This is a genomic window from Microcoleus vaginatus FACHB-2002, assembly GCF_040004035.1.
GTDB classification, from domain to species: Bacteria; Cyanobacteriota; Cyanobacteriia; order Cyanobacteriales; family Microcoleaceae; genus Microcoleus; species Microcoleus vaginatus_C.
In genome coordinates, this window is the sequence record NZ_JAMPLN010000005.1 from 57,672 (window position 1) to 173,014 (window position 115,343).

105 protein-coding genes, 1 tRNA gene and 4 pseudogenes (2 of these 110 cut by a window edge) are annotated in these 115,343 nt (G+C 45.8%); 51 read left to right on the plus strand and 59 right to left on the minus strand.

All coding sequences use genetic code 11. The features are described 5' to 3' along the window. The 4 genes from pstB to pstS all read right to left on the minus strand — a co-directional run. Positions 1–343: the beginning of a phosphate ABC transporter ATP-binding protein PstB gene (pstB, locus tag NDI35_RS06095; protein WP_445311936.1), read on the minus strand. It extends 458 nt beyond the left edge of the window; 343 of the gene's 801 nt are visible here — the first part of the coding sequence; the start codon lies at positions 341–343; the stop codon falls past the left edge of the window. A gap of 91 nt (positions 344–434) precedes the next feature. Beyond that, positions 435–1,328 (minus strand): phosphate ABC transporter permease PstA, encoded by an 894-nt coding sequence (gene pstA / locus NDI35_RS06100; protein ID WP_445311937.1) that lies wholly within the window; start codon positions 1,326–1,328, stop codon positions 435–437. A gap of 34 nt (positions 1,329–1,362) precedes the next feature. Next, entirely contained in the window at positions 1,363–2,316 is a 954-nt protein-coding gene (pstC, locus tag NDI35_RS06105; RefSeq protein ID WP_445311938.1) for a phosphate ABC transporter permease subunit PstC, read from the minus strand. 449 nt (positions 2,317–2,765) lie between these two features. Continuing rightward, positions 2,766–3,938, minus strand: a complete 1,173-nt coding sequence (gene pstS / locus NDI35_RS06110; RefSeq protein WP_445311939.1) for a phosphate ABC transporter substrate-binding protein PstS — start codon at positions 3,936–3,938, stop codon at positions 2,766–2,768. A gap of 458 nt (positions 3,939–4,396) precedes the next feature. On the opposite strand from pstS, the gene NDI35_RS06115 reads away from it, so the two are divergent. The 7 genes from NDI35_RS06115 (at position 4,397) to NDI35_RS06145 (ending at position 9,202) form a co-directional block, all read left to right on the plus strand. Continuing rightward, entirely contained in the window at positions 4,397–4,975 is a 579-nt protein-coding gene (locus NDI35_RS06115; RefSeq protein WP_445311940.1) for a biotin transporter BioY, read from the plus strand. A gap of 265 nt (positions 4,976–5,240) precedes the next feature. After that, on the plus strand, positions 5,241–5,753 hold the full coding sequence (gene lspA / locus NDI35_RS06120) for a signal peptidase II (protein ID WP_445311941.1): 513 nt from the start codon (positions 5,241–5,243) through the stop codon (positions 5,751–5,753). Between the two features lie 352 nt (positions 5,754–6,105). Beyond that, on the plus strand, positions 6,106–7,743 hold the full coding sequence (locus tag NDI35_RS06125; RefSeq protein ID WP_445311942.1) for a B12-binding domain-containing radical SAM protein: 1,638 nt from the start codon (positions 6,106–6,108) through the stop codon (positions 7,741–7,743). 121 nt (positions 7,744–7,864) lie between these two features. Next, positions 7,865–8,197 (plus strand): type II toxin-antitoxin system RelE/ParE family toxin, encoded by a 333-nt coding sequence (locus NDI35_RS06130; RefSeq protein ID WP_445311943.1) that lies wholly within the window; start codon positions 7,865–7,867, stop codon positions 8,195–8,197. A 4-nt stretch (positions 8,198–8,201) separates the two neighbouring features. Beyond that, complete coding sequence (locus NDI35_RS06135; RefSeq protein WP_445311944.1) at positions 8,202–8,555, plus strand: helix-turn-helix domain-containing transcriptional regulator; 354 nt, start codon at positions 8,202–8,204, stop codon at positions 8,553–8,555. Positions 8,556–8,568: 13 nt separating this feature from the next. Continuing rightward, positions 8,569–9,030 (plus strand): SRPBCC family protein, encoded by a 462-nt coding sequence (locus tag NDI35_RS06140; RefSeq protein WP_445311945.1) that lies wholly within the window; start codon positions 8,569–8,571, stop codon positions 9,028–9,030. Next, positions 9,014–9,202 (plus strand): CPXCG motif-containing cysteine-rich protein, encoded by a 189-nt coding sequence (locus NDI35_RS06145; protein WP_006635525.1) that lies wholly within the window; start codon positions 9,014–9,016, stop codon positions 9,200–9,202. Before NDI35_RS06140 ends, NDI35_RS06145 begins: the two co-directional genes overlap by 17 nt. Positions 9,203–9,209: 7 nt before the next feature. Here NDI35_RS06145 and NDI35_RS06150 read toward each other — a convergent pair whose 3' ends face one another. The 3 genes from NDI35_RS06150 to NDI35_RS06160 form a co-directional block, all read right to left on the minus strand. Then, the gene (locus NDI35_RS06150; protein WP_445311946.1) at positions 9,210–9,959 is read right to left on the minus strand and encodes a gamma-glutamyl-gamma-aminobutyrate hydrolase family protein; all 750 of its coding nucleotides are present in this window, start codon (positions 9,957–9,959) and stop codon (positions 9,210–9,212) included. A gap of 199 nt (positions 9,960–10,158) precedes the next feature. Further along, positions 10,159–10,821: a DUF2834 domain-containing protein gene (locus tag NDI35_RS06155; protein WP_445311947.1), complete on the minus strand. Its 663-nt coding sequence runs from the start codon at positions 10,819–10,821 to the stop codon at positions 10,159–10,161. Between the two features lie 126 nt (positions 10,822–10,947). Beyond that, the gene (locus NDI35_RS06160) at positions 10,948–12,216 is read right to left on the minus strand and encodes a slr1591 family oxidoreductase (protein ID WP_445311948.1); all 1,269 of its coding nucleotides are present in this window, start codon (positions 12,214–12,216) and stop codon (positions 10,948–10,950) included. Between the two features lie 8 nt (positions 12,217–12,224). Here NDI35_RS06160 and NDI35_RS06165 point away from each other — a divergent pair, with 8 nt between their 5' ends. From NDI35_RS06165 to NDI35_RS06175, 3 genes are all read left to right on the plus strand, one after another. Further along, positions 12,225–12,455: a hypothetical protein gene (locus NDI35_RS06165; RefSeq protein ID WP_445311949.1), complete on the plus strand. Its 231-nt coding sequence runs from the start codon at positions 12,225–12,227 to the stop codon at positions 12,453–12,455. Next, a complete protein-coding gene (locus NDI35_RS06170; protein WP_445311950.1) occupies positions 12,446–13,837 on the plus strand; it encodes a glycoside hydrolase family 10-like protein in 1,392 nt (463 codons plus the stop codon). Before NDI35_RS06165 ends, NDI35_RS06170 begins: the two co-directional genes overlap by 10 nt. Before the next feature lie 209 nt (positions 13,838–14,046). Further along, positions 14,047–15,027, plus strand: coding sequence for an aldo/keto reductase (locus NDI35_RS06175; RefSeq protein WP_445311951.1), 981 nt, complete (start codon positions 14,047–14,049; stop codon positions 15,025–15,027). Positions 15,028–15,228: 201 nt separating this feature from the next. Here NDI35_RS06175 and NDI35_RS06180 read toward each other — a convergent pair whose 3' ends face one another. The 4 genes from NDI35_RS06180 to NDI35_RS06195 form a co-directional block, all read right to left on the minus strand. Then, positions 15,229–16,443, minus strand: a complete 1,215-nt coding sequence (locus NDI35_RS06180) for a M20 family metallopeptidase (protein ID WP_445311952.1) — start codon at positions 16,441–16,443, stop codon at positions 15,229–15,231. Positions 16,444–16,646: 203 nt separating this feature from the next. Then, positions 16,647–17,354, minus strand: a complete 708-nt coding sequence (gene bioD, locus NDI35_RS06185; protein ID WP_445311953.1) for a dethiobiotin synthase — start codon at positions 17,352–17,354, stop codon at positions 16,647–16,649. A 60-nt stretch (positions 17,355–17,414) separates the two neighbouring features. Next, positions 17,415–19,097 (minus strand): protein kinase domain-containing protein, encoded by a 1,683-nt coding sequence (locus NDI35_RS06190; RefSeq protein WP_445311954.1) that lies wholly within the window; start codon positions 19,095–19,097, stop codon positions 17,415–17,417. A 382-nt stretch (positions 19,098–19,479) separates the two neighbouring features. Beyond that, positions 19,480–19,938 carry a GatB/YqeY domain-containing protein gene (locus NDI35_RS06195; protein WP_445311955.1) on the minus strand — a complete coding sequence of 153 codons (459 nt, stop codon included), beginning with the start codon at positions 19,936–19,938 and terminating at the stop codon, positions 19,480–19,482. 607 nt (positions 19,939–20,545) lie between these two features. Between NDI35_RS06195 and NDI35_RS06200 the strand changes: the two genes are divergently transcribed. Both NDI35_RS06200 and NDI35_RS06205 read left to right on the plus strand, forming a co-directional pair. Continuing rightward, entirely contained in the window at positions 20,546–21,538 is a 993-nt protein-coding gene (locus tag NDI35_RS06200) for a ribose-phosphate pyrophosphokinase (protein WP_333213821.1), read from the plus strand. Between the two features lie 432 nt (positions 21,539–21,970). Beyond that, the gene (locus tag NDI35_RS06205; RefSeq protein ID WP_445311956.1) at positions 21,971–22,684 is read left to right on the plus strand and encodes a DUF3747 domain-containing protein; all 714 of its coding nucleotides are present in this window, start codon (positions 21,971–21,973) and stop codon (positions 22,682–22,684) included. Positions 22,685–23,364: 680 nt separating this feature from the next. Here NDI35_RS06205 and NDI35_RS06210 read toward each other — a convergent pair. From NDI35_RS06210 to NDI35_RS06230, 5 genes are all read right to left on the minus strand, one after another. Further along, positions 23,365–23,700 carry a XisI protein gene (locus tag NDI35_RS06210; RefSeq protein WP_333145711.1) on the minus strand — a complete coding sequence of 112 codons (336 nt, stop codon included), beginning with the start codon at positions 23,698–23,700 and terminating at the stop codon, positions 23,365–23,367. Further along, positions 23,688–24,104 carry a XisH family protein gene (locus NDI35_RS06215; protein ID WP_445311957.1) on the minus strand — a complete coding sequence of 139 codons (417 nt, stop codon included), beginning with the start codon at positions 24,102–24,104 and terminating at the stop codon, positions 23,688–23,690. The genes NDI35_RS06210 and NDI35_RS06215 overlap by 13 nt, the downstream gene beginning before the upstream one ends. A gap of 127 nt (positions 24,105–24,231) precedes the next feature. After that, the gene (locus NDI35_RS06220; protein WP_445311958.1) at positions 24,232–25,122 is read right to left on the minus strand and encodes a hypothetical protein; all 891 of its coding nucleotides are present in this window, start codon (positions 25,120–25,122) and stop codon (positions 24,232–24,234) included. Next, complete coding sequence (locus NDI35_RS06225) at positions 25,100–29,404, minus strand: AAA domain-containing protein (protein WP_445311959.1); 4,305 nt, start codon at positions 29,402–29,404, stop codon at positions 25,100–25,102. Before NDI35_RS06225 ends, NDI35_RS06220 begins: the two co-directional genes overlap by 23 nt. 175 nt (positions 29,405–29,579) lie before the next feature. Further along, positions 29,580–29,652 (minus strand) — tRNA-His (locus NDI35_RS06230). Positions 29,653–30,277: 625 nt separating this feature from the next. Here NDI35_RS06230 and NDI35_RS06235 point away from each other — a divergent pair. The 4 genes from NDI35_RS06235 to cobA all read left to right on the plus strand — a co-directional run bounded on the left by NDI35_RS06235 (position 30,278) and on the right by cobA (position 34,500). Beyond that, a complete protein-coding gene (locus NDI35_RS06235) occupies positions 30,278–31,804 on the plus strand; it encodes a protein kinase domain-containing protein (RefSeq protein ID WP_445311960.1) in 1,527 nt (508 codons plus the stop codon). A 195-nt stretch (positions 31,805–31,999) separates the two neighbouring features. Then, positions 32,000–32,683 carry a manganese catalase family protein gene (locus NDI35_RS06240; RefSeq protein WP_333084545.1) on the plus strand — a complete coding sequence of 228 codons (684 nt, stop codon included), beginning with the start codon at positions 32,000–32,002 and terminating at the stop codon, positions 32,681–32,683. A 267-nt stretch (positions 32,684–32,950) separates the two neighbouring features. Then, entirely contained in the window at positions 32,951–33,694 is a 744-nt protein-coding gene (locus NDI35_RS06245) for a sirohydrochlorin chelatase (RefSeq protein WP_445311961.1), read from the plus strand. After that, positions 33,691–34,500: a uroporphyrinogen-III C-methyltransferase gene (cobA, locus tag NDI35_RS06250; RefSeq protein ID WP_445311962.1), complete on the plus strand. Its 810-nt coding sequence runs from the start codon at positions 33,691–33,693 to the stop codon at positions 34,498–34,500. Before NDI35_RS06245 ends, cobA begins: the two co-directional genes overlap by 4 nt. Positions 34,501–34,790: 290 nt before the next feature. On the opposite strand, the gene NDI35_RS06255 is transcribed toward cobA, so the two are convergent. After that, positions 34,791–35,966, minus strand: coding sequence for a homocysteine biosynthesis protein (locus NDI35_RS06255; protein ID WP_445311963.1), 1,176 nt, complete (start codon positions 35,964–35,966; stop codon positions 34,791–34,793). Positions 35,967–36,165: 199 nt separating this feature from the next. Between NDI35_RS06255 and NDI35_RS06260 the strand changes: the two are divergent. After that, a pseudogene (locus NDI35_RS06260) lies at positions 36,166–36,816 on the plus strand (Uma2 family endonuclease). 97 nt (positions 36,817–36,913) lie between these two features. On the opposite strand, the gene NDI35_RS06265 reads toward NDI35_RS06260, so the two are convergent. The 3 genes and pseudogenes from NDI35_RS06265 to NDI35_RS06275 all read right to left on the minus strand — a co-directional run bounded on the left by NDI35_RS06265 (position 36,914) and on the right by NDI35_RS06275 (position 39,179). Next, positions 36,914–38,089, minus strand: a complete 1,176-nt coding sequence (locus NDI35_RS06265) for an AI-2E family transporter (protein ID WP_445311964.1) — start codon at positions 38,087–38,089, stop codon at positions 36,914–36,916. A gap of 178 nt (positions 38,090–38,267) precedes the next feature. Next, positions 38,268–38,885: pseudogene (locus NDI35_RS06270) on the minus strand (Uma2 family endonuclease). Positions 38,886–38,990: 105 nt separating this feature from the next. Continuing rightward, positions 38,991–39,179, minus strand: coding sequence for a hypothetical protein (locus tag NDI35_RS06275; protein WP_445311965.1), 189 nt, complete (start codon positions 39,177–39,179; stop codon positions 38,991–38,993). Positions 39,180–39,323: 144 nt separating this feature from the next. Between NDI35_RS06275 and NDI35_RS06280 the strand changes: the two genes are divergently transcribed. Then, positions 39,324–39,902 carry a Uma2 family endonuclease gene (locus NDI35_RS06280; RefSeq protein WP_333205615.1) on the plus strand — a complete coding sequence of 193 codons (579 nt, stop codon included), beginning with the start codon at positions 39,324–39,326 and terminating at the stop codon, positions 39,900–39,902. A gap of 11 nt (positions 39,903–39,913) precedes the next feature. On the opposite strand, the gene NDI35_RS06285 is transcribed toward NDI35_RS06280, so the two are convergent. Continuing rightward, the gene (locus NDI35_RS06285; RefSeq protein WP_333289069.1) at positions 39,914–40,123 is read right to left on the minus strand and encodes a hypothetical protein; all 210 of its coding nucleotides are present in this window, start codon (positions 40,121–40,123) and stop codon (positions 39,914–39,916) included. Between the two features lie 188 nt (positions 40,124–40,311). On the opposite strand from NDI35_RS06285, the gene NDI35_RS06290 reads away from it, so the two are divergent. From NDI35_RS06290 to NDI35_RS06300, 3 genes are all read left to right on the plus strand, one after another. After that, positions 40,312–41,631: a class I SAM-dependent methyltransferase gene (locus NDI35_RS06290; protein ID WP_445311966.1), complete on the plus strand. Its 1,320-nt coding sequence runs from the start codon at positions 40,312–40,314 to the stop codon at positions 41,629–41,631. A gap of 114 nt (positions 41,632–41,745) precedes the next feature. Continuing rightward, positions 41,746–42,297 (plus strand): type IV pilin-like G/H family protein, encoded by a 552-nt coding sequence (locus NDI35_RS06295; protein WP_445311967.1) that lies wholly within the window; start codon positions 41,746–41,748, stop codon positions 42,295–42,297. A 132-nt stretch (positions 42,298–42,429) separates the two neighbouring features. Then, the gene (locus NDI35_RS06300) at positions 42,430–44,673 is read left to right on the plus strand and encodes an O-linked N-acetylglucosamine transferase, SPINDLY family protein (protein ID WP_445311968.1); all 2,244 of its coding nucleotides are present in this window, start codon (positions 42,430–42,432) and stop codon (positions 44,671–44,673) included. 60 nt (positions 44,674–44,733) lie between these two features. On the opposite strand, the gene NDI35_RS06305 is transcribed toward NDI35_RS06300, so the two are convergent. The 4 genes from NDI35_RS06305 to NDI35_RS06320 form a co-directional block, all read right to left on the minus strand. Next, positions 44,734–46,302 carry a hypothetical protein gene (locus NDI35_RS06305; RefSeq protein ID WP_445311969.1) on the minus strand — a complete coding sequence of 523 codons (1,569 nt, stop codon included), beginning with the start codon at positions 46,300–46,302 and terminating at the stop codon, positions 44,734–44,736. Positions 46,303–46,354: 52 nt separating this feature from the next. After that, entirely contained in the window at positions 46,355–47,992 is a 1,638-nt protein-coding gene (locus NDI35_RS06310; RefSeq protein ID WP_445311970.1) for a glycosyltransferase family 9 protein, read from the minus strand. A 30-nt stretch (positions 47,993–48,022) separates the two neighbouring features. Beyond that, positions 48,023–49,756 (minus strand): FkbM family methyltransferase, encoded by a 1,734-nt coding sequence (locus NDI35_RS06315; RefSeq protein WP_445311971.1) that lies wholly within the window; start codon positions 49,754–49,756, stop codon positions 48,023–48,025. Positions 49,757–49,833: 77 nt separating this feature from the next. Next, complete coding sequence (locus NDI35_RS06320; RefSeq protein WP_445311972.1) at positions 49,834–50,226, minus strand: tetratricopeptide repeat protein; 393 nt, start codon at positions 50,224–50,226, stop codon at positions 49,834–49,836. A gap of 56 nt (positions 50,227–50,282) precedes the next feature. On the opposite strand from NDI35_RS06320, the gene NDI35_RS06325 reads away from it, so the two are divergent. Continuing rightward, positions 50,283–50,489, plus strand: coding sequence for a hypothetical protein (locus NDI35_RS06325; protein WP_445311973.1), 207 nt, complete (start codon positions 50,283–50,285; stop codon positions 50,487–50,489). Between the two features lie 161 nt (positions 50,490–50,650). Here NDI35_RS06325 and NDI35_RS06330 read toward each other — a convergent pair whose 3' ends face one another. Both NDI35_RS06330 and NDI35_RS06335 read right to left on the minus strand, forming a co-directional pair. Beyond that, the gene (locus NDI35_RS06330; protein WP_445311974.1) at positions 50,651–50,959 is read right to left on the minus strand and encodes a Uma2 family endonuclease; all 309 of its coding nucleotides are present in this window, start codon (positions 50,957–50,959) and stop codon (positions 50,651–50,653) included. Positions 50,960–50,983: 24 nt separating this feature from the next. Next, positions 50,984–51,223 carry a hypothetical protein gene (locus tag NDI35_RS06335; protein ID WP_445311975.1) on the minus strand — a complete coding sequence of 80 codons (240 nt, stop codon included), beginning with the start codon at positions 51,221–51,223 and terminating at the stop codon, positions 50,984–50,986. Positions 51,224–51,467: 244 nt separating this feature from the next. Between NDI35_RS06335 and tnpC the strand changes: the two are divergent. Beyond that, positions 51,468–52,921: pseudogene (gene tnpC, locus NDI35_RS06340) on the plus strand (IS66 family transposase). A 16-nt stretch (positions 52,922–52,937) separates the two neighbouring features. Here the strand turns inward: tnpC and NDI35_RS06345 are convergent. The 3 genes and pseudogenes from NDI35_RS06345 to NDI35_RS06355 form a co-directional block, all read right to left on the minus strand. Further along, a pseudogene (locus NDI35_RS06345) lies at positions 52,938–53,036 on the minus strand (Rpn family recombination-promoting nuclease/putative transposase); the annotation flags it as partial. Positions 53,037–53,158: 122 nt separating this feature from the next. After that, the gene (locus NDI35_RS06350; RefSeq protein ID WP_445311976.1) at positions 53,159–53,524 is read right to left on the minus strand and encodes a hypothetical protein; all 366 of its coding nucleotides are present in this window, start codon (positions 53,522–53,524) and stop codon (positions 53,159–53,161) included. Positions 53,525–53,642: 118 nt separating this feature from the next. Continuing rightward, positions 53,643–60,308 (minus strand): translocation/assembly module TamB domain-containing protein, encoded by a 6,666-nt coding sequence (locus NDI35_RS06355; RefSeq protein ID WP_445311977.1) that lies wholly within the window; start codon positions 60,306–60,308, stop codon positions 53,643–53,645. 407 nt (positions 60,309–60,715) lie between these two features. Here NDI35_RS06355 and NDI35_RS06360 point away from each other — a divergent pair, with 407 nt between their 5' ends. Together NDI35_RS06360 and murQ are read left to right on the plus strand one after the other, a co-directional pair. Next, on the plus strand, positions 60,716–61,090 hold the full coding sequence (locus tag NDI35_RS06360) for a DUF3110 domain-containing protein (protein WP_006633173.1): 375 nt from the start codon (positions 60,716–60,718) through the stop codon (positions 61,088–61,090). Positions 61,091–61,489: 399 nt separating this feature from the next. After that, entirely contained in the window at positions 61,490–62,404 is a 915-nt protein-coding gene (murQ, locus tag NDI35_RS06365) for an N-acetylmuramic acid 6-phosphate etherase (RefSeq protein WP_445311978.1), read from the plus strand. A gap of 96 nt (positions 62,405–62,500) precedes the next feature. Here murQ and NDI35_RS06370 read toward each other — a convergent pair whose 3' ends face one another. Further along, on the minus strand, positions 62,501–63,031 hold the full coding sequence (locus tag NDI35_RS06370; RefSeq protein WP_445311979.1) for an isopentenyl transferase family protein: 531 nt from the start codon (positions 63,029–63,031) through the stop codon (positions 62,501–62,503). Positions 63,032–63,394: 363 nt separating this feature from the next. Here NDI35_RS06370 and NDI35_RS06375 point away from each other — a divergent pair, with 363 nt between their 5' ends. Further along, a complete protein-coding gene (locus NDI35_RS06375; protein ID WP_445311980.1) occupies positions 63,395–65,116 on the plus strand; it encodes a putative bifunctional diguanylate cyclase/phosphodiesterase in 1,722 nt (573 codons plus the stop codon). 10 nt (positions 65,117–65,126) lie between these two features. Here NDI35_RS06375 and NDI35_RS06380 read toward each other — a convergent pair whose 3' ends face one another. From NDI35_RS06380 to NDI35_RS06395, 4 genes are all read right to left on the minus strand, one after another. Continuing rightward, positions 65,127–65,303, minus strand: coding sequence for a hypothetical protein (locus NDI35_RS06380; RefSeq protein WP_445311981.1), 177 nt, complete (start codon positions 65,301–65,303; stop codon positions 65,127–65,129). 108 nt (positions 65,304–65,411) lie between these two features. Then, positions 65,412–66,704, minus strand: coding sequence for a CAP domain-containing protein (locus NDI35_RS06385; RefSeq protein ID WP_445311982.1), 1,293 nt, complete (start codon positions 66,702–66,704; stop codon positions 65,412–65,414). A 504-nt stretch (positions 66,705–67,208) separates the two neighbouring features. Further along, a complete protein-coding gene (gene nblB, locus NDI35_RS06390; protein WP_445311983.1) occupies positions 67,209–67,883 on the minus strand; it encodes a phycobilisome degradation protein NblB in 675 nt (224 codons plus the stop codon). Positions 67,884–68,003: 120 nt separating this feature from the next. Beyond that, positions 68,004–68,465, minus strand: coding sequence for a CBS domain-containing protein (locus tag NDI35_RS06395; RefSeq protein WP_445311984.1), 462 nt, complete (start codon positions 68,463–68,465; stop codon positions 68,004–68,006). A gap of 245 nt (positions 68,466–68,710) precedes the next feature. Here NDI35_RS06395 and NDI35_RS06400 point away from each other — a divergent pair, with 245 nt between their 5' ends. From NDI35_RS06400 to NDI35_RS06410, 3 genes are all read left to right on the plus strand, one after another. Next, positions 68,711–69,037 carry a (2Fe-2S) ferredoxin domain-containing protein gene (locus tag NDI35_RS06400; protein ID WP_445311985.1) on the plus strand — a complete coding sequence of 109 codons (327 nt, stop codon included), beginning with the start codon at positions 68,711–68,713 and terminating at the stop codon, positions 69,035–69,037. 75 nt (positions 69,038–69,112) lie between these two features. Beyond that, on the plus strand, positions 69,113–70,561 hold the full coding sequence (dacB, locus tag NDI35_RS06405) for a D-alanyl-D-alanine carboxypeptidase/D-alanyl-D-alanine endopeptidase (RefSeq protein WP_445311986.1): 1,449 nt from the start codon (positions 69,113–69,115) through the stop codon (positions 70,559–70,561). Between the two features lie 217 nt (positions 70,562–70,778). Further along, complete coding sequence (locus tag NDI35_RS06410; protein ID WP_445311987.1) at positions 70,779–71,675, plus strand: alpha/beta fold hydrolase; 897 nt, start codon at positions 70,779–70,781, stop codon at positions 71,673–71,675. Between the two features lie 149 nt (positions 71,676–71,824). On the opposite strand, the gene NDI35_RS06415 is transcribed toward NDI35_RS06410, so the two are convergent. Together NDI35_RS06415 and NDI35_RS06420 are read right to left on the minus strand one after the other, a co-directional pair. After that, positions 71,825–72,049, minus strand: a complete 225-nt coding sequence (locus tag NDI35_RS06415; RefSeq protein WP_333036912.1) for a response regulator transcription factor — start codon at positions 72,047–72,049, stop codon at positions 71,825–71,827. A 29-nt stretch (positions 72,050–72,078) separates the two neighbouring features. Further along, a complete protein-coding gene (locus NDI35_RS06420; protein ID WP_333076579.1) occupies positions 72,079–72,552 on the minus strand; it encodes a Coq4 family protein in 474 nt (157 codons plus the stop codon). A 567-nt stretch (positions 72,553–73,119) separates the two neighbouring features. Here NDI35_RS06420 and NDI35_RS06425 point away from each other — a divergent pair. Beyond that, positions 73,120–73,839 carry a hypothetical protein gene (locus NDI35_RS06425; protein WP_445311988.1) on the plus strand — a complete coding sequence of 240 codons (720 nt, stop codon included), beginning with the start codon at positions 73,120–73,122 and terminating at the stop codon, positions 73,837–73,839. A 25-nt stretch (positions 73,840–73,864) separates the two neighbouring features. Beyond that, entirely contained in the window at positions 73,865–74,011 is a 147-nt protein-coding gene (locus NDI35_RS06430; protein WP_445311989.1) for a hypothetical protein, read from the plus strand. Positions 74,012–74,392: 381 nt separating this feature from the next. Here NDI35_RS06430 and NDI35_RS06435 read toward each other — a convergent pair whose 3' ends face one another. From NDI35_RS06435 to recA, 3 genes are all read right to left on the minus strand, one after another. Beyond that, positions 74,393–74,659 carry a Txe/YoeB family addiction module toxin gene (locus tag NDI35_RS06435; protein WP_445311990.1) on the minus strand — a complete coding sequence of 89 codons (267 nt, stop codon included), beginning with the start codon at positions 74,657–74,659 and terminating at the stop codon, positions 74,393–74,395. Continuing rightward, a complete protein-coding gene (locus NDI35_RS06440; protein ID WP_242720579.1) occupies positions 74,652–74,906 on the minus strand; it encodes a type II toxin-antitoxin system Phd/YefM family antitoxin in 255 nt (84 codons plus the stop codon). Before NDI35_RS06440 ends, NDI35_RS06435 begins: the two co-directional genes overlap by 8 nt. 259 nt (positions 74,907–75,165) lie before the next feature. Further along, complete coding sequence (recA, locus tag NDI35_RS06445) at positions 75,166–76,302, minus strand: recombinase RecA (RefSeq protein WP_445311991.1); 1,137 nt, start codon at positions 76,300–76,302, stop codon at positions 75,166–75,168. Positions 76,303–76,620: 318 nt separating this feature from the next. On the opposite strand from recA, the gene NDI35_RS06450 reads away from it, so the two are divergent. The 3 genes from NDI35_RS06450 (at position 76,621) to NDI35_RS06460 (ending at position 81,739) form a co-directional block, all read left to right on the plus strand. Further along, positions 76,621–78,237: a glycosyltransferase family 39 protein gene (locus NDI35_RS06450; RefSeq protein ID WP_445311992.1), complete on the plus strand. Its 1,617-nt coding sequence runs from the start codon at positions 76,621–76,623 to the stop codon at positions 78,235–78,237. A 493-nt stretch (positions 78,238–78,730) separates the two neighbouring features. Next, complete coding sequence (locus NDI35_RS06455) at positions 78,731–80,056, plus strand: RNA-guided endonuclease InsQ/TnpB family protein (protein ID WP_445311993.1); 1,326 nt, start codon at positions 78,731–78,733, stop codon at positions 80,054–80,056. 147 nt (positions 80,057–80,203) lie between these two features. Beyond that, positions 80,204–81,739, plus strand: a complete 1,536-nt coding sequence (locus NDI35_RS06460; RefSeq protein ID WP_445311994.1) for a peptide ligase PGM1-related protein — start codon at positions 80,204–80,206, stop codon at positions 81,737–81,739. Positions 81,740–81,931: 192 nt separating this feature from the next. Here the strand turns inward: NDI35_RS06460 and lepB are convergent, their stop codons facing one another. Beyond that, the gene (lepB, locus tag NDI35_RS06465; RefSeq protein ID WP_445311995.1) at positions 81,932–82,540 is read right to left on the minus strand and encodes a signal peptidase I; all 609 of its coding nucleotides are present in this window, start codon (positions 82,538–82,540) and stop codon (positions 81,932–81,934) included. An 89-nt stretch (positions 82,541–82,629) separates the two neighbouring features. Between lepB and NDI35_RS06470 the strand changes: the two genes are divergently transcribed. From NDI35_RS06470 to NDI35_RS06480, 3 genes are all read left to right on the plus strand, one after another. Continuing rightward, the gene (locus NDI35_RS06470) at positions 82,630–83,952 is read left to right on the plus strand and encodes a dihydroorotase (RefSeq protein ID WP_445311996.1); all 1,323 of its coding nucleotides are present in this window, start codon (positions 82,630–82,632) and stop codon (positions 83,950–83,952) included. A 61-nt stretch (positions 83,953–84,013) separates the two neighbouring features. After that, positions 84,014–84,355 carry a DUF433 domain-containing protein gene (locus NDI35_RS06475; protein WP_445311997.1) on the plus strand — a complete coding sequence of 114 codons (342 nt, stop codon included), beginning with the start codon at positions 84,014–84,016 and terminating at the stop codon, positions 84,353–84,355. 3 nt (positions 84,356–84,358) lie between these two features. Next, positions 84,359–84,691, plus strand: coding sequence for a DUF5615 family PIN-like protein (locus NDI35_RS06480; RefSeq protein ID WP_445311998.1), 333 nt, complete (start codon positions 84,359–84,361; stop codon positions 84,689–84,691). A gap of 157 nt (positions 84,692–84,848) precedes the next feature. Here NDI35_RS06480 and tsaE read toward each other — a convergent pair whose 3' ends face one another. After that, positions 84,849–85,292 (minus strand): tRNA (adenosine(37)-N6)-threonylcarbamoyltransferase complex ATPase subunit type 1 TsaE, encoded by a 444-nt coding sequence (gene tsaE / locus NDI35_RS06485; RefSeq protein ID WP_445311999.1) that lies wholly within the window; start codon positions 85,290–85,292, stop codon positions 84,849–84,851. Between the two features lie 127 nt (positions 85,293–85,419). Then, complete coding sequence (locus tag NDI35_RS06490; RefSeq protein WP_445312000.1) at positions 85,420–86,820, minus strand: gluconeogenesis factor YvcK family protein; 1,401 nt, start codon at positions 86,818–86,820, stop codon at positions 85,420–85,422. Positions 86,821–86,984: 164 nt separating this feature from the next. Here NDI35_RS06490 and NDI35_RS06495 point away from each other — a divergent pair, with 164 nt between their 5' ends. The 5 genes from NDI35_RS06495 to NDI35_RS06515 all read left to right on the plus strand — a co-directional run bounded on the left by NDI35_RS06495 (position 86,985) and on the right by NDI35_RS06515 (position 90,712). Further along, the gene (locus NDI35_RS06495) at positions 86,985–87,767 is read left to right on the plus strand and encodes an ABC transporter ATP-binding protein (protein WP_333157025.1); all 783 of its coding nucleotides are present in this window, start codon (positions 86,985–86,987) and stop codon (positions 87,765–87,767) included. 100 nt (positions 87,768–87,867) lie between these two features. Beyond that, positions 87,868–89,346 carry an MlaD family protein gene (locus NDI35_RS06500; protein WP_445312001.1) on the plus strand — a complete coding sequence of 493 codons (1,479 nt, stop codon included), beginning with the start codon at positions 87,868–87,870 and terminating at the stop codon, positions 89,344–89,346. A 192-nt stretch (positions 89,347–89,538) separates the two neighbouring features. Further along, positions 89,539–89,784: a hypothetical protein gene (locus NDI35_RS06505; protein WP_445312002.1), complete on the plus strand. Its 246-nt coding sequence runs from the start codon at positions 89,539–89,541 to the stop codon at positions 89,782–89,784. Beyond that, positions 89,785–90,231 (plus strand): Uma2 family endonuclease, encoded by a 447-nt coding sequence (locus NDI35_RS06510; protein ID WP_445312003.1) that lies wholly within the window; start codon positions 89,785–89,787, stop codon positions 90,229–90,231. A gap of 298 nt (positions 90,232–90,529) precedes the next feature. Further along, on the plus strand, positions 90,530–90,712 hold the full coding sequence (locus tag NDI35_RS06515) for a DUF4351 domain-containing protein (protein ID WP_445312103.1): 183 nt from the start codon (positions 90,530–90,532) through the stop codon (positions 90,710–90,712). Between the two features lie 97 nt (positions 90,713–90,809). Here NDI35_RS06515 and NDI35_RS06520 read toward each other — a convergent pair whose 3' ends face one another. From NDI35_RS06520 to NDI35_RS06555, 8 genes are all read right to left on the minus strand, one after another. Continuing rightward, positions 90,810–91,313: a DUF2243 domain-containing protein gene (locus NDI35_RS06520; protein ID WP_445312004.1), complete on the minus strand. Its 504-nt coding sequence runs from the start codon at positions 91,311–91,313 to the stop codon at positions 90,810–90,812. A gap of 169 nt (positions 91,314–91,482) precedes the next feature. Beyond that, a complete protein-coding gene (locus NDI35_RS06525) occupies positions 91,483–91,839 on the minus strand; it encodes a type II toxin-antitoxin system PemK/MazF family toxin (RefSeq protein WP_445312005.1) in 357 nt (118 codons plus the stop codon). Beyond that, complete coding sequence (locus NDI35_RS06530) at positions 91,833–92,081, minus strand: AbrB/MazE/SpoVT family DNA-binding domain-containing protein (RefSeq protein ID WP_445312006.1); 249 nt, start codon at positions 92,079–92,081, stop codon at positions 91,833–91,835. Before NDI35_RS06530 ends, NDI35_RS06525 begins: the two co-directional genes overlap by 7 nt. 121 nt (positions 92,082–92,202) lie before the next feature. Next, positions 92,203–92,427 (minus strand): hypothetical protein, encoded by a 225-nt coding sequence (locus tag NDI35_RS06535; protein ID WP_445312007.1) that lies wholly within the window; start codon positions 92,425–92,427, stop codon positions 92,203–92,205. After that, a complete protein-coding gene (locus NDI35_RS06540; protein WP_445312008.1) occupies positions 92,414–92,896 on the minus strand; it encodes a type II toxin-antitoxin system HicB family antitoxin in 483 nt (160 codons plus the stop codon). Before NDI35_RS06540 ends, NDI35_RS06535 begins: the two co-directional genes overlap by 14 nt. Next, positions 92,896–93,306, minus strand: a complete 411-nt coding sequence (locus NDI35_RS06545) for a hypothetical protein (protein ID WP_445312009.1) — start codon at positions 93,304–93,306, stop codon at positions 92,896–92,898. Before NDI35_RS06545 ends, NDI35_RS06540 begins: the two co-directional genes overlap by 1 nt. A 57-nt stretch (positions 93,307–93,363) precedes the next feature. After that, positions 93,364–94,824: a GUN4 domain-containing protein gene (locus NDI35_RS06550; protein WP_445312010.1), complete on the minus strand. Its 1,461-nt coding sequence runs from the start codon at positions 94,822–94,824 to the stop codon at positions 93,364–93,366. A gap of 1 nt (position 94,825) precedes the next feature. Beyond that, on the minus strand, positions 94,826–95,242 hold the full coding sequence (locus NDI35_RS06555) for a Pepco domain-containing protein (RefSeq protein WP_445312011.1): 417 nt from the start codon (positions 95,240–95,242) through the stop codon (positions 94,826–94,828). Between the two features lie 337 nt (positions 95,243–95,579). On the opposite strand from NDI35_RS06555, the gene ispG reads away from it, so the two are divergent. Both ispG and ctpC read left to right on the plus strand, forming a co-directional pair. Further along, positions 95,580–96,800, plus strand: a complete 1,221-nt coding sequence (gene ispG / locus NDI35_RS06560) for a (E)-4-hydroxy-3-methylbut-2-enyl-diphosphate synthase (protein ID WP_445312012.1) — start codon at positions 95,580–95,582, stop codon at positions 96,798–96,800. 325 nt (positions 96,801–97,125) lie between these two features. After that, positions 97,126–98,481, plus strand: a complete 1,356-nt coding sequence (gene ctpC, locus NDI35_RS06565; protein WP_445312013.1) for a carboxyl-terminal processing protease CtpC — start codon at positions 97,126–97,128, stop codon at positions 98,479–98,481. Between the two features lie 317 nt (positions 98,482–98,798). Here the strand turns inward: ctpC and NDI35_RS06570 are convergent, their stop codons facing one another. Continuing rightward, complete coding sequence (locus NDI35_RS06570) at positions 98,799–98,984, minus strand: DDE transposase family protein (protein WP_445312014.1); 186 nt, start codon at positions 98,982–98,984, stop codon at positions 98,799–98,801. Between the two features lie 301 nt (positions 98,985–99,285). Between NDI35_RS06570 and NDI35_RS06575 the strand changes: the two genes are divergently transcribed. After that, complete coding sequence (locus NDI35_RS06575; protein ID WP_445312015.1) at positions 99,286–101,898, plus strand: heavy metal translocating P-type ATPase; 2,613 nt, start codon at positions 99,286–99,288, stop codon at positions 101,896–101,898. Positions 101,899–102,095: 197 nt separating this feature from the next. Here the strand turns inward: NDI35_RS06575 and NDI35_RS06580 are convergent, their stop codons facing one another. Beyond that, positions 102,096–102,443 (minus strand): hypothetical protein, encoded by a 348-nt coding sequence (locus tag NDI35_RS06580; protein WP_333066630.1) that lies wholly within the window; start codon positions 102,441–102,443, stop codon positions 102,096–102,098. Positions 102,444–102,548: 105 nt separating this feature from the next. On the opposite strand from NDI35_RS06580, the gene tmk reads away from it, so the two are divergent. From tmk to NDI35_RS06600, 4 genes are all read left to right on the plus strand, one after another. Beyond that, on the plus strand, positions 102,549–103,217 hold the full coding sequence (gene tmk / locus NDI35_RS06585) for a dTMP kinase (protein ID WP_445312016.1): 669 nt from the start codon (positions 102,549–102,551) through the stop codon (positions 103,215–103,217). Positions 103,218–103,459: 242 nt separating this feature from the next. Next, entirely contained in the window at positions 103,460–104,422 is a 963-nt protein-coding gene (locus NDI35_RS06590; protein ID WP_445312104.1) for a DNA polymerase III subunit delta', read from the plus strand. Positions 104,423–104,449: 27 nt separating this feature from the next. Beyond that, positions 104,450–104,923, plus strand: a complete 474-nt coding sequence (gene msrA / locus NDI35_RS06595) for a peptide-methionine (S)-S-oxide reductase MsrA (RefSeq protein WP_445312017.1) — start codon at positions 104,450–104,452, stop codon at positions 104,921–104,923. A 553-nt stretch (positions 104,924–105,476) separates the two neighbouring features. Then, positions 105,477–106,313, plus strand: a complete 837-nt coding sequence (locus NDI35_RS06600) for a metallophosphoesterase (RefSeq protein WP_445312018.1) — start codon at positions 105,477–105,479, stop codon at positions 106,311–106,313. A gap of 192 nt (positions 106,314–106,505) precedes the next feature. On the opposite strand, the gene rppA is transcribed toward NDI35_RS06600, so the two are convergent. From rppA to NDI35_RS06615, 3 genes are all read right to left on the minus strand, one after another. Then, a complete protein-coding gene (gene rppA, locus NDI35_RS06605) occupies positions 106,506–107,192 on the minus strand; it encodes a two-component system response regulator RppA (RefSeq protein WP_445312019.1) in 687 nt (228 codons plus the stop codon). Between the two features lie 52 nt (positions 107,193–107,244). Further along, positions 107,245–107,895, minus strand: a complete 651-nt coding sequence (locus tag NDI35_RS06610; protein WP_445312020.1) for a glutathione S-transferase family protein — start codon at positions 107,893–107,895, stop codon at positions 107,245–107,247. A gap of 132 nt (positions 107,896–108,027) precedes the next feature. Further along, a complete protein-coding gene (locus tag NDI35_RS06615; RefSeq protein ID WP_445312021.1) occupies positions 108,028–108,294 on the minus strand; it encodes a hypothetical protein in 267 nt (88 codons plus the stop codon). 198 nt (positions 108,295–108,492) lie between these two features. Between NDI35_RS06615 and hisG the strand changes: the two genes are divergently transcribed. Next, a complete protein-coding gene (gene hisG / locus NDI35_RS06620; protein WP_333076539.1) occupies positions 108,493–109,137 on the plus strand; it encodes an ATP phosphoribosyltransferase in 645 nt (214 codons plus the stop codon). Positions 109,138–109,624: 487 nt separating this feature from the next. Here the strand turns inward: hisG and NDI35_RS06625 are convergent, their stop codons facing one another. From NDI35_RS06625 to NDI35_RS06635, 3 genes are all read right to left on the minus strand, one after another. Then, positions 109,625–111,091, minus strand: coding sequence for a response regulator (locus NDI35_RS06625; protein WP_445312022.1), 1,467 nt, complete (start codon positions 111,089–111,091; stop codon positions 109,625–109,627). 226 nt (positions 111,092–111,317) lie between these two features. Next, a complete protein-coding gene (locus NDI35_RS06630) occupies positions 111,318–113,531 on the minus strand; it encodes an ATP-binding protein (protein WP_445312023.1) in 2,214 nt (737 codons plus the stop codon). An 880-nt stretch (positions 113,532–114,411) separates the two neighbouring features. After that, positions 114,412–115,125 (minus strand): DUF1997 domain-containing protein, encoded by a 714-nt coding sequence (locus NDI35_RS06635; RefSeq protein ID WP_445312024.1) that lies wholly within the window; start codon positions 115,123–115,125, stop codon positions 114,412–114,414. Positions 115,126–115,246: 121 nt separating this feature from the next. On the opposite strand from NDI35_RS06635, the gene NDI35_RS06640 reads away from it, so the two are divergent. Next, positions 115,247–115,343, plus strand: partial view of an NAD(P)H-binding protein gene (locus tag NDI35_RS06640; RefSeq protein ID WP_333053110.1) — the 5' end (the start) only. The gene runs 563 nt beyond the window's last position; only the first 97 of its 660 coding nucleotides appear in the window; its start codon is at positions 115,247–115,249; its stop codon lies off the right edge, out of view.

Here is a 115,343-nt window from a genome sequence, read left to right on the forward strand (position 1 = left end):
AAGCAATATTGTCATAAATCGACTTCGGGAAAGGATTCGGCTTTTGAAACACCATCCCAATCTTGCGGCGCACCTCCACAGCATCAATATCAGGATCGTAAAGATTTTGACCCTTGTAATCAATTCTACCTTCTAACCGAAAACCGCTAACTAAATCGTTGAGGCGGTTAAAACATCGCAGAATTGTACTTTTACCGCAGCCAGACGGCCCAATCAAGGCAGTAATACGATTTTTAGGAATCTCCATTGAAACATTTTTAACTGCGTGAAAAGCGCCGTAAAAAATATTGATATTTTCTGTACGCAAAACTGTTTCCGTTTGCTTGTCTAAATCCATCATCATACAGGTAACAATCCTCTGAAATTTTACTCAAAATCTGGGTTACATTCGGCCTTCACCATAACTGCATGAATGCCTTTTTAAAACTCACCCTTTAATACACTTTTTTGTGAGTAGCCCAGCGAGAAAGAATACTCGTCAATAAAACCATAATCACCAAAATCAAAGATGCAGCCCAAGCCAATTCTTTCTGTGCCTTAAAAGGAACCGTTGCAAAGTTGTACACCAAAACCGAAAGACTCGGAGTTGGCTTATCAAATCCTGCCGGCCAAAAAGGCGAATTTAGCGCCGTGAAAATCAAAGGAGCAGTTTCTCCAGCAGCGCGAGCAATTGCCAGCGTCACACCTGTTAAAATAGCCGGAATTGCCGCAGGCAAAACCACCTGCAACACCGTCTGATAATTAGAAGCACCCACACCAACCGACGCCCATCTAATATCTTGCGGGACGATTTGTAGAGCTTCGTCAGTAGTCCGCACAATCGTCGGCAACATCAGCACCGCCAGCGCCGCGCCCCCTGCAATTGCCGAAAAACCTCCCATATTTACCACGAACAAACCGTAGGCAAATACCCCGGCAATAATCGAAGGAACGCCGCTGAGGACATTAGTAGCAAAGCGCACCCAGCGAGCAATTTGACCGCTGCTGAACTCCGACAAATAAACGGCTGCCAATACACCAAAAGGAACAGCAATTAAAGAAGCAATTCCTACCGTCATCAATGTACCGAGAATTGCATTAGCAATACCGCCTCCCGATAGTCCTGGCGGGGGTGGCAGCTTGGTAAACAAGTCTAAATTTAGGCGATTGAAACCCTGTACCGTGACGTAGGAAAGCACTGCAAACAAAGGTAGCAGAGTGATTGCCAAAGCAGATCCAGCCAGTACAGTCATCCCCAGACTAAACAGCGCTTGCTGGCTGTTTTTAACCTTCTTCAAACTGCCTGTTTTCGATACCAAACGATTCTCATCGGAGACGCTATTTGACATAAACTAAAACTATGTAGGAAATTGCGGCTAACTTCTAGTTGTACTTCGCTCTTACTTGAGAAACAATCCACTCAGCCAAAATATTAACAATCAGCGTCAGAATAAACAGAATTAGCCCCGTGTACATCAGAGCCGCCACTTGCAATCCCGAAGCTTCGGCAAATTGATTTGCCATCAAAGAAGCAATAGTATTTGCCGGAGCTAGCACAGAAGCACTTAACTGATTGGAATTGCCAATTAACAGAGTTGCGGCCATTGTTTCTCCCATCGCGCGACCGAGCCCGAGCATAATTCCGCCGACAATGCCGGAGAAAGCAGCAGGTACGAGTACCCTAAAAATTGTTGTCCAGCGAGTTGCTCCCAAACCTAGAGATGCTTGCCGCAATTCGGGCGGGAGACTTGCCAAAGAGTCGCGGGAGATAGCAGTAATAATGGGCAAAGTCATGATTCCCAAAATTACTCCGGCTGGCAACATTCCCGGGCCGACTGGCGGAGTGCTAAAAATCGGCAGCCATCCGAAGTTACCGTTGAGAAACTTTCCGACAGTGCTAATAATGGGAATCAATACAGCAATTCCCCACAAACCGTAGACTACGCTGGGAATGGCAGCTAAAAGTTCTACTAAAAAAACCAAAGCTGTACGCACTGGCAGCGGCAAAAAATCTTCACTTAAGAAGATGGCAGTCCCTACTCCTAATGGTACTGCAATTAGGAGCGCGATCGCCGAACTGACGATCGTCCCGTAAATCATCGGCAGCGCACCGTACTCTTCTTTAACCGGATTCCAATCACTACCAAACAGAAAGCCCAAACCGTACTGTTGAATCGCAGGTAAAGCCCTGTAACCAACGGTGAGCGCGATTGCCAGCAAAATTACACCAACTCCTATTCCCAAAATCCGAGTCAGCCAGATAAAGCCTTGATCTAAGGATTTTTCTGCCCCAGAGCGCGATCGGCTCTCTGATTGAGCGCTGTGATCTGAAATCATAGAAAAAAAACCAAATATATAGTATCGAACAATAGCCTGTTTCGGAAAAAGCTAGAAGGAAGCAGAAACAAAGACCATAAATAAAATCAAAGAGAGGCGGGTTTATTAATCCCCTGAGTTTTCAACAAATATTTCTGGTAAAACCCGCCCCTTGTATTTTGAAAGAGGTAAATCGCCATTTACCGCCCAAGCGGGGGCGGGTTTATCAGATTATTGATTTTAGGCAATTATGGTTTGTGAAACCCGCCCCTACACAGATGCACCGATTGTTACATAGAAGAGGGGCGGATTTATTAACCCCCTGACTTTTTAACAAATATTTCTGGTAAAATCCGCCCCACAGAAATATCTCTCTTCGTTCTTCCTGATTTGTTCCCGCACGCGCAATGCCGAAGGGCTTTTTTCCCTCTGACAACGGACAACAGTCAACAGTCAACAGTCAACAGTTACTATTTGGCAACCTCAATCTTGTAGTCTGGGCTGATGCCGTCAGCGGCCGCGGCTACTTTTTCTCTAACGTTTTGGGGCAGAGGAACGTAGCCCAATTCGGAACTAACTTTTTGACCTTCAGTTAAGCCGTATTCAACCATTGCCTCGATGGTTTTGGCTTTGTTGGGGTCAGCAACTGTTTTGGGGACGAGCATCCAAGTGTAGGTGACAATTGGATAGGATTGAGCGCCTTCGGGGTCTTCGATAAATGCTCGCAGGTTTTCCGGCAGCGGCACAGTCGCTAAAGCTTGAGAAGCTGACTCGTCGGTAGGTACTACAAATGTGCCTGCTTTGTTTTCCAAAGATGCAAATTTGAGATTGTTGTTTTTGGCGTAGCCGTATTCTACGTAGCCAATGCTGCCGACGGTTTGCAGGAGTTGGGCTGTGACGCCTTCGTTGCCTTTTGCGCCTACGCCTACGGGCCACTGTACTGTTTTGCCGTCGCCTACTGTACTTTTCCAGTCGGGGCTGATGGCACTCAGGTGTTTGGTAAAGACGGCGGTTGTACCGCTACCGTCGGAACGGTGGACGATGGTGATGGCTTGGTCTGGCAATTTAGCGCCCGGGTTGGCCGCTGCAATTCTGGGATCGTTCCAGTTGGTAATTTTACCGGCGAAGATATCTGCGTAAACGTCTCTGGGCAGTTTCAGTGGTTCGGTTAAGTCTGGCAGGTTGTAGCCCAGGACGATGCTGCCGGCTGTCATGGGCAGCAGTATCACGCCTTTGTCTGCTGGAACTTTGGCGATTTCGTCGTCTTTCATGCCGGTGTCGCTGGCTCCAAAGTCTACTGTGCCTTTGGTAAATTGTTCGACTCCGGCCCCGCTGCCTACGGATTGATAGTTAATTTGTACTTTGGGGTTGATTTTGTTGAAATCTTGAAACCAACGCTGGTACAGGGGGGCGGGGAATGAGGCGCCTGCTGCGGTGATGGCTACGTCTGAGGCTAGGGCGAGTTTGGTGTTTTCCGCTGTGCCGGTGGCTGCAACGGGGGAAGCTGCGGTGTTGCCGGGGGTGGAGCTGCTGCTTGGGGTTGTGCTTTCGGTGCGGCAAGCTGCTACACTGAGGACGATCGCCATAGCCGAAATTGCTGTAGTCAGACGGTGTGGATTAATCAAGTTGAGACGAAAAAGCATAGGTATACAAAAGTTTCGATCGTTATATGGGTGTCCCGCATCAGCATAGCGCGCAAAAGTAAAGGTTAGGTTAAGAATCTTTACACTTAATCCCTATTTAATATTAATTAATATTATTAATTAATTGATGAGCTTGACAATTGTGATTTTATAAGATAGAGGCAAGATAGATTTGTACGGAAACAAGCAGTCGATCGCCCGATCGCGAAAAATTCTCCATTAAATTATCACAAGATCGAGGCTTGAGAACCAGAAAACCATACAATGGTGGTTATTTTGACAGTAGTGCTAGTATTAAGAATTTAAAAGCTGCGGGCATTGAAGCTTGCATCTGACAAATACATTCTGACGAATGCTGTTTGATGATATAGCAACCGCCCTCACGGTTAGGACGTTCTTAATTGCACAAACATAAACGGTCGATTGCAACTTCGGTCTTCCTTCTTTCTTCTGCTATAATGCCTGCTCCTATTGAATTAATCTGGGCTGTTATTGGTTTGCTTCTGACGATAGGAGGCACTTTTTTGCCTGCATCTGTCACAATTCCGATTGGGTTGTGGGACGATCGAGGACTTCAGGCGTACTCTTTAGGTGTTACCTATCAAATTGGAGCCGTTTTGCTAGTAGGCTGCATGGGGGGGAAAAATGCTGCGGCTCTCTCGCAAATTGCCTATTTGGCATTAGGATTAACTTTGTGGCCAGTTTTTTCTCAAGGCGGCGGCATCGGCTATCTCAAAGAAGCGAGTTTTGGGTATTTGCTGGGTTTTGTGCCGGGTGCTTGGGTATGCGGCTGGGTGGCTTTTAAGGTGGCTTCGCGGCTGGAATCTATGGCTTTTAGCTGTTTGTGCGGTTTGTTCACTGTTCACGCGATCGGCTTAATTTATCTAATTTTTACTTACTGGCTACCTCCGGCCAAAAAAACACCTTTATTCGATGAGATTCTTAAATATTCGGTTTATCCCATGCCGGGACAATTGGCGGTAGTTTGTGCGATCGCAGTGCTGTCATTTACGTTACGCCGCTTGATGTTTTATTAATTGCGAAGGAAGAAGGAAGTTCGGCAACGGATTCTGTAACGGATGAAACGGATGTCAGGATGAAGGATGAAGCATGAAGGATGAAGGATGAAGGATGAGGTAACTGGTAATTGTGCAAAATAAGGTTATACTATACATTGCGAAACGGGAGAGTCATCTCGCTGCGGCTCGGATTGCTTTGCTGCACTGCATTCTGCTTGCGATGACAAGTGAGATTGGAGTAAATTCTCTCATGCCCGATGCCCCATTTTCTATTGCTTAATTCATGCGTTTTAAAAGAAATCCCTTGTTCTGGGTGGCTGCTGTTATCAGTTTAGTTTTAGACCACCTGACTAAGTTTTGGGTGGTGCAAAATTTTGACTTGACAGTTCCTCCGCAGACGCAGCCACTGTTACCCGGGGTGTTTCACTTCACTTATGTTGTTAATACCGGTGCGGCTTTTAGTCTTTTCAGCAATGGCGGGGCGATTTGGTTGCGGTGGCTGTCTTTGGCCGTTAGTGTCGGATTGATTGTGTTGGCTTGGTTCGGGCCGCGAATTAACCGCTGGGAACAAGCTGGCTACGGTTTGATTTTGGGGGGAGCACTGGGGAACGGGATCGATCGATTTGTTTCGGGCCACGTTGTAGATTTTATCGATTTTCGGCTCATTCGGTTCCCGGTATTTAATCTGGCGGATGTGTTTATTAATGCTGGGATTATCTGTTTGGTGATTGCAACTTTTCACAGTGCACCGCCTACTCCCAGAGTTCAGGACGATCGCAATTCTATTTCAGAGTAACTTTGAAGAAGTCAATCGATTTTAGATTTTAGATTTTAGATTTTAGATTTTAGATTAACCCCCCCACGGGCTGTACCGTTCTCAGGTTTATCGGATGCCGAGCTTTTTTTGCTTATCCACTGATGAATCCGGCGGCCTGGCAACCAATTGCTTTCGGTCATTTGTCCCTTGTCTTTTACCAGAAGGTATAGGTGTCAACTTAAGGTTAGAGTCATTTATGAGCTATAATTATATTTTTTATTGCTAAGGCTAAACTTGCCCGCGATCAAAAGCAATTTGGTCACAAACTCCCAGATTTATCCGTGGGAGAAATTTCATAATCTAAAATCTAAAATCTAAAATCTAAAATCGGATGACTCCTAATCCATTTGCCCAAGAACGCTTACTATTTGCCCCAGCAACCCCCGATGCTGATGCTATCCCGACTATTTTTGCTTTTCCCAACGAGTACACGGTGGGTATTACCAGTCTCGGCTATCAGATAGTGTGGGCAACTTTGGCTGTGCGATCGGATATTGAAGTGGGCCGTTTATTTACTGATATCCGCGAACAACTTCCCCGACATCCAGAATTACTGGGATTTTCGCTTTCTTGGGAACTAGACTATGTAAATATTCTAAATTTATTGGAATCTCTAGAAATTCCGATTTGGGCGTCACAACGAACTGATAATCATCCCATCGTCTTCGGCGGTGGCCCGGTTTTTACTGCTAATCCAGAACCTTTTGCCGATTTTTTTGATGTGATTTTGCTGGGAGATGGCGAACATCTCATAGACAATTTTATTGATGCTTATAAAGAAGTTCGTACCGCCGACAGACAAACTAAATTGCGGTATTTAGCCCAAGTTCCGGGGGTTTACGTCCCCAGTTTGTACGAAGTAAGTTATCGGGATGCCGCTGAGGGGATTAAATCGATTCAGCCTGTCGACTCGGGAATTCCCAGTATGGTTGAAAAACAGACTTATCGCGGCAATACTTTATCTGCTTCCACTGTGGTGACAGAAAAAGCGGCTTGGGAAAATATTTACATGGTGGAAGTGGTTCGGAGTTGTCCAGAAATGTGCCGTTTTTGTTTGGCAAGTTATCTGACTTTGCCGTTTAGAACTGCGAGTTTGGAGGGTTCGCTAATTCCGGCGATCGATCGCGGTTTAGCTGTGACTAATCGTTTGGGTTTGTTGGGTGCTTCGGTCACTCAGCACCCGGAATTTGAAGCGTTGCTGGATCATTTGAATCATCCGAAATACGACGGCGTGCGGCTGAGTCTTTCTTCGGTAAGGACGAATACGGTGACAGTTAAATTGGCCGAAATTTTGACAAACAGAGACAGCAAATCTGTGACGATTGCGGTGGAAAGCGGGAGCGCTCGCCTCCGCAAAATCGTTAACAAAAAACTCACAAATGACGAAATTATCCAAGCTGCTATCAATGCTAAGGCGGGTGGATTAAAGGGAATTAAACTTTACGGGATGGCGGGAATTCCCGGCGAAGAAATGGAGGATTTAGAGGAAACGGTGGCGATGATGCGGGCGATTAGAAAAGCTGTTCCCGGTTTGCGGTTGACTCTGGGATGCAGCACTTTTGTCCCGAAATCTCACACTCCTTTTCAGTGGTTTGGAGTGAATAAAGATGCGGAGAAGAGGCTGAAGTTTTTAGATAAAGAATTGCGGAAGTTGGGTTTAGAATTTAGACCTGAAAGTTATAACTGGTCTGTGATTCAGGGGTTGCTCTCCAGGGGCGATCGGCGGTTGTCTCGGCTGTTGGAATTAGTGCGGCATTACGGCGATACTTTGGGCAGTTATCGACGGGCGTTTAAGGAGTTGCGGGGACAGTTGCCGGAGATGGATTTTTATGTTTTTCAAGAGTGGGAATTGGATCTGGTTTTGCCTTGGAGTCATTTAAAAGGGCCGCTACCGGAGGCGACTTTGAAGAAGCATTTGGCTGAGGCGATGAGTCATTTTAGGACGAAGGATTTACAGTTGACAAGTTAAGAAATAGCGGATGCGAAAGTGCGTTAGCGAAGCCCTCGAAGAGGATCGCATCTTTGCAAGTAAGTAGATTGAAAGCTAACTTAACAAGATAAAATAAGGAGCGACGTACTATAATACAATTATGCCAGAAGTTCAACCCAAGGAAATTCAGCGTTATGTCACCTCAGATGGCAGAGTACCTTTCGCTGAGTGGTTTGATTCCTTCAAAGATACAAACACTCAAGCCAAGATTCGATCTAGGCTAAATCGGGTTGTTACTCGTAATTTGGGAGACTATCGTTCAGTTGGAGAAGGAGTTTGCGAACTCAGAATAGACTATGGCCCTGGTTTCCGAATCTATTTTGGGCAAGTTGGAACAACAATTGTGCTTCTCCTCTGCGGTGGAGATAAAAGCACTCAAAACCGAGATATCCTCCAAGCAAAAGAATACTGGACAGATTACAACAGGATTTAAAACAATGGCTAAAAGTATTCCAGATCATCCGTTTTTGATTGAATCTCTGAGAAAAAACCCGGCATTGTCAGCCGCCTATATAACGGCGACTATAGAGGAAATCGACCCGGAACCTGAATTGCTGAAACTTGCTCTGGGCGATGTAGCAGAAGCTTTGGGTCAACCGAAAATGACTCCTGAAGAATATGAATTGCACTTAAAAAAACTGGATGAATTGCTGTCGCAGCAAGGAAGCGATACAATTTACCATCTGGGAACTTGGCTGAATGCTTTGGGATTGAAACTAACAGTTGCTGTTTGTACTGATACAGAGGATAATACTGCAAATGCTGAAACGCGATCGCAAATAACTGTTTAACTTAATCTAGAAAATGCCCAATTTTAAATATTCATCCTTAATTAATGCCACCGTTGAAGCTGTCTGGAATTTTCACGAAAGGCCAGACATTCTGCAACTTTTGACTCCGCCTTGGCAACCGGTGAAAATCATTCGCCGCGAAGGGGGACTCGATGTGGGTGCTGTATCAGAATTTCGCCTGTTATTGGGGCCGATTCCTGTAAAATGGGTGGCGACTCACACTGAGTGCGAACAATATCGCTTGTTTGTTGATGAACAAACTGAGGGGCCGATGGCACGTTGGGTTCACCGACACGAGTTTACCTCAGAAAATGGCAAGACTAGATTGACAGATGCGATCGCATTTTCGATACCGGGCGGCCCGATTGTCGATTTGCTGTTAGGTTGGTGGGTGGATATGCGGTTAACAGATATGTTTCGCTACCGCCACGAAGTCACAAAAAGAGAGTGCGAGAAAGATGCAAACAACGGCTGAATATTACTGTGCTTTCTGCGGCGAACCGAGTACAACTTTTGTTGATATCAGCGGTGGTATGGAACAATCATATATCGAAGATTGTCAGGTTTGCTGTCGCCCGAATGTTCTTTATGTCAGAATAGATGAAGATACGCTGGATATTGAAATAGATACTGACTATCAAGAATAAGTGACTATCAAAATGTATGAATTGCATTTGATGTTGACTTGGTAGAATTCATAAATTTTGAAGATGCTGCTTCTACGAAAGCCTGAAAAATTCGAGAGTTGAACGAACAGTTTGGCGACATTTCTGGGTGCCATTGAATTGCTATCATCCAAGGGTGATAGCAGTGTTCCATTGCTTCTACCAAAGTGTCAGGTGCATTGGCTACAATTCGCCAATCGGATGTTACCTTCCTCACTGCTTGATGATGCCAGGAAACAACTGTTGTTGAAGTTTTTCCCATAATTTTTGCTAGCCGACTGTTTGGCTCAATTTCAATGGTATGCTCGATCGCACGCGGGGGAATTCCCGATCCGTGATTAACCTCGTCTCCGTAAGCATCCGGTACGTGAATCACCAAACTGCCACCGCTGGCTACGTTCAGGATTTGCATTCCCCGGCAAATCCCCAACACAGGTATGTCAGCCTTCAAAGCTAGCTTTGCTAAGCTTAATTCAAAATTGTCGCGTTCTGCATTAACCGAGTAAACTGTGCGATCGACATAACCGCCATAAAGTTCTGGGTTAATATCTCCGCCCCCGGAAAAAATCAAACCATCTACTGCATCCAAAATACTAGCCGGATCTAATTGATTGGGCGGCAGTAAAATCGGAATGCCACCAGCCGCCTGAACTGCATCAATATAAGTTCCATTTAAGCGATATTCGCCGGCTGGACAGCGGTTGTATGTTGTGATGCCAACAATAGGAAATTTTTTCATTTGCTAGAGATGGGGAGATAATTATTTAGATTAATACTCAGATTTGGCACTATTTGTAATCAGTGTTTCATCGGCGGGCTACTAGGAGCAACGGCCCACAATAAAACTGACTTATTGTGAAACAGGCATCTTGCCTGTTTTTTGTCTCATTACTTGCGATCGATTCCTACATTAAACTGAAAATTCCCTGCACTGCTGTCTAATTTGTAACAGTTTTAGTATTAGTTTCCGGGAGTGGTTTGCGCGTGCACAGATAAGCCAGCGGCCCGAACAGCGGTACTAATGTTACTGCCCAAAAAGCTGTAGAGTTCTGCATTCCTCGGCGCGCCATATCGTCTCCTAATAAGGCAGGAAATAGTAGGCAAAGCATACAAAAATCTAAACTCATTACATGGATAAAACGGCTGCTTTGCCACTGTTCAATAAAATCAGACCAATCGCCTTTTGTCAAGCCAAAGGCAACTAAACCAACAGCAGCTAATGTTAAGAAAATTCCAGTAAAACGGGAGTCTAATATCTTTAAAAAGATATTTTTATGACCAGAAAATTCTGGATTCGGTTCGCGCAGGGCTAAATAAGGCAGCAAGGCAACGGCGCCGACGCCAAAGGATAAAGTGGCAAATAACCATGCAGGTATTTTCTGGCCCCTGCCGTCAGCAAATAAGACGCAACTGTAGATGAGCGGCCAGACTCCCATGAGGTTGAATAACGCTACAATTAAAGGGTTGATGTCTGCTATTTTGCCTGTGGAAATATTGGTAATTAGTGTGATGGTTTTTTCAGGGCTGTCGGGTGGTGCAAATACAAAGGCGTAGGTGATAAATGCAATCCAAAGCAGCCCAAATCCAATTTTTCTGAACATAGTTAGTTTTTCTTACTTCTGATATTACTATAGCAAGCTTCAAGGGTTTTTGAATAAGACTTTTTTTATTTACCGCAGAGGACGCAGAGGACACAGAGGAAGAACGGAAAATATCTGAATGTATTGCTATTTGGTATTGCGGGTTTTGGGCAGATTGCTAAATTTTTGCATAAATTGGCGATCGATCCAATCTTTCCAATACCACAACAACCGTGATTCCCACATGAAATTGCCGCGAGATGCGATCGCCCTTTTATTCCCAGTACCAATTAACCCTAAGTATTGTTCCTGCGGTGCAAAGGGTTTCAGCGGTTTTTCCAATAAAAAATGCTGCAAATTTTCAAACAGCGGTTTGCCCTGACGCACGGCAAACACGCCTGCTTTGGGACGGGGATAATTAACCATCGCAGCGATATCTCCAGCCCCAAATACGTTGGGGTGAGAGACTGATTGCAGGCAATCGTTGACTTGCATAAAGCCCTTTGAGTCGGCTGCTAAACCGGATTCTCTTATCCAATCGGCGGCCGATGCTTGTGTTACCCAAAAAATGTGATCGCACTCTAATTCTAAACCTGATTCACCGGAAAGTTGGTAATCGGTATGAAATTGAGGATTGGTTTCTTTCTCAATCTTTTTTACAGCACAGACTTTTTCCTTTAAATGCAATTGAATGCCGCGAATGAGGAGAATTTCTTGAAGGCGGCGGCGCACCCGCTGATTGTGTCCCTCCATCAATTCAGCACCGCTGTGAAACAAATGAATTTCTGATGATAAATTTTCTAATTTTTCTTCCCTCTTCCTTCTTCTTTCTTCCTTCTTACCTCTTCCTTCTTCCCTCTTCCTTCTTCCCTCTTCCTTCTTCCCTCTTCCTTCTTCCTTCCCCAATCTAGATTGCATATTTAATGCTAATTCTACGCCGCCGGCACCGCCGCCGACAATGGCTATCCGCAGTGGTTTTTCGGGATGGTTTTGCCTTGCGGAAATTAACTGATTCCAGCTAGCTAAAAACTCCGGTACGGGTTTAGCTGCAATTGCATATTCTGCAGCACCCGGTACAGATAAAGTCGCAGGAGTGCTGCCGATATCCACAGAAAGCACATCAAAATTAATCGGAGGGCGAGTTTGACAAATAACTAAATTTTTGTTAAGGTCGATCGCGATCGCCCGATCAACCAATATGTGACACCCGGCAAATTCAGCGAGCGATCGCAAATCGATGTGACATTCATCATAACCGTAAAACCCGGCAACGTGTCCCGGCAGCATCCCCGAATAAGGCGCGTGCAGCACGTCGCTAATCAGAGTCAAACGCACTCCCGGCAGCGGTTTGATGCCGAACATTTTTAATACAATAGCATGACTGTGACCGCCACCAATTAACACTAAATCTTTCACAATTACAGATGTTCGATCGAAATGTTGCAGCACCGATATTGTACAGCACTCGCACTCCTTGGGCCGCAAAGTCCGGTAAGGATAGCTGGCAGTGCGTAATTAATGATTTCCCAGCAGTTAGACAGAATGCTGTCACTTACCCTCTGTCTCCGAGATTATACTTAGCTCAGTTGCGATCGCATAACATCAATTCACCCATTTCACTTAACCGATTTCACATTCAGCGCAAATGGCTGTAGACTGTAGAGCGAGCAAATTTTATCACCAAATTATGCCGGGGTGTGTTTCAATAGCTAACTCACCATTCAAAACTATGACATTACGCATCATTCCGCGCAGTTGGCAGCGATCGATTAAAACTCTTTTCCCGCTTCTGTGTGCCGTCTCATTCATTATAGTATTGCTGGCGAACAACTTCATTCCGGCGATCGCCCAGGAACCCCGCCAGGAAATTCGCGGCGTTTGGATGACGACAAACGACAAAGACATCCTCAGAGATCGTCGCAAACTAGGAGATGCTGTCAGCAAACTAAAACGGTTAAATTTCAACACAATCTATCCGGTAGTCTGGAATTCTGGCTATGCAATGTATCCCAGCAATGTAGCGCAGCAAAGAGACCTTCAACCCTTTGTTTACAGAGGGTTAGACGGACAAGATATGATCGCAGATTTAATCGATCAAGCTCACCGCCAAGGCCTGCTAGTAATTCCTTGGTTTGAGTTTGGTTTCATGGCTCCTCCCACCTCAGAATTAGCCTTAAATCATCCCGATTGGCTGACACAAAAACAAGATGGCAGCCAAACATCAAACGGCGCGGGCGGCGAAGTAGTTTGGCTCAATCCCTTTCATCCAGAAGTTCAGCAATTCATTACCGAACTCGTACTAGAAATCACCACTCAATACAACGCCGACGGCATTCAATTTGACGACCACATGAGTTTGCCGTCAGAATTTGGATACGATGAGTACACAGTTGCTTTGTATACCAAAGAAACCAAAAAAGCTCCGCCCAAAGATTTTCAAAATCCAGCATGGGTGCAATGGCGAGCCAATAAAATTACCGCTTTTATGTCGCAGCTAAATCAAGCCGTCAAAGCAGTAAAACCCAATGCAATTTTCTCGATTTCTCCCAATTACTACGAGTTTGCTTACAAACATCACCTACAAGATTGGCTGACTTGGGTGCGTTTGGATATTGCCGACGAGCTAATCGTGCAAGTGTACCGTCCCAATTTAGAATCATTTGTGGGCAAGATTAACCGTCCAGAAATGCAAGAAGCACAGCAAAAGATTCCCACCGGAATTGGGATTATGACTGGTTTGAGAAATAACCCCGTACCGATTCAGCAAATTAAATCTCAGGTGCAAGCAGTCCAAGGATACGGCTTAGGCGTCGCTTTCTTCTACTACGAAAGCTTGTGGGAATATGCACCAGAACCTATCGCAGTTCGACTTTCTCAATTTAGCGATTTCTTCCCGTCTTCTGCATTCCGAACAGCGCTACAAATACCCAGACGCGCGGCGACTTTCCCTCCACCTGCGCCACCCAAACCAGACCCCAAAGCTAAGCCAGAGCAACCTACCAAAAACAACCCACCTTCGCCCTCGCCAACCACGTAAAAGAATTAAAGAGTCATCAGTCATTAGTCATTAGTTAGAAACCATTAATTCGGAGGGGCGGGTTTTACAACAATAAGGCTCTGAGGGGCGGGCTAGGAGCAACGGCCCACAAGAAAATCCACTCTTTGTGGAACAGGCATCTTGCCTGTTCCTAACAGAGGTGCAAGATGTCAGTTTAACCGGAGTTAATATAAAAACCATCAATAAAAATGCAAACAAAGCAAAAAATTTTACTGCCAAAAATGGGCTGCGGCACTTGGGCTTGGGGCAACAGATTGCTCTGGGGCTACAATGAAAGTATGGACGAGGAATTGCAAGCCGTTTTCAATCTTTGTGTCAGCAGCGGTGTCACTTTATTCGATACTGGCGACTCTTACGGAACAGGGAAATTAAACGGACGCAGCGAGCAGCTTTTGGGGCTGTTTTCTCAACAATATCAAGGTGTAAACAAAGACAGTATTTGTATTGCGACAAAACTGGCTGCTTATCCTTGGAGACTGACGCGACAATCAATGATATCGGCTTGCAAAGCCTCTGCGGCGCGCCTCGGGAAAAATGTAGATTTGGTACAAATGCACTGGTCTACAGCCAATTACGCTCCTTGGCAAGAGGGAGCTCTTTTAGACGGTTTGGCTGACCTTTACGAGCAAGGATTGGTCAAAGGAGTGGGCTTGTCTAATTACGGGCCGAAACGGCTGAAATGGGTGCATCGGAAATTTAGCGATCGCCAAATTCCTATTGTTACTTTACAAGTGCAATATTCGCTACTTTCCACCTATCCTGTGACAGAACTCGGGTTGAAAGATGTTTGCGATGAATTGGGGATAAAATTGATTGCTTACAGTCCTCTAGCCTTGGGGTTGCTGACGGGTAAATATTCCGAAAACGGCTCTCTTCCTAAAGGTATTCGAGGTTTGGCGTGCAAGCAGCTACTTCCGGGAATGCGATCGCTTTTGGAGTGTTTGCGAGAAATAGCGGCATTCAGAAACAAGACTGTTTCGCAGGTAGCAATCAACTGGTGCATCTGCAAAGAAACTATTCCGATTCCGGGGGCGAAATCTGTGGCACAGGCGAGAGATAATATTGGTGCTTTGGGCTGGGAGTTAGACTCCGGGGAGATTGCCGAATTGGATAAGGCGGCGGCAAGTGTAGATAAAAAAATGGTGCAGAATATCTTTCAAACTCGGTAATATCTGAGATGTTGTACCATTCTGGTGAACAGGCAATATGCCTGTTCCACAAAGAATGAATTTCTTGTGGGGTGGGCATCCTGCCCGTACCATTCTCATGAACAGGCAAGATGCCTGTTCCACAAGACATGAATTTGCTTGTTCCACAAAAACTAAATTTTCTTGTGGGGTGGGCATCCTGCCTGCCCCTGAAAGCCTGATTTACATCACACAAAAATTTTCCACGCAGCGCACAAACATTTCTACACCCATCCCCAGCGCAGTTTCATCAAAATCAAAGCGCGGGTGATGGTGCGGGTAAGCCAAGTTTTTCTCTGGATTGGCCGAACCCAAAAAGAAATAGCAACCGGGAACTTCTTGCAAAAAGAACGACATATCCTCGCCGCCCATTGTTTGACATTCTGGAACGATTCCCGCAGGAGTTTCTACAACCGATTCTGCCACGCCGCGCACCAATTCAGCTATTCTTGAATCATTAATAACTGGCGGGTAAAGCGAACAATAATTTAATTGGTAATTGGCCCCGTGACTCTGACAAATTCCGGCAATTACTTGCTCGATTCGCTTGGCAAAATAACCTTGATATGCAGGATTGAAATAACGCACCGTGCCACCGATTTGAGCGGTGTCGGCAATGACGTTGTGGGTGTGGCCTGCGTGGAATTGGCCGACAGTTACTACCGCTGAGTCGATCGGGTCAATATTCCGCGCGACAATTGCCTGCAAAGCGCTGACAATTTGGGCTGTAACTACGATCGAGTCCACAGTCTGATGTGGCATTGCGCCGTGTCCACCTTTGCCAAAAATCGTGCAGTCAAAAACTTCGACAGCCGCCATCAGCGCGCCACTGCGGACGCCTACAGTGCCTAAAGGTAGATTGTTCCACAAATGCAAGCCGACGATCGCATCAACATCAGGATTCTTCAAAACTCCCGCTTCAATCATCGGTTTTGCCCCTCCTGGCCCTTCTTCGGCGGGCTGAAAGATAAATTTTACTTTACCCGAAAAGCTGTGTTTGTGCTTTGCCAGATAACAAACAGTACCAAGGGCGATCGCAGTGTGGCCGTCGTGGCCGCAAGCGTGCATAATTCCATCATGCTGCGATCGATAATCCACCTCATTTTCTTCTTGAATGGGCAAAGCATCCATATCCGCTCGAATTGCCAAAACCCGCCCCGGTTTGCCGCTGTCTATAGTTGCGACAATACCAGTTTTAGCAATATTAGTTTGATGCTCTATGCCCCATTCTTGCAACTTTTGCGAGACAAACTGCGCCGTTAAATTTTCATCAAAACTCAACTCCGGTTTTTGGTGCAAAAGGCGACGCCATTCGACTAGCTGAGGCTGCAAATTTCTAATCTCCAGCCGCAATTGAGATAAATCGACAGAGGTTAAATTCGGTAAAGTTGAAACCATGTTTTATTCTCCTTATAGCAATTCAGAATAATTTGTGAAACTCTCTCTTCTCTTTCTCTGCGCTCTCTGCGCTCTCTGCGGTTAAAAGAAAATCTTCTTCAATCCTATCTGAGTTGTGCAGGAGATTTTTTTTAATGAACCGCAGAGGACGCAGAGTACGCAGAGGAAGAGAAGAATGAGAAAGAGAGGTGTTGAGAATAGGGTTATTTAGAAGTCTGAGAAACTAAATTAACCCCTGGCAGTAACCGCTCTAAATCTAAATCTGAAGCAATTTTAGCTAATTTAGCAAGGTCAGTCGGGTCATCTAAATGCGGCAAAATACCCAACACAGGTATTTGAGTCAGCGACTGGATCAAATCAACGGGCGCTAAATCGGCAATTTCTTGTTCAGAATAAGCTTTAACGCAATTGAGCACAATTCCTCTCAGCTTAAAACCAGTGTGTCTGGCGAGAGCAACATTCGCTACAGCTTGCCCGATCGCCCCCAACCTCACAGGTACTACCAAAACCCCTCTCAGCCGCCAATCCCTGGCAATATCGGCCACAGTCAGTTCCCAGGTTACAGGCGATCCCAGCCCTCCCAAAGCTTCCACCAACACAAAATCCTTGCGCTCAGAGAGGCTTTGCCAAGCCGTCCAGACATTTTCGAGTTCGATATGTCTCCCCTCCCGTTCCGCAGCAATCGGCGGTGCTAGAGGCGCATCAAAGTGCAGCGGATTGAGTTCTTCGGGGGATTGGTCGAGGGAAAACAAACGGGTGTAGAGTTCGCGATCGCCCGTTCCTGTTTGCATGAGTTTCATAATTCCCAAACTGCGATCGGGAAAATACATTTGCCAATAAGCAGCCAGAGCGCTGGTCAAAACAGTTTTGCCCGCGTCGGTATCAGTTCCAGCAATTAGCAAGGAGTTCATTGACAAATAGCTAACAAATAATTGGCCTCAACATCAGTCTAGGGGAATTTTGCCAGAAGTTTAGAGTTCTGGCGACGGTGCGGGTGTTGGTGCGGGTTCCGGTTCCGGCGCGGGTTCCGGTTCCGGCGCAGGTTCCGGTGCAGGAGTTGGGGCCGGTTCCGGCGCAGGTTCCGGTGTTGGCGCTGGTTCCGGCGACGGCGCGGGAGTTGGTGCAGGTTCCGGTGTTGGCGCGGGAGTTGGCGCTGGTGTTGGCGACGGCGCGGGTGTGGGTTTGGGTGCGGGAGTTGGTGCGGGCGCCGGTTTGGGGGCCGGTTTGGGCGCCGGAGTCGGCGCTGGCGTTGGTTTTGGTGCCGGAGTTGGCGCTGGGCTTGGTTCTGGGCTTGGTTCCGGCAAAGGTTCTGGGTTCGGTTCCGGCAAAGGTTCTGGGCTTGGTTCTGGCAAAGGTTCTGGGCTCGGTTCCGGCAAAGGTTCTGGGCTCGGTTCCGGCAAAGGTTCTGGGCTTGGTTCTGGCAAAGGTAGCGGGCTTGGGGTTGCCAAAGGTTGCGGGGTTGGGGTTGGCAAAGGTAGCGGGTTTGGTATCGGAGTTAGTGTCGGCGTCGGATTTGTAAGTGCTGGCGGTGTCGGAGTGGGTTTGGGCCGCGAATTGTTGAGAAATGAGCCGACTAAAGCCCAGGAACCAAAGCCAGTCAAGATTACTAAGCCCGCCAGCAGTCCGATCGCAGCGATGGGATTGTCCCAAAAAGAGCCGCCAACAGGCTCAATTAACGGGTCTGGCTGGTTTTGCGGGTGGGAACTCTGGGCGACGGGCTCTGGCGGCCTGCCCACGGCCACCGTTGCTATTAGCGAAGGGTTTGTCTGCACCACTGCTGGCGCGGGCGGTACAGTTGGCTGGCTAGGTTTAGGATTAGTTTGGGCGTCGAGTGCTTGGGCGACTTCGCTGACAGATTGATATCGATCGCCCGGAGACCGACTCAACATCCGATTCAGCACCAAAGCCAAACCCGTGCTCACCTGCACTTGCTGCTGCCAATTCCACTGCAGCGTTGTTTGATCGAGCAATTCCTGCGGTTCTTTGCCTGTCAGCAGGACGATCGCCGTTACGGCTAAAGCGTAGAGGTCGCTGCTGGCAGTTGCCCGCCCGCTGTGCAACTGTTCCATCGGCGCGTAGCCGATTTTACCCACTGTTGTCGCGTGGGCTGTTCCTTCGGGAGACTGGACTTTGGTGGCGAGTTCCTTCACCACTCCAAAGTCAATCAGCACCGGCAACTGGTCGTTTTCCCTGCGGATGATATTTTCTGGGGAGATGTCGCGGTGGATGATGCCGCGGGCGTGGATGTGAGCGAGTACCGGCAGCATTTGCCGGATAAATACCAAGACTTCGGCTTCGGTGAAGCTGCGACCATTTGAAGTTCGATCGAGCAACAGTTCGCGGTAAGTCATTCCTTCCACGTAATCCTGCACTAAAAACAAACGCTGGTTCTCTTCAAATATTGCCCGAAACTGGGGAATTTGTGGGTGCCCAATTTGGTAAAGTATTGCCGCCTCTCTTTGAAACAATTCCTTCGATTTTTCCAAAACATAAGGCCCGCTTTGCACCGGAATCAATTCCTTCAGGGCGCAGCGTTCTTGAAACCGTCCCAAATCTTCTACTAAATAAGTCCGGCCAAATCCTCCTTGACCTAAAATATTCACCAAGCGGTAGCGGTTTTGTAGGAGAGTTCCAATAGCAATAGGTGGCTGCATAAGTTTAAGTTGAAACTGTTAAAAAATAGACGATCGCTCACAGACTTAGTAATGCTAGGTCTTTAATGCTCTTGAGCATACTTCACTATCTGTAGTCCCCAGTCCCGACCAAAGTTAGTATTTTACATTTTTTTGACATTCTTGGACGCCCGGATGGTCAGAAACCGGGTTTTTTCACGAAAATACACAGGTTGCAACCCGCATATCCGATCGAAAACCCGGTTTCTGCGTCAATATCTCAAGGGAGAAATGCACGATTTTTCGTAGAAACCGGGTTTTTTGGCCTTAGCCCTAATAAGTTGTCGCCCCTCGGCCTAAGCCATACATCTCTATAAAGCTTGAGATTATTTATGGGAGATGTCTACTGACTACTGACTACTGACTACTGATTAAGCTTTGCTTTCACCATGTCTTGAATTCTGTTACCGTCTGCTTTGCCCTTAAGCTGCTGCATTGCCTTGCCCATCACCTTGCCCATATCTTTTGCAGAAGTAGCGCCCACCGAAGCAATCACTTCGTCAACGACTTGACTCACCTCTTCGTCTGACATCTGGGGTGGCAAATACTCTTCAACAATTGCTAACTCCGCCTCCTCTTGTGCCACTAAATCTTCGCGGCCACCTTTGCGGTATTGTTCGATCGAATCCCGGCGCTGTTTGGCTATTTGCATCAAAATTTCCATTTCTTGAGCTTCTGTCAGCGTCTCTTGGCCGGAGGGACGAAGGCTGACTTCTTTTTCGAGAATAAATTTCTTGATGCCGCGAACTGTTTCCAAGCGAACTTTGTCCTTGGACTTCATGGCTGCTTTGATTTCTTCGTCAATGCGTTCTCTTAAGCTCATCGATTTCTACCTTGCTTTGCCCGATATCAAAAATCTGGAGTATGCTCCGATTCTTAACTTTTTTTACAGTATTTTTCCAGTTTATTGCCTGTTGGTGGCATTTTTATCGCCTTGAACCCGGATGCCTTCGGCCTTCGACTGAATTTTGGGCGGCTACACTTCCAGCCTCGGCCCCAAATTGACTCTCGCCAGAATTTTTAGACGCAGGGGCACAAGTGCGATCGTACTTCTGCCAGTACAGAGTTCGCTAGAACCCACATTCCACACTCTGGGCTGTCACACAGCATAATTACGCAGAATGCTCTATCTTTACAGTAATAAATTATGCCTTTAAAAAGTAATTTATCCGTTAATGTACGGTATTCTAGTATAACTTATAGTTTTATAGGTGGATAAAAATAAGTAAAAACCGATTGTGACCGTTGAGGGTGCCGAAAGAGGGCTAGAAACCCGGTTTATCGCGCATATTTCTGCAAGTCCTATTCAATTCGCCTCACTTCACACTTGTGGTCGCCACGAATGTTAAATCTATTAAAAAATTGGCTGAATATTTCTAGTTTCAGATGGTAAGATAGCGATGGAATAAACGTCCTGCAAGAGGCCTGCTGTGATCCGTTCTGCTACTTTACCGCTTCCGCTTCCCGAGCCGCCGGTTTCCGCTCATGACCGTCTGCGGCTGTTCTCCGGTTCTGCTAATATTCCCCTCGCCCAAGAGGTGGCTCGCTATCTGGGGATTGATTTGGGGCCGATGGTTCGCAAGCGGTTTGCTGATGGGGAACTCTACGTTCAAATTCAAGAATCGATTCGGGGTTGCGATGTTTACTTGATTCAGCCAACTTGCTGTCCGGTAAACGATCGCCTCATGGAATTGTTAATTATGATCGATGCTTGTCGCCGCGCTTCGGCCAGACAAATTACTGCTGTCATTCCCTATTACGGATATGCTAGGGCTGACCGCAAAACGGCCGGAAGAGAGTCGATTACTGCAAAATTAGTGGCTAATTTGATTACGGAAGCTGGGGCCGGTCGCATTTTGGCGATGGATTTGCACTCGGCTCAGATTCAAGGTTATTTTGACATTCCTTTCGATCACGTTTACGGTTCGCCGGTGCTTTTGGATTATCTGGCGAGCAAGCAATTGACGGATATTGTTGTGGTTTCGCCGGATGTTGGCGGAGTCGCTAGGGCGAGAGCTTTTGCCAAAAAGCTTGGCGATGCTCCCCTGGCAATTATTGACAAGCGCCGCCAAGCTCACAACGTGGCAGAAGTGATGAATCTTATCGGTGATGTCAGGGGCAAAACTGCTGTGTTGGTGGACGACATGATCGATACTGCCGGCACGATTTCTGAAGGTGCCCGATTGTTGCGCCGCGAGGGTGCGAGGCAGGTTTATGCTTGTGCTACTCATGCGGTGTTTTCGCCTCCGGCGATCGAGCGTTTGTCTAGCGGGGTTTTGGAAGAGGTAATTGTTACGAATACAATTCCTGTGCCGGAAGAGAACCGTTTTCAGCAGTTGACGGTGCTTTCGGTAGCCAATTTGCTCGGAGAAACTATTTGGCGGATTCACGAAGATAGTTCTGTTAGCAGTATGTTCCGCTAGAGGGCAAAGACACTTTTTGAATGTTTGTTTTAGGGTGCGTTAACAAGAGTGTAACGCACCGTTTTTTTTTTGAATAGTGCGATCGTTTCCCGCAAGTAATAAGCCCAGGCTCATCTAAATTTTACTGTCAACTTCCCTTAAATTATTGGGGAGTGGGCGTCCCGCCCGCCCGGAAAATACAATTTAGAGGTCGAACAGCTTATCAAGTTTCTCGCTAAAATAACGGTTATAACTTTTTAGGGAGGACTCAAGTCCTCATAAAATTCGCTCGGACTTGAGTTTTCACTACGAACCAATGTGACGATCGGCGATCGATCGCACTTGGTACCACCGGAACAAGAGATGGTAAAATTCTATCTTGTTGTCTGAAGAGGGCGACTTTTTATATTCTAGATAAGTCTCATCACAATAAGGAGCCAATAGGGAAAAATCATGAAACATTCATTGGCACGAACAGTGGCCGCACTGGCAGGTTCAGCAATTTTAACACTTGGCGCGATCGGTTCGGCTAAAGCATTTACTTTTGACGAAACCGACATTAACCAAGACCGAGTAATTGTCATCGCCCAACCCCGCCCTTACGGCGGCTACCAATTGTTAATTGTAGAACAAGTATCTGACAAGCGAAAATGCTGGAGCGAAAGTGGCTCTAATCCCGTGAAAGTCGATCCATTATTAGTTAGTTTTGATTTCACCGGTATTTGTGGCCGCGCAACAGACAGCAACGGCTTTTCAATTCGCATGGCAGGCACTGATTTAGCATTAAAATACACCCTAAGCTTGGAAAGTGTTGATGGCAATGTTCTTCTAATGGGAACTCCGGTAGATTACCAAGGTAAATCGGTGATTATCGGTCGCACAAACGGCGATGTTAACGATTTCATGAAAATCAGTCTCGATCCTGCTTGGCGATTGAGTAAAAGAGCTTATCAAGGCCGCACATTAGGTCACTTTTATTTCACTACCAATCAATCCGCACCGGAAGAAATTGGCAATACCGGAGGCAATACCGGAGGCAATACCGAAGCAATACCGCAGCCAATACCAATACCAATACCGCAGCCAATACCGCAGCCAATACCGCAGCCAGTACCGCAGCCAATACCCCAGCAAATACCAGTGGAAATACCGGTGGAAATACCGTAGGCAAGACGGACCCTTCTACAATTCGGAGATAGCTACCAATGATATCTACGCTTCGGAAATTAAAGAAGCTGTGGGCCTTGGGTTTGTAGCCCGGTTTTCTCAAAATAATGCTTTGCGGCCGCAACTTGCTGTTACCAGAGAGCAATTGCTATCTTTAGTTTGGAAATCTTTGGAATGAATACAAGGTGCTAATATCACCTTTCCTAGCCATGTTTCTATCCGTCCATTTAGCGACGTTGATATTTTCCGCTGGAGTGCCGGAAAACTTCTATTGGCGCGGACTAACAAGATAGTTAGCTACTATCAAGATGGAACTTTTAAACCTACCCAGCGCGTCACTCGCGCTGAATTGATGGCGGTGCTGCCAAGAACGGCGGAATTTGGTTTGTCGGCACGAATTCAGTTGTTAAAGAGCCGTCTAAAACTTTAACTTTTTCAGACACTCAGAATTATTGGGCTGCTTCTATTATTACTCAAATGTCTTCTTTTTGTTCTGTTGCTTCTGCTCTTAACGAAATTGGCGATCGGTATGCTTTCGATGATTCTGCATAGCGGAATTACGCGGCGGCGGCTACTTTGCGAATGCTGAAATGCGTTAAGGCTCAGTAGTAAAAAGTAGATACCCGACAACTTTTGCGAAGTCGGGTATCTGAGTATTTTGTTTTTTTTTGCTTGACATTTTACGCTACACCATAATCAGTATATGGCCGTTTGTATGGGGGTTGCAATCCCAAAATAATATCCTCTCTCGGTACTCCCATTGCAACTAATTCCTCCGCAGGATTTTCCTCAGTCAAATTTTGTTGAAGCCAGATTTTTCCATCTTTGATGTCAATGTGAATGAAGGTTTGATAAATCCGGGTTAAGTGTTCCCAGCCGACATTCATCCACTGATAATGATCTCGCTCTGTGTCTAAAATTAGTTGCACTTCGACTTCATCATCTGAAACATCATCTTCGGCATAACGGCTCATTAATGTCTGAACGTACTGACGATATTGAGCTAGTTTGTCCATTGTACAATTACCTCATTTGTTGCATCGTATACGATTAGCAATACCTGATACTGTTGTACCGCAGCTTGAGTAAACTCAGACTGAAAAAATGTTCTATACACGTCAATTGGTACTGCCAAGTATAATTTCCGATTAGGTTCAACAGATGCCAGCCCTAGCCGATAACTGAGAAATTGTCCCAATGCAGCATAAAAGTCTGTAATTACAGAAGGATGGAGGAAGCTTTTGATTTCGACTGCAATTTTCTCCCCCCCTCGCTCCGCTGCGACTAACCTTTCTACTCCCAAATCAACCTGAAATTTAACATTGCCAAACTTAAACCTTAGTGGATCGGCACTAATCACCCACTGTTCTTTTTGAAGGGCTCGCTTTACGGATTCGTGGAAAGTATCTTTGGCAGACACAGACAAATTTTCAGCGCGATTGCAAACAAGTATTAATTATACCAAAATCGCGGTATACTGTCAATCGGTACCATCCTAATTTTCTATATAGTTTTAATTTTTAAGTTAATCAGGAGTGTAGTGTTTATCATATCGTTTTCTTGGATTTCTTCTTAGATGGCTTTTTAGGAGTTTTCTGGACGGGGAGTGTCTCTGATTCTTGCTGTGCGATGTCTGGGGTTACTTTACACAAGTCGTTCAAGGAAAGTTTTTGCTGGGATTCAAGTTCGTTTAGCAAGTTTGAAGCTGTTTCTAATATTTGCTTTTCCTGTCGGACTTGAATAGTAGTTTTATTTTCGATCGCATCTAACAACACAAAAATCGAGACTGTTTGCCAAATATCTAAATCGTCGCCGATGACAGCACACTCTGAGACTATTTTGCCGTTTTGTGGGACGTGAATTCCTAAGCCGGAATCTTGAATTAACGGCTGGATTTCTGCTAGACTTAAATTCGCAAGGTCGCTAATTTTATGTTCGAGGGAGACTAAATCTGCTAAATCGGGTAAGTTGACCGATTCTGCCGCTAAAGCATCGAATTTAAAGGTAAGAGTTTGATTCAGCGGATCGGAAATGGCGTAAACTGATTGAATTTGCGATCGACTAACGGCACCTTTCTCGAAAAAATCTCTGCCTTGCGGGGCGATCGCAATTTGCCCATTTTCCGCCACCTCCAAACTTTCCAAACTAACCAGAGTCGCCGCCGTAGTCTTCACAAAAATCTCGTCTAACCCCAGCAAATCCGCCAATTCCTTCAAAGTTGGCGCAGGTTCAAACTCAACGCCCGCCCGCAAAATGAACTCTTCCAACACGTTAAACTCGCGCGGTTCGCTAATCGCCACCTCCAGCGGAGTTTGGCGGATTGCAAAGCGGAATTGACGCGCCGCCAACACAGACAAACCCGGATTTTGTTGCTCAATTTGTTCGGCTAGCGAACTTAAATTCGAGTCTATTGGTTTAGTTGAGGACGCTAGAAACATCTACAAAACCTCCGCAGTGACGCACCGTTTTTGAAACTTCCTGATACATTTTTCCCACTGTACCTGTTTGTTGGGTAAATAAATCGTGGCAGCCGACAACTACCAGCAATTCTTGAGCGCGGGAAAATGCCACATTCACCCGTTCCGGTTCCTTAGCAAACCCAATATCGCCCCTAACATTATTGCACACTGTGCTAACAATAATTACAGGTCTTTCCATGCCTTGAAATATGTCAACCGTACCCGTGCGGATGCTCAAAGCAGGGAATCTTTCGCCTTCGATTCTGTCTTTAATTGCATTTAATTGAGCAGCATAAAAAGTTATAATTCCGATTTCTTTGGGCGGTTCACCATCGGCAAGTTTGGGCCGCCAAGCTGTCTCCATTTGTTCGCACAAACGCTCGATCGCATCAATCTCCTTGACATTCAACCGCGAAGTACCCTGTTTTTCCTCTTCAAATCCTTGTCCGATGGGCGTTTTCACCCACAAAATGTGATTATTTTCTTGAATGATTCTACCTGCGAGGTTGTGGGCGCGTTTGGTGTCTGCTTCCTGAATGCCACAGTTGAGTTTTTGCTGGTAAAACTGATTGATTGCGCCCATAATTTGGGGGTGCATTCGATACTGAGTTGTCAGCATTTTTTTGATGCTGTCGCTGGCATTTTCAAACAAAACTTTGAACAGCGATTCTTTTATGAAGCTAAGTTCGTCTCCGGTACAGCCGATGTCTTCGGCAATATCGTCGATCGTACTTTGATTAAACATCGGCGGCAATTGTCTGTGATCGCCCACTAATACTAACTTTCTGCCTTTCAAAGCGGGAATTAATAACTCTGGGGGAGTGCATTTGCTAACTTCGTCAATGATGACTGCATCAAAGCTGGGAAAGTTTTTAGTAAAATCAAAACTGGCAGCTTGCACGCAAGTAATGCCGATCACGTTGGCATTGTCAATATAAATTTGCTTTAAATCGTTGCGGTCTTTTTCTGATGGATTGCGGAGTTTTTGAATCCAATCTGTCACAAACGTTTGAGAGCGATTTAGTGCTGTTTCTTCTTGTTCTAATTTCCGCTGCCAAGTTTTGAAGAGACGCTTAATTTTGTTTAAAAAAGCTACGCTGAATAAGCCTGTATTTGGAACTTCTGGCTGGTATTGAGTCGGGATAGTTTGCCATGCTGATTCCCACCAATTTCTCTCAACAAGTAATGCTGCTGTTGGTTGCTGCTGTTCCAGTTGAGCGTTAATTTCGCTCAATTCTGTTTGAAGTTCGGCGAGTTGCTGCTGCGAAGTTGCAGCCGCAATTCGCAGGGGGGATAAATGCTCGTCAAGAGTGTTTTTGATTGTCTCCAAAACCCCAAACGGGTCTAGCTCAGCAATTGATTTGTCAAGCTGAAGCGCGCTTGCTTTCCACGTCTCAACTTGCTTGACAAACTGCTGCGGTTGCTCCCAAATATTTGATTTTTGGGCGAGATATTGTTCGGCTAAAATCCGCAACTTTTCAGGTACGTTTGGCTGTTGGACAATTGCTTGCAACAAATTAGTAACTTCGCTAATTTTTAAGTTCGCCTCTTGCTGCGCTGTTTCTACCTGAAGTTTAGCGGCGGATATTTGCTGCTGGCTCAAGGTTTGACCGATTTTATCTAATAACTGTTGCTGTTTTATAAGCTGCTGTTCGGTTTCGGTTTTCAGGGGAACCACGCACTGACGGGCATTTGCGAGGATACTGTGCAGCAATTCTTTGACTAGGCGATCGAAGGTAGCCTGGATATGATTTGGGTGCAAGGATTCACTATAAAATTGTTGAATGCTACCTAAGAAAGTGCGAGCTTTTTCAATGATAAATTTGCGCTGACTTTGGCTGACTTGGGAGTAGCTGGCGAAGTCTTTGGCTAGTTGCTGCCACTGTGTACGATCGCCCGCAGAGAGTACGATCGGCGTTTGACTCAAATTTAGGTGCAAAAACTCGCTAAACCGGAACTGTTGCCCTTGTATGTCCTTAAAACCTGCGCTTTCTTCGTGGGATATCGCCTTTTGCAACCGATCCAAATCGGGCAAATTGATTTTGCATTTGGGTGGCACGATCGGCAATTTGAGCGATCGGGCAATTTTCAGCAATCCTGGCGGCAATCCTACCATATCATCCGTGAGCATTGCGCCCGTTTCCCAGCAATTTTTCACGACTTCATAAAGTCCCGTATCTGCGGTCTCAATCCACTGTGCAACGGCGACGACAACGGCTGCAATTTCCGCTTTTCGCAGTTCCAAATTCTTAATTTTCTGTTCGAGATTTTGGCGGTGTGTCTGATTTTGCCGATCGCCCAATTCGAGTTGATTCACAGCCTCCGACATCTGGCGGGAAACCCGCAACGACTCTGCAACCCCCGACATAGCGTGACAAACATCATCAGCGCGATCGAATGCTGTCTTAAATTCCGATATTTGCGCTGCTACAGTTTCCTGCAGCCAAACGGCAATTCCAAACGCGCCGCAAGCCGGGCGATCGAAGCCTATTTGAATAGCATTGCTAGCGGCAATCCGAACATTTGCCATAAAGTTTTCTACTAAAACATTGCCTTCTGAATAGGGTTTTAGTCGGGGCATAAACTCGGCCACTTCTGGAGATTCCCAGTTGACATTAGGCGCATCCAGCAGATTTTCCCACCCACTCACAAGAGATTCAATATCGCTTTTTTCGGTTAAATTTCGTTCATAATCTGCTGCTTGCTGGTTGCACTTTTCCTCAATACTTGCTTTACTGTCGTGCAGGTGTTTTAGTTCATTAAAAAAATCTCTCTCGGCGGCACAGTAGGCGGTAAATCGCTCTGATTCTGCCACCAACTGCCGCAAAGATTTGACATTAGTCAGGCGCTGCGAGAGCTTTTGTTCGCAGTCAGTCGCAGTATTTTGCAGCCAAGTGCCGATCGCATTTTCCTCCAAAAACGGCTGCCCTTCTTCCTGCACCTTATGAGCTTTTCCCTTCCGCAAAGCCCGAATCGCCGGATTGTGAACTAACCGACTCAAAGCATTGTCTACAGCCAAATTTGCTTGCGAAGCAATGAGCGTTTTGCCACCCTGACGGGCAATTTGATAGCAAATCTCCGCAATCACAGTCGTTTTGCCCGTTCCCGGCGGGCCTTGAATCAAAATTAAATCCCGCGCCGAAAGCACCGTTTCTACGGCAGCAAGTTGGTCCTCATTAGCATTGCGATTTAATAAGTTTTCCCGATCCAATTTAATCAGTTTTTCGGGCATTCTCGCCTGAGAAGAGTCGAATAAAAACTCACTCAAATAGGGATTTTGAGCGCGCCCGTCTGTCAGCATTTTTAAAGCTTTTTTCTTGCGTTCAATCTGACTGATATCGCCCGCCGCCTCAAAATACAAGAATCCTTGTTTGGGCATTTGATATCTGCCACCCGCCATGCGAGATCCTAAATCAACATCTAACTTAATACGTAATTTACTATGTTCAAAGTCAACTTCAGCGATGCTACCCAATGTCTCGCCATCTCGGCTGCTTCTGCTTCCGGGCGGCGAATCAAATAGGATAATTTCTTCATTTCTGGCTTTTTTCAGCCTTTCGCGAAAGTCGCCCAATTCTAAGGAATTTTCCTCATAGCCATCAAGAGTTGCGGAATTACGATCAATTTCAAAAGTGACGATTTTGAAGCCGGAACCGTAATTGTGTCCTCGGAAAGGTACACAAAATTGACGCGCTTCCGCGATGCGTTTTTCCACATTTAAAAAAGTATGCCAAACTTTTAGTTGTTCGGTAGTCGGTATGTGTCTGTCGTCCCAAAATGGCATTTGTTGGACGCGGGCGATCGACTTTACAGGAATTGGCGATCGACTGTTAGCCAAAAGTCGCAACTGAACCGGCAAAGAATACCCATCTTTCCTCCCTCTGGGAACCGCCACCAAACCAGCATCCAGCAGTTTTAAACCGCCGATTCCGTCTTCACAGCGTACAGTGGCTAATAACCGCAAAGTGCGATCGGCTTTTTGCAACAATTCGGGTAATTCAAAATCATCTCCATCCGTAGCAAGCAGCAATTCCCAGATTTCTTCTTCAGAAAATCTCTCATTTACCTTTTGGCGACGGACGTAGAAAAGATTGTGGGATTTCCCAGCTATCTCCGACATCAGAATTTCCGCACGTTCTTTGCATTCCCAATCGCAATATTTCGCTAAAGCCGCTTCTCCTTCTACATCCCGAATAAACTTATTAATTGTGCGATCGCCACTAAATTTATATCCCCAATCTTCTGTTACTAAAGATGGCATATTTTGATTTTAGATTTTAGATTTTAGATTGGATTTAAGATTAGCACATTGGAACTTGTGCCGACAGAACCGCGACATGCCAAAAAAAATTAAGGTGTGCAATGCACACCCTACGACCATCGCAAATTACCGTACAGGCGACGGGCGATCTAATTAAACATTTGAGAATCAAAAGGGCGAACGATGGGACTTGAACCCACGAATGGTGGTACCACAAACCACTGCCTTAACCACTTGGCTACGCTCGCCGTATCAGTTTTAACTATAGCATCAGATCTCAGCACAAGTCTAGGGGTAGGGCAAAAATATTTTGAAATATTTCTGAGCGTCCCTGAACCGGACAGATCGATGTGCCTCAAATTCCAAGCACAGTAAGAGTTTAGCACAATTTTCGCTCTGTGCGAGCAGGGTGAGCGATCGGCAATTATCTCGCCCCCAGCAGTCATGCGGCCTGGGTTCGGCAGATCTGGCAGCGTCCCGATTCGATCCAGCGCATTAAAATAGCCTTATCAGCCCAGGCGCATCTACATTTTACAGTCCTGTTTGATAAAACTCACCTCTGGCACCATTTTTAATAACAGGCAAGATGCCTGTTCCACAAAGAATGAATTTCTTGTGGGGAGTAGGGGTTGGGCATCCTGCCCCTAAAAGCCTTATTGAGAATGGTGCAACATCTCAGATGAAATGCTTGTGGGGTGTCCCTCCCGCCCGAAAAATACAACGCAAGAAGCGGGACAGCTTATTCCACACTGCATGAGTTATCAACCATCCTTCTTCTCTCTCTTCTCTTTTCCCTCTTCCTTCGCGCAGCTTCGCGTCTTCGCGGTTCGTTTAAAAAAAAGTCTTGTCCGCAATATAAAATCTAAAATCAATATGAGCTACTGTGTCAACCCTGAATGTCAAAATCCTCAAAACTCCAACACCGCCAAATTTTGCTTAAACTGCGGCTTTAACCTGTTGCTGAGACAGCGATATCGCCCGATTGAACTTTTAGGTAGAGGCGGATTTGGTAAAACTTTCCTAGCAATTGATGAAGACATCCCATCTCTACCCCCCTGTGCAGTCAAGCAATTTTATTTTTACGACCGCGACCCCGAAATTTTCAACAAAGCCGTTGAATTATTTCGGCAAGAAGGCGTCCGTTTAGACGAACTCGGAAAACACCCGCAAATCCCCACATTATTAGCCTGCTTTGAACAAGAAGGTCATATTTATTTAGTTCAAGAGTTTATAGATGGGCCGACTCTTAAACAAGAATTAGACAAGAGTGTCTACGATGAAAATCAAATTTGGCAACTGCTGCAAGACTTATTGCCGGTGCTGCAATTTATCCATGAGAAGCGCGTCATTCACCGGGACATCAAACCCGAAAATATTATCCGCCGCCAATCAGACAACAAACTCGTATTGATCGATTTCGGCATTGCGAAACTGCTGACTGATTCAGCCATGCTTCGTCCAGCAACGCTCATTGGCAGTCAAGATTATGTAGCTCCCGAACAAATGCGCGGCAAAGTATTTCCTGCTAGCGACCTTTACAGTTTAGGTGTTACTTGCATTCGCCTAATGACGCAAGTTCCTCCCTTGGATATGTACGACTGCAACCACGAGCGCTGGTGGTGGCGCGAGTTTCTCCCCAAAGCCACGAGTATTAGCGAGGAGTTAGGTGAAATTTTAGATAAATTGCTGCAAACTCGTCTCACTCAGCGGTACAGTTTTGCTACGGAAGTTTTGCAAGATATCCAAGCAGCTTTAGATATTCGCCATCAAAATTTGCTTTCGCCCAAAACGCCGATCGCTCCTGCTCTCAGTAATAGCGATAACTCAAGCGATATCAGCGCGCTACCAACTTCTGATTCTCCCATTTTACCGACAAAATACGTCGCCAATTCCGCAGAAACTTTTTCCTTATCTGTTACTTCAAATCTCGATCAAGCCCTAATTTCTGCACGGGGAGTAGATTATACCAAACTGCGAAATTTTTTGTCTAACCAAAAATGGAAAGAAGCCGATCGCGAAACTTGGGGCTTGATGTGTCAATCTCTTTCCCAGCCACCGGGAACTCAGCTAGAAATTAGCCAAATTTACCAGCTCCCCTGCGAAGATTTGCAAACACTCGATCGCCTTTGGCTGCGCTACAGTCAAGGTCGGTTTGGCTTCAGCGTCCAAAAGCAGATTTATGAAAGCGTTAAGGGAGACTATATCAGATTTTGCGATCGGGTCAATTGGCAAACCTACAATTCTGCTACTACTTTAGGGCAGATTAAATTTAGTCAGCAAGCACCAATCGGACACCTCCCCTCTCGCAGTTGGGTTGGCGGCATTCAGTGGCTGCGGCATCTCGATGCCCTGTCTGCCAAATTAACCGAGTGCGACAATAATGCAGCTTGTAAATTGTAGTATTTATACCGACTAACTAGCTAAAATTTTAACTTTAAACTCTACCTGAAAGCAGAGAAATTTGTCGCGAGAGATGTATCCATCGACCGAGGCTCGGTGCGATCGCTTGTCGCACAATGGATGCTGAAGGTGAACACAGCTACAAGTCTGCAATCCTCAGACTGTAGCAACAGAATTAAAGAGAGGTATCAATCCATGTTTTTTCACAAAAAACAATTAATGGCTGCGGTGACTGTAGACCAACCCAACCCCCGTTTTGCCCAATTGCTGCTAGAACAGTTTGGCGGAGCAACCGGAGAACTGACAGCAGCTCTGCAATACTGGGTGCAGTCTTTTCACTGTGAAGATGCAGGGATTAAGGATATGCTCCAAGATATTGCAATAGAAGAATTCAGCCACTTAGAAATGGTGGGCCAACTCATAGAAATGCACACCAAAAACGTTGACCAAACAGAAGCTTACAAAAGCACTTTGTTTGCGGTGCGTGGCGTAGGCCCACACTTGTTGGACAGCCAAGGTCAAGCTTGGACGGCAGCTTATGTCAACGAAGGCGGAGATGTGGTGCGCGATTTGCGTGCTAATATCGGTGCGGAAGCAGGAGCTCGCCAAACCTACGAAGAGTTGATTAAACTAGCACCGGATATGGGAACGAAAAAGACGTTGCAGTTTCTGCTGACTCGCGAAATTTCTCACACTCAAATGTTCATGAAAGCTCTGGAAGCGCTGGGCAAACTCACCGATCCGATGTTCGGCAATATTCCCCCCGATTCCACTGTGGATCTCTACTTTAACTTGTCCACAAATGGCAAGGATGAACGCGGACCTTGGAACTCGGAACCTACTTTCCAATACATTGCCGATCCCGCTCCCAAAGCTTAATTTGAGAGTTCTGTAACCTGCGTGGCGAGTGAACAGTTAAGCGCTGTGTTAAGTAATTTTTAAGCCGGCCACCTTCTTTTGTAAGGTGGTCGGCTTAGAAGATTTAAGCCCTGTGTTGAGTAATTTTCAAGCTGGGTACTTTGCTTTAGTTGTTAGAGGTGCGCGACTCGGAAGCTTCCGGTTGAGGGTTGAGTATTTTTCAAGTCACGCGCCCTAGGGTGTTACAATTATTTGAAATGCCGATCGAACATTAACATCAAATCCATATTGAAATTGCGCTCATCCACCTATTTATTAGTCTCTCACGGCAGCCGCGACCCCAGACCCCAACTAGCTTTGGAAAACCTAGGTCAACTGCTGTCTCAAAATTTGGCTGAGTCATTCCCCGCAGTAGCAACCGCCACCTTAGAACTCGGGCCCGCACCGCTACACGAACAAATTTGCAGTTTTGGCGAACGTACCCTGTCGCTGGGACTGAGAGAATTGCAAATCCTGCCTGTATTTTTATTGCCGGGAGTTCACGTCGCCGAAGACATACCGGCAGAGGTGGAAATTGCCCAAAAAACTTTTGGTGACAAGCTAAAAATTGAATTGCGCCCGCATTTAGGTTCCCAGGAAGCAGGCTTAACAAAATTGGTAAAAAGTCAGATGCAAGAGGTGACTTTTCTCCCCAATCTGTTATTGCCAAAATGGATTTTATTATCTCACGGCAGCCGTCGCCCCGGAGGTAACTCGATTGTTGAGGAAATCGCCAGCAAACTCGGTGTACAAACAGCGTATTGGTCGGTAAAGCCGAGTTTGGAAGAGCAAATTGAGAGTTTGGTTCGTGGTGGACAGCAGCAAATAGGAATTGTGCCATACTTCTTATTTAATGGAGGAATTACAGATGCGATCGCCAAAAATGTCGCACAGCTAAAGCAGCAATTTCCTGCGGCGGAACTTCATCTCGCAAATCCTCTAGGCCCAAGTGTAGAATTAGCAGACTTAATTAGGGATTTAATTCAAAAATGAACCGCAGAGGCACAGAAGAGGTAAAGGAAGAAAGAAAAATGTCTTTAGGAAAAGTGTATTTAGTAGGTGCGGGACCCGGAGATCCGGGTTTGATGACCTTGAAGGGAAAAGCTTTGTTAGAGTGTGCAGATGTCGTGATTTACGACGCTTTAGTCAGCCCTCAAATTTTGGCAGCAATCAACCCCCAAGCAGAACGAATTGATGCGGGAAAACGTAAAGGGCGTCACTCGTTAATGCAAGATGAAACAACTCAGTTAATGATAGAAAAAGCAGGAGATAATGCGATCGTAGTTCGTCTCAAAGGCGGCGATCCGTTTATCTTCGGCCGCGGCGGCGAAGAAATGGAAGAGTTGGTAAAAGCTGGAGTGTCGGTAGAAGTTGTGCCCGGTGTAACTTCTGGGATTGCGGCCCCTGCTTATGCGGGAATTCCTTTAACACATCGATCGTACAGTTCCTCTGTCACCTTTGTCACCGGTCACGAATCAGCGGGAAAATATCGACCGGAGGTAAATTGGCAGGCGATCGCCCGTGGCTCCGAAACCATTGTAGTATACATGGGAATCCACAATTTGCCTTACATTATCGGCCAGTTAACAGATGCAGGATTGAGTGCAGAAACGCCAATAGCGTTAGTGCGCTGGGGAACGCGGCCGGAACAAGAAGAATTGATCGGGACTTTAGGTACAATTGTAGAGCAAGTTGAGGCGCTCGGATTTGCAGCACCTGCGATCGCAGTAATCGGAAATGTCGTCAATTTGCACTCGATATTGTCTGGCTGTCGGCCAGTTTCTCAGACTGTAGAATAAGCGGGAAAATTGGGTCAGAAGCGATCTAATTTCGATCGCTTTGATTTCGCTCCCTCTAAGGTGCCTCGCCAGCGGGGACAATCGCACCCTTAATGTCATTCCGATGTTATTCCAGGACGCATCAATGACATATTTACAGCATATTCCATGTAGATGTAGATCGCAAGAAACCGGGTTTCGAGCAACAGAATCAGTAAGGATGCGAGAACTGTAAAGAAACCCGGTTTCTGAGGTGTATTTTATAAACCTGGAATACCCTGTATAATCCGTGACTTTAGTCTAGGAGCTGTCTATTCAAGCCTCACTTGGGCCCCCCACAAATCTTGCGGGAGAAATACTCTGTCGGTGGGTAGGGGAGCAACTGGGGCAGTGAGAGTAAATTGACCCGCTTCAATTTGCTGCTTCAATTCCAATGCTACTTGCCGGGAGAGAAACATACTCGCAAGGGGGGCGGCCCGCACAGGTTTGCCCTCTATCAGGATGCGGCCAGTCTTTAATTGAGCATAGCTAACTAAACCGAAGGTGGGACGAACGCGCCGGGGGATAGAGAAATCTACCACCGGCGCTACTATTTTTTTGTCGGATACTGCACAGTGGGCGACGACTGTTTCGTTTAAGACGGGAAACGGGATGCCGACTCCCAGCATCAGAGATGGGCCGTAGTTTTTGAAGTAGCAGCCGCGCACCCATTTGGAGTTCATCTGTTTGGCGTCGCCGATGAGTGCGAGGGTGGCGGCCGGGCCGATGGGGGTGCGGTTCGGCTGGCGTTTTTGCAGCGGGAAGTGCTGGGTTCCTTCCCAGGTGATGTAGCCCTGAGCGCCTCCTAGGAAGATGCGGGTGCCGATGCCGATGATTTCGAGGTCGGGGTCGTTTAGCAGGGGAGACATGGCTCCAAGGTTCGAGTAGACGGCGTTGCCGAGGTTTGGTTGCAGGGGGCCGAGGTAGGTGAACAGCGGGCGATCGCCTCCATTGACGCCAACAATAAAGTTTTGATATGCGTTGCGGGGATTGAATAAATAAAACTGGTTGATTGTATCGCGGGTAATCGTGGTTTCAAAGGAGGCGCGGGGGTAGCAGTCTGTTACTTGTCCGAGGGCGCGCAACTGCACGGGTTTGCCTGCTATTAAGTCTTCGATGACGTGTCCGCCGCCCCGTTCGCGCGATTCTTCGCCGTCTTCGGCTACTTGGGTGGCTCCCAGGTACAGGTCTACTGCCCCGAAGCCGGAGTAGGCTAAAACGCCGTCCAGCCAGCATTGGCGGATTTTTATCGGCGGGTCGGTATGGCCGAGGTTGATGATTGCACCGGAGGATTCCATCGGCTCGAATGTGCCTGCGGTAATCACATCGACTTCTTTGGCTGCTTGGGTAATGCTGGTTTCTTGAACTCTAGTTTTGAGCTCTTCGATTGTCCAGACTGTGGCTTTGCCCTGGCTGATTTTATCGTTGATTTCGTCGATAGATCTCATATATTTTAGATTTTAGATTTGGGATTTTAGATTTTGAATTGATTGATTTTGGAGTGATTTTGATTTTGGATTGACTTTGCATTGATGGAATGTCGAGCGAGCGAATGCTGTTTTGGCGATCGACCTCGGTTTGATAACACCGCACAATGCTATAACAGATATCAGGATTATATTATAAATAAAATAAAGAGCGCTCACCATGACTCAAGCGATATTAAAACCAGTCACCTTCGATGAATTTATTGACTGGTATCCTGAACATTCTGAAAACCGTTACGAACTGCACAATGGAGCTATTGTTCAGATGCCTAAAGCAAGCGGAGAACATTCAGAAGTAGCCGGCTTCCTCTGCCTGAAGCTAGGGATTGAAATCGAGAGGCTAGGGTTGCCCTAATTCGTTCCCAAGGAATGCGTTGTCAAAGCTGATAATGAGTTATCTGGTTACGAACCGGATGCGATCGTTTTGGACAGGCAAGGGACGGACAGCGAACCGAGATGGAAAAAGGAATCTATCATTACAATGGGGAGTTATGTCCGGCTAATTGTCGAAGTTGTCAGTACCAATTGGCGGGATGATTACGGCTACAAATTGGTTGACTACGAAGCTTTGGGCATTTCTGAATACTAGATTGCGGACTATTTGGGACTTGGCGGGCGACGCTATATTGGCAATCCTAAACAACCTACTTTTTCTGTTTACCAGTTGATTGACGGTGAGTATCAAGTCAGTCAGTTTCGGGGTAGTGATAGGGTTGTGTCACCCACATTTGGGCAGTTGAATTTGAGTGTTCAACAGATTTTTAGCGCCGGCAGAGATACGGTAGAAAATGCGAGGCTTGAAGATAGTTAGTTGAGGGTGTTCGTACCAGAAATTTCCTACGTTTGTAGTGAATACTTCTGTCCTATAACTGGGAATTAATCAGGAGTGAAGTCATTATGAACCTTAACTATTGATTGTCAGGAGCCTCATTTTCAGCCGGATCGGGGATGTTGGGTTTCTGTTCTGGTAAATATTTTTCTGGCAGGGTTTCGGTGACTCCTATAGATTCATGTTTTTCATTCATAGCAGAATCGATTGCTGCTAAGGTTTTAGGACTGGCACTCCACTGGTTTAGAATATCTTTAATGAGGGCTTCCCTAATCCAAACTTGAGCTACAACGGTGAGGGGGAGGGCTAGCAATAAGCCTAAAAATCCAAAGAAAGTGGCGAAGAATACTTGAGCTATTAATGTTACTGCTGGCAGCAGTGATACTTGCTGTGCCATGACGTAGGGGGTGAGGAGGTTACTTTCAAATTGTTGAATGAGAAAGTAAAGGATCAGCACAAAACCGGATTTTAACGGAGAGTCTAAAAGTGCGATCGTCATTGGGGGAATGACGCTTAAACCCGGCCCGATATTGGGTATTAGGTTCAGCAAGCCCGCTAAAACAGCGTGAGCTAGAGCTAGGGGAACCTGCAATACTGACAACCCAATTAAACTCAGAAAAGTGATGACACTCATGCTAATTAAAGCGCCGATTACCCATCGACCGAGAGCTATTTCGCATTCATCTAAGATGCCATCGACTCGTCGCCGATAGAAAGAGGGAAATAGTTGGATGAATGCTTTGCGGTAAGATAGAGGTTCGGCTAATGTCATCAAGGTCAAAACTATGACGAGCAAAAAGCTGAGAATAACGCCTAATGTGTTGCCGACAAAAGCTCCTGCACCGCCGACGAGTTGGTTGAATAAAGGTTGCAGTTGTTGCATGATGTCGTTAACATCAAGATTGGGTAGTCGCTGGCCAAATTGTCCTGAAAAGCGACCCTCAAATTGATCAATCCACTGATTTAATCTTTCTATTCCTTGAGGGGCTCGTTGGGTAAGTTGTTGAAACTGTTGGGTAAAAGGCGGTACAATTATCAGGAATAAGCCTACGAATACGAGGATTAGGAAGCTAACTGATAAGAGTACAGCGATCGATCTTTTGAGTCCGAATTTTTGTAAGTAGCGTGCTAGTCTGTTTAAGGCTGTGGCTAAGACTACGGCGGCAAACAGCAGTAGTAGGGCCTGCCTGATTTGCCACAGGATGTAACAAGATGCGATGAGGGCTAATAAGCCCATCCACTGTCCTAGCTTCATTAGATTTTAGATTTTAGATTTTAGATTTTAGATTGAGGAATAGGGTATTGGAATTGCAGCTTGGTAATTGCTCTGCAGCCCAGAAGCGATAAATCGCATCTCTATAAGATACCTTAGATGCGGGCGATCGCATCTTTAATCAGATACCCCTACTCGGACATCAGTACAAGCAGCCTCCTCAATTCCCTTTTGCGAACACCTGCTGCGCTGTCAGCTTCAATTCAGGGAAAGTTGGGGACTCTATTGAGTCGCCGCCTCTGAACAGTTTGACTTGGTATTCCCCGTCAATTAGTTGGTAAATCGAAAAAGTGGGTTGTTTGGGGTTGCCAATAAACCGTCTGCCGCCCAATCCTAGATAGTCTATAATCCAATATTCTTGAATACCCATTGACTCATATGCCTCAAGCTTTAGGGCATAATCATCACCCCAATTAGTGCTAGTTACCTCGACGATTAGGGGGACTGATGCACCCATTGTGATAACTGAGGATTTTTCCCATCGTGGCTCGTTTGCAATGGTTTGTTCGTTAAGTACAATTATATCTGGCTCCTATCCCGATTCCTCGTGCATGGGTTTGATGACGCATTCTTTGGGGATGAAGTAGGGCAAATTGAGACGCTCAATCTCAATTCCGACTTTCAGTGCGCTAAAACCGGCCACTTTAGAATGTTTACCTGTTGCTTTTGGCCTCTCAACAATTTCTCCATTGTGCAGTTCGTAGTGGTGTTCGGAATTTTCAGGATACCAGTCAATGAATTCATCGAATGTTACTAATTCTGTTATGGTTTGAATCATGGTGAGTGCCTCAAGTTTGCTTGTGATAAGCTGTACGGGGAATTAAGATTTGGGCAAAAACACAGTCTAAAGACCAAGTAGCGATCGCACTTTTTGATTGTGTCTCTACTGCTGCTGTTGGCGCGATCGCCAGCCGAGGATCGCAGCTAAGATGATACTGGGGGTAAAGATGGCGATTAGGGCGTTGAGGTCCGTAGAGGGTATGGATAAGCTAGGCCCTGCGTACTTGATGGCCAGGGAAAGGGCGGCGGAAAGGGTGAATACTTTGAGGATGGGGCTGATGTTGGTGTTCATGGACCTGGTAGTTGGTTGTATAATTAGGCATTGAGATTATTATCGCAAGTATTGTGTTGCGGCTGCGATCGCGCCTTAGAGTTTTTAACAGGAAAGAGGCGATGAATGTTGTTTTAAACCCAGAACTAGATTGAGGTTCGCATGATGACACAGACACTTTTACAGCCACTAGACCAACGGTTCATTCATTCCGGGATTAGCTGGCAACAGTTCAAGCTAATTGAACAGGGGTTTTCTGACTCCCCTGGCATCAGGTTGTTTTATTACAAAGGAGAGGTAGAAATCTTGGCAGTTTCCGAAGACCACGAAGCGATAAGTCGCACCCTCACTATTCTTTTGGCTCTTTACTTTGACATCAAAGATATTGAATTTAAACCTACAGGAAGCCTTACTCTAGAAACAGAAGGCGAAGCTTCAGCACAACCTGACGAATCATATCTTATTGGTAGGTCAACTGGAACTCCTCCCGATTTATCTGTAGAGGTTATATTCACTAGCGGTACTGTCAAAAAATTGCAGCGCTATCGAGTATTGGGAGTTTCTGAAGTCTGGTTCTGGGAGGATGGTGTATTGGCTATGTATCGCTTGGGTTCTGAGGGTTATGAAAAAATTTATTCAAGTGTTGTTTTGCCAGATTTAGATATTAACTTATTGTGTCGCTGCTTGCTGATGGCTTCGAGTGTGGAAGCGATGAGGGAGTTTAGGAGGGGAATTTCTGGTTAGGGCGATCGCACCTATTTTTTTATGCTTAACTTGATTTGAGTAGGTTGGGGCGATCGCCAGCCGAGGATAGCAGCTAGGATGATACTGGGGGTAAAGACGGCGATTAGGGCGTTGAGGTCGGTAGAGGGTATGGATAAGCTAGGCCCTGCGTACTTGATGGCCAGGGAAAGGGCGGCGGAAAGGGTGAATACTTTGAGGATGGGGCTGATGTTGGTGTTCATGGAGCTGGTAGTGGGTTGGGCGATCGGTTTTCAGACTATTATTGCAAGTATGTGTTGCGGGCGGGCTTGCAATTGGGACGTGAGGTAGGGGCGATCGCTTTTTCCAGCCGAGGCGGGGATCAGATACCTTTACATCTTAGAATAGGGAGTACCACATCACAATTTAGCAACATCAGGAGCGATTAAGAATGGATACCCAAGAATCAGAGTTAATAGAGAAAATTCGTCAACAATTTGACAAGGCCCCTTATCCTAGAATTCCCCTAGAGACATCTCCTAAGAATAGCTATCAGACTCTCTATCTGCATAATTTGGTAACAGCTTACTATATAAGAAATCAGAAAGTCATAGAAACTGAAGGAAAAGTTATTTTAGATGCCGGCTGCGGCAGCGGGTACAAATCGTTAATTTTGGCAGAGGCAAATCCGGGAGCCAAAATTGTTGGCATCGATTTATCCGAAGAGTCTGTTAAGCTAGCCAGACAGCGCTTGCAATATCACGGCTTTGAGAATATGGAGTTTCATGCTCTGTCAATTGAAGAACTGCCTAGCTTAAACCAGCAGTTTGATTATATCAACTGTGACGAGGTGCTTTATCTCTTGCCAGACGCAGTTGTCGGATTGCAAGCCATGAAATCTGTTTTGAAACCAGATGGAATTATTCGCACCAACCTCCACAGCTCCCTCCAGCGAAGTTCTTACTTTGCAGTTCAAAAAGTATTCAAAATCATGGGATTAATGGATGATAATCCTAGAGAGATGGAAATAGAGTTAGCAAAAGAAATTATCCAAGACCTAAAAGATGACGTGGCTATTAAGGCAAGAACATGGGGTTCTCCAGCCGAAAAAAACGAAGAATGGATGCTGGCTAACTATTTGCTGTTGGGAGATCAGGGCTATACTATACCTGAAGTGTTTTCAGCATTAAGAAATGCTGATTTAGAATTTATTAGCATGGTGAGTTGGCGATTGTGGGACTTGACGGATTTGTTCAAAGAGCCAAATAACATACCTGCATTTCTGGCAATGAGCTTGCCAGAAATTTCTGTAGAAGAACGGCTGCACCTGTTTGAACTTTTACATCCAGTCCATCGTTTGATAGACTTCTGGTGCGGTCTTCCCAACCAAGCTCAGTCGTTTGTACCAGTTTCAGAATGGACTGTGGCTGACTGGCAGCAGGCAAAGGTGCATCTGCATCCTCAGCTCAGAACTCCCCAGTTAAAAGAAGATTTGATTAAATCTATCACTAACCAGAGTTCCTTCCTGATTAGCCGTTATGTCACTTCGCCAACCTTAGTGCCCATTTTAATAGAGAGCAGTATGGCAGCTTGCTTGCTGCCTCTGTGGGAGGGCGCGCAGCCTGTGATATCCTTAGCGGAGCGCTGGCTCAACCTCAGACCCCTAGACCTTGTAACTCTGGAACCTGTGAATCAGGAGAGAGCCTTCAATGAAATCAAGGAACTCTTGATGAGCTTAGAAGTCTTTCTGTATGTGCTTTTGGAGCATTAAAGCCAGGACTTGAAAAAAAAAATAGTTTGGGGTGATATTAAAGGGCTGGTAACTGGGTAAGTTACATATAAGAGTTAGAAATCGAGCATCCCACCCCTCTAGGAGAAACAACCAATGAAAACTGAATTTAAAGCCAGATTCCTGCAACACCTCAATCAAAAAAGACAGGATAAGGGTTTTACGCTGATTGAACTGCTGGTCGTTATCATCATCATCGGTATTCTATCTGCTATTGCTTTGCCTTCCTTCCTCAACCAAGCTAACAAAGCCAAACAATCAGAAGCTAAGCAGTACGCTGGTTCCATGAACCGTGCTCAGCAAGCAAATTTTGCTGAAAGCGGTAAATTTGGCTCAAACGTGGAGGTTCTGGGGCTTGGCATTAGAACTCAGACCGAGAACTATAAATACAACGTTATACCAGCAGCGGGTATTGACGAAAACACTACCCAGGTTGGGAATCTCGCGACAGGTATAGGCACTGTACTCAAATCGTATATAGGATCAGTAGCCTTACTTGTACCGCCAGGCTCAGTTGACAAAAGCAGCACGGCAGTCTTGTGCGAAAGCAAGGTGGCTACTAATACTCCTCCGACATTGGCAAATACGCCTGCTACTCCTGCTACCTTAGGTTGCGACAACACTAACTATACCGTAGTGTCGAAGTAGGAAAGCCATCAAAGCAGGGATTGTTCCTGCAAGCCTAACCTGAATCTTTGAAGAAAGTGGGTAGTGTTGTTTACACTACCCATTGCTATTCAGGAGGTTTATAAAAACTGGAAAGCTTCAATAACTATTACTATGACAATCTCTTTAGAAAACATTTCATCGACTGTTCTAGCTGATTGGCAGCAACAAGCCCGTCAATATCTAATCCAAGGAGATTACACTCAGGCTGCAAACCTCTACGAGCAGGCAATGGCAGCGGAGCCGGAAACTAAGTCCCACTACTGGCACTTGGGGTTGATTTTGCTTTTGCAGGGGCAAGAGATGGAAGCCCAAACGACTTGGCTGCTGGGCATGGCCGACGGGGAATCGGAACAAGTTGAGGAATGGACTGCTCAACTGTTAGATGTGCTGCAAATGGAAGCAGAGCGCCGGGAGGTTTTGTCAGACTACTCTGTTGCTTGGGCAATTCGGCAGCATATCAGGGAAATTAATCCGGCGGATGTTAACAACTTGTTGCGTTTGATTGAGCTTTTCATCCGGCTTGAGACTTTTACAGGAGATGAACTGACTTCAGTTGGCTTAATCGAGTTGCTACAGGTAGAGCCTGCAATTGAGGTTGACGCAGCTCTGTTGATGCAAGTATTGCAAAGTGTTTTGGCTTGCGAACCCTCGCATCCGTCAACGCTGGAGTTTGCAGAAGCTTGTCTGGCTCATGTCCGCGAACCTCAAGTTTATATCAGAATTTTATTAGAAACCGCTTGCGAGCTAGGCTATATATTAAAAATAACTAGAGTAGCAATACGCTTGGCTGAACTGGTTTTGCGTTTAGATTCAGAGCATCCTGAGATGGTTCGCCACTTGGCTTGTTTTTATCAGAATGCGGGTGAATACGATCGGGGGATAAAGACAGCTAAGCTTTTCTACTCATTAATACAAGAGTTACCCGCTAAAGTTTATGCGAATCACCTGATTTTGCGGGGGTTGATGAGTGCAGGCGGATACTGGGAAGAAGCTTGTGCGATACTCAAGCGGCTCAAGTCCGATCAGGAGTTGCTGATAGCAGAGCAGCCGACATCGCTTAACTTATCGACTGTTGACGACTTATTTGTTACTAGCTTTTTTTACCCATACTTTCAGGACGAGCCAAGAAATGCTAGAAACATTAGCAACCAATTGGCTCAGCTATGCCAACTCAACGTTCAAAACAACAACAATGAGCAGATAGAGGGGTACAGACAGCGACACTTAGCTCGAAAAAGCCGGGGCATTTCTGCTAAGCCACTGAAGATTGGCTATGTGTCCCACTGCCTGAGAAGGCATTCTGTGGGCTGGCTAGCGCGATGGCTGTTTCAGCACCACGATCGCGATCGCTTTCAAATTCATGCTTATTTTCTCAATTATGTTAATACCGATCACTTTTTACAAGAATGGTATGTCAATCACGTTGATAAAGCCTATCGGTGCGGGATTGTCAGTACCAACGTTGCCGAGCAAATCGATAAAGATGAGATTGATATTCTGATCGATCTCGACAGTATTACTCTAGACATTAACTGTGAAGTGATGGCGATGAAACCAGCGCCCGTTCAAGTCACTTGGTTGGGTTGGGATGCGTCAGGAGTGCCTGCAATTGACTATTTTATTGCCGATCCATACGTGCTGCCGGAGTCTGCCCAGAATTATTACAGTGAAAAAATCTGGCGCTTGCCCCAGACTTACATAGCTGTGGATGGTTTTGAAGTTGGAGTGCCAACATTACGTCGCGATCAGTTGAAGATTCCTAACGATGCTATTGTGTATCTCAGTAGTCAGAGCGGTTACAAGCGCCATCATGACACAGCGCGACTACAGATGAAAATTTTGAAGGAAGTGCCGAATAGTTATTTTTTAATTAAAGGGGTGGCTGACGAAAAATCCATTAAACAGTTTTTTAACCAGCTTGCCGAAGAAGAGGGTTTGGAGGGCGATCGTCTGCGATTTTTGCCAACAGTTACTTCAGAGGAAGTTCACCGAGCTAACTTAGGTATTGCGGATGTAGTTCTGGATACTTATCCCTATAATGGAGCCACAACCACTCTAGAAACTCTTTGGATGTGCATTCCCTTGGTGACGCGAGTCGGGCAGCAGTTTGCAGCTCGCAACAGCTACACTATGATGATGAATGCAGGAGTGACCGAGGGTATTGCTTGGACGCATGAAGAATATGTGGAATGGGGAATTCGCTTAGGGAAAGATGCTGCTTTGCGGCAACAAATTTCGTGGAAGCTGCGGCAGTCAAGGCAAACTTCTCCGCTTTGGAATGGCAAGCAATTTACGCGAGAAATGGAGAAAGCTTACGAGCAAATGTGGCAGATATATCTTGACAAAAATCATTGATGGTGCTGATTCCAGTGAGTAGTTTGTGCAGCCAGTTGCTGCACAAATTCGATCGATTCATCAGTAACTCTCCTTCATAAAACGGTCTAGTTCTAATGAGGGAATGTTCTCGGCTTTTGCGTGAGCGATCGCCTCTCTATTCTCATTCTCCAATACAATTCTCCCATGCAGGCGCGGCATCAGAACTGACCACTGAATTTCGCTCAACTGTCCAATCAGTGAAATTTCCGGCCCATCAGAAACATCTAAATCTTCTTCCATTAAAAGATTCATCGCTACGCTTGATAAAACAAGATTAGCATCTTCGTCAGAAATATTGCTGCTGTCTACTAAGAGAGTCATCTTGCTTTTGTCTGGGTGAGTGGCGATCGCCCTCACCACTCGTTCCAATTCCAAACCAAGAGACTCTTCTGGCTGCGACCAATCTGGGAAAACAATTAGATTAATCTCTCTCAAGTTCATCGACAGCGACAAGGCTGCTGACCCGCCTTCATTTTGCTGAATGTAACAACCGAGCATTTCAAGAAAGCGCAAAGCTGTGGGAACAGGAGCGTAATTTTCAATTGCCCACTGCCGACCTTCTTTAGAAATTGTTTCTAAAATTTCTGGGTTATCAGTAATGCGATCGACTGTATCATGAATGTTGTCTAGGTCAATTCCTATGTAATGCCGCCAGTTTTGTGGCATCACTGGCAGTTGAATTCCATACTTCTCGAAATCGACATGAAAGGTCACACATCCCGCCACTAATGACTCCCAAAACCGCCAACTATCCCACCATTCTGCGATAGGTTGTCCTGTGGGAACGTTAGAATTTATATAACCTCCAAAACACGCACATCCAACAGATTTTTTCAGTCGTTTGTAATAATTGGGATAGTGGCGCTTACCCGTTTGTACCCACTGCAAATAGTGATAGGCTCCCAATGGAGAATCCTCAAAATTTTCCCCAGTATTATTGAGGATCAAAACTTTCTGAATTAAAGGTAAGAACTCTTCGCTAATTATTTCCCTCAGTGACCGATCGATTATTATCGCCCCCAAATCGACCTTAAGAAATCCCATGTCAGCTTTCAGCAAACTACGGGAAATTTCCAGAATAGTTTGAGTAACTCTAAAATTAACAAGCAAGGATTTTTTTCTTTCCTTAAATGTAGAGAGTTCACTTGTTTCTTGAAGTATGCGATTCGACAGTCCGAAAGCCCAAACTCTACAGTTTAAAGGATATTGAGACTGACTGTTATAGTGAGTCCTCAACCTCAAGTCAAAATTATTCAACTCTGGGTTCCAAATAGTAGGACCATCCATATCATCTAGATAGACAGCAATATACTGTCGATTGGGGTGAAAAATATCTTGCAGACAAGATATGTTATTGATTAGCCATCCTTGAGTAACTATAACAATAGAAGAATCATCGGGCACTACATCTGCATTGTAGCAGCAGAGATATTTGTCGGGTTCGTCGGGTGCAATCTGCCAATAGTTGACATTTGAATAAAAGGGTATCCCGAGTTCTTTAAAGCCTTCAGCTAAACATACACCCAAATGAGAAAATTGATTCTCACAAAAATAAAAAAATACAGGTTTGTTTCTGCTATATTCAAAAGTTAATTTTGCTGTAGACATCTAACAATTTTTGCTGGTATTATCACATCTTTGCTAGCTATTATGTTCCTGACTAGGTTATGGCTAGATTATTAAGCTGATATGATGGAATGTTTTCAATTTTCGCAAGCGCGATCGCCTCTCGATTCTCATTATCCAATATAATTCTACCATCAAGGCAAGTCATCAGAGTTTCCCACTGAATTTCAGTTAACCGCCCAATCAGTGAAATTTCCGGTCCCTCAGAAACATCTAAATCCTCTTCCATCAGTAGATTCATCGCCACACTAGATAAAAGTAGATTGGCATCTTCATCAGAAATGCTGGTAGTCTCTATCAGTAAAGTGATCTCACTTTTATCCGGGTGATCCATAGTAGCTTTGATGACACCTGTTAAATCCTCCGCGATTAAGTCTTCTGACTGGTTCCAGTCAGGAAATATAATTAGATTAATATCTCTTAATCCGAGATCGTTACTGAGAGCCTCAACTATTCGATGCTGAGGCACTCCCTCATCGGCCCATGCGTAGTCTTTGTTAAAATTATCAATCCACTCTTGTAACAATTTACTGTAGTCTTCATCGGTAACTGGCAATTTTTTACCAGGACATATTTTCGGGATTAATTCAGTTTGTACAAATAATTTTAACTGGGGATGCCAACCGTATCGCTCTACCGTATATAAGATTGAGCGAACCGCTTTGAAATACTGTTCTGTTCTTTGTAGAATAAAACCCTTTACATAGCCTAAATAGTAATTAAAATCAATAACAACTTGTTGGTGAAACTCACTGCGTGCCTGGGAAAAACCTTTTGTAAAAGCAGTGTAAATACATTCAATTAAGTGTTCCACTGGTACATCAGTCATCTCTAAAATTTGTTCTGATGACATTCCCCAATAGTCAAAATCATGGGCAATAGAACCATAAGCCGATGTTGATTTTGACAATAACTGAATCATTGGTAATGGTTTAGCCCAGTCTGTAAGTGCTATTTGGGTGATGCCACTTGAACAGCCGATAAAAAGGTGACAATACTTAGTCAATTCAGCAGTTTCCCTCATAGTAAGAGTGCTACCATCAATAATTCCGGGATTTCCTTGAGGAATTGGGAAATTAGATGAAAGAATAACTTGGCAATCTGGTAGCAGATAAATTATCCCTTGAGCTACATATAAAGCATATTGAGGTGTAACAAAAGACTGACCACTTTTCGATGCACATTCAAACAAAATTACATGACGGGATTGCTGCAAATTATGCTTTTCGGCAAAAGTTTGGACTTTTTCAACCTCATTGCTTCGCAGTTTTAAAATATTCTGTATTGGAACAGTTATAGGTTTTGGATAAGCCCGAAAAATAGAGGGACGAACAGTACCGTCGTAATTTTGAAAGTTGTTGGGATAAATTTGGGTCAAAAATATTTCATCAAAATCACCACGCTCAGCGCGAGCTTTTGCCTGGTTTTCAAAATCATACCAAGCTGCTCCCATGTCAGCCCAACCAGCTAAAGGAATTTCCCAAATTTCATCAACAAATGGGTTTTCTTCAACTGTCCCTTTACAAATAGATGAAATCGCCCAAGTCAGATGGCAATTGGGATAATCCTGCTTAATTTGTCGAGCTAATATAGTTGTATAAAGACAATCTCCATTAGATCCAAGCTGGCCCAGTAGGATTCGTTTACCGTAATTAATCATAGAATTGTTCATCGTTTTTGAAAAACAGTAGTTTGATAGAGACTAATTTTTTTGAAAAACCAGCATTCCAAAGGTATAGCTGATATTCGCTCCCGGAGAAAAGTAACCAGGTTTGATTACTGCATCTCCCAAAGACCAATCTACAGGCTCAACTAAATTTAAACCACAACTTTTACATTCTTCTATCAAGTTTTTCGTATCGTTTTTATCCAAAGGATTCCAGAGTTTATCGTAAAGCTTGAAGTCTGGCTTGAGTTTCGGTGTCCAATAATCAAAAGTTACATACAATTTGCCATTTTCGATCAAAAGTCTGGAAACTTCTGTGGCAAATTTTTTGAAATCTACTTCATGTTCTATGACAGAAAGACAAGTTATATTGGTGAAGTAATGATCGGGAAGTTTGGTATCCATGAGATCTCCAACCATATATTTGACTTCTTCCAGAGGCACATCAGGAGGTTGAAGGTCAATCCCATATTTTTCACCTTGAACATTTTTCAAAACCGCATTCTTTAAAATATAAGAGTCAGAACTACCCATATCTAAAAGATTACCGTCTGATAAATCAAAGATGATGTGAGCGATATCCCAGTCTTTACAGAAAAGATTATGGGAAGCATAGCCATTTCTATGTAGATAATCAGTACATTTATAAATTTCATCTCGAAATTTCAAGAATTTACATACAGATGGTTTAGGAGGCGCGTCCCTATCTGATTTATTAATTAAATTAGCGGCGCGAGATATCATCCGATTTGTGGTCTTTTTAATTTGAGTTTTAGTATTCCTTAAATATACATTATTACTGCTTATGTAGTCTCGAAGACGATTTACTATTGGCAGATTTTCTAGCCCTTGGTTTACCAGTTCGGGAATTTGAGCTAAACTTTCAATAATATTATCAGCCAAATTATAATTTGGGTCATTGCCATAATTCAGAGTAAGATACTCCAGAAGCTCTAGGGCATAATCAGTATAGTCCATGACATCAGCTATACAAGCCAGCTTCAAAATTCGCTCAGGTGTCTGTAAATGTGTATTTAAGTTGGGGCGCATCAAATCCCGGAGATAAAAGGCATCAGCCCATACTAATGAGCCAGGACGGTTTGAAGAAGTAATAGGTGAAGTTGTGCGAACTGCACGTCCCGTACTAACAATTAAATCAAAGAGTGTAAAACTTTGGTTTCTCAAATACACATCTAAATCACCAAACAGAGGTTGATTGACATATATGTCCGTAAACTCAACTTCGCTGTAAACTGCGAGAATGCTCCGGCCTAAAATTTCAGAAGCTCCTTCTAAAACTGAAAGTTCTCCACCCTGAACATCAAGATGAATAAAGTCAATTTCTTTAATATTTTCGGATTGGCAAAAAGTATCTAAAGTTGTTGTTTCAACTTCGATAGTACGATTTAATTGAATTAAATCTATATACCCGTTAAACCGCTGCATATATGACTCATTGGGCGGATACAAAGAACTACATCCGGGATATTTAGTTACATAAAGTGTGGCGTTTCCCTCTGTATTGCTAAGAGCTAAGGGAATATGGTTTTCAGTCCAATTGACTTTTCTAGCTTCGAGGTCAGCATTAGCTTGCTCGCAAGCTTCTACATCTGCATCAAATCCATAAATAGTTAAGTTAGGGGCGAAAATATCCCAATTTCGACTGGCATAATCGTCCTGCTTTTCAATTTTGCGTGAACCAACAATACATACGGTGAGGTAAACTCTGTCTAACTTACCGCTTTTCTTTAAACTTGGGAGGAAAAACATAATAATTATTGGTACGTAAAAATGATGACTGCTCGATTTTGTTTCGATTTACCCTTTACCGATCGCCCTTTCCGCTACTACTTCCCCTTCGCCTGCCCCAAAAGCTGTTTATTATCAGCTCTGTCAGGATTTAGCTTCACCAACTTCTCCAAAGGCTCGATCGCCCCCACCTTATTATTCATCTGCAACCGCACATTTGCCAAGCCCTCCAGAGCCGTCTGATTCTGCGGTTCCCGCTGCAAAACCGTTTCATATCCCCGTTCCTGCGCCGCCAGCAAAGATTCCTGAGAAACAGCAGCAGTCGTCGGTTTTTGCTGGTGCTGACTGCTCAAACCGCTGCCGAACAGACTCACCATACCAAAAATTGCCGAACCACCAAAGCCAATCATTGATACTAACGCAAAAATCTGCTTAATTCGATCGCTCCGATGAACCCGACTATCACTAGATTTTTTCTGTGTACTTTCCATTGCTAACTCTTGGTGTCGCTGTTTTCCAGGCACTCGCAAAGCACCTAATCTCTAGAATGCCCAAGTTCGATCGCAAAACGATCGCCCTTCGCCATTTAAAATTTGAAACCTATTCTAGCTCTTACACAAAATCTAAGATTTGTCAAGGACATTTAGGTAACAATAACACGCGGGCGATCGAGATTGGTGAAGGGCGATCGCACCCTTACTTTTTACCCGTTACTCTCAGCCAATTGACCAAACCGATCTCGGTAACGCGCTAGCAAAGATTCGAGTTCAGCAGCACGCTGGCGTTCCGCTTCTATTGCTGAGGGTAATTTATCAGGAAGCCGTAATTTTTATCCATTATCTTTCCGATAAAAACCGATAATTTTTCCATCTATTTCTCAAGGCAGTTGCAGCACTTCACTGCGACTTTTAGTAATTAATTGATAGCTAGGTTCCTGTTGGTAGTATTGAGAACTATCGCCCTTTTGAATTCCTTAATTGCCTCAACATGACTCGGCATATTAACACACCTGACGAGTAAACCAATATCGAGTTCTGGAACCAATTGGGAACTCGCAATCTCTTCGTATGCTTGCTGTCTGAGAGCATACAGAGACAGTCGGCTGTTTTCCCAAAACCAGACTTCAGGGATTGGCAGCCGTTTGTAAGCCTCTAGCTTATCAATTCCGCCGCTAGTGACGACAACTTCGATCGCTAAATCGGGACGTTCTCTGTCAGTACCCAATTCGTAAGATTTGTCTGCTTCACACTACACCAGTCGCGATTCATTTTCTAATGTCAATGAACCAGTTGGAGTGTAATCGAAGCCTGCATTTAGCAAATATGTTTCTACCAACGCACCGATACGTCCCTTGGCTATTTCGTGTTTTCTTCCAGCCTTTTTGTGAATCTCCAGTATCCCATCTAAAAATGACAGCCGAACCTCTGGAATATCCAGCATCGGTTCTAAGGTTTTGAATTGTTCCCAAGTTAACCATGGAAATAGCAACGGCTGCTCTAATTTCTCTTATAATGTTATTGCAGTCATGGCGCTCCTTAATTCCCAATCCAAAATCGAAAATCTCAACTGTAAAATCGATCGCTCTGGCTCCTTGATTCCCAATTATTCAATCTAAAATCTAAAATCGCTCGACCTTTCACACCCTCAAATGCCATCAGGATCGATGCCCTGACGTAAGGATTCAGGTGAAAAATAGTCGCTTGAGAACCGAGAAATATGATAATGTACTCAGATGAGCGAAAAATCAGAGTTATTAGCACTAAAAATGGAAATAGTTGACCAGTTGAGCCGTGAGGAACTGGTCAAAATTGTGCTGACCCAACAAAAGCTGATTGAAAAATTACAACAAGAACTCGAAAAACTTAAAGACAAACAGCCCACCAATAGCAAAACATCATCGAAACCCCCATCAAGCGCTCTCATACAGAAATCAGAGACAGTCGCTCTCGATAGCTCAAAAGAATCAGAAACAGAACCCAAGCCTAAACCAGGAGGACAGCCTGGACATATCGGCAAAACCCGAAAAGGGTTTGAGCGAGTAGATAGATATCAAATCAGCACTCCTGACAATGAGCGAGCATTGTGGCAGCAGAGAATTAAGTGAGATGATGGGTTATAGCAACCAGCAAGTAGCGTGTTTAGCAGCCTTACCAATTGAAGTGGTGGAATATCAACGAGTCAAATGTCAATGCCTAGAATGTGGAGCAATGGCGCTCGGAGCCATCTCACCGGGTATCGTGCCAGGACAAGACTTGAGTATCGACCTACAAGCATTATTGGTATGGCTAGGTAATTATGGGCACATATCTTACTCCCAGCAACAAGAGTTCATGCGGGAACTAGGTGGCATCGAAATAGGGAGCGGAACATTACAAGCAACCAACGCCCGGGTAGCTGATGCTGTAAAGCCAGCCGTTGAAGACTTACGGAAATAAGCACCGTTACAAGCTTTCCGTCCATGTCGATAAAACCCCGTGGTGTGTTAAGGGCATCAAAGAATGGTTGTGGACAGCCACGGGTCAAAATTTTTGCCTGTTCCATGCGGCAGACACTCGCAGCAGAGCTGAATTAGAGACAATGCTGGGTTCGGAATTTGCGCTCAGTGTTGAGCTCTGACGATTTCAGTGTCTACAACGGTGTTGAGGTGGGAGCGCAGCAGAAATGTTTAGCCCATCTACGGCGACATTTTAAGAAAGTTCTGCTTCTGGGCCACGGTAACAACACAGTAGTTGCGTCTGCGTTCTTGGATTTAATTGATGAGGCATTCCGACAACATCGAATTCAGGGCGCTCCCACCCTGAAGAACTTGATTATCATGCTTGGGCGAGGGACTTTAAGACCAGACTGGCAGCATTGTTAAATACTTGGCAAGGTCTTGTTGGTCATGCTGCGGGACTTTTACTGCGCTCGTTACGTGAGAAAGCGCACTAATGGTGGTATTTTTTAGACCACCCATCCATTCCTCCTGACAATAATTTAGCGGAACGTTCTCTACGATTAGCCGTGACTAAACGTAAGGTATCTGGTGGTTCCCCATCGATGTTTCGGTTTGAACAAACTGCTGATTTGTTATCAGTGATTCAGACTTGTCGGTTTCAAGGTAAAAGTGCAATGGCTTTTTTCCTTAAGGCTATATCTGCCCATTATTGTAACTTTTTCATGCCTTCTCTTGTTCCCCAATCTTAGACCTGAATCCTTACTACAGCATTGCATTTAGAAAGCTGATTAAAATTTCTGGATGTTCGGAAGAAGCGAATTTTTTTTTGAATGCAAAGTCTGTTTGGGGACTGATGAAACGCATATTATAGAAGGAAGAGGGAAAAGGGAAGAAGGAAGAAGAAAAATGCAATATTTCAGGGATTTTTAGGTTGGTAGTTGCGCTTTAGCACGCTTAGCGCAACTACGAAGTTTTTCAATCAATTATCAGCCTGTGGCTTCAGTAGTAGCTGCAGGCGACATAACTAGCTTTCCAGTTATATCCATCGTCGCCAGCTTCAGCACTTCATTAAAAGCTAAACCCCGAATTTTGAGTTCCCACCTAATGCCTTTTGCTTTCATTCGCTTGGCTTTCCGCATATCGACATCAGCAGCTTTTTGATGCAAGAGCAAATATTTCATTGCTGCTGTAGCTTCTACTTTGGTGGGAAATGCAATATAAGTGATAAATCCGCCGTCCCAGTGATTGGCGTTGCGGACGCTACTGATAGTCGCCACTCTCGGACTAAAGCGGTTCCAGTAAAAGTCGCTGTAGCCGATCGACTCTGTTTTTACTTGGAGTTTGTTTGCCATTTGACTTAACTCCTATAACCTTGTGTGTGGGGTTAGCAGCACCAATTTGCTGCTATTAACTATTATAGCAAATTACTGAGAAATTGGTAACTGTTGGCTGTTGGCTGTTGGGGGATGCCTAAAACCTCAATTCATATTCAGCAGTGACGCGGTTGTCTCCTTGAAAATTACTCGAACCCCTGAGTAAAATTTTATCGCTCAATCGATAGCGCACAGTAAATTCAGTCGGTTGATTTGCTGACAAAACTCGAATGATTGATGCAGAAATATTGCGCGTGATGTCAAACCCAACTTCTAAACCTAAACCGAGAGAACCCGCACCCGAACTGGAACTAGCAGTTTGTGCTTCGTTGCCTCTAATCCGAGTGGGAAATAAGCGAAATTCGCTCAATCCTGTGGCGTTTGTAACCGCAGATTGAATGTTGTTCAATAAACCCGCACCGGCTAAATTTGCGATCGCCAGCGTACTGTCTCCCTGTCCCAAAGTCTCCACGAAACTGCCACCTAACAGCGCTACAATCTCTATTTCCGATCGACTCGGAGAACTCCTCAACTCCAGATTTTCCCCCAACTGAGAAGCCCTTCCCTGCACTAACGCTTGAACTCGCACACTCCGCACGCTGCCGAAACTTGTCGGTTCGTCTGCTATTTCAGAGGCTACAGATGTGCCGGGAGTGCGGAACCGCGTTACTTCCTGCACCGAAGTTGCTAATCTCACATCCAGCGTCGGATCGAGTCCTTGTGTTGGTACAAAGGTAGCAGTCTGCGGGTATCCTCGATCGAGTCTAAACTGCGTTGTAAACAAATTCACCGACCCGGAAGTCAACCGAATCGTACCCTCCGGGCGAAGGTCATCTAAAGTTCCATTCACCGTCAAGCCCCCAGTCGCCTGAAAACTCAATATCGGCGCACTCGTTACCCGAATTCCCCGGCCCAAATTCAGCCGCAAATCGTTCAATCCAACTTCAAAGGGAGGGGAAGTCGGAGTAGCAGGAGAAGGAGAAACCTCAGTAGTAGGGGAATCAGAAACCTCAGTCGCAGGGGAAGCAGAAGATGTGGAATCAGAATCAGAATCAGAAGAGGAAGAAGCTAACTGAGTTGTGCCGCCGCCGGGACTCCGGAGAAATACTTCACCGTCGTACAGTTCAATATTACCGCTCAACTGCGGACGCCTAGCCGTGCCCCTTGCCTGCACTTGACCGACTACGCCGCCGCTGTACAATCCTCTGAGGTTCACTGCCAACTTGTCTAAATTTACAGCCAAAGGATTATCCACATCGACATCGCCCTCCGCGAAGGGCACAGACAGCGGAATTACACCCTGGGCCACAACTTGTCCCTGACTCAACTGTCCCCGAATTCCCTCTACCCGAATACGATCGCCCTCAAAGCGCACCGTCCCAGTCAGCCCTGTCAGCGGTTCTGGGAAGGCTTGCGCGCGGACGGTTGCATTTTCAAAATTCGCAATTCCTTGCGCTACAGGGTCTTGCAGCGTCCCTCCCACGCGAATTTGCACCTGTCCCTGGCCGCTGACCCACGCAACTTGCGGAGTCAATACATTAATAATTGCCAAACCTTCATTTTGCAAATTCGCCCTCAAATCAATTTGATTGCTATCAGCTTTCACCGCTGCAAACGGCAACTCAAAAGGCAAACTTCCCTGCACTTCAATCGGTTCGGTTTGAGTTACCAAAGCGCTGCCGCCAAAATTCAGGCGGGCGTTGCTGTAACTGAAACTGCCGTCGGCTTGTTTAATCGGTTCTCCGTTTAGCGTACCTTCCAGCAAACTCAATTCCCCGGTGGCTTGCGGGTTTTCCAAACTGCCGGCCAAATTCGCCCGCAAATTCAAATTTCCCGTGACATCTACAAAAGGCAATTCCACCAGTTTTGCCAACTCTTCCACGGGCACATTTTCTACCCGCAACTGCCCGGATTGAGCTTTTTGCCCGAGTTGTCCCGAAAAGCCGATCGCACTTTTTCCCGATCGAATTTCCAAAGGCAAAACAGTTAAAATCCCGTCCTGAAAACTGCCTTCAAGGCTGAACTGTTCGGCGACATATTCTCCCCACTGCCAGTTATCACCTTTCACATTAAATTGAGCTTCCACACCCGTTTGCAAAGAACCGGCGACAGCAATTTCCGCACCAAAAGTGCCTTGCAATTGGGATAAGGGAGGCAATTTTTCTGATGCTTCCACGGCCTGCTGCTGCTGCAAAATTGTTTCAATTTCTGCCAAGCGGCGCAACTGTTCGATTAGCGGGGCTTCTGGTTCTCCCACTGCCACAGTTTGCACGTCGCCACTGTCACCGTAAACGGGAGGTTTTAGGCCTCTAGCCAAGTCGCCTAAATTGAAATATTGCAAAGCGGTTAAAACCTGCTGCAAATTGCCTTGCTGGACGTTAACTTTCCCGGCAAATTGCGGGTTTGCACCTGTTTGAACATTGCCGGAAATTAAGTATTGACCGCTGCCTTGGCGGAATATGCCATTTGTGAGAGTAGCGCTGCCGTTAGCGTAGCTGAATTCGGCTTGGAAACTGTCACCTTTAATGTAGCCGATCGCCGGTTGGGCGATCGCAATTTGTCCGCTTGCTTGCAAAGTCGCCGGATTTAACGGCATCTTCCAACCGGACACATTCACTTGTCCCGACGCCGTACCGGTTATCGGCCCCAAACCGGCCTCTTTCCCCGGTGTGAGATTCAAAGCAGCGAGGGGAAAATCGCTTAAATTAACTCGCAAAGTTTCTCCCTCGGTTTGGCCCCTAGCCACGGATTCCCCGCGTTGAATTAAGAAAGATGTCGGCAGAAAAGATTGATTTAAAGCTACTTCAATTTTGTCGCTTGCGCCGGCCAAACGCAAATCTACACTTTTCCCAGCATCCGCATTCACACTCCCCGCCAGTACCGGGTCAAAAGCGACTTGATTTACTGCTAAATCCCGCACTTCCACGTCGCCCACTAAGCTGAGGGCGGCGAGGGTGCCGCTGAGGCGGCCGGTAAAATCGACATTGCCGCGCAGAGGCTGGTTGTTCTGTGAAGGATTGTTGACATTAGTTGGTGTCAAAAATCCTAGTTGTTCTGCTGGTAAGGCTTCCAGGTTAAAGTTGGCGAGTTTGACATCCAAATCTACGTTGGAAATTGAGGGCCCTCCTTGACCTTTGAGTTCGACGTTAACAAAGCCGTTTGCTGTCAAACCCGGAGTTGTGGCGTTCTCAATTTCCACCCGTTTGCCGTCCCAATTAAATACTGCCTCAAAAGGTTGTTTCAAAAACGGCAATTCTGAGATGCGAAAACTGCCACCGGCGCGAACTGTTTGCGGGGAACCGGCAATCGCGCCGGATAAATTGATATTGCCGTTAAACAGTCCTCCAAGCTGGGGGAGATTTTGGGTACTGGAGACTACACCTCCGCTTTGCAAGCTTTGTCGCTGCGACTCAAAGGCTTGCTGGAAGCGACTTAGAGCAATTTGCTCGCCCTCGATTGACGCCCGCCAATTCCCCGATGTGGCGCTGCCTTTAGCATTGACAATTCCTCCGCCGTTGGCGAGTCTAATTTGTCCGTCGCCATTGGCGGTGATGCCGTTGGCGGTTAGATTATCTAGTGTTCCCAAAATGCTGACTTGGCCGTCGAGGGTTCCCTCAATTTCTGGCGGTAAATCCGCTGTCAACAAACCTGTTTGTTTGAGGGTTTGTTCTAAATTACTGACGGCAATTCCGTTCGTTTCCAGCAATGCTTGCAAGTTGCCGTTTTCTAATTTAGCCGTAGTATCGATCGCCCCGAGTCGATCGACCACAATCACTCCTTCTCCGCTAGCACTAATTCCCTTGGCTGTCAAGTTATCCAAACTACCCGCTGCTTGGAATTGGCCGTTAATTCTGCCGTCTAATCCTTCAGGCAAAGTCGCCGCTAGGGTAAAGAGTTGGGTATTGCGGATTGTTTGTTCTAAGCGACTGAGAATAACTCGATCGGCATCGGCGAAAGCTTGCCAGCGTCTATCTTCTAATTTACCTCTAAAAGCAATAGTACCGTCCGCTATATTGAGTTGGCCGCTGCTGTTGACGGCTATGTCGGGGACGGTTGAATTATCAAGACTGCCGCTGGCTTGAATTTGATTCGATATTTGTCCGTCAATCGATTTGAGATTTTGGATTTGGGATTTTAGATTGTTGATATTGGCGACTGTTTGGGGATTGTCAGCAGTGAAAGCTAAACCAACATCTAACAGCGGCAATCCTAAATTTACTAAACGGTTGATGGAAGTGCGATCTGTTTCTGCTGTTGCTTGCCAGTTTCCCGCTGCCAATTCTCCTTTAAAATTAACATCACTGCCGGCAAGATTGAGTCTGCCGCTGCCGCTGGCATTGATGCTGCTAGCCGTCAAATTGTCAAGACTTCCCGATGCTGTAAATTGACTCGATAGCAGTCCGTCAATCGATTTGAGATTTTGGATTTTAGATTTTAGATTGTTGATATTGGCGGCTTGCTGATTTTCGGGATTGAATGCTGAAGCCACATCTAAAATCGGCAGTGTCAAATCTACCAAGCGGCTGATGGAAGTGCGATCTGTTTGTGCTGTTGCTTGCCAGTTTCCCGCTACCAATTCTCCGTTTAAATTGACATTGCTATCGGCAAAATTGAGCCTACCGTTGCCAGTAACATTGATGGCGCCAGCAGTCAAATTGTCAACATTGCCCGTCGCTCGAAATTCACCTGCTAGCTGCCCGCCGAGCGATTTTAGATTTTGGATTTTAGCTTTTAGATTGTCTAGATTTGCGGTCGTTTCCTGGGCTAAAAACGGCAATCCAATATCAATTAATTGATTGACAGCTACTTCTTCAGTGTTGCCAAAAACTTGCCAGTTACCCGATTCTAGTTCGCCATTAACATCAACAATACTGTCAGCAATATTCAGCCTTCCTTTGCCTGTTGCCGCGATCGCATTTAAACTCAAATCGTCCAGAGTTCCCGCAGCTTCTGCAGTTCCGCTGAACAAACCGGCTAGTTCAGGAGGCAAATTAAGGTCTGGCAGGACTTGCTGCAAACTGTTGAGATCCACGCCATCGCCCTCAATCAAAGCTTGCCACTGACGGTCTTTTAGCGCCGCATCCACGTTAACAGAAGCGTCGCCTATTTTCACAACTGTATTTTGCAAATCCGCCGAATTTCCTCCGGCTCGAATTTCGCCTGCAGCGGGGAAAGTCCCTTGCGGTGCTTGCCATTGAACTCTAGCTTGAATGTTATCTAACGGGCCGAAAATTTGAGCTTTTGCGGAGACACTGCCAATTGTAACAGTAGCAGGAATCGGGAGAGCGTAAATTTGGGCGATCGCATCTGCCGGCACGTTTTCAGCTTGGAAGTCAAACACCAAACCCGATCGCGAATTCTCACTTCCCAACCTGATATCGACTTCACCTTTCCCGCCAATTTTACCACCCGCCGCCGGCACTACCAAAATATCACCCAAAGTCAATGCTAAAGAGGAAAACGGGGGAATAGAAGATTGAGAATTGGGAGTTGGGGTTTGAGCCATTCTCCCGCGTTCCAATTTGAAATTAGTGCTAATATTGTTTAATTGCAGCCGATCGACTGTAGCGGGTTTTGTCGAGGCGATCGTACCTGTCAGCACCGGCATTGCAACTGTTCCAGTCAGCTTGGCATCCGCCTTCAATTCCCCCGCAACAGGAACCGGCAATACTACTTTCTGCCCTAACTCTGTCTCCACCGCACTGACAATATTTGCCAAAGCAACTGGTTGCACGTTAGTTATCAGATTGAAGTTAGCTTGTTCCAAATTAAAATTATTTCCAGTGGCAACTGTTCCTGCTATTCTCAGCGGAATTAAACCGTAATTAGCTGCCAGACTATCGACAATCAAATTAGTTCCCTGAAACCGCAACTGACCGCTGCTATTTTGTATAATTTGTTTCAGCGGGGAAATACTCGCTTGCACTCCCCCAAAACTAGCTGCTCCGGTAATTCCCGATACTTTATTGTCTCGCAATTGAACGGTCAAATTGCCGTTAGCCAGACCTTTTTGTAAAGAAATACCGGGAACTTTCAGCAAGCGATCGAGCTCGGTCAAAGGCAAATTTTGACCTTGCAACTGTAGGTTAGTTTGAGCCGCAGGTAACAGAGAATCAGCTTTTACTATAAAATTATCGCTGTTAGTAAACTGACCGTTAAGTTCGTAGAGAACGCGCTGATTTTGGTCGCGAAATAGAACACTGCCATTTTTCAAGCTTACAGAAATCGGAGCCGAAGTTTTCTGTCCGACTGCGGGACTCGGCACCAAAACTGCGGCGACATTTTCAGCTCGAATTGCCTCAACTTCAGTTTTAAATAAACCCGGAGATTTCTCCTCCGCAGTTGGAAGATTAACCCAGCGGCCTTGAGCATCCTGTTCGATATAAGCGTTGGCTTTAACTAAAGTAATATCTAATTTGAGAGTGCGGGTGAAGAGCAGTTGCAAAACCGAAAATTGTACTTCCACTGCTTCTGTAGAAGCGTAATCGGGATCGGTAGGAGTTGCAGGTAAAGTCGATCGGCCAAACCGCAAACTTGTCGGAGAAAATCTCTCCAAACGTCCGAGTTGCACAGGCCGCTTCAGCAACTGACTGACTTCAGTTTCCACCAAAGGAGCTAACTTTTCTCGCACCCACTGGTATCCTAGCGCCGCCCCAACCAAGGCGATAATGCCCAATCCCGTACCGCTAAGCAGCAGCAGACGCCACCAGCGGCGGTGGGGACGGGGTGCGAGTTGATTTTTGTTATCGTCCGAGTTAGTCATAGGTGTTTCTCAAAAATCAGAGAATTCAGCAATTATAGGGAATCAGCCGATTTTAGACAGGTATAATCTCTGTGATTCGCCAGAGTGCCTTCTGCCTTTGGTAGACTCAGAACAGAGGCTGAAAGTGCCGATCGCGCGTTAGCAGAACCCTCGCAAAGGCTCGAATTTCAAGATTCACGTCCTACTCCGGGGCAGAGTCCAATAACCTTTACTAAACTTAATCAAAACACGCAACACGACCTAACACCAAGTCCTCCAACTCCCCTAAATCCTCTCGATCCCGCTAGTGCTGGATCGATCGTCAATCGAAAATCTAAAATCTAAAATCTAAAATCTAAAATCGACTGATTGGTTGCCCGATCGCTTCTAAGATAAAAAAACGGTGGTTAAGAAGGTCTTTAAAACTTATGCGAGTGTTCGTCTTACTCTTCAATGCCCGCACCGAGAATGAGGGAATTCATACCATTCAACTCGGCGATCGCAATAAAGTTCTGATGTTTGAGTCAGAAGACGACGCCACCCGCTTTGGCGTGATGTTGGAAGCTCAGGATTTTCCCGAACCCGCTGTCGAGGCGATCGACGATGAGGAAATTAAGGAGTTCTGCGACAGTGTTGATTATGATTGGGAACTTGTGCCTGCGGGGGCGCTGGCGATCCCGCCAGAAGACAATGTAACACAGACTCAGTGGCAGCCGGAGCTTGAGCCGGAGTCGGAGCCGGATTCTGACGTTTCCCAAAACGAACTGGATTCTATTCGTCGCCGACTCGAAGGACTTTTATGAGAAGAAGTCAGAAGACAGAATTCAGAATACCCCAGGCCCCAAGTCCGGGGTAACGGTCACGGAAAGAATTTTTTCGGCTCCACGATTAAAATCGGGCGCTTTAAACCTCTATTCTCCATCATGTCGCACAGAATCCATTCTAGATTCTGAATTCTGAATTCTGAATTCTTCTTCGGTAAAAGGAAGTTCTGTAACGAGTAGTGTACGGGATTGAACGGATGGATATTGAGGATCTATTTTTGAAGAAGCAAGAGGGAAGAGAGATAAATTTGATCTCTTCGAGCGTTCTCAATCAAGGGCTTCATTTGTAGATACAGGCTTGCAGGCTGAACCTGTGACTCTGTATGTCTCCTGACTTGGCTTTAAGGCCGACAACTGACAATTAACAACTGACAAAAAATGAAGAATTTGGAAGAACGGGGGCATCTGCTGACGGAACAGGTGAATGCCAACAGCGAGAATTTAGACCAACTCAGTTCGATCGAATTAGTTGACTTGTTCAACCGGGAAGACGCCCAAACCTTAAGCGCGATCGCCCGCGCCCGCGAACAGTTAGCCCAAGCGATCGACATTGCAGCCGAGTCTCTGCGTCAAGGAGGTCGCCTGTTTTACGTCGGTGCGGGTACTTCCGGGCGTTTGGGGGTGCTGGATGCGGCCGAGTGTCCCCCCACCTTCTGCACGCCGCCAGAACTCGTACAGGGCATAATTGCCGGGGGTGCGGGGGCTTTGGTGCGGAGTTCGGAGGATTTGGAGGATCGGGCTGAGGATGGGGCTGAGGCGATCGCCCACCGTCACATTACCAACTTAGATGTGGTTGTCGGCATTACGGCTGGAGGTACGACGCCGTTTGTCGCGGGCGCTTTGCAGGCGGCACGCCAGCGGGGGGCGAAAACTGTCTTTATGGCCTGCGTACCCGTCGAACAAGTGAATTTTGAGGCTGATGTTGATATTCGGTTGTTGGTTGGCCCGGAGGTAGTGGCGGGTTCGACGCGCTTGAAAGCCGGTACAGTAACAAAAATGGCTTTAAATATCATTTCGACTGGGGTAATGGTGAAGCTGGGGAAGGTTTACGGCAATCGGATGGTCGATGTGGCGGTTACTAATAAGAAATTGCGCGATCGGGCTGTGCGGATGTTGCAGGATTTGACTGATTTGAACCGGGATGAGGCGGGTTTTTTGCTCGAAAAAAGTGGCAAGTCGGTTAAATTAGCTTTGATGATGCACTGGACTAATTTGGAGAAGGAAGAGTGCGATCGCATTTTAGGAGAATTTCAAGGAAATTTGCGATCGGCTGTAGCATCAATTAGTCATTAGTCAGTCAGCAGTCATTAGACCTCTCCACAAAAAATCTCAAACCCTGGCACGGTCTGGGCAAGAACTTAATATCTGGAGAGGTCTATTTGTCATTAGTTATCTGTCATTAGTCATTTGCAATATCGATTCAAAAAATTGTGAAATCTCTTCAGTGGATCTGATGTGATAAACACTTTTGGTATTTTGAACGCGATCGACATACTCGCGATATCTGGGAGTCAAATACTTGTGACACAACCAAAGAACGCGGTAACTATTAATTGAACTCTTCAATATCGGACTCTTGTCAGGCCAGCCTTCTGGCGGTATAAAGCTACCTGTGATTAGTCGTTTAGTCACCCACCAGAAATGCACGTATAGTGGCAGATCGACAAAAACCAGAGTATCTGCCTCGTTGAGTCGGAGCCAGACGGTTTCCATACAACCAAAACCGTCTATAATCCATCGGTCAGTAGCCAAAATTTTTTCATGGGTACGCTTATATTCTTCATTTGGAACCTCAGCGCCCCCAGATTGATATTGAATCTTATCCAAGGCGTAAAGTGGCAAACCAGTGATTTCCGATAATCTCTTGCTGAGAGTTGATTTACCGCCTCCAGTATTGCCAAACACGGCTACTTTTTTCATAGTTCCCCTTTTAGTAATTTAGTTATGAGTCATTAGTCATTAGTTATCTCTAGCGGACTAAAAGCTGAAGGTAGATCGAATTTGTAGCTTTCAAAAAAGTCAATTTTGGTAATTTTGGCGTGGATCATTGACGTTATTGAGAAAGGCGATTAGGGTCAGTATATATATTTGTTGTTGGGCGATCGCTGGGATATTTTATCAGACAAGCGATCGCGGCCCGGTATTGTCTGTCGATCGATTTTTAAAATATCTGTCAAATCTAAGGCGATCGCTCCTTAGTTAAAAAAGCCGTTTCTGAAGCCAACGCACCTAGTACGAGACTGCTGGATGCTATACCCACTTTAAATGCTCAAACCGAGTCCTATGCAACCAAAGCCTAACCTTAACCTATACTCATCCTTGGCGCATCTCCCCTGGCTGAAGAAAAGCTACACTGCCAAAATTATGCTGGTTGCATTTTTAGGCACGCACGTTCCTTTGCTAACCTTACTGGTCTGGTTTCTTACCTCAAACGCTTACTCTGTAGAGACATCAGTCCGGGTTCTCCTGATTGCTCTGCTGGCGACATTAGCGGGTACGGCAGCAACGCTTTCTACGCTACGCTACCTCCTGATTCCGGTAATCTTAACCTCGGAGGCTCTACAAAACTACCTCGATACAAGAACATTGCCGAACTTACCCACAGAGTTTGCTGATGAAGTCGGTACACTGATGGCAAATTCCTCACAAACGCTTTACCAACTAGATGAATTGATTGATTACATTACCCACTACGATAAACTGACTGGATTGCCCAATGGTGACTTATTCTGCGATCGCCTGAATCAAACCCAATCTCAAAATCACTCACCCCTGGTCGCAGTGCTGGTATTGGGTATCGATGATTTCACAGGGATGCGCCATGCGTTGGAGCCTGGGATATCCGACTTACTAATTAGAGCCGTTTCCCAGCGGGTGGTACAGTGCATGGATCGGTCAGATGTCTTGGCGCGTTTGGGCGACGGTGAGTTTGCGATCGCTCGCAGCGAACTCCCGTCGCTGGAGAGTGTGGTCAAGCTATCCCAACTGCTCCTGAGTACGCTGGCAAAACCTTTCTCTGTAGAGAGCAACCAGATCCACCTCACCGCCAGTCTTGGCATTACATTGAACCATTTAGAAAATACCAATTCTCCAGAGCAACTTCTTCAGCAAGCTCACTTCGCACTTCATCAGGCAAAGCAGCAAGGGCGGAGTCACTATCAGTTTTATTCACCCGAAATGAACGTTCAGTTACAGGAGCGACTGGTCCTAGAAAATAGCCTGCGCGGAGCGCTGGAGCGTAACGAACTACTGGTTTACTATCAACCGCTGATCGACCTCGACAGCGGACAGGTGACAGCAACGGAGGCGCTGGTTCGCTGGCAGCATTCTACAGAGGGTTTGGTCTCTCCGGCAAAATTTATTCCGATCGCCGAAGCCAATGGCGAGATCGTGCCCATTGGTGAATGGATCTTGCGAACGGCTTGCGCTCAAACCCGTCGCTGGCAACTGGCTGGGCTGCCAGCCCTGCGGATTTCGGTGAATCTGTCGGCTCGACAATTTGAGCAGGCGAATCTGGTTGAGATGGTTCGCCAAATTTTGACAGAGACCGAACTTGAAGCTGCGTATTTAGAACTGGAAGTGACTGAAACTGCTTTGATGACTGACATTGAGCGATCGGTCAAAACCTTAACGCAACTGCGAGAACTTGGCGTGTCCCTCGCCCTAGACGACTTTGGCACAGGTTATTCTTCCCTCAACTACCTCCAACGGTTTCCGGTTAATATGCTCAAGATCGATCGATCGTTTGTCCAAGATGTACTGTCTAACCCGGACAGCGCCACCATTACTGATGCGATCATTGCTCTGGCAAAAAGTCTGCGATTAACGATCACCGCAGAAGGCATTGAAACCAAGGAGCAGCGTGACTACCTGCAAGCGCGAGGCTGCGATGAAGGTCAAGGGTTTTACTTCAGTCGCCCTGCTAACGCTGATACAATCACCAAACTCCTAAAGGACTCGCTTGAATCTGATGCAGCATCTATCCCTCTTGCCAGCCACTTTTAAGCTGAACCAGTCAAGAACTCGGCGTCAACCCGAAGGGTATGACGGAAGCTTGCAAAAAGCTATGACTTGACCGGATTAAGTTGGCTTTCACTGGTAATGCGATCGTAAACTCAGTACCCATGCCTGCGGTTGAGTTGACGGCGATCGTACCGCAGTGTTTTTCCGTCCAGGACTGTATAACAACCAATCTCTCAAAACAGCCACCCCGATTATGCTCTCCAAGTTAAACGTAAAGCGCTCTCGTTTTTAGATTCCTGACTTATCCAAGAAGTCGGGAATCTGGGTATGCTGTTTTTTAGGCGTTGACAAAAACAGAAGATGCAAGCTGACTTTGACTGACACCCTGCACGATTCCCAAATAATTACTGCCCGACTTAATCGCCGTAGAAGCAACGCTTGCACCTCCATCCAACTGCAAACTCACAGCTTCAAAAGTCAAGTTGGCAAATCCCATACCGTCAGTCAAACCAATATTATCCCCGATCGCAAAATCGGTAATCACATCTGCACTTATTAAAGTAGCCGAAGCAGACAAACCTCCTGCTAAGATAAACGTATCATTGCCAGCGCCGCCCGTCAGAATATCTTGACCGCGATCGCCCGCCAACACATCGTCGCCGTTACCGCCAATCAAGACATCATCTTCTTTGCCGCCGCGAATAGTATCGTTACCGTCTCCTCCGATTAGTCGATCGTTATCGTTGTTGCCGCTGATAAAATCATTGCCCACACCGCCATCAATTAAATCGGATTCTTTGCCGCCGGATAAGCTGTCATTGCCTCCTGCGCCATTAATTGTATCCGCACCTTGCATTCCATTAATGCTATCACCACCTTCTCCCCCCGTGATATTGTCTTTGCCGGAAAGGGCAAAAATTGGCAATCCCGCAGCATTTGTTGGTATTTGAGTATCGGCACTATCGGATAGGAAATAATTGCCACCACTGGCTGTATTTTTGGGTGCTTGTGTCGGGCTGCCGTCCCCTGTAGCATTGGGTATTGGCGAAGTAATCGATACCAATGTGTTGGGAGTAGGAGTTGGTGTCGGTGTGGGAGTTGGCGTGGGAGCTGGTGCGGGATTGACACTACCGTCAAGAGAAGTCGCAAAAACTTGCGTCCAATAGTGATTCCAATTTTCAGTGCCAGTATCGTTGGCTAAGAAATAGTAACCGATCCCAATTTCTTTGAGATTGGGGCTAAGAATATTAGCCCGGTGGCCGCTACTGTTCATCCACCCTTCTATGACTTGTTCAGGTGTAGAATATCCTACACCAATATTTTCCGCTGCACCAGAAAATTTATAACCCGTTGCGGTAATCCGACTTCCGATTGACGAACCATCTTTTCCGGTATGGTCAAAGAAGTCTTGCAATGCCATGTTTTGGCTGTGATTTGCCGCCGCATTTAGTAACTGAGTATTTAAAATTAGCGGCGACAAACTCAATTTGCTGCGTTCGATGTTAGTAAGTTCTAAAACTCTATTAATAAAGTTTTGATTGGTTGGGCTTTGTGCAGTTTGAGATGCCGCTCGCTCTTGTGTTAAAATGTCCAAGGACTGAGAACCGGAATTGGGTAGTTGTTCAAGCATGGGGATGATAAACAGTTTTAAGACTTGGTTTTGCTGGTAGATGGCTTACCGTCTTAACGATAGTTTCCCCGATCGCTAGGTGGCTGGACACAATTCAATAATTGTGTTAATCCCTGCCGCTGCTGTATCTATTTTGATTATAGCTGTTGTCAAAGTGTGGATGTCAAGAGCCCGGCTATGATTGGGAAAGGGAAGAGTACGCTCGAATTTAAGGATAGTTTCAAAGGAATTTGCGATCGGCCCTGGCATCAATACAATTTTAGATTTTAGATTTTAGATTTTTCCTGATTAGTATGGTTTGCGCGGCGCACCCAGCCCGCTGGCTGGCTAGAAACCCGGTTTCTACGATTTTTGCAGAGAGGAACGACAAATATAGGAAGAAACCGGGTTTCTGAATTCTGTGTGCGATCGCGAACAGAGTTGTTACTAGAACCCGCACAAAAAATTCTAAATTAATTCAAAATTCACAACCGCGCAGGGTTGTTCGCGATCGCCAAAGCAATCTCAAGATTTCAAACTATTCTCTTGTCCGGCTTTAGCCTCCTGAGCAACTTGCTCAACCTCATCTTTGGCGAGAATTGCCAAAGCTGTCTCTGCTTCTGCACCGCCCAACCGCCGCAAAGCTTGGGCGACTCTGTAACGGATCTGCCAATCTGCATTGGAAGCGTAGGGAAGCAGCAGCGGCAGCGCGCGTTTATCTCCCAATTCACCTAATGCGCTGATGGCAATGGTTTGGATCAATTCGTTTTCAGAAGTCAGGGCATTTTCTAACATTGGAAAAGCTTTCGGATCTCCCATTTCTCCCAAAGCAGCAATGATGCTCAGTTGCACCAACCATTCAGAGGTACTGCTATAAACTTGCTGCAAATCTTCTAAAGCATCGGTTAATTTCAATGCGCCCAAAGCATCGGCTGCTGCTGCTTGCACGTCGGGTTCGGGGTCGTTGTTCAAGCTGTTTCGCAGTACCTCTAAAGCGTTCGGCAGATTCTGCGTGCCGAGGGTTGATATTTGGCTGACTGCTGCGTAGCGAACCCGGACGTTTTGGTCGCCGATCGCAATTTGAATTAGTTTATAGGCGATCGCGGGTTCGAGTTGCCGCAGTTGGTTGACTGCTCGCAGCCTTTCGCCAAAATCCTCGGAATTCAGCAATTGTTCGACAGACTCAGGGGTAATGCTCATCGGATTTTAGATTTTAGATTTTAGATTTTAGATTTGGTAATTGGTAATTGCCAAAAGTGAGCGAGATTGAAAGAGCGATCGGCTCGTTTTCTGATACAGTCCTGGAACTGCAAAAGCTAATTAAGACTCGGCCGCCATCGCTCGAATAATATCTCCCCTAGTGAGGATGCCGATTACTTTGCCCCCAGCATCGACTACTGGCAATCGGTGGATGCTGCGATCGTGCATCAGTTTTGCAGCTTCTGGGAGAGATTTGTCGGGATCGATGGTAACTGGCTCTTTACTCATCGCTTCTCCTACTGTTTGCCCTAAAGCCTTGTGGAGTTCTCGCTCATAACGACCTGGATTTTCTAGGTAAATCACGCTGTCGAGCACCATGATATAAGCGGGCGGAGTTACGCCGGTTTCCCGCCACATCAAGTCGGTTTCGGAGATGACTCCTACCAACAAGTCATTCTCATCTACGACGGGAAGACCGCTAATGCGTCGATCGGCTAAAATTTTAATCGCTTCGTTCAAGGGCATTTCGGGTCGCGCCAAAATCGGCTCGCGGCTCATTACATCGGCTACTGTTTTTGGCATGATTAGCGGTTGATTGAGTTGTTGCTCTAAATCAGATCATATAGGGAAAGCGTGACAGAGACTGAAGAAAAGCAGCTCTGCTGAAGGGATTCGTGAGAAGGTAGAAGAAAGGAAAAAGTTTGAATGCCAGAATTTTGCTCTTTTTTTCGATCGCACTATAAAATTCTGCCGTTTGCCTCCCTCCGGCGAGCGATATGCCTGACAAGATTGTTAAAATATGTTAAAGAGCGGATAAATCCTTACCAATGCCCGAATCTCCAGCCCAAGAACCAGACTCCCAACCAGAAGCGCGCTGTATATTGGTTTGCCAATATCAATCTTGCCTAAAACATGGTTCAGCAGCAGTGCTAGCTGCTTTTGAAGCTCAACAAGTTGCAGGGGTAACAGTTGAGGCTACTAGCTGTCAGGGACAGTGCACCACTGGCCCGACTGTACGAGTTACCCCGGACGAAATTTGGTATTGTCGAGTTAAACCTAGTGATGTACCCTTAATTGTGGAAGAGCACCTCAAAGAGGGAAAACCTGTAGAGGCGCTGTTTAATCCGAGAATTCATGCGCGTTATTATTATTAAGATTGACTTGATTCGGTGAAACTTCCAAGCTCTGGCGCATCTAATTTTAATAGTTATTGTTAAGGAACTGGTACTTTGAAACTCCAAGGAATTGCGCTTAGTTTGTTAGTCCTAATTCTGGGGCGTCCGTCGGCGGTTGCTGCTCAAACGTCTGCGGTTTCTGGGGATATTTGTCCTGGGGAATTGGGAGCGCAAGTAGATGCGATCGCCAATCGTCCGGAATTTAGTCGATCGCGCTGGGGCATTTTGATTCAACCTCTATCTTCTACTACTACTCTCTACAGCCGCGACGCCCAAAAATATTTTATTCCAGCATCAAATGCCAAGCTGCTAACTACAGCCGCTGCTTTGCAGAAACTCGGTGCAGATTTTCGGATTAAGACATCGGTTTACAGCGGCGAAAATGGGAGTTTGTACGTTGCCGGCCGGGGAGATCCGAGCATTGCTGAGGCTCAGTTGAAATCTTTGGCGCAGCAGTTGAAGCAGCGGGGAATCAGTCAAGTTAACCAGTTGATTGGCGATGACAGCTATTTTCAAGGCAGTGCAGTCAATCCGAATTGGGAATGGGAAGACGCGCAAGCGGGTTACGGAGCGCCGATTAACAGTTTAATTTTCAATCAAAACGCGATCGACCTTCTCTTGTCCCCGCAGGCAATCGGGCAACCTCTGAAAGTTACTTTTGCCGAACCAAAGCTGGCAAATCAGTGGCAACTTCAGAACAATACTGTTACCGTCGCTCAAAACGAATCTGAGTTTATTGAAGTTGGCCGGGAGTTCGATCGACCTATAATTCGAGTGAGCGGACAGTTGAAAGTTGGTGGCGAACCTGAATCAGCTTATGTCGCAGTTGTCAACCCCGCTAATAATTTTTTGCAGTATTTTCAAGAAGCCCTGGTGGCTGAGGGAATTCCTGTTAAACAGGCTTTAGTTGCATCGGCTTCTCGCAATTTAAATGAAGAATTAGCAACCGTTGAATCGCCGCCGCTGGCGGAATTGGTGAGAGAAACTAATCGCGAAAGTAACAATCTTTATGCAGAAGTTTTATTGAGATTGCTGGGAAAATTTACAGACAAGATGCCTGTGCCACAAGAGGATACAGGTGAAAGCGGTTTGAAAGAGCTAAAGGCAGTTTTAACTCAATTAGGAGTAAATCCAAACAGCTACATATTAGCCGACGGTTCCGGCTTGTCTCGGCACAATTTAATTACTCCAGAAGCCTTAGTGGAAACTTTGAGATTTATGGCCAATTCACCTGCTGCATCTCTTTACCGCCAGTCACTGCCGATCGCTGGGGAGAGCGGCACTTTGAAAAATCGCTTCAATAATACACCAAACCGCGTAAATTTGCAAGCAAAAACAGGAACTATGAGTGGAGTTTCGGCGCTGTCGGGATATATCGAAGTTCCGAATTACGAGCCGCTGGTGTTTAGCATTATCGTCAATCAATCTGACCTATCGACTGCAAAAATGCGATCGGCAACGGACGAAATTGTGCTATTATTGAATCGCCTGCGTCGCTGTTAAAACAACAGATTTAAGGTGAGAAAGTTAACCTCAGTAGTTACACCTAAAACACCGGACACCCCAAAACCCTACAAGTTTTAAGTTTCATTAGATTGGAGCGGCGGGGATCGAAAAGCAGCTACAATAAAAGTAGAAAAATTAACACCATTGGGACGTTTTAGCCTGCTACCAGTCGGCGGGTTCTGTACTTCCCGAAAATAAGTCTAACTTTCCAACTATGAATTCTTTCGATTCCGAACAGCAACACATCTTTGTCGAAACCAATAACATCCGCCTGCACTGCGTTTCTCAAGGAGAAGGCGAGCTTGTTCTCCTCCTGCATGGGTTTCCAGAGTTTTGGTACTCTTGGCGTCATCAAATTCCTGCTTTAGCGCGTCATTTCAAGGTTGTGGTGCCGGATTTGCGGGGCTACAACGATTCCGACAAGCCGGAAAGCGGCTATGATTTAGATACGCTGAGCGCCGATATTCGCGGTTTGATTGCGAGCCTCGGTTATACAAAAGCTCACGTTGTAGGTCATGATTGGGGAGGGGCGATTGCGTGGCACTTAGCTCAAAAATTCCCTGAACAACTCAACCGCTTGGCAATTTTAAACGCTCCGCACCCGCAGCGGTTCATGCAGGAAATGGCGAGCAATTTAGATCAAATCCGCCGCAGTTGGTACGTTTTGGCATTTCAGGTTCCCGGCATTCCGGAATTGTTGATCCGGCAAAACTTGAAAGATTTTGTTCACAATGTTTTCCAAGGACAAGCTGTTCGCAAAGGCTCTTTTAGCGCTGAGGAAACTAAGATTTATCAGACTGCTTTAGAAAAGCCGGGAGTATTAGCCGCCGCTATCAATTATTACCGTCAGATGTTTCACCCGCAGAGGCTTTGGAATTTGGGGCAGAAATTAGAACCTGTGACAGTGCCTACTTTGGTGCTTTGGGGAGAAGAAGATGCGTTTTTGAGCCACAAACTGGTAGAAGGTTTAGATAGATTAATTACGGCTCCGTTTAAGTTGAAATTAGTTCCTCACTGTGGTCACTGGATTCAGCAGGAAGCGCCGCAAACGGTGAATCGAGAATTGCTGAGTTTTCTGAGAAATTCTTCTCGTTCTGTGGCTTTGGCATAGAAGGTTTTAAACATTGCAAATGAAAACCCGGTTGTACAGCTAAACCGGGTTTTCATCTGTCTAGGGATAGGTTTTTTTTAGGGTGTGTTGTGCCTAGAGTTTCTGGATTACCAGAGAATTCAAGCTAGCTGACGCACCCTACTTATTGATCAGTCCCAGAGCAAATTTTCTTGGATCAGCAGTGCAATCATCGCAGTTCTGGAACAAACACCGAGTTTGATAAAAATCCGCCTCACGTAAGTAGCAACCGTCCAGTGACTGATATTTAAATTTTTGGCAATACATTTGTTTGGCAGGCCTTGGGCTACTAATTGCGCGATCGCTCTTTCCCGTGGACTCAGGCTAATTTCCGGTTTGTAACTTTTGCTTTGCATACTTTTGCAGTGAGGTAACGAGTTAAAATCTAATCAATTAAGGGTAGAATTCCGAGTTTTTCTCGAACTTCAGATAAAGGAGTTTCCCAATCAGATGCAACGTCCCAATTAATTAACCGAGTGGCTAATTTTCCGTGTTTTAAGCCTTTGATAATTTGTCCGATCGCGCATTTGCCGCCGATCAGTCCAACTAACACTAAAATCGCACAAGAAGGACGAAATACTTGAGCGCGAGTAAACGCTTGAAGTACCAATTCATCTTCTGTTGAAGCTGAAAGACCGGTCAGCACGTGCCAAACGTCGTGGTTTCGCTGAATCCAGTCTCCCGATGCGATCGGCTCAAAGCCTTGTTCGTCTAGAAATCGCGCCACTTCGCACCCTAATGTTCCTGCTGGCAGTTGGCGCAATTTTGCCAAGTCTATTTCAAAATGTCGATCGCTCTCAATTTGAGGATTAATTGTTTGAGCCATCTTTAATATAACTCCTAATTGACCGTCAGCCATAATTTATTCTCCCTTCAACAATGATTTAAGTTTCGAGCAAATTAATTTATGTTGGTCAAGTTCATTTTTGCGCTGAATCAATACGATTTTTTTACTGGCTGAACTTAGAAATCGTATTTTCTGTCAAAGCAATCGGCTGTCAGGAGCTTTTACATTTCTTTACAAGCATTCTTAGATTTGAAATCTGCTACCTGTAAAAATCGCCCTAGTGTTTGGAATCCCAACTTGACTCACCGGGAAGTACCAGTAAAATCCACAGTATTTAGCGGTGATCGGAACCCCCTTACTTACGTATATAAATTTATTCTGCTGCTAATTATTGGAACTTGCAATGAGTCAGAAGTGGAAGCTTGTAGGCATCGTGATGCAAGTGCATACAAGTGAAGAGAGTGGAAGAGAGCTGAAGCAAGGTGAAGTTATGCAGAGTTGATGCCGGGGATAGTCCGCACGCAGGGTCAGACGAGTGCGCTGTCGCTCAAATGAGTGTCACTCATTTGAGCGACTGGTCAAGTATTTTCACCAACAGCTATAAATAAAGTAGAGATTCATATCATACAAGGTGTTGCTGTGAAAAAACTTTCCATTTTGTTATCCACAGGAGTTGTGTCATTAATTTGGTGCGCTGCTGCTAGCGCTACCACTTATGTTAATCCTAACGGTAAAACTACTTTAAACTTGTCAGAAAAAGGAAACAATCGCAGCGGTTTTTACTTGACCAAAGTAGGCAATCGGGAATTTTTGGGCAATATTCAAATTACCCGTTCCGAAGGAGCAGCAGGCTCTTACTATTACAATGGGACTTTCAAAGACAGTGCGACCGGCCCTGGCCGAAAAATTGTTTGTTCTGGAGATATTGCCATTGTCAGGCGTCAAGTTGGAAGAAGCAGCCAATTGGGAGCCGAAGTTACTTGGAAGGTGAAAGCAGGAGAAAATTGTCCTTCTATTGGCCAGACATTTAAAGTAAATTTAGTCGAAGCTTTACCGCGTCCTAATGCAAGTGGCGACTATACTTCTAGCAATGCTAATACTTGGTCGAGTCCAACAAATGGTTTTGTAACTTGGCCTGCTTGGCGAGTCACCTCGCGAGATGGACAACTCAACTGTCGCAAGACCGCAAACGGAGCAATTCAACAAGTTTACCGCGCGGAGAAAGATACAGTTGCTGCTGAACTCAGGGGAGCAAATGCTATTACGATGGCGAACGGTCAACCCTGGTTGCTCACAAGACAAGGCTGTTATGTGCGCGCTAATTCTCAATACATTCAGCCAGTTTCTATGCCTGAATAAGTGATCGTAAGTAGGGAGCATCTCAATGAAAGCAGCCAAGCCCAAAATTGGAGTTTTGATGCCAGAGGCAGAAGGCAGAAGGCAGAAGGAAGGAGCCAGAAGAAGTATTTTTACAAATATGAGAGGCTCCCAGTTCCGCTGTCAGAGCCACGCGGCTGACCAAAAGACATGAATCCAGTTTAGAAGGAGTATTTTGAAAACAATTCTGTTGCGATAAGCTGTTGTGGGATTTAAATTGTCTGTCAAAAAACAATAAAACTGTTGTGGGGTGGGCGTCCCGCCCGCCTCGAATATGCAATTTAAATAAAAAGTCCGCGTTATTTTGTGGCTTCACTACTAAACAATCGATAACTGCATAACAATTGCCATGCCAAGGAGTACCCTCTCATCCCTGTTTATTCTGCAAAAGTTACATAGCGTGACAAAAGTTACGCTCGCCGGTTAAATAGAAACTCGCTATCGTCATTAAATTAAAATTAAACTGCTCAAAGAATCGCCGACTTTCCTGTTAAACAAAAACGCCGCACCATAGCTAAGCAGGCTAAGGAGGATGTCAATCCGAATAGTGGTATCGACAAGAGATAATCGTTAGATACTCGTCATCCACAGCATAAACTAATCGATTCGTATCATCAATTCGCCGCGACCAAAAACCAGCCAGATTCTCCCTCAGTGGTTCGGGCTTTCCGCTCCCCTCAAACGGCAATCGGATTGTTGCCTCAATTAGCTTGTTAATTCGTTTTAACGTTTTCTTGTCTTGCCCTTGCCAATATAAATAATCGCCCCAAGCCTCATCCGTCCATGCTAACTTTCTAGTCATCCAACAAATTTCGCTCTACCACTTTCCCCTGCTTAAACTGAGCAATAGAACGCTCCAAATGGGCAGCATTGGCGGGAGATTTGAGTAAATGAACTGTTTCCAGCAAACTATTAAAGAACTCTAGCGACATCACCACAGCATCCTCCGCATCCCGTCTAGTGATGATGGTATAGTCCGTATCTTCCACTACTCTGTCTAAAACAGCCTTGAGGTTATTTCTCGCTTCGCTAAAAGAAACAATATTCATGTAGTTGACACTTGTACTACTTACTGTACAAGTATAGCAATCCGCAATATATTCGGCAATCCCAAACTCATATCATGTCCGGTCAATTTACTGGTTCTATGGCTGGAGCCTGGGAACTGATACCTAGAGGAAGAGCCTCGCGAGCGAAAATTAAATTCGAGGCTCTAGGTAGCTGTTGAGCGTTACTTTCGCTCCAGCCTGGTAACGAGGAAAACGAGTAAACAATCAGTAAACGAGTAATAATTGAGGACTAAAAAACTTAGATTTCTTCGTCCAAACCATCTACATCATCTACATCATCTACATCATCTACATCATCTACATCATCTACATCATCTACCTCAACAGGAGCGACAGAATTAGCAGAAACCACAGCACCAGTCTCAAGTTTCTTTTTAACTAGCTCCTCAATTTCATTTTTGAAATCGATGTTTTTCTCCATGTGCTGGATCACTTTGTCTCGTCCTTGAGCTATGTTCTCTCCGTTGTAGCTATACCAAGAACCTTTTTTCAGAATTACTCCCATTTCGTCGGCCAAGTCAGTCAGACAGCCTAAAGTAGAAATGCCTTTGCCAAATACAATGTCAAATTCGGCAATACGGAAAGGCGGAGCAACTTTATTTTTAGCAACTTTAACTTTCGTGCGGTTGCCGTATTCTTCTGTACCTTTTTTCAAGCTTTGAATGCGGCGAATGTCAAGCCGCACGCTGGCGTAGAATTTGAGTGCATTACCGCCGGTTGTGGTTTCGGGGTTGCCGTAAGTTACGCCGATTTTCTGCCGCAATTGGTTGAGGAAGATGACGGTACAGCCGGATTTGCCTATGTTGCCGGTGATTTTCCGCAAAGCTTGACTCATCAATCGCGCTTGCAAACCCATGTGGGAGTCGCCCATGTCGCCTTCGATTTCGGCGCGGGGGACGAGGGCGGCTACGGAGTCAATTACTACGATATCGACGGCGACGGAACGCACGAGTTGATCGACAATTTCTAGGGCCATTTCGCCGGTATCCGGCTGGGAAACTAAGAGATTTTCAATATCCACGCCTAAAGCTGAGGCGTAGGTGGGATCGAGGGCGTGTTCGGCATCGACGAAGGCTGCGATACCGCCGGATTTTTGGACTTCGGAGATCGCGTGGAGGGCTAGAGTGGTTTTACCGGAACTTTCGGGCCCGTAAATTTCAATGACTCGGCCTTTTGGCAAACCGCCGCCCAAAGCAATGTCCAGCGTCAGGGCTCCGGTGGGAATGGTTTCTACCTTCATGCGAGTGGAGTCTCCCAACCGGACGATCGCCCCTTTGCCAAAGCTGCGCTCGATTTGGGAAAGTACGGAAGTTAGGGCTTTTTGCTTTTCTGAGTTTTCAGTGGAAGTTTTTATAGACGCTTCTTTTTTTGCCATTTGCGGTACGCGGGTAGACCCCTTGCGGAGCTTGTTGATTAACTGTACAACACGTATGTTAGCAGTTATTTTTGGGCTCTGGAGGTTCTGGGAGGATCTGGCTGAAGATTCTTGATTTTGGGGAGGCTTGGGCCTCAGCCAGCTTTCAGAAGGCTCTGATCTAGAAGGTATTCGGCATCCGGCAGAGGGTAGAATTATTGTCTGTTAGGGGATGTAGTTGGTATCGATCGCTCTGGGAGTGAGGTTTAAGATGATCTACAGTTCCAAATTCCGTGAAGCGTAGCTATCCCGGAGGGAATCGCCACAATTAGGACAAGCATGGGATCTACAACGCATCAAGACACATCTGTTAATACCAAAAATTCCCGCTGGCTGATGAACTTATTGGCGATCGGCATTTTACTTGGTATCGGATTTCGGTTTTTTGAGATCGATCGCAAACTGTACTGGCACGACGAAGCTTACACATCAATCCGCGCCGCTGGTTTCACCCGCCAAGAAATTGACGACGAACTATTCCAAAACCGGATTGTTCCCGCACCAGAATTGCAAAAATATCAGCGGATTAAACCGGGAAGTACAGAAGCAGACACAATTCGTTCTTTAGCACTAGAAGACCCGCAGCATCCGCCTTTATACTTTCTCATGGCTCGTTGGTGGATGCAGGAACTTGGCAGTTCTCTAACAGCATCCCGCAGTTTGCCAGCACTATTGAGTTTGCTGTCGTTGCCTTTGATGTACGTGTTAGCTCAGGAACTTTTCGCCTCGAATTTGGCGGCGTTATTAGCAACAGCACTTTTGGCATTATCTCCCTTTGACATCTTGTTTGCTCAGACAGCAAGGCAGTACAGTTTGCTGACAGCCACAGTTATTGGCAGCAGTTGGCTGCTGCTAAGAGCAGTGCGGTTGCGGGGTTGGCAAGATTGGGTATTTTACTCGCTGGCGATCGCCCTTGGTTTCTACACTCACCCTTTCTTCAGTTTAACACTCATTGGACACGGAGTTTTTATAATCTCTTACTGGTTGTTTGTCAAAAAAACAAAATTGCCAGGTCACGTCACTAATTCCCAATTTTTCTTAGCAGTAACAGCAGCTTTAATCTTGTATATCCCCTGGATTTACGTGCTGGCAACCAACCTGGAACGGGCATCAGCTACGACAGATTGGACGCGAGTAGCTCCCGGTTGGCTGTATCTTGTCAAATTGTGGACGCTCAGCTTTACAGCCTTATTTTTTGACTTCGACTTCGGGTTTGATAATATTTGGACTTATCTGCTGAGATTGCCATTTTTGCTGTTAATTGCGGCAGCCATTTACAAAATCTGCCGCCGGGCTAGCAGTTCAACTTGGCTGTTTATTTTAACATCTATTTTTGTACCTTTTTTGATACTGGCATTACCGGATATCATCCTAGGTGGCAAACGTTCTGCCGTCAGCCGTTATCTAATTTCCTGCTTTCCGGGAGTGCAGCTAGCAGTTGCTTACTTGCTCGCCAGTAACGTGAAAACTCAGCAGCGGTTTTGGCAAGTCATTTTAGGCTTGGTATTTACAGCAAGTATAGCCTCCTGTACAGTTAGCGCTTTTTCTGATACTTGGTGGAGCAAAGACTTGAGCTATTTTAATGCTGAAGTTGCGAAAATTATTAACAAAGAGGCGATAGCTAATCGGTCGATTAAAGATACAATTGTAATTAGCGATCGCGGCAACGATTTTACGAACATGGGAGATTTGCTTTCTCTAAGTTATTTGCTCGACAAAGACGTGCGGTTGATGCTGATGAGCCAGTCGCCAGATATGGAGATGCTGAACAAATATTCGGCTCCCCTAGTGTTCCGCCCTTCGGAAAAATTGATCTCGGCACTCAAGCAAAATCAACGCCGCCTGGAGCCAATTTTGCAGTATGCCAGACTTTTTCGAGCGCGGCGAGCTTCTTAGAGCAGCTTGACAGAAATGGAGGATCGTCCCCGGTAGGGTGCGTCAGTCGATTTTAGATTTTAGATTTTAGATTTTAGATTTATTCCACAGATGAATCTGGGAGATTAAACTTTGGTCTAAAATTTTTGGATATTCACGATAGGAGTAGGTGGCACGGTATCGGTTTTTGGGCGGGGGCAGAAAAAAATGTTTGAATTGCCTCAAATATTTAGACTGACGCACCTTAAATCACTATTTGGGCATTTTTGTCAATATTCCCAGCAAGGTGCGTCCGAAAAAAACTGTGTGAGTTGTCTCAGGTATTTGGGCCGACGCATTTGACATAATCAGCAATAATTATCAGAGAAATGGGTCTAAAACCCCGTCCTTATAGGACGGCTTTGTAAGTAAAAGTATAAACATTAAACCATCTTTGGTGAAGAAATATAAAAAATACAAGCACGCCAGCATTTCACTATATACTAATAACAGCTCAAAAAAGGAGGAGTTAAACTTGTTAACAAACTATGTATACAAGTTGCGCCCCAATCAAACACAAGACTTAAAAATGTCCAATTGGGTGGATATGTTGCGAAGTCACTTCAACTGGTGTCTTAATGACAGAATCACTCAATATAGTCAACAGTTCATTCAAGGTAACTATTGCGACATTAGAACGCAAAGTGAAGCCTGTCCATTGACCAGTTATGTCAGTAAAAACGGTGCCACGGGAGAACCTTGGAAAACAGGAAAAACAGACAAAGAGGGGAAAATCCAAAACCCCCGACGCAACCCAGGCGACATTCAAATCACCGCGTTGCCCGAATTAAAAGCAGCTAGACCCTGGTTTGCCGGGATAAATTCGACAGTTCTACAACAAAACGTCAAACGGCTGGACACTGCCTATAAAAATTTTTTCGAGGGACGTGGCTTTCCTAAGTTCAAAAACCGCAGTAACTTTACTTCTTTTACTTTCGTGATGGGGGTAAAAATACAAGGCAGTAAAATCTACTTACCAAAGTTAGGCTGGATGCGTTTTTATAACTCGCGCCCAATTCCCAACGGCTTTACCATTAAAGCGTGTACAGTAAGAAAGCGACAAAATGGCTGGTACATATCCGTCCGCATTGAAAACAAGTCTGTCCCCGATTACACGGCAAAATCTCTTAAGGATGTCGTCCAAGTAATTGGCTGCGATATGGGACTTACAAAATTAGTTCATCTCTCAGATGGAACTCAAATTGAAAATCCCAAGTTTTCAACCACCAAAAAAGCTAAGCGCACTCTGAAAATTAGGCAGAGGCGGGTTAGTCGAAAAACAAAGGGTAGTAAAAACCGCAAGAAAGCAGCTAAGAAACTAGGAGTTTTCCACCAGAAGATTAGCGATAAGCGTCAAGCTTACCACTGGAAGGTTGCCAATAAAATAGTTTTCCGTAACGTTGACGCGATTGCTCTGGAGGACTTGAATATTTCGGGAATGATGCGTCGATGTCGAGTGAAGGTTGACGAAAAAACAGGTAGATTCCTGAAAAATGGGCAATCAAGAAAGAAAGGTTTAAACCGTTTTATCTCTGACGCGGGTTGGGGCGACTTAGTTCTGAAGATCGAGTATCTGGCTGCAAAGCAAGGAAAGGTCGTAATCAAAATTAATCCCAAACACTCCAGCCAAGAATGTCGGAACTGCGGTCATATCGATAAGTCTAATCGAGACGGCGAAAAGTTCATTTGCGCTGAATGCGGATATCACGAGCACGCCGATATCGGTGCAGCAAAAACTATTCGCGATCGGGCTTTGAAATTGGTACGCGGGGACTCCGCGAAACCGGGCGTTCGCGCCTAAACGCTCAGAAGATATCCTCACGCTCATTTGAGCAAACGTGAGGAGTCTGGGAACCCTAGAAATAGGGAAATTGAGGTAGAAATCCCTCAAGAATCCTCGCGCCTTCAGGCCGAGTGAGTGTCAATTGAATACTTAGGATAAAACGCCATGCAAGAGTTAAATAATTCATCTTCCGAATCCGCGCAGAAGTTTCGCGCTCTTCAGACCGAATTACGCGAACGTTGGCGAGCTATCGAAGAATTCGACAGCGGAGATTGTGACATTATTATCATTCCTTCTCTCAGCTTAGATCAGCAAGAAATGCAGAAAGTTGAGGGGGCTTACCACTACGAAGAGCGGCATTTATTTTCATTGATTCGCCTGCGAAATCCACGCACGCGCTTAATTTACATTACCTCCGAGCCCTTGCACCCGATGATTGTGGATTATTACCTGCAATTGCTGCCGGGAATTCCATTTTCTCACGCGCGCGATCGGCTTGTGCTATTCAGTGCTTACGATGCTTCTGCCAAATCCCTCACCCAGAAAATTTTAGATCGTCCCCGCTTGATGGAGCGCATTCGTCAAGCGGTGCGCCCGACAAAATCTTATATGGTTTGTTATAACTCGACGCCCTTAGAACGCGAGTTATCTGTTCAATTGGGGATTCCTTTGTGGGCCAGCGATCCCGACCTGTTATACTGGGGAACAAAAAGCGGTAGCAGGCAAATTTTTAAAGAATGTGGCGTGCCTTATCCTGATGGTTCCGAGTTGGTTTGGAATGCGGAAGATTTAGCGGAAGCTGCGGCCGAGTTGTGGGCACGGCAGCCGCATTTGCAACGGATCGTAATTAAGTTAAATGAAGGTTTTTCGGGGGAAGGAAATGCAATTTTAGATCTGAAGTCCCTCGCAGGTAAAGCGCCTGCAGAAAGAGCGAAGGCAATTGGCGATCACTTCCATAATTTGCGCTTTCAAGCAACGGGCGAAACCTGGGAAAATTTTAGCAGCCGCATTCCCGAATTAGGGGCAATTGCCGAAGCTTTTATCGAAGGAGAAGAAAAGTTCTCGCCCAGCGTTCAAGGCAGAATTGTCCCCAGCGGCGAAGTAGAAATTCTCTCCACCCACGACCAAATTTTAGGAGGCCCAGACGGTCAAATTTTCTTGGGTTGCCAATTTCCGGCCGACGAATCTTATCGGCTGGCATTGCAAGAATTGGGATGGAAAGTTGGGAAAAATTTAGCCGAAAAAGGGGCTTTAGAGAGATTTGGAGTAGATTTTCTCGCGGTAAAGCAATCCGATGGCAAATGGGATATGCAAGCAATAGAAATTAACTTGCGGAAAGGAGGCACAACTCATCCGTTTATGGCTTTGAAGCTGTTAACAAATGGTCGGTACGAGCGTACTAACGGATTATTTTACAGCCAGCAGGGCCGTCCGAAATATTATGTCGCTTCGGACAATTTGAAAAAAGAGCGCTATCGGGGGTTATTACCGAACGATTTGATGGATATTATTGCTGACAATCAACTGCACTTTGACAGCGGTACAGAGACGGGCAGTGTGTTTCATTTAATGGGTTGTTTGTCGGAGTTTGGCAAATTGGGAGTGACGAGTATCGGCAATTCACCGCAAGAAGCTGAGGAGATGTATAACAAAGTTGTGAAAGTTCTCGATCGCGAAACGTCAGGCGATTTTAGATTTTAGATTTTAGATTTTAGATTTGATCCAGTCAGTCAGCTTATCTCCCCATCCCCGGCTTCTTGAAGAAGTCGGGGCTCTAATATCCGTCGCGTTTTGTATAGCAACCGACAAGAGGATTAGGATGTTCTTAATCACCCAAACCATTGCTATTATTGAATTTGCCTTCTTGCTTCTTGCTTCTTCCTTTCGCTAGAGCTAATTTTTAGCAGGATAAAGGGGCGTGGGGTCGATCGAACCTGTGCGGTTGAGTGGCCAAAAACGCACAATTGCCCTACCGATGATATTTTGCTTGGGTACAAAGCCCCAGTAATGACTGTCACAGCTTGCGTTGCGGTTGTCGCCGAGCACCAAGTAAGAATTTGGAGCTACAACTACAGGCCCGTAGGGATACTGCGGAATTTCTTCAATATATTTTTCCTGTAGCGGCTGCTTGTTAATAAAAACTTTTCCCTCTCTGACTTCCACATTGTCCCCCGGCAGTCCGATCACTCGCTTGATATAGGCATCTTTGATCGGTGGTGGCTGTCCCGTGCACAAACTAGCCGGGTCAGGAGGCATAAATACAATAATATCTCCTCGCTGGGGCTCTTGGAATCGATAACTGACCTTATCTATAATTAATCGATCGTTAATTTGTAAGGTTGGGAGCATCGAGCCGGTGGGAATGTAGCGTGCTTCGGCAACCAGGGTGCGGATACCAAAGGCTAAAAATGCTGCTAAGCCGATCGTCTTAATTCCTTCGATCCAAGGATTTTCGGTGTCTTGCGGAGGTTTTTCGTCGGCTGACTTGTCTAGACGAGTCATAGGGTATTGTAGTGACTGAGCTGGATACGAATTATAAACTTAATAATGCTTCCATGCTAGCACGCTGTTTACTCAATTAATGATATCTTATGACTCCCCAATCAAGTTTGTTAATCCGTCGCGCTCGCATTCTTTTGCCCAATGGTGAGTTTTTGGTAGGAGATGTGCAAATCTGCGATCGCCAAATTGTCAAGGTTGCTGCAGAAATTGCCGAATCGGGCGATCGAGAAATAGATGCCAAAGGCTTAACTCTGTTACCCGGAGTAATTGATCCCCAGGTACACTTCCGGGAACCGGGTTTAGAACACAAGGAAGACTTGTTTACCGCTAGCTGTGCTTGCGCTAAAGGCGGCGTGACCTCGTTTCTGGAAATGCCGAATACGCGACCGCTGACCACAACCCAAGCTGCCTTAGATGATAAACTAAGTCGCGCTGCCGAGAAGTGTTTGGTGAATTACGGCTTTTTTATTGGTGCAACGCCCGAGAATTTGCCGGATTTGTTGAATGCGAATCCGACTCCGGGGATTAAAGTGTTTATGGGTTCGATGCACGGGCAGTTGTTGGTCGATGGAGAAGCAACTTTAGAGGCGATTTTTGCTGCAGGCGATCGACTAATTGCCGTGCACGCAGAAGACCAAGCTAGAATCAATCAGAGGCGTCAGGAATTTGCCGGGATTTCCGATGTTGCCGTGCACTCGCAAATTCAAGACAATCAAGCAGCTTTATTGGCCACTCAATTAGCAGTAAAACTTTCTAATAAATATCAGCGCCGACTGCACATTCTGCACCTTTCTACGGGGGATGAAGCTGAGTTTTTGCGCCAGGAAAAACCGAGTTGGGTGACAGCAGAAGTGACGCCGCAGCATTTGTTGTTAAATACCAGCGCCTATCAAAAAATTGGCAGTTTAGCTCAGATGAATCCGCCTTTGCGCGAACCCCGCGATAACGAAATACTTTGGCAAGCTTTACTCGACGGCGTAATTGATTTTATCGCCACCGACCACGCGCCGCATACATTAGCAGAAAAAGCTCAAGAATATCCAAATACGCCGTCGGGAATGCCTGGAGTCGAAACTTCTTTGCCTTTGATGCTGACGCAAGCAGTGGAGGGAAGATGTACAGTGGCACAAGTTGCTAATTGGATGTCGTCGGCAGTTGCTAAGGCTTATAAGATTCCGAACAAAGGGGCGATTGCTCCGGGTTTTGACGCCGATTTAGTCTTAGTTGATTTGGAGAACTACCGCCCGGTGGTCGGAGCAGAGATGGCGAGCAAGTGCGGCTGGAGTTCCTTTGAAGGTTGGAGTTTGACTGGATGGCCAGTTGTGACTGTTGTTGGAGGAAAAGTTGTTTTTGAGAATGGTAAATTGAATACAAAAGTGAGGGGAGAAGCCTTGACATTTGACGCTGAGTAAGCATGACTTTAACTCAAGTGTTATAATTGGGTATTCCTGCATCGCAAAGGCGATTTTACCCATGCTTCTTCAAGAACTAGAAACACAACTCCTGGCCTTAACTCCTACTGAGAAAGCTGAAGCCATCCGGCTTTTAACCCAAAGTTTAAGTAATAGCTGGCCAGGAATTACCAAAACTCCCGACGTGTGTGGCGGCGATGCTTGCATTGCCAAAACTAGACTTCCCGTTTGGCTGTTCGTGAGTTTGCGCCGTCAAGGTTCAAGTGATGCTGAACTTCTACAATTTTATCCCCAGTTGAATGCTGCAAACTTAGTAAATGTCTGGACTTATGCTGAGGCTAACTCCGAAGAAATTGAAACAGCACTCCGAGAAGAAGCAGCAGCAATGATGCAGGAAGTATAATTTATGGCACGTCTCTATGCAGATGAACAGTTCCCGTTTCCTGTTGTGGCTTTGCTGCGAAATTTAGGTCACGATGCCCTGACTATTCAAGAGGCAGGAAATGCCGGAGATGATGACCCCGAAGTATTAGCTTTTGCTGTGAATAACGATCGGCCGGTTATGACGCAAAATCGTCGGCATTTCATTCGCTTGCACGCTCAACAACCAAATCATGCTGGTATTATCGTGTGTACAGACGATAAAAATCTAGAAAGGTTGGCAACACGCATCAATGATGCTATTGCTGATGAAGAAACTTTGAGAGGCAAATTGATTCGTGTTAACCGTCCGCAGTAAGTACGCGCTGAGATGTTACACCATTCTCTCTTAACAGGCTTTCCGGCCTGTTCCACAAAGAGTGAATTTTCTTCTTGTGGAACAGGCCGGAAAGCCTGTTCAGAAAAGGCTGAGTGAGAAGGGTGCAACATCTAAATTAAATCGCCTTTTCTCAAATTTATAATTGCCAATCCAATAAGCCGCCATTACCAATTACTTCAATTTGCCGCCCGGTATCTAGATAACTTAAAGAAATTTGCAAATAATTTTCTGGTTTGTACTGCAATCTTTCCGCCCATTCGATCGCCACAATTCCCAAATCCCTTTCTAACCCGTCCCAATAACTTTCTAAGTGCAAAGCCTCGGCTTCTTCGGGTTCCAGTCGATACAAATCTAGATGATACAGCGGAACTCGCCCTGTAAAATACTCGTTAATTAGCGTGAAAGTAGGACTTTCGATCGAGTCGGAGATTCCTAAGCCTTCAGCGATGCCTTGAACCAAGGTAGTTTTGCCCGCACCTAAATCTCCTTGTAATAAGATTACAGTGCCTGGGGGGAGCGATCGACCTAACGCAACACCAAACTTGCGCGTAGCCTCAGAATCGGGAAGCAAAGTTTTCATTTCAATAATTAGTCATTAGTCATTAGTCATTTGTTATTTGTTATTTGTTACTCGCTGGCGGCGGCCAATAACCAATAACCAATAATATTAGTCAACAGTCAACAGTCAACAGTTAACAGTCAGCAGCTTAAATGTTCTGCGCGCGGCCGTACCAACGCAGCAACATCCCCGCCAACCTTTGCGAATTGTGGCGAATTAAACCCGTATTTTCATCTTCATCCATGACATTGGCGATGACAACTCGCCGCCCCAATTGCGTTACGGCTTCTCGATCGAGTACAACCGGATAAGAATCCTCCTGAGAATAGCGGATCAAAGCCTTTGCAGAAGGGACTTTGCCTTGAACTACTACAGCATCGAACAGCGGCCGGCCGCAAGCGCGGTCGATCGCCCGAATGTGGTCTGCAACACTGTATCCGTCAGTTTCCCCCGGCTGAGTCATAATATTGCACACATAAATGCGCGGAACTTCGCTGTTGGCGATCGCATCAGCAATTTCCGGCACCAACAAATTCGGAATGACACTCGTATAAAGACTCCCCGGCCCAATAATAATAAAATCCGCTTCCCGAAGACCTTCCACAGCCCTAGGTAATGCCGGAGGGTTAGCAGGATTACAGCCTATTTTGAGGATTTGCCCGTTAGCTTTTGTAATGCTGGACTCCCCCTCAATCCTGCGGCCGTCAGCGAGTTCTGCCCACAAAGAAACATCGCTCAGAGTAGCCGGCAGCACCTCTCCCCTCACTGCTAAAACTTTAGAACTCGCCGCGATCGCCTGTTCCAAATCTCCAGCAATATCGCTCATCGCCGTCAAAAACAAATTCCCAAAACTGTGACCCACCAAACCGTCACCAGCCCGGAAACGATATTGAAATAACTCAGTCAATAACTTTTCCTCATCTGCCAAAGCAGCCAAACAATTGCGAATGTCTCCCGGCGGCAATACCCCAATTTCCCGCCGAAGCCGCCCGGAAGACCCCCCATCATCCGCCACCGTGACAATAGCAGTGATTTTGGCGCTGTAATCCTTCAATCCCCTGAGCAAATTAGAAAGGCCCGTACCGCCCCCAAGTGCCACAATTTTCGGGCCGCGGTGCAAGCGGCGGTGGTTGAGGAGTCGATCGACCAGTTCCTCGTTGCCTTCGGGCATCAGCACTTGGGTAATAGAGTTCAAACTGCGAGTTTGTCCCCACAGAATTAACAAAATCCCGCCAGCAATGATGATCGGCCCCGACACGTAATTAGGAACAACTTCCGCAATCCACGCCAAAAAATTTCTCAACAATTGCAATAAGAAGAAAATGGGAGTCATCCCAGTCCAAATCGCTAAACCCAAAGTGGCAAGTACCACGCCGCTAGCACTAATCAGCAGCCACCGTTTCACTAACAGTCCGGGGGCTAACCACTTAAACCACTGGTGAACTCGCCCGTTCCGCAAAGAAGGGGGGTAAGGATTTCTGGATTGGGCAAAAACCTGCTTGGCTTTAGCCAAGACGCGGAGGGCTTTAGGAAGTGAACTAATTGACATGGTTAATTAGTCTTAAGGGTATTGGAACAGCTCGAGCTGACAAATTTACAATACAAGAGAGTTTTGATTCTGGCAGTCAATTTAAGTAATTGGTGATTAGTCATGAGTCATGAGTCATTAGGTAGACTGATGACTGAGGACTGACAACTTATTGATAACATCCTATGGCTGAGCCACTAATCGAACTCAAGGGGGTAAGTAAGTCCTTCGGCCAGAACCCGATCCTCGATCAAGTCGATCTGAGGATTTATCGGGGAGAGGCCCTGGCAATTATTGGCCCTTCCGGGACGGGGAAATCTACGATTCTGCGGATAATTGCGGGTTTGTTGGCCCCGGATGCCGGTGAGGTTTTTGTTCAGGGACAGCGCAGGGTCGGATGGGTGGACGACGTGGCAGATCCGATCGGAATTGGGATGGTGTTTCAGCAAGCGGCTTTGTTTGATTCGCTGACGGTGGAGGAGAATGTCGGTTTTTTACTTTACCAGCATTCTAAGCTGCCGCGCCGCCGCATTCGGGAATTGGTGGAGGAAAAGTTGGAGATGGTGGGTTTGCCGCGAATTGGCGAACGCTATCCGGCGCAGTTGTCTGGGGGAATGCGAAAGCGGGTAAGTTTTGCCCGCGCTATCATGGCGAATCCTGATAATGACAGGGATAATCCAGAGGTTTTGCTGTACGACGAACCGACGGCGGGTTTAGATCCGATTGCTTCGACGGTAATTGAAGATTTAATCAGGGACTTGCAGGCGGCCCAAGGTGTTTGCAGCACTTATGCGATCGTCACTCACCAAGACAGTACCATCCGCCGCACTGCCGATCGCATCGTATTTCTCTATCGAGGCAAAGTGCAGTGGGAGGGAACTGTCAATGACATTGCATCGACAGATAATTTACTGATCCGACAATTTTTTAGCGGCAGTGTTACTGGGCCAATTCAAGCGCTTGGATAGTCAGCCAATTTTAGATTTTAGATTTTAGATTTTAGATTGAAATGACCGATGACCAATGACTAACGACTAATAACCAATGACCAATGACTGAGGAGAAAATATGCGATCGCGAACTGTAAGAGAAGGTTCTGTCGGGTTCTTAATTTTAGTAGGAATCGGTTTATTTGGCGGCTTAGTGCTCTGGCTGCGGGGCGTACAGCTAGGGAACCGCAGCTACAAATTCGCCGTAGAATTTGGCAGCGCCCAAGGAATGCAAATAGGCACGCCCATCAAATATCGTGGGGTTGCAGTCGGTAAAATTACCGCCCTCAAACCGGGTTCCAACGGCGTAGACGTGACGCTGGAGATTGCCCCCGGTACTTTAGTGATTCCCAGGGATGTTACCATCGAAGCGAATAAATCCGGTTTAATTGGCGAATCGTCGATCGACATTACCCCCAACTCGATTTTGCCAGAATCGTTACTTACCGCCAATCCCGTTAGTGCCGACTGTCCCCCAGAGATTATCTGCCAAAATTCGCGCTTAAAAGGTCAAGCAGGAGTCACTATCGACGAACTTATTCGATCCACAGTCCGCCTAGCTAATTTATACACTGACCCCGCGCTGTTCAACAATATTAAATCACTTGCAGAGAATACAGCCAGCACAGCTAAAGGTGCCGCTAAACTCACTCAAGATTTATCGAATTTAACTCAAACTGCCCAAGCAGAAATCAAAAATTTAAATCAATCTGTCAGGGAAGATCTTGGGACATTAAATCAATCGGTCAAAACCGAAATAGCCAGTTTAAATCAATCATTAAAGGGAGAAGCAAGCAGTTTAAATCAATCATTAAAAGAAGAAGCAACCAGTTTAAATCAATCATTAAAAGCGGAAATCTCAGGAGTAGCCGCTGATGTTTCTAAAGTCGCAGCTACGGCGGACACTTCCACAAAAGCCGTATCTGCCGCTGTAATAACTTCTGCTAATTCAGTAACTCAAGCAGCCAATCAAGTTACATTAACAGCCAATCAACTCAATTCTTTAGTCGCAACCAACCGCGCCAGTTTAGTCTCAACTCTGAATAACATCAATCAAAGCAGTCAAGAACTGCGGGTAGCTGTCAGCAGTTTAAGTCCGACAATTAATCGAATCAACCAAGGACAATTGCTGAACAATTTAGAAGTTTTATCAGCGAATGCTGCCCAAGCTTCGGGTAATTTGCGAGATTTATCCAGCCAGGTAAACAATCCCGCCACTTTACTATTATTGCAGCAAACTCTAGATTCTGCACGAGCTACATTTCAGAACGTGCAGAAAATTACTTCCGACGTGGATGATTTGACAGGAGATCCGGCTTTCCGCAACAATATTCGCAGGTTATTCAACGGATTAGGAGGTTTGTTGGGTTCGACAGAACAACTGCGACAGCAAGTTAAAGTGACTCAAACATTAGCTCCTCTTTCTGAGAAAGTAAATGAGAGTACAATTGCCAGAAATCAATCAGTAAAGCCGGGATTTCCCAGCTTGCACAAGCCGCAAAAAATGCCTGTTATACCTTCTCAAACTGCCAGATCAGCAGAACCAGTAAAGCCATAAAATACCCATTAAAAGAGGCTATCATTGAATAACTGCAATTGCCCAAAATTCGCGATTTACTCTAGTTAGTAACCAGCCCAATACACACCCCCATTACAGCTAGTTAATAAGGTGCGCCTTTCGCACCAGGCTTTAAACTTATTGTCCAAATGTTATTAAAAAAAACTCTTTTTATCGAAACAAGCAAAACCAATGACGCAAACTTTATCGAAACCGGACGCAAGCAAAAGCCAGTATAATATAACTTGGGAAAAATTGCCAGATGACTTTAAGTTACCAGATGATCCTGTGGAAAACATCGACCAACCACTTTTAGCCGCCGCCCTGGGCGAAGCCTTGGATATGGCAGGATTTATCCTAGCTTCAATGCTAATAGCTTCCAATTTTGGACTCTGTGCCAAAGTTAACGACAAAACAGTAGTAAAAGCACCAGATTAGGTGTTCGTTCCCTCGGTATTGCCAGCAGAACCAGGAGAAGTTCGCCGTAGTTATACGCCCAATGCTGAGGGAGAAGTACCTGCTGTAGGGATGGAATTTTTATCGGATACAGACGGCAGTGAATATTCAAATAAACCGACATATCCTTACGGCAAGTGGCGGTTTTATAAGCGAATTTTGCAAGTACCGATTTATGTAATTTTTGAACCCAAATCGGGAGTATTGGAAGTGTACAGACTCTCGACATCGAGAGAATATGAGTTGCAAGAACCGGATGCTAATCAGCGATTATGGATAGAATCAATGGGTTTATTTCTGGGGGTTTGGGAAGGTGAAAAATCTCAGAGAACCGATTATTGGTTGCGCTGGTGGGATGAGAAGGCCAATTTGCTGCAGTGGGGTGCCGAACGGGTGGAACACAGGGTAAGCTCATCTAATTTGGTATAATATGAACTTGACAAAGTTAACAAAATAAGCATAAGAGACTGTGTAGACAGCACACTTGACTCCTAACACAGATCAGTGAGATGACAGTAATACTGTAGTTGAAAATCTCAAAAATACCCTATATGTTTCAAGGCTTTAACAACAAAACTGCCGATGCTCAGAAAAATTTTCCTTCTGAGATAAAACTAACAGAAGTGGCAGATATCGGGTGTATTCAAAAAAGTTTAGTTCAGCACTTCCAAGAGATCAAAGATCCTAGAGTGAAGAGAACATCGAACAGGGAATCGAAAGGGGTAAAATTGAGGGGGAAATAGGATTAATTATGCGTCCGATCGTGCGACGGGTGGGTGATGTTACACTGGAAGTTCACACTCACATCCAGGGATTATCTGCAGAACAGTTAGATGATTTGCCAGAAGCTTTGTTGGATTTTAGGAGTCAAGAGGATTTGATGGTCTGGTTGGAGTCGGCTGCTGGATGAAATGATGAGTTAAAAAGATACTCAACGGTTGAAACGGTCGAGCCTCATCGGGGATTTTTAACGCGAATTTGGTATAATTCTCAATCTCTGCATTCATTTAAACTTTAGTATCTGCGGGAACTTCCTTCTGTACCAGCATCCAACCTAAAAACGCTAAAATAAGACCGAGAGCGAGAAATCCTAAATCCCAAGGTAACTCGTTGATACCGGGTTTGACGTGGTGGATTCCCAAAATTTGATGGTCAACAATGCCTTCAACAAAGTCAAACAACCCAGCACCCATTAATATGGAACCGAAAAAAGTTTGAGTTGACAAAGGAACATCTTTGCGCTTCACAGCACTCCACAAACAGAAGATTCCCGCTAGTGTTACCAACCAATCCGCAGCGTGAAACAATCCATCTCCGAGGGTATTTAATTCTAAACCGGCAACAGTAGCATCGGTTTTAACGCTGCTAAACATATGGTGCCACTGGAGGAGTTGGTGCAGCACAATGCCGTCAAAAAAGCCTGCTTGACCGATACCGAGGAGAATTCCTGCGATAATTAGAGGTCGGCGGTTGTTAACAGCGGTGGCCGGTGAGTTTGTGCGATCGTCCAATGGAAAACCTCCGATGATTTAAATGCTGAGCCTGGGTCTGTGAAGGGATTTGCCAGTACATTTTGTAGTTTTGCTGGGGAGGAAGGGCGATCGCATCATCCGCGAGAGAGATTTCTAGATACTCTTGATGCTTAATGCCAACTACAAATCTAGTTTATAATTTGATTAACTATTCATCAACCGTCATATTCTCAAACAAAATAGGTTGAATTCGCCTCAAAACTTCCTCAATTATATCTGAGCGACATTCACTAAGAAAACTTGCTTGCCTTGCGCGATAATCTAAAGAACGGAGTTGATCCGTCATAATTACACCTGTTATCGTTTCACCTTCGGGAATGGGAACATAAAACGGATTTTTGCGTTGTGTGTTGCTAATGGGACAGACGAACACAAACCCCATTTTTTGGTTAAATTTAGTTTGACTCACAACCAGTGCAGGCCTAGTCCCCATTTGTTCGTGTCCTGCTTGAGGGTCAAAATTGAGGCGAATAAAATGACCTCGTTCGGGGATATAGTTTACCAAACTTCCTCTCCTTCTGGTTTTCCCCAAGAGACTTCTTCGCTAGATTCTATTTCGCCTGCCAATAATTCATCTAGGGTATACTTTGATATTTTATTATTTACAGGCTCTATGACCAGTTTCCCATTTTCTATGCTGCAAATTACTGAATCTTCGGCTTTAAGGTTGAGAAACTTTACTATGTAGTCTGGTATTGGCAAAGCCAAGGAATTACCTAATTTGCTGATGTGTATTTGGGCTGTCATACATTTGCGATGTTAACACTCAGGTTTATTTATTGTAACACAATATTGGGCGCGGCGGGTTTATTGAGATTGCTGTTTATAAACATAGAGGTTGGTGAATCCGCCCTTACATAACCTTTGTCTATGCAAATACTGCTTCTACGGCTTTCGGCAATTCAATCGGCACGAAATATGCGGCTGGATACAAATAATCTTCGCCGGACTCATCAATAACTCGGATAAATTGATGTTCCGCAGCGCGATTATCGGGTAGGATTCGATAAATTTTTCGCACTTCCAAGGATGCTTGATAGTCTTGATTGTTAATGCAAACTACAAATTGTGTTTCTAAGTTAAACTTCAACATATTTGCATAAAGTCCTGGCTTCAGGAATAGACGAACCAGATTGACGCAACTCTTCTAAATGAAAAACTATGGCTGCTTTAATTTGCTGTTCGACTTCCTCGATAGTTGTACCTGTTGCTACGCATCCGGGTAAATCTGGAACATAAGCAGAATAATTGCTTTCTGATTTCTGGATGGCAATTGCATAACGTATAATTCTGCTTTGACTATCTGCTTTTGGGTTTGCCAACACCATAGACCCTTCTGGCGTCAATTCCCATCTGTCGCGAGGCGAATTTGTTTCTACATATCGTTTAACCAAGCCATCAGCAGCCAGTTTTTTTAAGACAACCATCATGTCAGGTTCTCGCGGTACATCTCGACGGGAAAGTGCATTCGCGAGTTCGTACCAACTCCACTTTCCTTGACCTTTAGCTACTAATTCCAGCAGCACTAATTCAAGCTGGGTTAATTGAGTTAGGTTTTTCATCAAAATTCCTCTACGCTCGGATGAAATAAAACGCCGAATCCTTCTTTTAATTTATAATCTTCAAGAGTAGCTGTGTGAGCATTGTTCCAAAGTTCATAAGCCTCATCCGGGTCAGCGGGTTGTCCAGTTGGGTAGCCAAGCTTTTTATACCTGAGATACTCGCGTAACTCGTGAGTATAAAACCGTAAATCAACAGGCTCAGCTACAAGGGTTTGGGTGGTGATACTTCTTAACCTTTCAACCATTCTTAGCTCAGCTTCACCAACTGGATTAAATCTGCGAACATGAGCTTCAACCAAGGCAACGCCTTTATCAGTAATTTTAACATTTTGATAAGATAAGTTGAGAATCTTTCCGCCAGCTTTCGAGGGATTGAAAGGTCTGCCACTTTTTGCACCTTTTTCTAACATTGTATTCGAGTGGCTTTAATCTATCTATAGCCAACAAAATTATGAAATCCTTAGATGTTATACTCTACAAGTCTCGACGCGAGAGAAGAATAACCACCCCCTTCTTCCTCCCCACCACCTACCACGCGCCGGGAAGTGCCCCCCTAGTGCATGGGTGTAAAATTTATGCTCGTTGTAGTACAACCATATGTTATTTACACGCCAACCTACCCGATCGCCAAAAGCGTCCCAAATTTTCTGATCATATTCTCTGCTTCCTCCCAGACTTTCATAGATGCGTTTCTGCACCGAAAAGCCGAAACGTCCGTTACTGTATTTTACCCAAAGTTGGTCAATAGTTCGTAAGTCTTCACAGGGGAATCGATTGATATCTTCACTTCTGAGCCACCTATCCTTTGTTCTCTCCGCTGCTTCCAGCATTTTTTTAGCCGTTTCCTCATCCGCCTCTTGCCATTCTCCAGTTGCCAGTAAATCGCGCAACTTAGTGTAGTCTAGTCCGCGTTCTGACTTGAGGGGAGCATCCGGCTCAATAAAAGTAGAATTAGGAGGTGCAGGTTGAGGGGATTTTTCGGTTTTAGCACGATTTTCCGAACTCGGTTGATCTGGTAGAGATCCTTGTTGTTTCTGTGAAATAGCAATTCTTTCTATTGCCTCCACAGCCTCCATATCGTGACCGTAAGATGCAGCTAACACCCGAATCCACAATTGTTTTGCCAATTCTAGATTATTGTTGACTTCAACTCTGTAAGCATCATTCTTAAGCATAGCGATATCAGCGATAGTTGCGTATTTCGGCAAAAGAATTAGGTGAGATTTTTCAATAGGTTCAGCAATAGTCAGAGGTGTTTGCTTGGGTTTCCCACATTGGCGATTGAGTTCGGGTACTCGATGGATTAAATATTGATTCAATCGTTCAACAGTCGCACATTTACCTTGAGTCCCCAATCCTTCTAGTAACGCACAAGTAAAAACACCTTGCTGTAAATCTTCAATTTCATAAGATATCTGATTTGGACTACAGGAAGCAATGCTGATGACTCCCATTTGCCGCGCTTGTTCAGCGGTTTGACGGCCAATCCCCTCAACTGACTTTCCCTCATCGCGGCAAGCATCCAAAATCAAAATAATATTATCCGCCCCGCAGCGTCGCAAGCGTTGGATAATAAAATTAACTGAAATATTACTATTTGCAATATCTTCGGGAAAACCGTCAGTCGGCATCAAATAATCGCACCCATTTTGACGAACTCCGTGACCGCTGAAGAAAAACCAAAAGTTATCTCCCGCACTCATAAAAGGCCGTTCAAACATAAGGTGTAACAACCGCATCACGTTCGATCTAGTAGGCAGCAACTGTTTGTCCGATGAGTCTTCCGAGAAATGGTAAACTTTCTCAAATCCCGCCTCATTGCAGAGAAAATCCCGGATTAATTCTGCATCCCGCTTAGCATATTTCAGCGGACGTTGCAGGTGATCGTATTCATTAATACCTATAACAACAGCCCAATTTTTCGCCATTTCACTTTGATTGTTCCCGTTTAAACTTGAGCTTTATCGCTCCTTTTCCTCCCGCTGCGGCCCCGTTACCGATGATGCTAATTTGTCCCTGACCGTTAATTTCCACCGATAGCTCAATTTCCTCTAACTCCATCTTAGACTTGCGAGCGCGCTTCTCTTCACTGCGGATTAGGAGTCGATCGACAACTGCCAGCAAATGAGCCATTTCTTGTTCTAATGTCTCTACACTGACATTATGAATTCTAAATTCACCCGTGGCATCGGGAACTTTTGGCCGTTGAGAAGAATTTGACGGTGGTTCCATATCCAAGAAAGGTGCTCCCCCCATTCCCAGACTTTTGCCACCATCAGCAGTAACGACTTGAGGCGACTCGCCCGGAATATCGCTGGTCACAATCCTAATCGTTTCATCTGGCATAAGTGTTTAAGACTCCAAACTATCGAGATATTTTTGCTAAATGCGATCGCCCACAATAATTTTCTATTCTACCTGAAATTTATGAACTGTTAAACAAGCCCCCGGATTCATCTGTGGAATGGGCATCTTGCCCGCCCGGAATGTTAAATTTTAATACTAAAAAATCGCTCGCCCTTACGCCCAAAACTACATAATGTGACATACAAGTTCGATCGTACTTATATCAAAAATCCTAAATCCCAAAACCTCATTGCCCAAACTGACCCTTTCTGTGCAAACCTAAAAAACAGCAGACACAATTTTATAAACTCTAATTACAGAACACTAGCAACCAGTTATGCAAACTCTGCCGAACCCCACTAAAACCCCCACCACCGAACCAACCTTCGACACCACCATCAAACGCCGCAAAACCCGGCCAGTCAAAGTCGGTAGCGTGACCATCGGCGGCGGCTACCCAATCGTCGTACAGTCGATGATTAACGAAGACACCCTCGACATCGACGGTTCAGTCGCCGGAATTCGGCGCTTGCACGAGATTGGCTGCGAAATCGTCCGCGTCACCGTGCCCAGCATGGCCCACGCCAAAGCTTTAGCCGAAATCAAGCAAAAACTGCACGCCACCTACCAACCCGTGCCCCTCGTGGCCGATGTCCACCACAACGGCATGAAAATTGCCCTGGAAGTGGCCAAACACGTAGACAAAGTGAGAATCAATCCCGGACTTTACGTGTTCGAGAAGCCGAAAGCCGACAGAACCGAATACACCGACGCCGAATTCGCGGAAATTGGCGAAAAAATCCGCGAAACCCTGGAACCTCTGGTGATTTCCCTGCGCGACCAAGGCAAAGCTTTGCGAATCGGCGTTAATCACGGTTCCCTCGCCGAACGAATGCTGTTTACCTACGGCGACACGCCTGAAGGCATGGTAGAATCCGCCCTGGAATTCATCAAAATTTGCGAATCCCTCGACTTCCGAAATATCGTAATTTCCCTGAAAGCCTCCCGCGCGCCGGTGATGGTTGCTGCTTACCGCTTGATGGCGCACCGGATGGACGAACTCGGCATGGATTACCCGCTGCATTTGGGCGTCACGGAAGCAGGAGACGGCGAATACGGCCGCATCAAATCCACCGCAGGCCTCGCACCTTTGTTAGCTGACGGTATTGGCGACACTATCCGCGTCTCGCTGACAGAGGCCCCAGAAAAGGAGATTCCCGTCTGCTACAGCATTCTGCAAGCCTTGGGACTGCGGAAAACGATGGTTGAGTATGTCGCTTGTCCTTCCTGCGGTCGCACTTTGTTTAATTTAGAGGAAGTGTTACACCAAGTGAGAGAGGCGACGAAGCATCTCACGGGTTTGGATATAGCAGTAATGGGCTGTATTGTCAATGGGCCCGGAGAAATGGCTGATGCTGATTACGGCTACGTCGGCAAGCAACCGGGTTATATTTCGCTGTACCGGGGCCGGGAAGAAATTAAGAAGGTGCCGGAAGACCGAGGCGTGGCAGAATTGATTGACTTGATTAAATCGGACGATCGCTGGGTTGATCCTTAATTGCTGTCGATCGCTCCTAATGCGTGTTTTTAAACCCGGAGATCCCCCCTAACCCCCCTTAGTAAGGGGGGGACAAGAGCGCTCAAAGTCCTTGTTAAGGGGGGACAATAACGCTCAAAGTCAACCCCTACTCCCCTTCTTAAGGGGGATTTAGGGGGATCGAGACTTTGATACAAACGAAAGAGATAGAGGGTTTCAGTCTTAAGTTGACACCGCAGAAGTCGGCAAAGTGGAATAATATATGTAGGCCAAACGCGAGCCGGCCTTGCCTGTGTTAGATTGAGCGTAATTATTCTGAACTCTTTTCCTCCCGCGCGTCACACAAATGGTTATAACAAAACGAGGGCTTGTTCTAAGTGCAGCAGCGGTGGTACTCACTGCCGTAACTCTTGCGAACACTGGTTGCAGTTCTAAATCTCTGGCTTCTTTTAGGGGAAGCCCTAAAGAGTTAGTTGATGAGGTTTGGCAAATTATTGACAAAAGTTATGTTGATGGCACTTTTAACCAGGTTGACTGGAAAGCGGTGCGGAATGATTATTTGAACCGGACTTATACCAGCGACGACGAAGCTTACAAAGCAATTCGGGAAATGCTGAAGAAGCTGGATGATCCTTATACGCGGTTTATGGACCCTCAAGAGTTCAGAAATATGCAGGTTGAAACTTCTGGGGAACTGACAGGAGTTGGGATTCAGTTGACTCAAGATGAGGAAACTAAGAAGTTGGTGGTGATTTCGCCGATCGAAGATACCCCTGCTTTTACTGCTGGTATTCTGGCAAAAGATATTATTACTAAGATAGATGGCAAGAGCACAGAAGGCATGGATACGAATCAAGCGGTAAGTTTGATTCGCGGTCAGGTGAATACTGAAGTGACGCTGACTATTTTGCGGGGAAGCAAGGAATTAGAATTTAAGCTGAAACGCGCTAAAATTGAAATTCATCCCGTGCGGAAGTCGGTGCAGAAAACTCCGATCGGAGAAGTCGGCTATATTCGCTTAAATCAGTTCAGTGCGAATGCTGCATCGGAAATGCGATCGGCAATTAAGGATTTGGAACAGAAAAAGGTAACGGGCTATATTTTAGACTTGCGTTCCAATCCCGGCGGGTTGCTGTACGGAAGTATTGAAATTGCTCGGATGTGGCTCAAAGAAGGTACGATCGTCTCGACGGTCGATCGAATCGGTGAGGCCGATAAACAAACGGCAAATAAGGCAGAGCTCACAGACAAACCGTTAGTTGTACTGGTAGATGGCGGTTCCGCAAGTGCTAGCGAGATTCTATCCGGTGCTTTGCAAGACAACAAACGCGCGGTTTTAGTGGGAACAAAGACGTTTGGTAAAGGTTTAGTTCAGTCAGTACGCGGCGTGGGAAATGGTGCCGGTTTGGCAGTGACAATTGCCAAGTATTTTACTCCCAAGGGCACTGATATCAACAAGGCCGGGATTGAACCGGATTTCAAGGTAGAACTCACCGAGGCTCAAAAACAGGAATTGAGGCGCGATCGCGATAAAATCGCTACGACGGCCGATCCGCAGTACGCAAAAGCTATGGAAGTTTTGACACAGCAAGTTACTGGTAAAACAGGGAACAATAAGGCGGAGTCGAAACCGAATGCAGCGCCACCTAAACCAAATGCAGCGCAAGCAAAACCGAGTGCAGCACCTTCTAAATCAAAGTAGAAAACCTGTGTGGGGTTTCAGTTGAAAACAAGCATTCGGGGGAAGATTTAGGGCTAAAAGCCAAGATTTTAAACTCGAATGCTTCGGTATTTTTTGCAATGCGTCCGGTGCAACAGAAATTTATATAATTCATCTGCGTTAATCTGTGTTAATCTGCCCTCATCTGCGGTAAAAAAAGAGAATGTATTAACCGCAGATGACAAGGGATTGACGCTGATTCACGCAGAGGAAGAGAAGAAATATCTGAAGAATTCCGATGCTAACAGATTTGATATCACGTTAGCTTTCGCGATGGGGAGGAAAGTAATAGTAATTCGTCATTGCGGCTGGCATTTGCCGGCGCGAATTAATCCGATGCGGCGGGCAATGGCATCTTCGGCAGAATCATAAGGGCCCCACTTTTCAATAATACTGGGGTTTTGTTGTTCGAGTTGGGCGATCGGCAAAATTTCGCAATTCCCCGCAGGACGTTTGACAATATAAAATTTTGGTGTGGCTGTCATAGATCAATTCGTGAAATAAAAGCTCGATACTAACTAACCAATTCGCTCATTATATCAAATCGGGAAACGGCACTGCCCTCTCCCAAGTGTGTCTTAGCATTAAACTCGCCGTCCTACAGTAGTTGAAACCCCTGCCGGAATGCGGGTTTAACCGTCGGCAACTAATAAGAATTAAAAAAAACTAACACTTTTGGAAGATGCCACAATATTTATCTATGATCAAAATATAGACATTTGTCTAAACAGTGCATTAAATCCTTTGAAAAGCACCCAAATATTCTAATCAATACCAAAAAAAACCATGCAATTTTTGCCCAAAACAATCCCTGAAATTCAACCAGAAATCTTACCAGTTAACGAATCACCGCCTGAACTTGTTACTTTCGATGTCGGGGGGATGAAATGTGCCGGCTGCGCGAAAGCTGTGGAACGCCAACTCATGCAATATTCAGGCGTAATTTCAGCTTGCGTTAACTTGGCCGTAGAAGTCGCGACGGTTGAGTGTGAACCGGGGGCTGTCGATGCAGAGGCTTTAGCGAAAAAGTTGACTGATAATGGATTTCCGTCTCAGTCTCGTTCAGGTGAAAATCAGTGGGAAGCAGAAGCGGCAACAATTGAACGACGGCGGCAAGAAATTCGACAGCAAATCAAGCAATTGACGATCGCCCTTATCCTAATTATTCTATCCGGTTTAGGTCACGTACTCGGCACAAAAGCCCCAATTCTCAGCAATATTTGGTTTCACTGGGGACTCGCCACCCTAGCTTTGCTGCTACCGGGCCGCCCGATTATCGTTGACGGGTGCCGCAGTTTGTGGCGAAATGCACCCAACATGAATACTTTGGTAGCTTTAGGCGCTGTCACAGCTTACACCGCTAGCAACGCGGCCCTGCTGTTTCCACGCATGGGATGGGAGTGCTTTTTTGACGAACCGGTGATGCTGCTGGGCTTTATTTTGTTGGGCAAAACTCTCGAACAGCAAGCCAGACGCCGCGCTGCATCAGCTTTGCAAGCTTTAATGGCATTGCAACCGGCGAAAGCCCGCTTAGTTGATTTTAAACTCCCGACTTTAGATGTGCGATCGGAAGAATTGCCTTTAAACTCGACATCAGAGGTCTACGATCCACAATACATTGAAATTCCCGCCGATCGCGTCCGAGTCGGAGAATGGCTGCAAGTTTTGCCAGGGGAAAAAATACCGGTAGACGGTGAAGTCTGCGAAGGCAAAACAACAATAGATGAGTCGATGCTGACTGGCGAATCGATGCCGGTTTTGAAGCAACCAGGAGATACAGTTGCCGCCGGAACTATCAATAAATCAGGGGCAGTTGTGATGCGGGCAACTCGCACCGGTAAGGAAACAACTGTAGCTCAAATGGTGGCTTTGGTGCAGGCAGCCCAAACTCGCAAAGCGCCGATTCAAAATTTAGCTGATACTGTGGCGGGATATTTTGTGTATGGGGTAATGGCGATATCGGTTTTAACTTTCCTATTTTGGTATTTTGCCGGGACTCATATTTGGCCTTCTGTGCTTTTAGGACACGGGGCAATGGATATGGGACACGGGGCAATGAATATGGGAAATGAATTGCCAATTATCCATTATCAATCGCCTTTGCTCTTAAGTTTGAAATTGGCGATCGCAGTTTTAGTCATCGCTTGTCCTTGCGCTTTGGGACTGGCTACCCCAACGGCAATTTTAGTCGGTTCTGGCATCGGGGCGGAGCGCGGGCTTTTAATTCGCGGTGGTGATGTTTTAGAACGGGTGCATCAATTAGATACGGTGGTTTTTGACAAGACTGGCACTCTGACAACCGGAAATCTCACACTCACAGATTATTTGCCGATTTTCCAGGATTCTGAGTTGGGTTTGAACTCAGATATTAATGTTGGCAACAGGCAAGATGCCTGTTCCACAAGTGATGGCTTTTCTGGAGACAAACAAGATGTTTGTTCCACAATTGATGGGGTTTCTGGAGAGAAACAAAATGTTAGTTCCACAATTGATGGATTTTCTGGAAACAGGCAAGATGCCTGTTCCACAATTGACTCAAAACTGCTGCAAATTGCGGCGGCGGTGGAAAGGGGCGCTTGTCATCCCATCGCCGCAGCGATTTTGCAGGAAGCTCAACAACAAGGTTTGCCGCTGCTAGCTGCTGAGGATTTCTGCACGGAACCGGGATTCGGGGTTTCTGCTTTGGTGGAGGGCCGACGGGTGTTCGCGGGGAATGCTGAGTGGATGATGGAGCAGGGGGTCGCTGTGGCGACGGAATTGTCGGGGTCTTTGCAAGGCAAAACGGCGGTTTACGTGGCTTCTGGGGGCGTTTTGCTGGGGGTAATCGGGCTAAAAGATACTCTGAGGCCGGATGCTAAGGCGGCGGTGGAACGTTTGCGGGGCATGGGATTGCGGGTGATGATGCTCACGGGCGATACGGCGTCTGCGGCGGCGGCGACGGCGCAGCAGCTAGGTTTGGCGGCGGCTGATGTTTTGGCCGGGGTGCGGCCGGAGGGGAAGGCGAGGGCGATCGCGACTTTGCAAGCCCAAGGCTGTAAAGTGGCTGTGGTGGGGGATGGCATCAATGATGCGCCGGCTTTGGCTCAAGCTGATGTCGGTATCGGTTTGCACTGCGGCACTGATGTCGCAGTTGAAACTGCTCAAATTGTGCTGATGCGAAATGCTTTGATGGATGTTGTTGAGTCGATCGAGCTGGGGCGCGCTACTTTTAATAAGATTCGCCAAAATTTATTTTGGGCTTTTGGTTACAATACTCTGGGAATTCCGGTGGCAGCGGGTATCTTGCTGCCTGCAACCGGAATTCTACTGAGTCCTGCGGCGGCAGGAGCATTTATGGCGTTTAGTTCTGTTAGCGTTGTTACAAATTCTTTGCTGCTGCGACGCGGATTTCGAGCTTAAATTTAGGGATTGCACATAAAAGTGGGAGGTCATCGGTCATTAGCTAGAAACTAATGACTAATGACCTCCTCCCAAGAGGGAGACAAACCCCTCACACCAGGAGTCGAGAGCCAAGAAGTTTCCACGTTAGTTAGAACCCCCTGATTCATCTGTGGAGTCAATCTAAAATCTAAAATGTAAAATCGACTGACTGATGGCTACAGTGCCATACTTTCCAAAAGTCGCCAGTTATTGTTGTTCATAATTGAACGACTCACTAGCTCGAACATTTGACGGCAGTGGTTGTTGGTTTGCAGGGGCAGTTCTTCGTTTTTAATCACGAAGTTCATGCGAACCTCTGAGTCGCTGGCCGTGTTTTTCTCAATTAGGACTTCTGCGGTGACAAGTTTGGCAAGGGAAACTTGACCGGGAAGCTCGCGAGCCATGACGGAATCTCCTGTATTGTAGATAATATCAAGATTGCATGACTCTAAAATTTCAATCAGGGATTGACGGAGACGGTCGATCGGAACGGCAACGATAAAAAAACCAGTATAGCGAGCCATAGACAACTCCAGCCGTGAGGCATTTAGACTTTATTATCATACCGAACCTAGAACAGATGAACAGAACAATATGGATTTATTTTATTTAGGTGGAAAGTTAGGGCAATGAAGGGCAAACTTATCGTGTTTGAGGGGGTTGAAGGTGGCGGTAAAACTACGCAAATGCAGCGCTTGATACAGTTCCTGCAAGCAAGTTGCTGTCTGAGAGTCCGCTTGGTGGCTACTCGCGAACCGGGGGGTACTGAGCTGGGAAGGGGACTGCGACATTTGTTGCTGAAACAAGATGGGGGCGAATCTGTATCCGATCGAGCAGAATTACTCATGTACGCTGCCGATCGCGCTCAACACGTCGAAACTTTTCTCCAACCCGAGTTATCCAAGGGAACGATTGTTTTATGCGATCGCTTTACTGACTCTACGATTGCTTATCAGGGCTACGGCCGCGGTCTTAACTTAAATTTAATTAGGCATTTGAATGAAATTGCCACCGGCGGCTTGGAAAGCGATCTGACTTTGTGGCTGGATATTAATGTGGAGGCGGGTTTGGCGAGGGTAAGGACCAGGGGAGGGTGCGATCGGATCGAGCAAGCAGATTTGAAGTTTCACCGCCTTGTACAGCAAGGTTTTGCGGAGTTAGCCGAGGAAAATAAATCTCGAATTGTCCGGATAAATGCCGATCGCCCTGAATATGAAGTCGCTCAGGAAATTCAAACTATTGTAACTAGCAGGTTAGAAGCTTGGGGATATTTAAATAATACCTCTTCTGAAAAATAGCGCTAGATCGTGTGTAGAGACACGGCAATGCCCTGTCCGGCTCCAAGAACTTACAATTTAACATTCTTAACTCAAAACAATTATTGAGCAGTCCCTTAAACCACAATAACCTTTTGGTATTATAGTAGCCGCGCCGACGGGTAGGATGTACTTAATTGCTAAAACCCTAGATTTTCATCCTTCATCCTTCATCCGTTACATCCCGTACATTGCTCGTTGCCGAACTTCCTTCTTCCGCCAACATGAATTATTTCACATCATTAATCGGACAAGAGCAAGCAGTAGAATTGCTAACACAAGCAGTCGAGCGCAACCGAATTGCTCCTGGTTATTTATTTGTCGGATCTAACGGCATCGGCAAAAGTTTAGCTGCTCAGTCTTTCATCGAGCTTTTATTCTCAGCCAATCTTCCCGAAACCCGACTCATAGCCTCCGTCCAAAATCGCGTGCGGCAGCGCAATCATCCAGACTTACTCTGGGTAGAACCAACTTACATGAGCCAAGGCAAACGGCTTACGCCAAAGGAAGCAGAGGAAGCCGGTTTAAAGCGGAAGGCACCGCCACAAATTCGCTTAGAACAAGTTCGAGAAATCGGTGATTTTCTCAGCCGACCGCCGCTAGAAGCTGCGCGTTCAGTCGTAGTTTTGGAACAAGCAGAAACAATGGGTGAGGGAGCAGCTAACGGCTTGTTGAAAACATTGGAAGAACCTGGAAAAGCAGCGCTCGTTTTAATTGCTCCGACTGTGGAAGCTTTGCTGCCGACTTTAATTTCCCGCTGTCAAAAAATCCAGTTTTCTCGGCTGAATCCCGAAGCAATGGCACAAGTTTTGCAGCAAGCGGGATTCGCGGAGATTTTAGATCATCCCGAGGTAATGGGAATGGCTCAGGGAAGTCCTGGGGAGGCAATTTCTATTTGGCAACAACTGCAATCAATACCCGATGATTTGCTGCAAAAGGTGAAGCAGTTGCCTCAAAACCTGCGGTCTGCTTTGGAATTGGCCAAGGAAATTGATAAAACTTTAGATACTGAATCTCAGTTGTGGTTGATCGATTATTTACAACACTGTTACTGGCAGCAATTTTTGGCAGGAGGAATTAGTCGATCGCCCTTAGAACCCTTGGAAAAAGCACGACAATATTTGCTAAACTACGTACAGCCGCGATTAGTTTGGGAATGCACACTAATGGGAATATGTCAAGCATAATCTAGTGCCGAGTTTGAGCGCAATACGATGGAAAAAGCCACATTTGCAGCAGGTTGTTTTTGGGGAGTTGAACACAAGTTTCGCGCCGTTGCGGGTGTCGTCTCGACTGCTGCGGGCTACACCGGAGGTCACTGGCCGAATCCCTGTTACCTGGATGTTTGCGCCAGAGTCACCGGTCACGCTGAATCAGTGCTCGTAGAGTACGATCGATCGCAGGTGAGTTACGAAGCACTGCTAGATGTATTCTGGAACTGTCACGATCCTACCCAAATCAATCGCCAAGGCCCCGACAGAGGCGAACAGTACAGGTCTGTGATTTTTTATCACAATTCCGAACAAGAAAAAGCCGCGCGCCTCTCCAAACAAAAATTGCAAATTTCCGGTAAATACGACAAAGATATTGCCACCGAAATCAAACCTGCTGGTGAATTTTATATGGCAGAGGATTACCACCAGCAGTATATTGAGAAGAAGCGGCTTTCGTCACAAGTTATTAGTTAACAAGTAGGCAAACTCGACAAAAAATAAGATATCGTAGGGGCAGGTAAGGCAATGATCTCTACTAGCCGCCAGTTTATTATTAATGTAAAACTCTGCCTCCCCCACACCATGTTTATTTCCATTTACTTAGTAATAAATCATTGGTCATGAAATAGTGTTTGGTAGTGGCAATCCCCCCGTGGTATCCCGATTCGATGGGGATGTGGCACAAGTCTCAGCTTGGAAAATTAGCAAAAGAATATAGATGCGGGGCGGGGAATGCCAGTCTGAAGAAGATCGATCGCGTTTTAAACAGCTTGTTACGCAAGTCATAATATTATAAAAATGCTGTAGTAGTTGGGCGCGTAAGACCCAAACAATTTTGCAAGAAAGCCTAACTGAAGATTGGGCATTTCTGTTTCAATTCTCTTGAGGAAATCCCACTTTTTGCGTCCCGGACTTTAGTTATTAGTCAGATGACACAAGGAAAAGGGAAGAATATCTTGTTTGGCAGTCTTGCTTGTTTATTTGCTAAGTTAGAGGTGGCGCTCTGTCATCAATAAACTTTAGATTTATGCACAGGTTATTAACTGGGAAACTGCGAATAGAATATTTAACAATACCCATCGCTAATCTTCCAGCAAATCTATCCGGTACTAAAATTGTACAGCTTACTGACTTTCACTATGACGGGGTGCGGCTGTCGGAAGGGTTGCTAGAAGAGGCGATTGCTGCGGCCAATGAAGCTGAACCCGACCTGATTTTTTTAACCGGTGACTTTATTACCTACGATCCCGCACCTATTTACACCTTAGTGCAGCGATTGAAAAATTTGCAAACTCGGACGGGAATTTACGCGGTTTTGGGCAATCACGACCACTATTGGCCGAGGGCAAAAACAGAGGTTGCTAATGCTTTAAATAGCGTCGGGATTCGGGTTTTGTACAACGAAGCAATCTATCCTTTGGGGTCAGAATTGGCTTTAGTTGGGTTAGCAGATTTTTGGTCGGGCGATTTTGCGCCTAAACCTGTAATGGCATCAATAAATCCCGCGATTCCTCGGATTGTCTTGTCTCACAATCCTGATACTGCTGAAAAGCTGCAAAATTGGCGGATTGATTTGCAGTTGTCTGGGCACACTCACGGCGGTCAAATCGTTATTCCCGGTATCGGCCCTTTGTACGCTTGGGTCAGAAAAATTGGCTATTTGATTCCTAAACGAATCCGAAAGTTCATTCCTTTGCTGTCGGCTTGCGATCGAGTAGTTACTCACTGGGAATGGGCTAGCGGTTTGCATCAGGTTGGGAGTAATTTGCTGTACGTGAATCGCGGTTTGGGGACTTATGCGCCGGGAAGGCTATTTTGTCCCCCGGAGGTGACAGTAATTACTTTGGTTTGTCAAGATACGTAAAGGCGGGTTTAGGGTGCATACTTTCCCGATAATAGATAATATAGCCGAAGGGAAAAGGAAGTTCGGCAACGGATTATGTAACGGATGTAACGGATGTAACGGATGTAATAGATGTCAGGAAGAAGGAAGAAGGAAGAAGGAAGAAGGAAGAGGGAAGAAGGAAGAAAGATTTTTGTACAATTTATATTATTTTTAATTGGCTTCTCCAAAGCGATATCCTCTGCCGTAGACTGTGTGAATTAGGACTGATTCACCCGGGGCTTCTATTTTGCGGCGCAGCAGGCGAATTTGAGCTGCTAATACATTGCTGCTGGGTTTTTCTGCTTCACTCCACAAATACTGGTGGATTTGTTCGTGTGTTAGCAATTGACCGGGATGGCGCATTAAGTATTCTAATAACTGGCATTCTTTTTCTGATAAGTCAATTGTGCGATCGCGCCGATAAGCTAATTGATTGTCGTAGTCTAGCTGTAAATCTGCAACTTGCAGCCGCCCGACAGCAACCTCGGCGTCAATAGTAGGAGGCCGCCGCAGTAAGGCGCGGACTCTGGCTAGCAGTTCTCGCAGTTCAAAAGGTTTGACCAAATAGTCGTCTGCACCGGCGTCGAGTCCTTGTACGCGATCGTCTACGGTATCTTTGGCGGTGAGAAATAGCACTGGCGTACTCCTTCCTTGCGATCGCAACTTCTGGCAAATTGCCAGTCCGGTTTGTCTCGGCAGCATCCAATCCAAAATTAGTAAATCGTAATTGCCCTGCATTGCTAAATTGCTGCCGCTTGCTCCGTCAAATGCCACATCAACTGTATAACCTTCGCGGGTTAAGACTCGACTCAAAGGGTCAGTTAACTCAACTTCATCATCAACTAAAAGAATCCGCATCCTGATTTCAAACTTGAGATTTGAGATTTTAGGTTAAGTAAACTGATTTTTCCTAGATTTTAATGTGTGGAATACTTTCCGTTTCGCTGCAAGCTGCTGCTACCCATTCCTGGATTGCAGGCAAGGCTAAAATAGCCTCCGCATAAGCTTTGGCTGATGAATCTAATTTGACTCCGTAGGTAACAAAACGCATAACAACGGGGGCAAACATAGCGTCAACAATTGTGAATTTTCCGAACAGCATATCGCCGCCTGTTCCGAATTTTTGGCGGCATTCGCGCCAAATGGCAAAGATGCGATCGATCTCTGCTTCTACACCGGGAGTCATCCCTTCTCCCGGATAGCGGTTGCGGCAGTCCATCGGCATATTGTCGCGCAAATTTTGGAACCCCGCGTGCATTTCGGCGGCAATGGAACGGGCGATCGCCCGTTCCGCTATATCCGCCGGCCACAAATCATTGGCAAAGCGATCGGCAACGTATTCGCAAATTGCTAATGATTCCCACACTTTCAGATCGCCGTGGATTAAAACTGGCACTTTTCCCGAGGGAGAATAGCGCCGAATTTCTTCATGCGTTGTAGGCCAGTCTAAGGGGATTCTCACCTCGGCAAATTCCAGTCCAGCTTGTTTCATCGCCAGCCAAGCACGCAGCGACCAAGAGGAATAATTTTTGTTGCCGATTACCAGAGTCAATTTGGTCATAATGTAGCTGTTAGCTATTTGCAATCGCCAGTTAAATTTTAAGTTTTAGAGTTGAATACACCAAGGCGTGATACACAATGACGAGCGCGCGAGCGGCCCGTTTTTTGCACCAGCCTCTGCAAGCATTTTACATTAACAGCCTCCCAGCGTTCCGGGTTTTTCTGCAAACTGCGATCGGGGGGCTGTATCGAACACACTTGATTTGGCATCGAATGATCTGTCTCTGTGGATTTTGGCATCGTTAGCGGTAGGTACGGCCACTGTATAGTGCATTTCCTCGGCCTCTAAACCACCGCCTGAGATGATTTCCTCTACTGTAATTTTTTTTAGGGAAGCCGGGTCTACCTTGTGAAATTTTCTGTCAAATTGTTGACTTTCAAACTCTTGATTGTTTTCCATACTGACCGCCATTGAAAAACGTGACGACCTAAAAAATTACTAAATATAATATATACCCAAACAAAGGATCGAGCAATAGCCAAAATTTATTTTTCGCTATGAACTCTATGTGTTATTCTGAGTTTGGTAAAAGCTGTTTCTGCTTAGACCGCGATCGCCCCCTTCCCAAATTGAGCAATTTACACTCTTAAAATTGACATGATTACTGTTGCACTTCCCAAAGGCGGACTGTTAGGAGATAGCATTCGGCTGTTTAAATCGGTTGGATTAGACTTCAGTGCTTTTCTCGATTCCTCTAACCGACAACTTCAAATTTATGACCCGACCGGCACTGCCAAAGCTTTGCTAGTAAGGACGCATGACGTACCGGTTTATGTGGAATACGGTCAAGCAGATTTGGGGATTGCTGGCTATGATGTTTTGCGGGAAAAAAAGCCGAAAGTGGCCAATTTAATTGATTTAAAATTTGGCAAGTGTCGGCTGTCGGTGGCTGTCAAGGAATCTAGTTCTTATCGACGAACTGTAGATTTGCCTCCTCACGGTAGAGTGGCTTCTAAGTTCGTACACTGTGCAAGGGAATATTTTCACAATTTGAATTTGCCGGTGGAAATTGTGCCGCTTTACGGTTCTGTGGAGTTAGGGCCGATTACGGGTATGTCGGAGGCAATTGTGGATTTGGTTTCGACTGGCAAAACTTTGCGAGAAAATGGTTTGGTGGAAATTGATGTTTTGTTTGAAAGTTCAGCTTATTTAATCGGTCATCCTCTGAGTTACCGTTTGAATGCGGGGGGGGTGAATGAGTTGATTGGGAAGTTGAGAGAGCAAGTTTTAACTACTGTTTGATGGTTTAAAATTAGAGTGCTTTGATTGGTTCGTAGATAAGTAGGGAAACGGCATTGCCCATTGGCGTCAACTTAAGCTGTCAGTCCGCTCAGTCCTTCCGTCCGCCGGTCAGTCCGCCAGGGAATGAATTCCACGGGGCTTATAGCTAAAGTCCTCTCCAAGAGGACTGAAGAACTCATTAGTCCTATGCAAGAGGACTTTAGCTTTGAGGCAGGGGTTTCAACAAGAGCCGGACTATTAGTTGTACGTTAAGTTGACACTAAACGGCAATGTCGTGTCCTACTCCCTGCGCCGGACACGGCATTGCCGTGCCCCTACAGATGCTAGCCTACTTTTCAGAATTGCTATAGGTTCGTAGCCAGGACTTTAGTCCTTATTTGCGCTAAAAAAGAGGACTGAAGTCCTCACTAGGAAAGGGATTCTTTTAGCTTAGCTGGTATTTGCGGTAAGAAAGAGGACTGAAATTCTCAGTACGAACAGGTTCTATTTAGTTAATTTCTGAGCGGTTACTTACAGGTATAAAACCTAGTTTTTCCTGGCAGCGATTTATATAAAAACGGACGACTGTATCAGCAGGATTTTGTTCGATTAGTTGCTGAAAATATCCCAAGGCTGCGACAAATCTTTCGGATTGCCATCCTTGAATTCCTTTGTCAAATAAACCCTGGGTAAGCTGCTTTGCCTCAGAGTCGGGACAGGAGGCTGCCCAGATTTCGTAGATTTCAATAGCTTGCTGCTTGCCACGCGGGGTTACTCGATCGATCCAGCGATAGTAATAATTATTGCTGGGCAAATGGCTGTTAGCAGCAGTCGCCCCAGAAGTAGAAATAATACTCTCCTGTGTTTCCACTTCTAAGTCGCACTTTAATAATAGACTTTCTTTTGAGTGGGAGTTGGAACTTATGCCATTTAGAAATTCTCTCGCATGAACGATCGCATTTTCGCTAACAATAATTTGGCAACCGTATATTTTAGTTAAATTTTCTAACCGAGAAGCTGTATTTACCACATCGCCGATGACTGTAGAGTCCATGCGGCGATCGGAACCCAAAGTGCCGATCATGCCGATACCTGTGTTAATTCCCGTACCAATATTGACGGGAGATTCTAAATTGTATTTATGGCGACTGGCATTAAATTCTTGCAAAGTTTCTTGCATTGCTACTGCGGCTTCGATCGCATCCATAGCGTGAGAATTCGGCTTGTCAAATACTGCCATGATTGCATCGCCTAGGTATTTGTCAATAAACCCGCCGTGAGACGTTATGCAATCGTTCATTTTAGTAAAAAAAGCGTTCAACCATTCAAATGTCTCGCGAGCTGGTTGAGATTCGGCGATCGTAGTAAACCCGCGAATGTCGCAAAATAAAACAGTCAGCTCTTCTTCTGTGACATTTCCCAACTGAATAGATTCTATTCCTTTCGGGGCAATTCGTCCGAGAAGTTGCTCTGGCACAAATAGCTGAAATTTTTCTGAAAGATATTCGTTGGCTTCCCAAGCTGCGGCAATTTGGCGTTTGCTTTGCTCTTTTACCTGCTGGTGGAATTGGGAAGATACAGCTTGCAATCGCATTTGACTCAAATGCAAAATATTTTCCACTTTTGCCAGCAACAAACGACTGTTAAAAGGTTTTGTCAAATAATCATCTGCCATCATTTCTAACCCTTTGATGCGAGACATATCGTCATCGAGGGCAGTTAAAAAAATCACCGGTACAGTTTGCAATGCCGTATCCTTCCGCAGGATCTCGCACACATCAAAACCGTTCATCTCCGGCATCATAATATCTAATAAAATTAAATCGGGTCGAGAGGCGCGGGCAAGGGAGAGTGCTTCATGGCCAGATAGGGCTGATACTGTAGCGTATCCTTTCAGGTGTAATAACTCTTCCAGTAAAGTCAGATTAGCTGGCTCGTCATCAACCAACATGATGCAGGGCGACTTGTTTGACATGGAATATGATCTAATATATTGAATTTAGCTCTGGAGTTGCGCGTGGGAAAGCTCGAAAACTGGTTGATGCGTATATTTCTCGTTACTAAACTCGATATTTTTCGTAGGAACCGGCTTTCGGAGACAAGTGCGGGCAAGTCATATACATATTTATCTACTCTTGAGTTTAACCTTTGTTGTTATCAATTATCATAATTGGCAGTGCTGGAACTGCAAATAATTATTGTTATCCCAGAAAAGAACGGACTGTAGCGATCATCAAATTCAAATCCAGTGGCTTGCTCAAATAAGCAGAAGCGCCAGCTTCCAAACATCGATCGCTGTCACCCGGCATAGCCATCGCTGTCACCGCAATCATCGGTATCGAGTCCCAGACAGGATCGGCTTTAACTCGGCGCATCAACTCAAAGCCGTCAACATCGGGCAACTGAATGTCCATCAAAATCAAATCCGGCAGCAACTCCGGGGCTGCAGAGGCGGCGAGAATACGATCGGCCATAGCCTTCCCATCCGCGAGTATCTCTACCCCGTACCCCTCCAATTCCATCACCTCAGAAATTAACATTTGGTTAAAAGGCTGGTCTTCGACAACCAAAATCCGCTTCCTGCCAATTGGTAAAGCAATCGCAGAAGCAGGAACTAACTTGGTATCCAAAGCACAAGAAGCAAAGTTTCCCAACTGTTGACGCATCTCCGTCAACGGCAGCCAAACGCGGAAAAGACTTCCCCGATCGCAAACAGATTGAAAAGAAACAGTTCCCCCGTGCAATTCTGCCAGACGCTTAGTCAAAGCCAAACCCAAACCTGTACCTTCGTGCCGCCGAGTCAGGGAAGAATCCACCTGTTGAAAAGGTCGAAATAGCAAGTGCCAGCGGTCTTGAGGAATACCGATGCCGGAGTCTTGCACCTCAAAACAAAAATAAGGAGTGCTGGCATTTACAGGAGAACAATCCGGCCGGTAGTCGCCCTCTATTTCACTGCCGTAGACCAGACGCCCGCTGAGTTTAACTTGTCCCTGTTCGGGGGTAAATTTGATGGCATTGGAAAGTAAATTAATCACAATTTGTCGTACTCGCCGTTCGTCGAGCCAAACTTTAGTAATACGGTAGTCGAGTTCTAAAGACAAACCGATTCGCTTTTTGTCTGCCCGTGGCTGCATCATTTTCAGACAGTCTGTCGCGAGTTCTTGAACGCGAACAGGCTGTAAGTTTAGTTCTACTTTCCCGGCTTCTATTTTAGAAAGATCGAGAATATCGTTGATTAGCTGCAACAAGTGCTGGCCGCTTTTTTCGATTAGTTCTACATAGTTGATTTGTCGATCGCTCAACTGTCCGGCTGTTTGTCGCAGCAGCAAGTCAGAAAATCCGAGAATGCTGTTGAGAGGCGTCCGCAATTCGTGGGACATTGAGGCTAAAAACTCGGATTTCAACTGAGAAGAATACTCTAATTCTTCGTTAACTTGGCGCAGGTTTTCTTGTGTCTGAGCCCGCTCGATCGCCGCCCCCAGAGTCCGGCAAGCAGCCTCCAGCACTTCTTGGTGGACGGCGGTTTGCAGTTTTTTGACGTTGCGGGACTCCAGCGTCAGCACTCCGATAATTGTACCGTCGGTAGCTGCGATCGGAAAAATGCCCAGTTGTCCGATTCCCGGATGCCGAAATTCCGGCACGGCATTGGGATGTTGGGCATAATCCTCTACGAACACAGGTTTACCAGTTTTCACCACTTCCCACAGCAAACCCATGCCGTAGGGAATGCCTTGGTCGAGCAATTCTTGCATTGCTGCGACAACTGGTTCCCCGTAAGTAGCCAAAAATTGACTAGAAATTTGGTTGGAAATCGCCGCCGCTTGCCGATCGTTTCCCTTGCCACTAATCACCTTAACATCTCCGAAAGCTGCATTCATTGCCTCTACCAGATAGGTGAGGGCAAACTGACCTATTTCTTGCAAACTGTCAGACTTTTGCAGGCGTTCGGTTAAACCTAAAAGAAAGCTCAGCCGCCTGACTTCTGCGTTCAAGCTAGCTTGGGAGTTTTGGTATACCGTAACGTCTCGAAAGGTTAACAGCCGTCCGCCGCTGTTGGTAATCGTGGCGCACACCTCCAAACAAACCGCATTGGATTGCTCGAAATAAAATGATAAACTTTCATGCTGAGATGTTTCGAGTGCTTGCTGAAACTCTTGCCACTGCTGAACAGACAAGTAACCCCGATCGACAATTTCCGCAAACAGCAAGTGGCACTTTGGCTTTGTTTCCAGCCATTCTGGGGACAGTTCCCACATAGCGGCCAATTTTTTGTTAAACAAAACTAAGCAGTCAGACGAGTCGAACAGAGCGATCGCATTGTCTACTTGGTTGAGAATCAGTTCTTGGTCTGCCCTCAACTGGTGCAAGTCTCTCTCCATTTTCTCTGTGGGTGTAGCTCTTAGTTTCGTTGTCATAACTTTCTAGGGATATGGCAAGAATTATTTTATAATCCCTTACTTAATGTGACATAATTTTAGGTTTTTGGGCAGTGAGGGCGATCGATCGGCCTTGTGATCTGAGACACTTGCTGGTTTCCGAGGGCGATCGGAACCTGCTTTGAACTGCATCGCTACAGTGGTTAATCATGAGGTAATAAGGAGGAAAATCCTTATGACAGAAGCCGAATCTTTTAATAACAATGCTGTCGAAGCTGATGGCATCTGACTTGAAACTCTTGTGTCCAACCCTGTGCTAAATTGACCCATAATAAAAACTAATTCCGGCGATAATAAATCAGCATATAGCAATCTTAAATAATTTGTGAATTTCTTACGGACTCCCCGCAGGTTCGGGGAGGGTTGGGGTGGGGTAAAAAAAATACGACTACTGCAAAAATTGCTATAGGTAAAATGCAATCATGACATTACCCTTAATTTTTATTAGCAATAACTTGGTTATTGGGATTAACTGCTCAAGTAAGCGTTGGATTCAAAAACATAGGCATAAGGCGCGCACGGCTCACCCGGAGACAGTGATATCAGTTTCAAAAAAGCAACTGTAGGCTCGTGTTCCCAACCCATACACAATCAGTTATTCCCAATAATTTAATCTAAAATTGTGCGACGGAGCGCTCACGCCGAAGTCGAAAATCTACAATGGTATGAGTTATTACGATCGCACTTATGAGTGTCGCACTTATGAGTAAGGTGTGCAGTGCACACCCTACAAATGCGAGTTAAGCTAATCCGCATTTAAATTGCAGAGTAAAATAAATCTTTACTCTTGTGGAGCGGGCAGGAGATCCCGCACTTAACATACAACTTAAATGCAGTACAGGTTAGAGCGTAAGTATTGTTAATGTTTCTTAGGATTTTTCGGAAAAGGAATGCCCAAACTTTCGTGAAAAACAACCTGAGTTTTATAAGTCAAGCGCCGGTTAACTTGTTTGATGATTTTTTCCAAAAGCGCATCGCCGGTTTTTTCTATTAAAGGTTGAGACATCGATCGAATAAACTTGGGAAAGCAAACCCCCACAGCCAAATCCAGCTTCCAGCTAGTAATGGTAATCGCAGGCGGCAGCTTAGCACGTTCCGAGCTCGGCCAATCAGCGGCAAACTCCTGAGACGGTATCTCCACTAGCTTCATTGCCGATCGAAAATCCACTTCATACCCAGGCGATGTATAATCCGGAACCGGGATTGTCTTAATCAAATAGCACCCTTCAGCGTCAGGTGGCAGCAACTCTAAACCAATTCTCGCTTCAACGCGGTAGCCAAAAGCCCCAAAACGCCCGATTAATAAATCATAGCCGTTTTCGCCGATCGGCTCAGCCTTCATCGGCGAAGCGCAGTGGCAAAACCAAGTCTTGTGGTTGTTCAAATGGTTCCCCACCGTCTCCGCATCCGCGTACATCTCCATGCTGTCTTCAAAATGCGTGTGAAACCAAATCGGCTCAACTTCCTCTCCTGCATCCGCGCTTCCACTTTCGGGCTGTCGGAAACTCGCATCTGCGTAGTAATTTTCGTCAGAAGCTTCAACAGCTTGATATTCAGCGGAATCGTGCTTCATATTATGCTCTCCTGTTATACACGCCAATCAATCTGGTTGGGGATGTGTTAAGGAAGTTTCCTCCCTACAATTGAGAAATTGATAGTAACAAAACTTACCCTAGTTCAGCATAACTCGACTTATGAAAGCATTTGTAGCAGGAGCCACAGGTCAGACTGGCCGCCGCATCGTCGCAGAATTAGTCAAGCGAGGTATTCCCGTGCGCGCCTTAGTCAGAA

Excerpts from the sequence above, each read along its gene's own strand:
- pstA (WP_445311937.1), bottom strand. The coding sequence starts at position 1,328 with ATGTCAAATAGCGTCTCCGATGAGAATCGTTTGGTATCGAAAACAGGC.
- pstC (WP_445311938.1), bottom strand. The coding sequence starts at position 2,316 with ATGATTTCAGATCACAGCGCTCAATCAGAGAGCCGATCGCGCTCTGGG.
- pstS (WP_445311939.1), bottom strand. The coding sequence starts at position 3,938 with ATGCTTTTTCGTCTCAACTTGATTAATCCACACCGTCTGACTACAGCA.
- NDI35_RS06115 (WP_445311940.1), top strand. The coding sequence starts at position 4,397 with ATGCCTGCTCCTATTGAATTAATCTGGGCTGTTATTGGTTTGCTTCTG.
- lspA (WP_445311941.1), top strand. The coding sequence starts at position 5,241 with ATGCGTTTTAAAAGAAATCCCTTGTTCTGGGTGGCTGCTGTTATCAGT.
- NDI35_RS06125 (WP_445311942.1), top strand. The coding sequence starts at position 6,106 with ATGACTCCTAATCCATTTGCCCAAGAACGCTTACTATTTGCCCCAGCA.
- NDI35_RS06130 (WP_445311943.1), top strand. The coding sequence starts at position 7,865 with ATGCCAGAAGTTCAACCCAAGGAAATTCAGCGTTATGTCACCTCAGAT.
- NDI35_RS06135 (WP_445311944.1), top strand. The coding sequence starts at position 8,202 with ATGGCTAAAAGTATTCCAGATCATCCGTTTTTGATTGAATCTCTGAGA.
- NDI35_RS06140 (WP_445311945.1), top strand. The coding sequence starts at position 8,569 with ATGCCCAATTTTAAATATTCATCCTTAATTAATGCCACCGTTGAAGCT.
- NDI35_RS06145 (WP_006635525.1), top strand. The coding sequence starts at position 9,014 with ATGCAAACAACGGCTGAATATTACTGTGCTTTCTGCGGCGAACCGAGT.
- NDI35_RS06150 (WP_445311946.1), bottom strand. The coding sequence starts at position 9,959 with ATGAAAAAATTTCCTATTGTTGGCATCACAACATACAACCGCTGTCCA.
- NDI35_RS06155 (WP_445311947.1), bottom strand. The coding sequence starts at position 10,821 with ATGTTCAGAAAAATTGGATTTGGGCTGCTTTGGATTGCATTTATCACC.
- NDI35_RS06165 (WP_445311949.1), top strand. The coding sequence starts at position 12,225 with ATGTTCGATCGAAATGTTGCAGCACCGATATTGTACAGCACTCGCACT.
- NDI35_RS06170 (WP_445311950.1), top strand. The coding sequence starts at position 12,446 with ATGGCTGTAGACTGTAGAGCGAGCAAATTTTATCACCAAATTATGCCG.
- NDI35_RS06175 (WP_445311951.1), top strand. The coding sequence starts at position 14,047 with ATGCAAACAAAGCAAAAAATTTTACTGCCAAAAATGGGCTGCGGCACT.
- NDI35_RS06180 (WP_445311952.1), bottom strand. The coding sequence starts at position 16,443 with ATGGTTTCAACTTTACCGAATTTAACCTCTGTCGATTTATCTCAATTG.
- bioD (WP_445311953.1), bottom strand. The coding sequence starts at position 17,354 with ATGAACTCCTTGCTAATTGCTGGAACTGATACCGACGCGGGCAAAACT.
- NDI35_RS06190 (WP_445311954.1), bottom strand. The coding sequence starts at position 19,097 with ATGCAGCCACCTATTGCTATTGGAACTCTCCTACAAAACCGCTACCGC.
- NDI35_RS06195 (WP_445311955.1), bottom strand. The coding sequence starts at position 19,938 with ATGAGCTTAAGAGAACGCATTGACGAAGAAATCAAAGCAGCCATGAAG.
- NDI35_RS06205 (WP_445311956.1), top strand. The coding sequence starts at position 21,971 with ATGAAACATTCATTGGCACGAACAGTGGCCGCACTGGCAGGTTCAGCA.
- NDI35_RS06210 (WP_333145711.1), bottom strand. The coding sequence starts at position 23,700 with ATGGACAAACTAGCTCAATATCGTCAGTACGTTCAGACATTAATGAGC.
- NDI35_RS06220 (WP_445311958.1), bottom strand. The coding sequence starts at position 25,122 with ATGTTTCTAGCGTCCTCAACTAAACCAATAGACTCGAATTTAAGTTCG.
- NDI35_RS06225 (WP_445311959.1), bottom strand. The coding sequence starts at position 29,404 with ATGCCATCTTTAGTAACAGAAGATTGGGGATATAAATTTAGTGGCGAT.
- NDI35_RS06235 (WP_445311960.1), top strand. The coding sequence starts at position 30,278 with ATGAGCTACTGTGTCAACCCTGAATGTCAAAATCCTCAAAACTCCAAC.
- NDI35_RS06240 (WP_333084545.1), top strand. The coding sequence starts at position 32,000 with ATGTTTTTTCACAAAAAACAATTAATGGCTGCGGTGACTGTAGACCAA.
- cobA (WP_445311962.1), top strand. The coding sequence starts at position 33,691 with ATGAACCGCAGAGGCACAGAAGAGGTAAAGGAAGAAAGAAAAATGTCT.
- NDI35_RS06255 (WP_445311963.1), bottom strand. The coding sequence starts at position 35,966 with ATGAGATCTATCGACGAAATCAACGATAAAATCAGCCAGGGCAAAGCC.
- NDI35_RS06265 (WP_445311964.1), bottom strand. The coding sequence starts at position 38,089 with ATGAAGCTAGGACAGTGGATGGGCTTATTAGCCCTCATCGCATCTTGT.
- NDI35_RS06275 (WP_445311965.1), bottom strand. The coding sequence starts at position 39,179 with ATGAACACCAACATCAGCCCCATCCTCAAAGTATTCACCCTTTCCGCC.
- NDI35_RS06280 (WP_333205615.1), top strand. The coding sequence starts at position 39,324 with ATGACACAGACACTTTTACAGCCACTAGACCAACGGTTCATTCATTCC.
- NDI35_RS06285 (WP_333289069.1), bottom strand. The coding sequence starts at position 40,123 with ATGAACACCAACATCAGCCCCATCCTCAAAGTATTCACCCTTTCCGCC.
- NDI35_RS06290 (WP_445311966.1), top strand. The coding sequence starts at position 40,312 with ATGGATACCCAAGAATCAGAGTTAATAGAGAAAATTCGTCAACAATTT.
- NDI35_RS06295 (WP_445311967.1), top strand. The coding sequence starts at position 41,746 with ATGAAAACTGAATTTAAAGCCAGATTCCTGCAACACCTCAATCAAAAA.
- NDI35_RS06300 (WP_445311968.1), top strand. The coding sequence starts at position 42,430 with ATGACAATCTCTTTAGAAAACATTTCATCGACTGTTCTAGCTGATTGG.
- NDI35_RS06305 (WP_445311969.1), bottom strand. The coding sequence starts at position 46,302 with ATGTCTACAGCAAAATTAACTTTTGAATATAGCAGAAACAAACCTGTA.
- NDI35_RS06310 (WP_445311970.1), bottom strand. The coding sequence starts at position 47,992 with ATGAACAATTCTATGATTAATTACGGTAAACGAATCCTACTGGGCCAG.
- NDI35_RS06315 (WP_445311971.1), bottom strand. The coding sequence starts at position 49,756 with ATGTTTTTCCTCCCAAGTTTAAAGAAAAGCGGTAAGTTAGACAGAGTT.
- NDI35_RS06320 (WP_445311972.1), bottom strand. The coding sequence starts at position 50,226 with ATGGAAAGTACACAGAAAAAATCTAGTGATAGTCGGGTTCATCGGAGC.
- NDI35_RS06325 (WP_445311973.1), top strand. The coding sequence starts at position 50,283 with ATGCCCAAGTTCGATCGCAAAACGATCGCCCTTCGCCATTTAAAATTT.
- NDI35_RS06350 (WP_445311976.1), bottom strand. The coding sequence starts at position 53,524 with ATGGCAAACAAACTCCAAGTAAAAACAGAGTCGATCGGCTACAGCGAC.
- NDI35_RS06355 (WP_445311977.1), bottom strand. The coding sequence starts at position 60,308 with ATGACTAACTCGGACGATAACAAAAATCAACTCGCACCCCGTCCCCAC.
- NDI35_RS06360 (WP_006633173.1), top strand. The coding sequence starts at position 60,716 with ATGCGAGTGTTCGTCTTACTCTTCAATGCCCGCACCGAGAATGAGGGA.
- murQ (WP_445311978.1), top strand. The coding sequence starts at position 61,490 with ATGAAGAATTTGGAAGAACGGGGGCATCTGCTGACGGAACAGGTGAAT.
- NDI35_RS06370 (WP_445311979.1), bottom strand. The coding sequence starts at position 63,031 with ATGAAAAAAGTAGCCGTGTTTGGCAATACTGGAGGCGGTAAATCAACT.
- NDI35_RS06375 (WP_445311980.1), top strand. The coding sequence starts at position 63,395 with ATGCAACCAAAGCCTAACCTTAACCTATACTCATCCTTGGCGCATCTC.
- NDI35_RS06385 (WP_445311982.1), bottom strand. The coding sequence starts at position 66,704 with ATGCTTGAACAACTACCCAATTCCGGTTCTCAGTCCTTGGACATTTTA.
- nblB (WP_445311983.1), bottom strand. The coding sequence starts at position 67,883 with ATGAGCATTACCCCTGAGTCTGTCGAACAATTGCTGAATTCCGAGGAT.
- NDI35_RS06395 (WP_445311984.1), bottom strand. The coding sequence starts at position 68,465 with ATGCCAAAAACAGTAGCCGATGTAATGAGCCGCGAGCCGATTTTGGCG.
- NDI35_RS06400 (WP_445311985.1), top strand. The coding sequence starts at position 68,711 with ATGCCCGAATCTCCAGCCCAAGAACCAGACTCCCAACCAGAAGCGCGC.
- NDI35_RS06410 (WP_445311987.1), top strand. The coding sequence starts at position 70,779 with ATGAATTCTTTCGATTCCGAACAGCAACACATCTTTGTCGAAACCAAT.
- NDI35_RS06415 (WP_333036912.1), bottom strand. The coding sequence starts at position 72,049 with ATGCAAAGCAAAAGTTACAAACCGGAAATTAGCCTGAGTCCACGGGAA.
- NDI35_RS06420 (WP_333076579.1), bottom strand. The coding sequence starts at position 72,552 with ATGGCTGACGGTCAATTAGGAGTTATATTAAAGATGGCTCAAACAATT.
- NDI35_RS06430 (WP_445311989.1), top strand. The coding sequence starts at position 73,865 with ATGAAAGCAGCCAAGCCCAAAATTGGAGTTTTGATGCCAGAGGCAGAA.
- NDI35_RS06435 (WP_445311990.1), bottom strand. The coding sequence starts at position 74,659 with ATGACTAGAAAGTTAGCATGGACGGATGAGGCTTGGGGCGATTATTTA.
- NDI35_RS06440 (WP_242720579.1), bottom strand. The coding sequence starts at position 74,906 with ATGAATATTGTTTCTTTTAGCGAAGCGAGAAATAACCTCAAGGCTGTT.
- recA (WP_445311991.1), bottom strand. The coding sequence starts at position 76,302 with ATGGCAAAAAAAGAAGCGTCTATAAAAACTTCCACTGAAAACTCAGAA.
- NDI35_RS06450 (WP_445311992.1), top strand. The coding sequence starts at position 76,621 with ATGGGATCTACAACGCATCAAGACACATCTGTTAATACCAAAAATTCC.
- NDI35_RS06460 (WP_445311994.1), top strand. The coding sequence starts at position 80,204 with ATGCAAGAGTTAAATAATTCATCTTCCGAATCCGCGCAGAAGTTTCGC.
- lepB (WP_445311995.1), bottom strand. The coding sequence starts at position 82,540 with ATGACTCGTCTAGACAAGTCAGCCGACGAAAAACCTCCGCAAGACACC.
- NDI35_RS06470 (WP_445311996.1), top strand. The coding sequence starts at position 82,630 with ATGACTCCCCAATCAAGTTTGTTAATCCGTCGCGCTCGCATTCTTTTG.
- NDI35_RS06475 (WP_445311997.1), top strand. The coding sequence starts at position 84,014 with ATGCTTCTTCAAGAACTAGAAACACAACTCCTGGCCTTAACTCCTACT.
- NDI35_RS06480 (WP_445311998.1), top strand. The coding sequence starts at position 84,359 with ATGGCACGTCTCTATGCAGATGAACAGTTCCCGTTTCCTGTTGTGGCT.
- tsaE (WP_445311999.1), bottom strand. The coding sequence starts at position 85,292 with ATGAAAACTTTGCTTCCCGATTCTGAGGCTACGCGCAAGTTTGGTGTT.
- NDI35_RS06490 (WP_445312000.1), bottom strand. The coding sequence starts at position 86,820 with ATGTCAATTAGTTCACTTCCTAAAGCCCTCCGCGTCTTGGCTAAAGCC.
- NDI35_RS06495 (WP_333157025.1), top strand. The coding sequence starts at position 86,985 with ATGGCTGAGCCACTAATCGAACTCAAGGGGGTAAGTAAGTCCTTCGGC.
- NDI35_RS06500 (WP_445312001.1), top strand. The coding sequence starts at position 87,868 with ATGCGATCGCGAACTGTAAGAGAAGGTTCTGTCGGGTTCTTAATTTTA.
- NDI35_RS06505 (WP_445312002.1), top strand. The coding sequence starts at position 89,539 with ATGACGCAAACTTTATCGAAACCGGACGCAAGCAAAAGCCAGTATAAT.
- NDI35_RS06530 (WP_445312006.1), bottom strand. The coding sequence starts at position 92,081 with ATGACAGCCCAAATACACATCAGCAAATTAGGTAATTCCTTGGCTTTG.
- NDI35_RS06535 (WP_445312007.1), bottom strand. The coding sequence starts at position 92,427 with ATGTTGAAGTTTAACTTAGAAACACAATTTGTAGTTTGCATTAACAAT.
- NDI35_RS06540 (WP_445312008.1), bottom strand. The coding sequence starts at position 92,896 with ATGAAAAACCTAACTCAATTAACCCAGCTTGAATTAGTGCTGCTGGAA.
- NDI35_RS06545 (WP_445312009.1), bottom strand. The coding sequence starts at position 93,306 with ATGTTAGAAAAAGGTGCAAAAAGTGGCAGACCTTTCAATCCCTCGAAA.
- NDI35_RS06550 (WP_445312010.1), bottom strand. The coding sequence starts at position 94,824 with ATGGCGAAAAATTGGGCTGTTGTTATAGGTATTAATGAATACGATCAC.
- NDI35_RS06555 (WP_445312011.1), bottom strand. The coding sequence starts at position 95,242 with ATGCCAGATGAAACGATTAGGATTGTGACCAGCGATATTCCGGGCGAG.
- ispG (WP_445312012.1), top strand. The coding sequence starts at position 95,580 with ATGCAAACTCTGCCGAACCCCACTAAAACCCCCACCACCGAACCAACC.
- ctpC (WP_445312013.1), top strand. The coding sequence starts at position 97,126 with ATGGTTATAACAAAACGAGGGCTTGTTCTAAGTGCAGCAGCGGTGGTA.
- NDI35_RS06570 (WP_445312014.1), bottom strand. The coding sequence starts at position 98,984 with ATGACAGCCACACCAAAATTTTATATTGTCAAACGTCCTGCGGGGAAT.
- NDI35_RS06575 (WP_445312015.1), top strand. The coding sequence starts at position 99,286 with ATGCAATTTTTGCCCAAAACAATCCCTGAAATTCAACCAGAAATCTTA.
- NDI35_RS06580 (WP_333066630.1), bottom strand. The coding sequence starts at position 102,443 with ATGGCTCGCTATACTGGTTTTTTTATCGTTGCCGTTCCGATCGACCGT.
- tmk (WP_445312016.1), top strand. The coding sequence starts at position 102,549 with ATGAAGGGCAAACTTATCGTGTTTGAGGGGGTTGAAGGTGGCGGTAAA.
- NDI35_RS06590 (WP_445312104.1), top strand. The coding sequence starts at position 103,460 with ATGAATTATTTCACATCATTAATCGGACAAGAGCAAGCAGTAGAATTG.
- msrA (WP_445312017.1), top strand. The coding sequence starts at position 104,450 with ATGGAAAAAGCCACATTTGCAGCAGGTTGTTTTTGGGGAGTTGAACAC.
- NDI35_RS06600 (WP_445312018.1), top strand. The coding sequence starts at position 105,477 with ATGCACAGGTTATTAACTGGGAAACTGCGAATAGAATATTTAACAATA.
- rppA (WP_445312019.1), bottom strand. The coding sequence starts at position 107,192 with ATGCGGATTCTTTTAGTTGATGATGAAGTTGAGTTAACTGACCCTTTG.
- NDI35_RS06610 (WP_445312020.1), bottom strand. The coding sequence starts at position 107,895 with ATGACCAAATTGACTCTGGTAATCGGCAACAAAAATTATTCCTCTTGG.
- NDI35_RS06615 (WP_445312021.1), bottom strand. The coding sequence starts at position 108,294 with ATGGAAAACAATCAAGAGTTTGAAAGTCAACAATTTGACAGAAAATTT.
- hisG (WP_333076539.1), top strand. The coding sequence starts at position 108,493 with ATGATTACTGTTGCACTTCCCAAAGGCGGACTGTTAGGAGATAGCATT.
- NDI35_RS06625 (WP_445312022.1), bottom strand. The coding sequence starts at position 111,091 with ATGTCAAACAAGTCGCCCTGCATCATGTTGGTTGATGACGAGCCAGCT.
- NDI35_RS06630 (WP_445312023.1), bottom strand. The coding sequence starts at position 113,531 with ATGACAACGAAACTAAGAGCTACACCCACAGAGAAAATGGAGAGAGAC.
- NDI35_RS06635 (WP_445312024.1), bottom strand. The coding sequence starts at position 115,125 with ATGAAGCACGATTCCGCTGAATATCAAGCTGTTGAAGCTTCTGACGAA.